We start from the raw sequence: 115343 nt of genomic DNA, 5'->3' as shown, positions 1-115343 counted from the left end.
CAGCAGGAAAACGCGAGCGTGACATCATAGAGCGTAGCACGGCTCGGATACCACTATATGATGAGCTTGATACCGTTAAGATTGACGTAAGTACCATCTCGCCAGCAGACGCGGCACAGCGCATTACAGAGCACATGGCAGACGTTCAGGCCAATCTTGCAAACAAAAAGTAGAAAGTTATACCCAATAGTCCCGGTGACAATTATGCTCTGACGTGCCACTACTTACTTGCTGTCACGGTATACTCGCCTGTTCTCCTTACCGTTCGCTTAAATGTGAGGTCGATATTACGAATCATCAGCTAACCCAAGATAGACAGCAGGAGAGAAGCCAAAGAGGGCCAAAATCTGCTGTTGAAGAGGAGAAAGAGGCGTGACATGCCGCTGTGCAAAACCAGGAGCAGAAATGACCGTCAAGGTCACTTCGCGGAAAGCCTCCAGCAAGCGTTCAGCCGTGGGCTGAGCCGTCCGACGTTTGGGGTTGCCAGCAAAGAGGCCAGCCAGTTCCTCTTTCTGCTCGCCCAGGCGTTGACGTACCACGCCTTCCAGCACAGTCAGAACGCGCAAGGCCAGGGTGAGCAAACGGACCAGCCCGATGCGGTGGTCATCGCGTTGCACGTACAACGGAGCCAGGGACAGAGGCTGGCCTTTGAGGCGAGCGAAGTTGCGTTCCACGAGATATTCATCGCGATAGGCTTCGACGGCTTGCTCCAACGTCAAGTGGTCCATCGGATGGTTGGTGGCATAGACCCGCCAGCCAAGTTGACTCATGGCCCTGGCAAGAGCCGTCTCCTCTCGCGAACTGGTCAGCGTGAAGGTGAGGTCGCGGCGCTCTGCCGACAAGCGCCCCCGATAGGCGCGCACCAGACGCTGGTGGACGTGTTCCTGGATCTGCACCTGCAAGAGCCCCTCGACACGAAACTGCTTGAGAACCGCTTTGATCGCTTCTTCGACTTGCGTGCGCCCTGTCAGGCGAGGTTTGCCTTGTCGCCGGACAGCCAGTTCAGCCAGCGCCTGTTGTGCCTTCTGCAGGCGCTCTTGCAAGCTCGCTCGAGCGGCGTGGGTAGCAGCCATCGATTGAACGAGCAGACGACGCTCTTGCCAGCGAAGTTCCTCTCCGTCTCTCTCGGCGGTCACGATCTGGGTCGTTTCATAGCCTTGAGCGATGCAGATGCTGCTTCCCTTTTCGTCCACGCGACAGACTTCGATCAGTCGGCTGCCGGCTCGGCGTTGGATTTCTACTTCCTGATGTATCTGCTCTGCAGGTGCTTGCAGGGCCGAAAGAGGGCACAGGTAAAAATCCCCTTGCGCAGCCAGACTCGCGCGGGTCTGCAACGCGGCCATCTTGCAATCTCCCACATAGAGCAATCCCTGCTGGTGGAGACCCTCACGCACACGGGCAATGATGGGCAGATACACGGGATCATCGGCGTGCTCGCCCGAGAGCACTTCTGTGGCCAGCGGCAGCCCAAGCGGGTCCAAACCGGCCAGCACCAGTTTGAGTTGGGGCAGATCGGGACGATGATCTTTGCTATGGCCCAATTGCAACAATCCCTGCTCGTTCACCTCGGCATAACTGCTGGCGGTCGTCGTATCGATCCGCACACACATTGCGGGCAGATCGTACACACGAAGCAAATGTCCCATCAGTTCCTGCTCAAATGCCTGCCAGTGAACGTCGTGGGAAAGCAGACGCAGCACATCCGCCAGACGATCATCTGTCAGATCTTGTGGACTCAAGCCATCCATTGCGCATCCTCGCAAGGTTTCCAACCGCCGGCTCCCCCACTCTTGCACCTGATTCATCCGATGGTCGGCTTGCGAAAGAATATGAGCCAACCAGACGACGCTCAACTCACCCACGCTCAGTCCTTGGCGATGGCCGTGCGTGGGGATGTGCTTGTCCAGCAGTTCGCTCAGTTTCATGCGCTGCATGTGGGTGATCAGCAACGGAATATCATCCATTCGTTCCGTTTCAATGCTCAAAGCTTCTTTCATGCCTTGAGCTTATCAGAATCGTGTTATTGCGTCCAGATTTAAGCGAACGGTAAGTTCTCATTTCCGCAAGTCTAGTATACACCTTTTGCGTTTGATGCACATCGGTCTTTTGGGCGATGTGTTTTTCAGCCGAGCTTTGGTATTCTTGAGAACAGGCGAAGAAGCAATGGATTACCATTTGTATTTGCGGGAGAAGAGAAATGCATCAGGTATCGTTCCCTCATGGACCAGAAGAGCTTACTCCTGAATGGTTTACTGCCATCTTTCGGGCAAACGCTCTTCTCATCTCTGAAGCAGTAATCGGGCTTCAACGAGAGGTCATTGGTCAAGACCGAGGCTTCACAGGAGTCATTGTTCGTGTTTTTTTGCAGTACACTCTTCACGAGAAGGGAGCGCCATCTCCTGTGGTGGTCAAGTTTCCAACAGCTTCTCGCACTATGCCCTCGGCGTATCGTACCGCACAATCTCAGGATGTGAGGGCAGCACGTCGCTACTTCGAGCGCTGCTCGCGAGAAGTTCTCTTCTATCAGAAGATTGCTTCTGTGGGAGATCTTCCTGTCCCTCAGCTTTACTATGGAGCAATCGATCATACAACTGATCATGTTATCCTGGTGCTCGAAGACCTGCGTCTTGCTCGTGCTGGCGACGCACTGCATGGATGTACGGAAGCTGAGGCTGCTCTTGTGGTTGACCGGTTAGCACAATTCCATGCACGATGGTGGATGCATCCATTGTTGGAGACCCATTCCTGGCTTCCTTTATGGGGAGGAGACCCACAGGCCGAGCAAAGCCGCTACAGGCAATGCCTTCCTTCTTTTCTCCAGCAATTTGGATCGCGCATCTCTCGTCCTGTTTTGGAGGCGCTCGACGCCCTTACCACGAGCTATGGAGCAGTTCGGTCACGGCTACAGCTCGCGCCAACCACCCTGATTCACGGCGATCTCCATCTCGACAATCTCCTTTTCCCTCCTCAGACCGAGGAGCCAGGCGCGATCATCATCGACTGGCAAAGTGTTGCGCATGGCCGAGGAGTCATTGATCTCGGTCTGTTCCTTTTTGGTTCGCTTGAAATCACGGATCGCAGAGCTGCCGAAGAAAGGCTCTTGAGGCGATACCACGAACTTCTGCAGACAGCGGGTGTGACGGGATATTCTTTCTCCCAATTGATGGAAGACTGCCGGCTGGTGCTCTTATGGCTCTTGGGCGCGAAAGTCGTTTGGCTCGGATCACTTGACGCTACTCGTCTGAATGGACGCGAGCTGGCTCTTGTGAATGCCAGTTTGGCGGAGGACAACTTCACTGCGTTCCTCGATCATAATGCCAGTTCTTCACTTCCCTTGTAGATATGCTGTCATTGCCCGCGAGCTGGAGCACCAGCGACAATGAGCACCTCTTCTACAGGAAACCACCGTCCCCAGCCTCGCACCAGCGCCAAAAGCTGCCCTTTCCTGCGACGGATGGCCACGACCTGACCAATGGGGCAACTCACGCTGGTATTGCCTTTGAACGCTTGGCACCAAATCGCCGCCTTGATGGCCCATTTCCAACGTTCGTGCTACCAGGGGCAAGATAGCAATATTGCTGGAGACGGTTCAGATGTTCAATACAAAAAAACTTGAGGGTTTATTAGGCCCATCGGTGAGATTCTAACGAAAAAAGTAGGCCATTAGCTTTTTCATGCCATGAATTTATGATAAGGCTCGTTTTCCTTCTTGGCTCAAAATATTAAGGTTTTATCGGATTTTACCGAGATCGCGATTGACGACGTTTCTTTCGTTTCTTTGAAAACCTCTGATGTGGTCCTATTTGTCTTTCTTGTCTCGGCGATGCCATGATTTCTCGAGCTAATTGTGTTTCATTCCCTACTGGGTATGTAAATTCTTCAGAAAGTGGCGTTGTAGAGTGTCCAGAGAAATAATCTTGGAGAAGGTTATGGATGAATTTATATCCTCCTCCCACTTTGTCAAGCAAGATACGCTCTGCTGCGTGGTCAAGAAAGCTGGTAGCATTTAAAGGCATCTTTCCTTCAAACTGGAGGAACACACGTAGGATGTAATGTTGTATACATGCGAGTCCACCATACTTCAGTCCAGAAGCCAAAGCAGCACATATTCCAAAAACCAATCCAATGAATAGGGGATTGATAATTAGTTGGGGCGAACTATCGAGTCCAGGGATAAGCCTATCCCACAACCATGTCATAACAGTCGTATCCACGACTGCTATCGAGCCACAAGCGATAGCCCAAATCAAACTATGGTAAAATGAGCGCCGTATTCCTTGATTCGGCCTTACACGCTGATTTTTCTCTAATAAGCTGCTTGACCACCCACCCGCTAACCCGACTGTTATTGCAAAGCTCAGTGATACCACTAGTGGAAGTCCCAATCCTGCAATAAAACCAATAAGGTATTCCTTCGCTAGACCTTCATTGATATGAAATCCCATTCTCATCCCTACGAGAAATAAGTCGATAAATATATTCCGGTCCGTTAATACTCAAGGGCCAAAATAGCCCAAAGAGGTCAACGGATCGGTCTGATGGGGAGCGTAGCAGCGGGACAATTTGGGGTCCCGACAGAAATTCCCCGATAGCTTCTGGTAAGAGCGAGGAAGCGGTAAAGAGGTTCTTCATTTTTCCGTTACGGGTGGAAGGGCCGAGTCGCAAAAACGTTGGTTTCTTGCCTTTCTCACCCTCGGTCAACATCACCCCGCAATAGAGAAACCCTGCTCACGCAGGGTCGTCTTTCTGGCGCATCAGGGTCAATGGGGAGAAGGGGAAGTGAAGCGTGAGCGTGCCAAAGGCATGATCTTGTGGATCAGAGAAGCGCACCTCGATCTCATGATCATGGGCAAAGCAACACACCATCTCCTCAATTGGCAGCAGTTCTACATTGAACGGGTGCAGGATCATCTGGTGCTCTGTTTGCTCCACGACACATTTGAACAGCTTCCCCAGTGTATAGGTCCCAGTCATCCTCTTTCGAGCATCTGGATCAAGAGGGAAGCCTTCCTGGTTCAAAGGAGCAATAGTGAGGACCTCTCGGACGATGCGCCGGAAGAGGGGGTCGATATCTCTTCCGTTGGCATTGGAAAGCAGGACTACCGTGACGGCATCATCGAGGAAACGAGCCAAAAAGGTGATGAAGCCGTTGATCTCTCCCTGATGGTAGACGACACGATGACCGCGATAGTCCCCCACTCCCCAACCAAAACCATACTCGGTGGTGGTGCCATCTGCCAGTTGGGCGGGGGTATACATACGCTTGAGCATCTGCTTGCTGAGCACCTGGCCCTGCTCCAAAGCCGCATCCCAGCGGACCAGGTCGGTGAGGGTCGAGCCAAGTGCTCCCCCAGCGAAGGGGATCGTCATATCCAGATAGGGGACAATGCGGTAGCCCTGCTCCGTTTTGACGTATCCCCCGGCACGCCGGGGAATAAGCGCCTCATTCCACATGTAGTAAGTGTCCTTCATTCCCACAGGCGTGAAGATCTGCTCTTGAAGAAACTGCTCGTACCTTTTGCTTGAGAGGATTTCAATGATCATGCCCAGCAGATAGTAGCCAGAATTGTTGTATTTGTAGCGCGTCCCTGGCTCAAATTCCAGCGGCAAATCCTGAAAGAGGGCGAGCACCTCTTCATGAGAAAACCGCTTTCTCATATAGAGATCGAAAAAGTTATCCACTTCGTTGTAGGGCACAATGCCAGAGGTATGGGTAAGCAGGTGAGCGACAGTGATCGTGCGCCCATGCGTGGGATAGTTGGGAAGAAAGTGTGTCAACGGATCATTCAGCCGCAGGAGGCCTTGCTGCTCAAGCAAGAGGATCGCTGTGGCGGTGAATTGCTTGGTCAGTGATGCGAGGCCAAAAACGGTGTCAGGCTGGGCGGCAATATTCCACTCCAGGTTGGCGAGCCCATATCCTTTCCCATGAGCGAGCTGCCCGTTCTTGATGACTGCCACCGCCATCCCTGGGTCTTGCTCTCCAACCACCGTCTTGACGATTTCATCAATCTCTGCAATCATGCTGATCGATTCCCAGCCTTCCTATCTCTGCTTTTCGTTTCATCGCCAGGTTCCCAGCTTCTTCCCCTCAGAGGGCTTGGAGAAGTGCCAATGTGAGAGATGAGACCCCTTCTCATAAACACGGGCTGCTTTGGCAGCATACCAGCCGGTCTTGCGAGCTGTCAAGAAGCCCCGCTTCAGCGGGTGTGACTCAAGTTTTTGCAAAAGGCTTTCTCTCGCCCATCGTCTTCTTCTTTCCACGGCTGGTGTGCTTCGGCGGTTTGTTGTTCCTCAACCTGGTGACCAACGTCTTCGCAGAGCCGTCGAGCCGTTTCGGGACTGACATGTACTGCGAGAAGCTCTCGGAGCATGCGACTCGCGTGCCGAAACGGCATCCAACTGCCTAACTGGACGAGATGGCTTTGTTGACGAGGGGCCAAGGTACCAGGAAGTAAGGCCAATTCCTCATCGAGGGGGAAAAAAGCTCTCCCCACAGTGGGGGCACGTTCCATAGGTACGCAGCAGGGTCACGCTCTCTCCCCCATTGCCTTGTACGGTCCGTGCATGTTGGCCTCGTGCTTGCAGTGGTACCTGACACCTGGAGCATCTTGGGGCTTCTTCCCCCATGTCCTTTCCCCATGCTCGGCTGCTGCTCTCCTGGGCTGCGTCCTGGAGCAGTTGTGCTTCTAACTGCATCATGCGTCGATGCACCTCATCTTCGATTTCCACAAACGTTGCTTTGGGGTGGGCTTTGCGCCATTCTTTGACATCTGTAAGGATCTTTTCGCTCTTGCTCAGCCATTCTTCGCACTGCATGGCTCCATCTTCCTGCTTCCTCTTGGTGATGCCACGATCTTACCTGCTTTCCTTGTTCCTGTCTATCCCTTTTGCAAAAACTTGAGTCACACCCCGCTTCAGCATGACCCAATGGGTTCGGCAGCAGACGTACCGAGATGAGAAGACATTGCTTTTTTCGCCTTTAGATAATGACCGTTTTCTGACATTCATAGTTCTGTTTTTCTGTCAGAGAAATGCGCTATCTCCGCAAGCGTGAGCACAGCGATTGGAAGAGTATCAAAAAACGTACCACAATCAAAGTGTCATTTTCTCCAGAGGCGAGATGAGTATCTGACACTAACAGGAGAGGTTTTTTGTAAGCTGGAGCAATCGGCGTTTCCTTAGCGGAATTTAGAGGGGTTTTTATGTTGGGACTCCAATTTCGCAGATAGGCCGAATTTACAAAAACGGTGTGCAACAATCCGCCTCTCTGGCGCTTTTTCAGCGTGTCAACCGCTGTGCTGCTCAACATTGAGGGCAAGTGCTAACCTTTGAGGTCAAAACCTGCCCACTTGGTAGGTCATTTACCAGCTCATCCATAGTATTGTTCTGCTTATCACGAAAAATGCGGGAGTTCCGCTTAATTCTAACATTTGCAGCACCTCCCTATTTTTCGTACAATAGAAATGATAATTTTGTATACATTAATGAAAGGGGAGTAATGATTTGAGTCAGGAACAATTATATCCGTGTCCGGCTTGTGGGCACCCTCTTGCCGATGATGCAGATCGATGTCCACAATGTAACGCGAATATTAGTGAACGTCGCAAAGCAGGATGCTTTATCGGGGTAATTGGTCTTGCTTGTGTAGGTATTGCCTTTTTCGGCTACTTTACACAGGGCAATCCTATTGGTGGCTTTATTTGGCTTGTATTTGCGCTTATCTTTATCCTTTCGTGGGAAACCTCGCCACGCATCCTTTACAAATCCGTGCAGTGAGACTGACAAATAGGCCCATGGCTGCGTAGCCACGGGCCAAATACTGGAGATGTTCGTGCCAGGGCGCTGATGGTGCAACAGGGCTTCCTGACCCGCATTGCCTCCACATTTTGTGCTGATTTCGCGCTGATTTTGCCAATTTCACCTCTAAATGTGTGCTGATTTCACGCTTATTACCATATTGATAACTTTGCTTGAATTATCAAATATGCTATAGTACCTATATCACCTACTTCCTTATCGGGTAGGAACCTGCATTGGTTCTCAATGCAGTATGCGCGTCTTCCCTTGAGTAAGGAGGGCGCGCATTCATTTAGCAAACATGGAGTCATCACACAGTTGGTTTCAGCCATAAACACTTGATACCTGAAGAGGAAGGCCCAGGATACGTGTTGAAATCCTTATGATAGATTTCAACACGTATCCTGGGCCTTCCTCATTTAGGGCCTCCATGGAGATCAGGTTTTAACGCTTCCAGCGCCAGGATGCAATACCGTAGTCGCTGTTACTCTTTGTATATCTCTTAGGGCGATATACAAAGAGCACTTCTCTGTACAATAGAAAAGCGCAACTCAGCGTAGCTATAATGCCTCCCGCCAAAAATCCTCCACCGGTAAGGCTTAACCAGTTATTCCTGTAGTAATCATGTGGATGTTGTAGGTAGTCATCGGATGGATAGCTTGTGGTTCCCTGGTCACTTGGGTCGCCTGGCAAACTAGGGTTATCGACTGTAATCTGAACAATCTTGTATCCATATCCTTCGATGCTTATTTGAGGACCGAGTGAGTCTGAGTCGAAATAGCTCGTCCTAGCTCCGATCTCTTCCTTTGTATTGATGTCATACACCAGTGAAATACTGGTATTTTCATATATGAAAGGTGGACCATGAGGGAACGATAAATCGCTGTAATCGAGGTAGTAGATGGAGCCATCAGAGAGTCGGAGATAATCGGTATCTTTTCCTCCGTTCCCTGTATCAGAATGGATCTGAATCGAAGTGTAGACATCCAACTGCTCCACCTTTTTATAGGTAACCTGCCGAGATTGAACGCTATTGGAAATTCCTATCACTAACAAAACCAATCCTACAATTACCCCCAGAATCCAAAGAGAGCCACGTAGTGTTGAATTCATACTACTGTCCTATGTTTCCTGCTAAAATTAGAATTTACAGTATAGGTTCGTTTTGGCAACTATAATCTCAAGAACCTTATGATAGATTTTAACACGTATCCTGGGCCTACTGGTAATCAGCGCGAAATCAGCACAAAATGTGGAGGCAATGCGGGTCAGGAAGCCCTGTTGCACCATCAGCCCCCTGGTATGTATGGGCTGGTGATAGTTTTGAAGGTAATGCACTCCATGCCATTCTCTCAAATGAACAAAAACGACGCGAAACAATTCGCTTTCAAAGCGCCTTCTCCAGGTTCTGGATGGTCAATTTCGACTTTTCGCGCTGATTTTGCCAATTTTACCTCTAAAATTTTGCGGTTTTCGTGCCATTTACCATACAGGGCAATCAAATCAATGAGGATGCGATTACCCTGTTGTTGGGAGGCGTACTTGATCAGGAAAGGAGAGAGGATGTGGATAGCCCAAACACTCTGGTTTTCGGGAAAATTGTACTAGGAGAGCGAAAGATCATTGTAATGTCTCATGTTTTGCAATAGCATATCTGGAGATATTTGTGCGACAAAGGAGATCTTGGATTATCTCTTCTTTGTCTTGGTCCGGGAGCGCATCTATGCCAAAAGCACAACGAGAGCGCAGAGAACGCACCGACAATTACCATGTGCTGATCCAATGGTGTCAAACACCGGAGCAGCGGTTATATGAACAGATTCGCCCGGTCGTACTCTACGGCATTCCTCCGGTTGAACGAGCGCAGGAAACTGGCTTGGCAGAAAGCACGCTGCGTCGTGCTGCGGCGGCCTTTGATACGCATGGCATGATGAGCCTCTTTCGCCCAACAAAAGCCTAGCGTGAGGATCATCACCGGTCGCTGCCGATCCCGATGCGCCAATTGATTGTGGATCTCAAAGCCGAGTATCCCGATTTTACCTTGGGCGAAATCGCCAACATCTGCGCCATTCAGTTCAATGGCCGACGCCCCAGTAAGCATACCGTGAAAGCGGTGCTGTTCGATGGCCCCCGACCCTCTCGCACCACGCGGCAATTTCCTCGCTATGCCGAGATCGCTGACCCCGAAGAGCGCCGTCTCGCCGTGATCCGCTTGCATGCCCAGGGCTGGAGTATCTCGACCATTGCCCGCTATCTCGACGTGTCCCGCCCGACGATCTACGCGACGCTCTCACGCTGGGTCGAGGAGGGTGTCCGAGGACTCCCAGACAAATCACATGCCAACACCAGCAGCCAGGAGTCGATCTGCCCACGCGCAATCTGATCCGCAAGAAGCAAGAAGAGAACCCGCTGCTCGGCGAGTGGAGAATGTATGCCGCCCTGAAACAGCTTGGAATCCACGTGCCGCCGCGCACTTGCGGGCGCATCATGGCGGAGAATCGGCAACTCTACAGCATCCAGCCGCCTCCGAAAGAGCCACACAAGCCCAAGCCCCATCCCTTCCATGCCACAGCTCGGCACGAGCGATGGTGCCTCGATATTCGCTACATTGAAAAACATCGGATTTCTGAGATCAAAGGCTCGTTTTACGTGATTACCATCATGGACGCGTTCTCACGAGCCATTCTCTCCAGTGCCATCTTTCAACGGCAGGATTTAGCCTGTGTGCTGATTGTACTCTACGCCGCAGTCGAGCGGTTTGGGGTGCCGCAAAAGCTCATCACTGACAATGGCTCGGTGTTTCGCGCCAAACAGCTCTTGGCCATTTGCGAGGCGCTGGAGATCGAGAAGGAGTACATCCATTCCAGGCAGAGCTGGGAGAATCTCGTGGAGACTCATTTTAACGTGATGCGACGCATGAGCCAGGTGCATTTTGAGCAGGTGACGAGTTGGGAAGGCGCGAAAGTCACCCATGAGCGATTTGTGACGGATTACAACGCGCAACCTCATTGGGCGCACCGCAAGCGTGACGACAACCGTTTGAGTCCTGCCGAGGTACTCGGATGGGTCACGAACAAATTGCGCACCCCAGAGCAACTCCACCGGATTTTTTACGCGACACGCTTTCTCCGCCGCTTGAATCGGTTGGGCTATGTCCAATTCCGTCGTTGGAAGCTCTATGGAGAAGAGGCGCTCGCGCGCCAACCTGCCGTCATCTGGCTGCATGGGGATGCGCTCACGGTCGAGTACGAAGAGACTCCGCTGGCCCAATATACCGTTCGCTATCAGCCCGATCACAAGCACTTCAAGGATGTGCCGGAAGCGAAGCGGTTCGAGACACCCTACCGCTCACCACAAGGCCAACTCTGGGAACTGGACGAGACGATGTGGCACCTGGCCAAACGGCTCCCAGAATATACTCCTCGAAGACGACGGCGAAAACACACCCAGTATATTCAGCCTCCTCTGCCCGAAGTGTCGCAAGGCATGTAGGCGAAACGCCAAAGCCTCTTCATGCCTCTTTCAGTGGCTATCTGTCAGTCTCACTGCACGGATTTGTAAAAGATGCGTGGCGAGGTTTCTTTCCGTGGCTAAGGCGTTGGCCCTGGTAAATCCAAACATTAAGCGGCTCTTACACAATTTTGAAACGTCATGTGCTGTAAGAGCACCACTCCCGATGAGGTTCTATATGGCCTCAGAAGATACTGCTGGCGAACCCCTCTGAGCAGCCCACTCAAGGGATGGGTTGCGAGCAGAGTGAGCCCCTCCTTAAGGAGACAAGACAACGTTTCTTTTTCACTCTGCAAATCACGCTCCACAGCGCGCCTGCATCAGAACGTTTGAGCAAGAAAATTGATCTTTCTTGCGATTCCATTGGTGATACATCTTGTGCCTGGCTTTGTCGCCTGGCTTTTGAGGGTTTGCCAGCAGTATCTTCTGAGGTCGTGTAGACCTCATGCGGAGTGGTGCGTTTGCAACGCATGACGTTTCAATTTTGGTGAATGATGGGGTCATCGCATCATTTTGTGAAAACTGTACGCTAAGCCATCCGCAAGTTGGTAACAAACTGAAAAACGGTACACGAACGTGGAGTCCGGCAAGGAAAAGCTCCTGGGACAGCAATATCGGCCTGTCATACCTGTTAAACTATCTGGACAGGTAAAAAGTTGTTGTTGCTTCTCTTCTCCAACGGGAGAAGCTCAGCTTCCAAATTCTCCAAACCGAAGGACACACCCTGCCATCTGGCTTGTTTTCTTTCGACTCAGACTCTCAAAGACGCCTCTTTTTGCTTCCAGCGAAGCGTTTTGAGTCGTCGATGCCCTTGATAAGAAATGCAATAACATCTCTTAGATGTTGAAAAGATATCGCATGTTATACGGGTCCATATGGCTGTCCCAGGAACTTTTCCTTGCCAGACCCCATTGGAGATGGACACCTTGCTTGAGCTGATCAGACACCTCCTTGCTTTCCGCTCTTTTTTCCTCCAATTTACAAAATTTCAGTGAAAGAAGCCTGATGGGGAGCGGTTTTGTCCAGGAAAGTTTGTCCTAGTGTCCAAGATTGAGGGCAATGTTCCACATTTGCGGGCCAAATCCGTCCACTTCGTAGGGCATTTACCATAAGGGCCTTAGTGTGGTATTGCGGTCCGTTCGTACTCGAGAGCCAGCCATACCTCTGCCGCTTGTTTATCTTTGATTCAATCCAGCAAACTTTTCGACAAATACATGAAACAAATCTATTTCATTTAATACCCGTTTCCCCTATGTCCTATTTTTGCACGTATCTCGGTCCTGGGTCAAGAAACGAGAAACAGGAGACAGTTACATGACGAACAAAAAGAAATTTGCTTGCTACTGTTGTGGGTTTCTTACGTTAGAAGAAGACCCTTGGGGTTCCTATGAGATTTGCCCGGTTTGCTATTGGGAACAAACACACACGCAAGTTGATTATCCTGATAGCGTAGGCCCCAATGGGATAACGTTACAAGAAGCCCGTAAAAACTTTAAACGATATCATTTACAAACAGCGGGTGCTATAAGGGCTGACAAGACGGTAAGGGAAAAGCTTGTCGCGTTCGTCAAAGTAGCAGGGGGTCACATCGGTCGATCGTCTACGCATCTAAACTGAAAAAGGAAAACAGGAACGTTTTTCCCAGTCTCATTTTTGGTGCGTAACTGGGAACGTGGCGTATGTCCTCACTACATTTGCAGATGAAAATGGATCAGTTTTTGAGGAAGTTACGTTGATCACAGTGAGAGAGATTAGCTAAATCGGTGCGTACGTGTTTCTTGAAAAAGAAAAGGAAAGATTGTTGTCTAGCGCCAGAAATGTAGGAGCGTGTGATGGTTTCTTCTTTCAAAAAAAAGAGCGTGATCCTCATTGTTACAAGCCTAGTAATCTCAATGTCGTTGTTATCAGGTTTGTTGCTTAGCGCGAGCCGCACGCCCGGCACCAGGGGATTGAAAGCCTGGAACACGAGACCAGATAGCGATGACATTCATAGCCGCTGTAGCTTGCCTGTGTGCAGTAAAGTGGAACATGTAGCCGACGACAAACCGTTTCACAATACTCCACCGTTCCAGGTCAGTCTTCCAACACAATTTGATGGTAAGCTATCACCAGTTCACGAGGAACTGTTTTCAGCACCTCAAGCAACATGGCGATACTGTCCTTGCAGCTACTCACCGAGACAACAACCCGTGTTGGTTGGTGCTGACCTGAGAGGCATTTATCAGAAGTGGGTGATACGGTTTTACCTCACAACAAAAGCCCTCATAGCAGGTGCTATTAAGGGCTCGTATCACAGTTTCACACATCTAGGTATTTAAACCAAGAGAGAAACTTTTGATGAGCTTTGAAGGATCGAAGTGATGGGCTTGTAAACCCCAACATTAAACTGGTCATTTCCCAACAATTTTTCTGGTGAAGACATGTATTCTTGTGCAGAGAAGCTGGTGAAATCCATCAGGATAATTGTACAGATTTCGCCAGCTTAATGTTAGGATTTACAGTATCACTGCCTAGTTTCTTGGAATTGTAGAATACAAATTCCAAGAAACTAGGCAGTGATACTGTAAATCCCGTAGAATGGGACGGGCTTCTGAGCTGAGGTGGGCCAATGACCATGTTTCCGAGCCGCGAGCATCTCGCAGCCTATCAAGCCATTCTCGATGGATGGGGCATCTACCCAGCACTTCTCGTCGATCGATATTTGAATGTGGTCGCGTGGAATGACAGTGGCAATCGCGTTTTTGGTGATTTCTTCATTTGCTCCGAGCGAGAGCGCAACGCCGTCTGGTCCACCTTTATGGACCCCTCGCAACGAGAACGTCTTGTGCATTGGGAACAGGCTGCACGGCGAAGCATCGCGCTCTTGCGTGCGAGGAGTGACCGTTATGCCAACGAGACTTGGTTTGGGGAGCTGATTACGGATTTGTACCAGGCAAGTCCCGAATTTCGCACTTGGTGGCCTGAGCACAACATTCTCTTCACATGTCACGATCAGAACGAAATCAATCATCCTCTGATCGGCTCCCTCGCCTTCCAAGGGACGACCCTCGTCATGCCGGAACGCCCTGATTTACAGATCATGGTCCACACGCCACTCTCGAAATTCGACACAACGACGAAACTCAGGGCATTCATGAACGAGAAGAGCATTGTTGAGATCACTGGTTAATTGTTCTTCTGTCATTTTCTACTTGACCTTTAAGAGAAAAGCCTCATAGCAGGCGCTACAAGGGCTGGCTAGCATAAGTTACTGTACTAATCACGTCGCCTCTTCATGGTGATGATGGGACGGTCAGAGCTGCAATCATCAAGGATGGTGATGTCACCACGCGCTTCTGCTTCTTGCCATATGTGGGCCTGGACCTGGCGTGCTCGTCTGCGTTCTCTTCGCGGATGTGATGCCAGAATGCTGAGCAAGAGAACCAGCCCAAGGAGGATGAGGATAGGGGGTCATGTCGCGTCCTCCCTAATCTATCTTTGAGAAGCCCGAGGGTCTCAAAGATGACGCACCGGACAGGTTCAACCCCTGGCTGTTGTTCCCAGTCTCGATAGGCGATCTCACCGCGTTTATAGGCGGTCGTGCGTTCTGCAAGCTTTTTGAGGTTGGCGCGAGAGTACCATCCGAGAGAGCGCACCTCGTCCAGCCGGGGCGTCAAAGGGCCGGTGGCGATGGTCTTGTAGACATGCCAATCATGGTAGGTTCCCCCCTGGCCTCCGACAGGCAAAGTCAAGCCGTTGCTCCAAGGCCAGCCTCAAAGTGTTGGCGACCAGGCCAGTCTCTTCATCTGCCTATCGCAACTCTTCACCAAATGGGTTATTATAAATGGTAAGAACACAGACAGGATCAATGACGTATGCGAATAGTCAGCACTATTCATGAGATAGAATATGAGCGCTCGCAGTGGAGCGGCCCGGTTGGCCTCGTGCCTACGATGGGCTACCTCCACGAGGGACATCTCTCCCTCTTTCAAACGGCGCGCTCCGAGAACGCGACCGTTGTCGCTAGCATCTTTGTCAATCCCACGCAGTTTGGTCCCAACGAGGACCTGGAACGCTACCCCCGTAACCTGGAACGAGACCTGCATATGCTTGAGGCGGCAGGCGTGGACATGGTCTTTACGCCTACTGCGAGCGAGATGTATCCCCCAGGCTTCACAACCTATGTCGAGCCACAGGGTTCCCTGGTTGAACAAGGCGAGGGTGCCTCGCGCCCCAATCACTTTCGCGGCGTGGCCACGGTGGTGCTCAAATTATTTCAACTCATACAACCTCAGCGGGCCTACTTCGGTCAAAAGGACGCGCAACAGGTCGCGGTCATCACACGCATGGTACGCGACCTCAATCTGCCCGTCACGCTGCGCATCCGCCCGACCGTACGTGAAGCCGATGGACTGGCTATGAGTAGCCGCAACAGCTATCTCGATCCAGCCACCCGCGCCGCGTCCCCCATACTTTACCAGGCTTTACAGGCCGGTCGGCAGGCCTTTGAGGCTCAACCCACGAGCAACCCCGCTGCTGTGATGCAGGCCATGGCCGAGGTTGTGGCGCAAGAACTCCAGGCACACCTGGACTACGCCGAGGTACGCGACGCGGAGACCTTCCTACCACTCGAACGGCTGCAAGCCTCCGCGCTCCTCCTGCTCGCCGTCCGCCTGGGATCAGTGCGCCTGATCGACAATTTCGCTCTACACGCCGATGGCACCTGGGACACAGGCATCTTGAGCTAGCACGCTACTTGCGTACGCGGCTACTGGTGGCCACACACTACTTGCGTACGCGGCTACTGGTGAGGGATTGGATAATCCCAGCCCCTGCGGCGCTTCTCGTGGTTAGAGGATAGTGGTGTGGCAATGCCGAAGGTATTGCCACACCACTATCCTCTAACCACGGTGAGCCACGTAGTGGCGAGAAATCATGAAAAGATAAAAAGAGAGAACAATCTTGAGTGAAAAAATAACCGCACCTGCCATTCTCGCTCGCAAGAATGGCCAGAAACTCACCATGGTGACCGCCTATGACGCGACCTCAGCCCAGATCGCGGATAGCGCGGCGGTCGATATGCTACTCGTTGGCGACTCCCTGGGCATGGTCGTCCTGGGCTATGAGGATACCCTGGCCGTCACCGTCGACATCATGCTGCACCACGCCTCCGCCGTCACACGTACCAACCCAAACGCGTTGGTCGTAGTCGACATGCCATGGCTGAGCTACCACGTCTCCGTCGAAGAGAGCGTACGCAACGCTGGCCGCCTGGTACGCGAGGGCAAGGCCGGAGCGGTCAAGCTGGAGGGCGGACGTAAGCGCCTACCCGTGGTCAGGGCCATTCTAGACGCCGAGATACCCGTCATGGCCCACCTTGGCCTGACACCCCAATCCGTACACGCCATGGGCGGCTACAAGGTACAGGGCAAGAGCATCCAGGCCGCGCGCGACCTGATCGCGGACGCCAAGGCCCTGGCACAGGCGGGAGTCTTCGCCATCGTCCTCGAAGGCATTCCCGATAGCCTGGCCCAGATCGTCACTCAGGAGGTGGCCGTACCCACGATTGGCATTGGCGCGGGTCCACACTGCGATGGCCAGGTCCTGGTCTTCCACGACTTGCTCGGGCTACACAAACAGCCTGTGGCCAAATTTGTGCGCAAATACGCTAACCTGGCTGATACCGCTACAGAGGCCATCCAGCGCTACAGCGCCGATGTGCGCGAGGGCAGCTTCCCCGCTGAAAAAGAAACCTACCACATGGAGAAAAGCGTCCTGGAGGCCCTCCTGAAGGAACGCGAACAGAATATAGAAGATTAAAAAAACGGTTAAGGGGTATGGGGCGTGCTGGAGCCGAAGGCTGCCAGCACGTCCCATACCCCTTAACTAGGCGAGCGCCGCAGGCGCGAGAAGTCACGTAAAAAAGGATAGAGCAAAACATCATGGCACATATATCGTACGAGGGCGATGTCGACCCTACCGTACTACAAGGGAAGCGGATCGCCATTATTGGTTATGGAAGCTAGGGGCATGCCCATGCCCTCAACCTGCGCGACAGCGGCTATAACGTGGTAGTCGGCCTACCCGAGGCAAGCAAGAGCCGCGCGCGTGCTATCGCTGATGGCTGGCAGCCTGTTCTGCCCGGCGATGCCGCACGAGAGGCGGATATTATTATGCTGCTGGTTCCCGATCAGCACCAGCGCGCGGTCTATGAGCAGGATATTCAGCCGCACCTGGCCGATGGCAAGATGCTCATGGTGGCGCACGGCTTTAGCCTGCACTACGGGCAGATCATTCCGCCCACCAATATCGACGTGGCCATGGTCGCACCCAACGGGCCGGGTCCCATGCTGCGCCGCATGTATAGCGAGGGCAAGGGTATCCCCGCGCTCTGGACGGTGCAGCAGGACGTGACCGGGCAGGCCCAGGCGCTCACGCTGGCCTACGCGCATGGTCTGGGCTGCACTCGCGTCGGTGTCATCCAGACGAGCATTGGTGAGGAGACCGAGACCGACCTCTTCGCAGAGCAGGTCGTTCTCTGCGGCGGCCTCACCTCGCTCATCCGCACCGCCTTCGAGACCCTCATCGAGGCTGGCTATCAGCCGGAGATCGCCTACACCTGTTGCCTGCAAGAGGTCAAGCTTATCGCCGACCTGCTCTACCAGGGCGGCATCAACCAGATGCACAAGGCCATCAGCGATACCGCCGAGTATGGCGACTACGTCACCGGACCGCGCATCATCGACCAGCATACCCGTGAACAGATGCGCGGCACCCTCAAAGACATCCAGACAGGCGCCTTTGCCCGCGACTGGATTCTGGAGAACCAGGCCGGACTTCCCAGCCTCTCGGCCATGAGGCGCAAGGACGCCGAACACCCCATCGAGGAGGTCGGGCGCAGAATGCGCAAGATGCTCTAGGGCTCAAGCACCTCAAAGGTGACATTACGCAACCAGACCTGGCCTGGACCATGCAAGGCTAGCCAGTTTGGCTAGCCTCCCCTCGCTCGTTTCCAGGCTTATCTCTAGTCTTTAACTTCTGGTATTCTCACTAGTTTCAGGATCCTCCAGGCGGAATACGCCGCGATCTTCAACATAGGAGAACAACTCGGCGTAGCGCCCCCAGTTAATAATCGTTTCGAGCTGGGACCAGGCCTCATCGTCGCTGAAGCGTTCGCGAAGCTGGTCCATATATACCTCTTCCGAGACGGTATGATCGGGATCTTTTTGCAGGTCTCGCACGATGTGTCGCAGCATGGTAACACGCGCCAGGGCCTGCTCACGAAAGATCTGCTTCTCCTCCAGCACACCAGCCTCGGCAAAACGTTGGCCCGTGGATGTGAGAATCAGATCGCCTTCACGAGTATCAGCTAGGTCTAGCAGGTCAGTGGCCTCAACCATGGGGAGCAAGTCATCGACCTCCAGGTGCAGGTCACGCCCCAGCTGATAGAGGTCCTCGCGTCCACCGCTGGCGTTGACAAGCTCGATCAAACCGGTGATATCGCCAATATCGACGTGAGGCAGTGTCTGATATGGGCGAGGCGGCTTAGGCGGTTGCAGAACGCCGGTCTGCGTCTTCTGTTGCTCAGGAGGCAGGAGAGACTCCACGGAGGTATGCGGGCTGGTCATGATGCGATAAATCAAATCAACCATCTGCGTGTAAGCCTCCTCTTTGCTCTCACGTTGCGTGATGGGCAACCCCTGCAATTCGGCACGAATATGCCCGGGGTCTGCCCCTAGCACCAGGATGCGGTCGGCCATGCTCACCGCATCCTCAATATTGTGCGTTACCATCACAATGGCCTTCGTTGGCATCTTCCGTGCTTGCCAGAGGTTCATTAGCTCTTTACGAAGATTGGCGGCGGTGAGCACATCCAACGCGCTAAAGGGTTCATCCATAAAGAGCAGCTCTGGTTCCACCACCAGGGCGCGGGCAAAGCCAACGCGCTGGCGCATACCGCCCGAGAGTTCTTTGGGGTAGGCATCCTCAAAGCCATCCAGGCCAATCAGATCAATGGCAGAGAGGGCGCGCTTGAGGCGCTGCGTGCGTGGTACCTCCTGCGCCTGCAAGCCCAGTTCCACATTCTGCAGAACCGTAAACCAGGGAAAGAGGGCAAACGACTGGAACACAATCGCCAGGTGGGAATTAGGACCATACTGCGGCACACCCTTAAACAGAACCTCGCCTGAGCTTGGATTCAGCAGGCCAGCCAGGATGCGCAAGAGGGTCGACTTACCTGAGCCAGAGGGTCCCAAAAGGGCGATAAATTCCCCGGCGCGGATTTGCAGGCTTACATCGTCCAGGACGACAGGAAGACGCACACCGCGCTGAGGTTTCTTCTCTTCATAAACTTTGCTGACATGCTGCACTTCCAGCAAGACTTCGCCTGTAGTAATGGTCGCGGACATGATTATACCTCCTCCTGCTTATCCAAGAGTATAGCGACGCTCAGCAAGCGCGTAGAGACGTTTCCAGAGTAGACGATTAATGACGACAACAAAGGCGGCCATGAGCAGTGTCGCAGCCAGAAGGAGGGCGAAATTATTGGCAGTGGCCGCTGCTGCAATCTCCGCTCCCAGCCCGACCGTCTGGACCGTATGGGCATTAAACTGAACATATTCCGAGACGATGCTCGCGTTCCACGCGCCACCGCTGGCAGTCAGCAGGCCCGTCACCAGGTAGGGGAAGATGCCTGGGAGGATCAGCACACGCCAGCGCCGCCAGCCTGTAACCTGGTAGGTGGTCGCGGCCTCCTTGAGATCATTAGGAATAGCCATCGCGCCCGCGATGACGTTAAAGAGCACATACCACTGAGTACCCAGGAGCATCAGCACAATCGCCGCCAGCGAGAGGCCACCCGGAAGGCTGACCAACAAGGGCAACAAAATTGGGAAGAAGGCCGTCGCTGGAATAGAGGCCACCACCTGCACCACCGGTTGAAGCCGCTTCGACCAGCGGGGCGAGAGACCAATCGCCACCCCCAGGGGCAGCGTCCAGGCCACACCAATCAGCAGGGCGGCCAGGGTGCGCAGCCAGGTAGCTCCAGCAGCGATGAATAAGCGCCCCCAACCGGCGAATGAGATATGCGCGAGCAGAACAACCATATTCCAGAGTCCCCATCCCACAACGCCCAGGAGACACAGAAGCCAGAAAACATTCAACAAGCGTCCAGCATCCAGGCCCTTCTTTCTTGTTAACATCCTCTCTTGCTGTACAGATGGCAGCGGCTGCAAGCGATTGAGCAGGCCCGCCAGGAGGTCACCAAGCGGGCGAAAGATTCTGGCCTGTATGCCTGCTACCAGTGCTGAATGGCGCAACAACGAGAGCACGGGCGAGGTCGGTGGATCAGCTTCACTCCCTAACTCAAGCTTAAATTTATCGGCCCAGGCCACCAGGGGACGCCAGAAGAAGAAATTGATCAGAATGATCAGCACGATCAGCGTCCCTAGTCCGAGGAAGAGAGCTACTGTATCTCCGGCATTGGCCGCAGCCTGGAGGTATGATCCCAGTCCAGGTAATTGAAAGGAATGATCGCCCAGGACGAACTGTTCGGATGCCATGAGAAAGAACCAGCCACCGGCCCAGGACATCATACTATTCCATATAAGGCCGATCATGGAGCTGGGAACCTCCAGCTTTAGGAAGCGCTGCCAGGGGCGCAGATTGGCTATCGCGGAAAATTCTTGCAGATCCTTGGGCAGTGTACGAGCAGAGTGATAAAAGCTAAAAGTCATATTCCAGGCCTGCCCGGTAAAGATCAGCAGTACGCTTGCCAGCTCCAGGCCGATATTGCTATGCGGGAAGGCAGCCACTAGCGCGAGCACAACAGCGGGTAGAAACGAGAGTACGGGAATACTCTGCAAGATATCCAGCAAGGGAACCATCACCAGGCCAGCGCGTGGGCGCGTGGCTGCAAAGTGACCATAGGCCAGGGTAAAGATGAGCGACAGGATGTACGCGAGCATCATGCGCAACATCGAGTAGCCGGCGTAGGCTGGCAACATATTGGGAGCTAGTGAGATAGAGACTTTGGGTGTAAGCGGCGCCACCCAGCGCGACGCGGCCACCACTAGTAAGGCGATGAGCCCGAGCACCACACACACGATAAGTACATCTACACCACCCAGACGTCTAGGCGCCTCCTCTTCTTCACGTCGTGTCGTGGGCGGCAATCCCCCCATAGAGCTGCTGGTGCTACTTTGGATTTGCTCACGCACACGAGCATCGTCAGGAACATAGACTTGTGCCATGCAAAAGACCTCCGCTGTTCTATTATCTCTTCCCCTGTTATCGGTGTATAGGCTGAGTACAAGTCCTAATAAGCAAGCAATATGCATAAAAAAAGCGCACACACGTCCCTGGCTGCCATCTATCAAGCAGCCAGCACAATTTCTGGCACGCAAAGACGCCAGACCATACTATTTCTTCATGGTCATGTCGCGAGCATGAACTTATCAGGAGTAAAAAGAAGTAGCACATGCTACTCTTGTTGCGGAGAAGGTGAGGATCGCAAGAGGATGAATCACGCTTCTCGCCTCCGGTCATATGAACGGAAAAGCGAGCCGTGAAATGAGGCCAGGGGAAGCAGGGATAATAAAAAACTGCGCTCAGATCAATTCAGCAGCACTTTTCCGGCCGAAAAAGGGTCGTACAACCTCCACAAGCTGGGAGGGCGACTACTACCCTCGTCCATTCGGTTCCTCCTTAGGGTGACAGATTTGTGTTTTCCTAATGAATGGTATGCTGTCCGCCTTGTTATCTCTAAAAGGCGTAAACGACCAACCGTTCTCAGTATAGTAGCGGGGTAGTTGTAAAGTCAAGCATCTGCGCTCAAAAAATGCTCAATAAAGGTCTGTTAAAGCGCAAGCTTACCTGAAACGCCTGCATTATTCTTGTATCTCGGCATGTTCAGCAGCTACTTATACCATGCATCACCTAGGTTGGGCGGCTAGTTGTGTACTCTGTAGAGAATTCAGTAGCTTCTGATTTTTAGCTAATACGCCTGATATGTGTTTAAAATCTCGCGCCTATATTAAGCTCTGGTGTATATAATGCTTCAGTTGCATAGCGAGCAAGCGCATGATATACTAAGAGAAAGCTTTAAAGGTATTTTCATAAGGTGCACCGGGAAGTCTGGTCGGTGAGCGATACCTTCGTACACCTTTTGCATACAGGATGTACGCGGGTTAGCGAGCCGTAAGATTGACCCGGTGTTTTTGTTGTGTTATGCAACAAAGTTAGCTTCATTTCATAAGGAGATACATACTAGTACTCTGTCATCCTTGATTTGATGAGCTGAAAAAGATGGAGTATCCTTGAAGGACAAACGAAACAGATCCATTCAAGGAGGCTCCATGAAGAAGTATAGCGTCCAGTTAGATGCCCAGCAACGCCAGATGCTCGAAAGCCTGCTGACAGGAGGGAAGGCAACAGCGCGCAGTCAGACACACGCGAGAATTTTACTGAAAGCCGATCAGGCAGAGGGAGGGCCAGGGTGGACAGATGAGCAGATCGCCGAAGCGCTCTCAGTCGGAAGGGCCACAGTAGAACGGGTGCGCAAACGCTTTGTTGAGGGAGGGCTGTTGGATGCTCTGGTGCGGCGTCCACAGCCGGAACGGCCCCAGAAGCGGAAAATGGATGGAGAACTGGAAGCACGCCTGGTCACGCTGGCCTGTAGCCAGACGGAAGGGGGACAAAAGCGTTGGACGATGCGGATGCTCGCCGAGAAGCTGGTGCAACTGGGGTACATTGATCAGATCAGCCACAATACCGTCTGGGTCACACTAAAAAAAATGAACTGAAACCGTGGCGAAAAAAGCCTTTCTGCATTCCGCCAGAAGCGAATGCGGAATGTGTGTATCACATGGAGGATGTGCTGGAAGTGTACCAGCGTCCCTATGATCCGCGGGTGCCGAAGATGTGTATGGATGAGGGAAGCAAACAAGTGCTGGCTCACACGCGCAAGCCGATCCCGATGGAAGCCGGCGAGCCAGAGCGCGTCGATTACGAATATGAACGCAAAGGAGTGTGTAGCGTGTTTCTCGCCATGGAGCCGGAAACGGGAGCGTGCCAGGTGCGCGTGAGCAAGCGGCGAACCAAAAAGGACTGGGCGCTGTTTCTGCGTGATGTGATTGACCTTCACTACCCCCATGCCGAAAAAATTGTGCTCGTGATGGACAATCTCAACACGCATACGCCTTCCTCGTTTTACGAGGTCTTTGAGCCCGCAGAAGCTCGACGGCTGACCGAAAAACTGGAGATCCATTACACGCCCAAGCATGGGAGTTGGCTGAATATGGCCGAGATCGAACTGTCCGTTCTCGCACGGCAATGCTTGTCCGATCGCTTTCCCAACATGCAGGCGCTTACTGCTCAGGTGGATGCTTGGCAGCAGGAGCGCAACCAGGCAAAAGTGACCATCAACTGGCGCTTTACCACGGCTGATGCGCGCATCAAGCTCAAGCGTCTTTACCCATCCATTGAAGCATGACAGAATACTAGGATATAGCATGAAAGTTCTTCGGTTCTGGGCGCCATTGGTATGCATACTCTTTGGGCTCTATGCTCTCATTTGGAGCCTCTTAGCTTCCTCCTCGCTAACGCCCACACGCATAAGTGCGGTATTCTTCGGAATCTTGTTTCTCCTGCTCGCCTTCATCTACCTGCACATAATCCTACCCACAGAGCAGAAGGATCCAAAGACACAGAGTACTCTAGAGTAATAAATTTGCACGCCTATTGGTAGCGTAAACTCAGGTTCTCACATATTACTAGCCCAGACAAGATGTCTGGGCTAGTATAATAATAGGCAGGCGAAGTGAAACTAATAAGGAAGGTTATTTTTATGCTGAAACAGAGCCAGGTTGATCAACTTCAAGCGCGAACCGCCGAAATGCTTGCCCGGCAAGGCATCCTCCTCACACCTGAGGAGCATAGGGCAATTGAGATCGCGGACTTTGGCCTGGGCGAGATCGAGCGCACTGGCCTTGAACTTATCACCTATATCAACACTGATCGCTACTGCGCTAAAGAGCTTGTGCTCTTGCCTCACCAGATCTGCCCGGAGCATAAACATCCACCTATAGGCTCGATTCCAGGAAAGATGGAGACCTTTCGCTGCCGCTGGGGCAGGGTCTGGCTCTATATTGAGGGCGAGCCGACAGCCACGATCCAGGCACACATTCCCACGGGAAGCGAGGACTACTATACCGTTTTCCATGAGATCGAGCTTCATCCCGGCGAGCAATACACGATTCCCCCTGATACCCTGCACTGGTTCCAGGCTGGTGAGGAGGGCGCCATCGTCTCAGAGTTTTCGAGCACCAGCCGTGACGAATATGATATCTTCACCGATCCCCGCATCCGCCGCCAACCCGAGGTCGCAGAGGCCTAGCAGTGCTTCAATTATTCATTGAACATTCACTGTATGGGGCATGGACGCAGGGGACAGGAAGGTCTTCTAAATCTCTTCTGGCTCTTGTCTCGGCTCGCTGCACAAACCTTCAGGGGTAAAGGGTGTGCGTAGAAAACGACTTTGCCGTTTTCTACGCACACCCTTTACCCCTGAGCGCCGCAGGCGCGAAGGGACAGGATCTATCCTTGACGACAAAGAGAAAATATAGTACATTCATTTCAATGAAACACAACAGGGAAACCTGGTACTGCCTGTTGTTGCTAAATTCAGGCTTGATGCTGTCAGAAAGGGGCTACATCAGTGCCCAATTCAGTCACGGTAAAAGATATCGCACGCAAAGCAGAGGTCTCCGTAGGCACGGTGTCGCGTGTCTTTCATAATCACGCCAATGTGACGGAGGAGATGCGACAACGTGTGCTGCGCGCAGCCAGGGATCTCGGATACTCCAAACAGGTTATGCAGGATACCCGGCGCGAGGGCTATCAAGCCATCAAAGAATTTGGCTTTCTCTATTGCTCCAGCGTCGATACAGGCTCGGCCATCAGCAACCCCTTCTGGTCGCCCATCCTGCATGGAGTAGAGGCCGAGGCGCGCAAAACGAATAGCAAGGTAACCTATCGTGATGTAGGCCACCTGGTGCCAACGCCCCAACTACTGCGCACCACCCTGCAAGAGATGCAACTGGGGGGCATTTTGCTGGTAGGCCCAGCCGAGGCCGAGACCATTCAACTCATCAAAGAGATTAACATCCCCCTTGTGCTGGTCGATAATTTTGTGCGCGGGCTCAAAATCGATACGGTCCTATGCGACAACTTCGAGGGCGCCAGGATGGCGGTAGAGCATCTTCTCCAGCAGGGGCATCGGCAAATCGCATTCATTGGCGGGCCTGCCACACCCGGGCCACGACCAATCCAGACAATTTATACCATCGAGCGGCGAGCCGCGGGTTACCGGACAGCCCTGCTAGACGCTGGCATCCCCGTTGATTACAGCCTGATCGCAGCGTGTACGCTCTCAACTGATGGCGGTTATGAGGCGTGTAAAACCTTGCTCCAGGCTGGAAAGCCGTTCACGGCCCTCTTTTGCGCAAACGACGAAACGGCAATCGGAGCGATGAAGGCCCTGCGTGAAACGGGACGCTCTATTCCCGAAGATGTCTCCATCGTTGGCTTTGACGATATCGCCATGGTCGAGCATCTCACGCCAGCCCTGACCACCGTTCACGTCGATAAGGAGGCGCTGGGAAGCATCGCGGTCAAACGCCTGCTCATGCAAGCAGCCGATCCCGATATGGTCAACTCGGCCAGCATCATCAACGTAGAACTGGTCAAACGCGCCTCGGTCGCTCCCCACCGCGCGTAACATAGCAACCTTACAATTGGCATTATTTTGTAGTAGAAAGCTCCACTATGCTCCAACCACTCCCAACGAATAAAAATATGCTTGTATTTCTTGACGCGACTTATCCAGGCGGCTGCTCGCCCGAAGAGCTGACACGCCTGGTGCCAGGAGATTTCCAGGTGGCGAATGCCCAGGAGTTGCCTACAGCGCTGGCCCAGGGGTGCGCACTCCTGGTATCCTTTCATGGCGCTTATTTCCCTGAGCAAGCCTGGCCAGCCATTCTGCGCTTCCTCCAGCAGGGTGGCAACCTCGCCATCTTTGGCGGCATGCCCTTCACGCGACCCGTAGATAGCGAGGGGAACGTCCTCCCCGAGCAACAGGCCTACACGGAGCAGCTCTATCTAGGACCCTTCTACCCGCTACACCTGCCCACTACCAGCCTGCGCCTGGCCCCCTCGGAAGAAGCCGCCTTCCTGCGTGAGCAGCCCTGGCAACTCTCAGGTGCGCAGGTCGGAAACTTCTGGTCCTTCTACCCCATGTTGACGCAGGCCAACGACCAGCCTACCGACCTGGGATCGTCAGGCCCCATAGACACCCAGTTGACACCACTCCTCTTCCTGCGTAACGCCGACGAAGCGGAGGCCCAACCACTCGCCGCACCGCTCATGATGCTTGACCAACGCTCGGGGCATTTTAAGGGCGGCCGCTGGCTGATCTCTCCCTGGCGGCCTGCCACTAAAGAGGACTGGCTCGCCAATGCGGACGCACTCCAGAAAAGCCTGCTCCTGGCAGCCGAGGGCACGCATACGCTGGAGGCACGCCCACAATTCGCCTGCTATCAGCCCGGCGAGGCACCCACGGTCCTGGTCTCCACACGCTCACGCCATACCTTGCAGGCTCGCGTTACCATTTCAGCACCCGATGGCGAAATCCTGGAGACCCGAGAGCTAACGTTCCCTGGAGGGATAGCGGGCGAGCAACGCGTACAGTTGCCAACACTAAAAACACCTGGCCTCTACGAGATCGAGGTTTCGACACATGGCGCGCAGATAACTGCCATCCAGCGCAAGAACGGCTTCTGGCTCTGGGACGAGGCCCTGGTCGAGAGCACGAAAAATAAACGCTTAACGGCGGGCCGCGATTACCTCTACCAGCAGGGAGAGCGCTTCCACATCTTTGGTACCACCTATATGGATAGCCAGGTGCAGCGCAAGTTCCTGACCTTGCCCAACCCGGCACGCTGGGAGCGCGATTTCGCCGCCATGAAGCGCGCTGGCATTAACCTCATCCGCACCGGCATCTGGACGGCATGGCGCGATTTCATGTTTGTAGCAGGCATTCCGAATGAGGCTGCGCTCCGGGCGCTAGATGCCTTCGTCATGACGGCTGCCAGGCACGATATCCAGGTTATCTTCAACTTCTTTGCCTTCTCACCTCCACTCTTCGAGGGCGAGAATCCCTGGCTCGATCTACGCTCTATCGAGGGTCAGCAGGAGTTTGTCGCGGCCTTCGCACGGCACTACGCGGCGGTCGAGAGCGTCTCCTGGGACCTGATCAACGAACCCAGCTTTGGCGACCCCAAACGCATCTTCAGCGAGCGTCCCATCCCCAACTATGACCGCTTTGAACTGGCCGCGTTCCAGCAGTGGCTCATGCAGCGCTACAGCCTGGCCGAGCTGCGCGCGCGCTGGCGTGAGACCACGGCGAACCTGGAGCGCTGGGAGCAGGTAAGCCTGCCACAGGCCAGGGATTACGAGACCACTCCTCGCTACACCGCGAACCGGCATATGCTCAAGGTCATGGACTATACCCTCTTCTCACAGGAGATATTTACGCGCTGGGTCGAGCACATGAATGCCGCGATCCGCGACGCGGGCAGCCAGACCCTGATAGGTGTCGGCCAGGATGAGGCAGGCGCGCGCATCTCTCCGCAGTTTTACGCTCCCGTCGTCGATTACACGACCACACATCCCTGGTGGAACATCGACGACATGCTCTGCGATATGCTACTGGACAAGACAGTGGGAAAACCCAATCTCCAGCAGGAGGTTGGCGTCATGTTCGTACGCGATGTGGACGGACGTCCCTGGCGCAGCGAGCAGGAGCAGGCCAACCTGTTGGAACGCAAATTCATCATGACCTTGATCGCGCGCAGCGCGGGCATGATCCAGTGGCTCTGGCACATTAACGCGTATATGGCAAATGAGAACGAGAACAGCATCGGCCTGGTACGCGCCGATGGCAGCGCCAAACCCGAACTGGGCGTCATGTTAGAATTTGGGCGCCTGATGCAGAGCATTCAGCCGCACCTGGCGAAGGAGGGTCCCCTGCCAGAGGTGTGGGTGGTTATCCCCTACTCGCAGTGGTTCGTACGGCCCGAGCTGGCCATAGAGGCCATCCGGCAGAGCATTCGCGTCCTGGGCTATGACTTTGGCATCGTGCCCCAGGTGGTCGGGGAACACCAGCTCGTGGAACTGGCGCAGGCCAGACATCAACCTCGCTTTATCTTTGCACCAGGCATTCAGACATTTGACACCGACGCCTGGCAGGCGCTCCAGAGCTTTGTAGAGCGGGGAAGCACCCTCTTTGTGAGTGGCGTTGTGACCCGCGACACACATAACCGGCAGCACGTACCGGCCATGTTCGCCGAAGGGGCACAGGTAGATGAGCCAGGGCCGGTCAGCCACTATGAATACCTGGAGGGCGAGGGCCTGGAGCGCTGCCAGCTTAGCTTTGAGCGCGAGAAGCTGTCCTATATTCGCAAGGCCCACAACCGGCTCAAGGTCTTCCACCTGGGCAAGGGCAAGATCACCTGGTCAGGCGTGCCACTGGAGCATTCAGCCAGTCACGACGTGCTACGCCAGGTCTACCAGCTCGTGCTTGATATGGAGAGCAAGAGCATCCAGCAGGATAACCCGGTGCTGGCCATCAAGCAACCACTAGGACAGGGTGGACTCGCCCTCTACGTCTCCGAAAGCGCCCAGCCTGAGCGCCTGGAGGTCCAGCTAGGACTCTGGATAGAGGTTCTCCCCAACCGGGCCGGAGCCGTCCTCATCCAGGGTGAAGGGGTAACCTGCTTCGGCGGCGTCCAGCTCTGCGCTGAGTAGCCACAACTAGTCATGGGATGAGGGAAGGGCATTCTCCGATGAGGAGGTGTCTACACCTCATCCCTTTCTCTCTATACAAGCAGACTGATATATGGCATAATCAAGCACATCTATTTGAGAGCATATCAGTATATGTAAGGAAACAAAATACGTATGCAATGCCGTATTTGTCATGCTGAACTACCCGCAGGAAGTGGGGTTTGTCCTTTCTGCCAGGCCCCGGTTCAAATTCCTCCTGAGCCTTTTGAGCCAACTGAACCTTTTGTGGAAGAAACTGCCTTCCGCGAATATGCTAATTCAGGCTTGCAAACCTTACAAGCGCCCACACCCTATACAACCTATGCACCAGTCGCTCAGCCTATGCAAGCTTATGCCCCTGTAGTGATTACGCCAATTGTGCCCAGGCAACCAAAACGATGGGGAAAAATCGGGCTTATCCTGGCCTTTATTCTTATACTCGTAGTTGCCATAAGTGCGGGTAGCCTGTTCACTATTTTATTCTTGCAGCACCCTCAGCATCCTCCAACCACAAACGCATCCAACATAGATCTACAGCAGAAGATACAGAATGCACAACTGGATTATGGCACAGTTGATCCTCAGGCGCTCTACTCAAGTGTGACAAGCAAACCGCCAATCGATGCTGATTCTTTGAGCGATGCCGACAAGAGTTATTGGAACATAACCTCGCCTCTATCAGACACGCATACGTCAAGCTGCCAATTCGAGAATGGCTCTTACCATGTCATCGAGACACGGCCAAAATATTTTTATTACTGCACCTCAGGACAGATGTACGAGAATTTTGCCTTTCAGGTCGAGGTAAATATCCTCAAAGGATACGCGGGCGGCATCACTTTCCGTAGTTCATCCAGCACTCACACCTATTATGTCTGGCGTGTCGATACTACTGGTACATACCATCTAACTGCTTATAATAGGAATGGAGCCAGCCCTGTCATCCTGGAGGGTTCGCATACTCCCTATTTCAGGAGTGGGTACAACCAGAAAAATTTGTTTACAGTGATCGCTCATGGAACGGATATTTTACTCTACATAAACCAGCACTTTGTCAATCGTGTGAAGGACAAGTCCTTTTCTAGCGGGAACGTTGGGCTACTCACCTACAACGGAGAAACCTCTACCGAGGTCAGCTTCACCAACGCCAGCGTCTGGATTCTCCCCTAATCGGTACACCAGAATAAATTATAGGGTCCAGGCTAGCCTGGACCCTATAATTTATTCTGGTGTACCGATAGGAAGCGCGATTACTAGCCTTTGACGCTGCCGCCGGTAAGGCCGGTGATGAGGTAGCGCTGCGCCCAGAGGAAGACAATGAGCACAGGAATGGTCACCAGGACGGCCGCAGCGGTCAGCAGGTGCCAGTCCGCGCCGAAGTTGTGGACGTAGTCCTTGATGCCCACGGGCAGGGTGACGTTATGGGCATCGTTCAGGAAGGTGAAGGCCAGCACGAACTCATTCCAGGCGGCCATGAAGTTGAAGAAACCAACTACGGCCACGCCAGGAATGGTCAGGGGCAGGACGATGCGCCAGAAGGTCTGGAACGAGCTCAAGCCATCAACATAGGCCGCCTCGTCCAGCTCTTTGGGTACAGTATCAAAGAAGTTTTTCAGCATCCAGACGCTGAAAGGGAGGGCCGTGGTCGCATAGGCAATTACCAGGCCGTAGTGATTATCGATCAGGTTAAACTGCACATATAAATTGTACAGCGGCACGAGCAGGAGCACGCCCGGGAACATCTGTGTAATCAAGAAGGAGACCAGGATGGTCTGCTTACCCAGGAAGTTCCAGCGTGAGACGGCGTAGGCCGCCGGGGCCGCGAAAAGGACGCCCACAATCGTTGTCAGAATGGCGATCTTGAAGCTGTTAAAGGCCCAGGTGAAAAAGATGCCACCATTGTCAGTCAAAACATGGGCGTAGTTGTCCAGCGTGGGGTGAGACGGGAAGAGCTGGAAACTGGCCGTAAAGATGTCCTGCGGCTGCTTGAGCGAGGTCGCTATGATCACAATCAGGGGGAAGACGCAGAGAATGACCACGATAATCATGATCAGGTGCGCCCCCAGCGACTCAAGCGTGCGGCCGATGCGCTTTCCACTGCGTCTCTTCTGCACAACCTTCTGACTACTCAGAGAAGGTTGACTCACTCTATCAGTAATTTCTGCCATGGGTCTTTCCTTTTGCCTGCCTAGTAGACAGTCTCATTAGCACGCAACAGTCGCGAATAGAAGAAGGTAAAGATGAGCAAGATCAACAGGATGATGACGCCATAGGCTCCACCAACGCCAAAGAGCTGCTTACCCTGAATAGCCTGAACCCAGGCGTATGTTACCAGTGTCTGCGTGCGATTGAAAGGGCCACCCTGCGTAATCAGATAGATGATGCTAAAGGCATTAAACGTCCAGATGACATCCAGTAGCGTCACCAGGAAGGCGATTGGGCGCAGCATGGGAAGTGTAATAAAGCGCAATGCCTGCCAACGGGTGGCTCCATCAATGGCGGATGCCTCGTACATCTCTGTTGGAATACTCTGAAGTCCACCCAGAAGCGTAACAGTTGTGAAGGGGATGCCGAGCCAGACGTTGACGATAATGACCGAGACAATCGCCCAGTTGGGATCCGAGGCCCAGGGAATGATGGGCAGGTGCATGCTTTGCAGGGCCACATCAATAAAACCATACTGCTGGTTAAAGAGGAAAAGCCAGCCAAAGGCGGATACATACTGTGGCATGGCCCAGGGTACCATCAACAGGACACGATAGATGGCGCGGAAGCGCATTTTGCGATTCAGAATGAGGGCCAGTCCCAGGCTGATAACAAAGTGCAGCACGATATTGGCGACAATCCAGATCACGGTTTGTAAGAGGATATGCGCTCCATCGCTGCCGGGCGTAAACCAGCTCTGGATGATATCGATATAGTTTTGAAAGCCAACAAATTTGTATGTCGCCGGGAGAGTGGTACTACCCAGGTGGAGTGCGATGTTATCTTGATTGGCATTGGTAAAGCTTAGCACAATGCCATAAATCAGGGGGTAGTAGACAATAACTGCCATACTGATGAGTATGGGCAGAAGCCAGAGATAGGCGCGACCAGCAATCTTAAACTGCTGCTTCCTCTCGCGTTTGACCTGCTGGGCAGATAAATTTGAACCAGGCGGTTCGGTAATTACTGCCATGATACACGTGTCTCCTCTCAACCATCGCGTGGAGAAAATTTTTCTGTGATGGGTGTACCGTGGCAGCCGTAGGCTGCCACGGTACACCCATCACAGAAAAGCCATCAGCTTAGTTTGAAGCCAGAAGCTTCTGCCAGCTAGCTGCCACGCCATTGAGGGCATCGGCAGGAGCCTTCGCGCCAGCCAGGATGGCCTGAACGGCAGGATCGAAGTCTTTGAACAGCTGTCCACCCTGAGGAATCACAGGGCGGCTGACCGCTACCTGGCGAACAGCGTAGTAGCCAGAGATGACTGGATCAGACTTGACCGTGCTGTCAGCATAGGCCGACTGGCGTGTGGGCAGCGTATGGTTGGCTTTGGCAATCGCAACCTGGCTGCTGGTCGAGCTCATGAAGGAGATCTGTACTAGATGAACTTGTAGGACTCTTCAGGATGCTTGGTGCCAGCGTAGATCACGTAGGTATGGCCGCCCGTTGGGGAGCCAGTCACACCCGTGGGGCCCGCGGGGATCGCGGCGATACCCAGATTGCTGTGGTTGGAGGTAAAGGCGGAACCGGTAAGGATGTTCGAAACCTCCCAGGGACCCTGGAAGATCATGGCGGTCTGACCATCTTTGAAATCGGTGGTCATGTTGTTGTAGCCATTGTTGAAGTCGACCTTGGCTGGCATGACTTTGTCCTGGTTCTGCAATTTGGTCAGGAAGTTCATACCATCAACCGAACCCTGGCTGTTAACCTGGATCTTGCTGTTGTTGTCGATCATGCCGCCACCGAATGACCAGAAGAAGGGCAGGGCGAAGTAGGAGGCGCCAGAGGTCTCAAAGCTATACTTGGCGGCCTTCGACTGCTGGACCTTCAGGGCGTCGGCCTCGAAGTCCTTCATCGTGGTAGGGGGGGTGGTAATCCCGGCTTTGGCAAGAACATCTTTATTGTAGAGCATGGCCAGGAAGTCGGTCACCTGGGGCAGGCCATAGAGCTTGCCATTATATTTGTCGTAGTTGAGCGCCGAAGGCAGATAGTCGGCCAGGTCGCTCTGCGAGACCATCGGATCAATCGGGAGGAGGTAGCGTGAGGAGGCAAACTGGGTCGCCCAACCCACATCGGAACGCAGGAAGTCGGGAGCGGTACCCGCCTGGGCCGCCGTCGCGAACTTGGCCTGGGCATCGGCGAATGGAACGAGCTGAGCGTTGATCTTGATATTGGGGTTCTGGCTCTCGAACTGTTTGATCAGATCAAGAATCACAGGGGCTTCAGCCGTTCCCTCGGTGTACCAGTAATTCAGAGTGACAGGCCCCGTCGATGGGGAAGAAGAAGAATCTGCACCGCCACAAGCCGACAGGAGCATCGCGCACAGGATCGTGAGCGGGAGCAAGAGTGATAGGACACGCTTCAATGACATGACCTCGAACCTCCATAAAATAGAGAGATTTATAATTACTCATATAGACTATGAGCCACGGCTCCAGAGTAGCAAACACAAAGCACATGCGTTATAAGAAAATCAGCATGTATCTATGCATAGCGTACTACATAAGCGAGAACGAATAGAATAGGCATAGGTGCCAGGAAATTTTCCACGCAACACTGCGTGATGGATAGTGTGGATATCGGTACTGCTGGCGTAGAGCCTGTCTGGTACGCTTTTCAGGTGTATCAGGGCAGAGATGAAGCTTTGATCTGTTCCAGGTAGAGCTCGATATTCTCGCTGAATGCACGCAGGCAATCGCGCACATGAGCTAACTGCTCAATATCGACAATATTCAATTGTTTGCAGATATGAGCTTCATGCAGCCCATGTAAGTGATCTCGCAGTTGACGGCCCTGCGCTGTCAGCGTGATCAGGATCACACGCCGGTCGCCAGGATCAGTCTTGCGCTCAACAAGCTGCTGACTCTCCAGCCGGTCAACAATGCCGGTCACGTTACTTTTATCCGTAAACAAAACGCGACTTAACTCTACCATCGAACAACCCTGCTGCTCATCCAGGTGTTGCAATGCCCAGTACCGACGTGTGTTCACCCCATATGAAGCGAAGAATTGACGATCGCTATCATCCAGGAGAACAGATGTCTTCATGAGTAGACGATATACATCTTGCTCAACAGCAACATGCTTGCTCTCTATACTGATTGTGGCAAAGAGCCCTCATCCCTTACAAGAAATGAGAGGACTTGCCGCCCTCCTTTGCTTCTCTGGCAAGACAAATGAGCCTCGCCCGGAACCTCCAGGCGCGCCTTTCGCCTGGCTGCTCGAATTAGTATACTTTTAAACAGTTCAGTTATCAACTGTCTTGCAGGCAATTTTCCGCGACTTCTCCAAGGTCCGCCCTTAGCGTAAGCTTTCGCGCCTGCGGCGCTTAAAGGTTAGGATGGTATGGGGATGTAGTATGGGCGAATGCCCATGCTACATCCCCATACCACAACCAGGGCGAACTCAGGGCTTTCAACTTCTTGTGAGAAAGGGAAGAATGCTCTTCCTCACAAGCGCTTTCTCGCGACAAGAGTGGCTTCGCGCCTGCGGCGCTCTCGGGGAAAGGGGGTGTGGGGTGGCAAACGGCTTTGCCGTTTGCCACCCCACACCCCCTTTCCCCGAGGCGAGCAGAGCGAGCCGAGGCAAAAACGAATACAAGTCTTATATAAGTCTTTGTATGAGAGGCCGGGCTTAGAGAAGATGGGGTAAGACATAGAGCACTTTCTATGCATGAAAGTGCTTCAAAAGGGCATTGGGCGCAGAAGACATGGCTGAAGTGGCGCGAAAGCATGATGAGGTAATATTCTCCTAATCCATCCCTTTGCCTGTTGGCGGGGTGGAGGCAGACTACCCGTTTCACCTTGAGAAGGGGCGCAAACTGTATCCCCTTCTGTGTACTGTGACCAGGTGGCGACTATCTTGCACCTCCTGGTAGAGTAGGGGAGCCAGGGCCGCTAGCGCGCGCCAGGGCTTCTAGAGCGAGGTTCAGCCTTGAAGAACATATTTCTTCGACTATCGCCCCGGCGTTGGGCGATCTTCGTCCTGGCTACGATTACGATGATCGTGCCAGCGTTTCTCTTACATTCTACGGCCGTTCAGGCGGCGCCGCCCAGTGGACGCTCAATCATATCCGGGCACCTGGTTCCCGCCCTACAGCACCACTCGCCTCTACACACCTCGTCCGCAAACCGGCAACTCCAGCTCTCTATCGCGCTCAATCTGCGCAATAAGGCCACGCTGGAGGCCCTGGTACGCGCTCAGAGCGACCCGCATTCCTCGCTGTACCACCAGTACCTGACGCCCCAGCAATTCGCCACGCAGTTTAGCCCCACTGAAGCTAGCGTCAGGTCAGTCGTTAGCTACCTGCACAGCCAGGGCTTACAGGTCAGCTCGGTTGCTTCAAACCGCCTCTTAATCGATGCATCTGGATCTATCTCTGCTGTTGAGCGCGCCTTCAACATCACAATCGCCGATTACGCGCTCAATGGGAGCACCGTCTACGCTCCTACCAGCGAACCGTCTGTCCCGGCCAATCTCTCTGGCCTGGTGCTCAACATCAGCGGCCTGGACAATGTGGCGCATTATCATCCCGCAACGCGCCTGGCGCCTGCCGCAGGCCCTGGCGGCGGTTATACACCGACCGATCTGCGCACTGCCTACGACATGAACTCGCTGATCAGCAGCGCCAATGGCAGCGGGCAGACCGTCGCTATCTTTGAGCTGGATGGGTATAACGCCTCGGACGTCAACACCTATCTCAGCCAGTACAGCCTGGGATCGGCCAAGTACTCCAATGTCCTGGTGGATGGAGCCACCAATACAGCGGGTGCTGGTGCCATCGAGGTCGAACTGGATATGGAGGTTGTCTCGGCCATCGCTCCGGGCGCGACCCAGAAGATCTACATTGGACCCAACTCGACGACTGGTGTCAACGATACCTATAACAAGATCGTCACCGATAATGTCGCCAAGGTCACCAGCACCAGCTGGGGTCTCTGTGAGGCCTCTTCAGGCACCTCTGAGCTGAGCGCCCTGGATAATATTTTCCTTCAGGGATCTTCGCAGGGCCAATCCTTCTTCGCTGCCTCTGGTGACTCTGGTGCCTACGACTGCAACAATACCAGCCTGGCGGTAGACTCGCCTGCCGACGATCCCCACGTGGTCGGCGTTGGTGGTACCAACCTGCAACTGGGAAGCGGCAGCAGCTACGGCAGCGAGTCGGCCTGGTCCAATCCCAGCGATACCCAGCGCAGCCCCAAAGGCGCGGGCGGTGGCGGCGGCTATAGCACCTACTTCTCCAAACCCTCCTATCAGAGTGGCACGGGTGTGGATAGCAACAGCATGCGCCATGTCCCCGATGTATCGGCCGATGCCGATCCCGCGTCCGGCTACTCCGTCTACTGTACCGTGAGCGCATCGGGCTGCTCCTCCGGCTCAGCGGGCTGGATCGCAGTTGGCGGCACCAGCGCGGCGGCTCCCCTATGGGCTGGCGTGGCCGCGGACGTTAACTCCTACCTGGCAGGCCAGGGCAAGAGCACGCTTGGCAACGTTAACGCCGAGCTCTATACCCTCTTCAATACCAGCCAGACCTACACAGCCTATCACGATGTGACCAGCGGCAACAACCTCTTCTACAATGCAGGCACTGGCTATGATCTGGCGACCGGCATTGGTACCCCAGACGTCTGGAACTTCGCGCGTGACGCGGCTGGTACCACTGGCGGCACCAATGACTTTTCTATCAGCGCCAATCCCACCAGTCTCTCAATTGCCCAGGGTGGCAATGGCACCTCTACGATCAGTACAGCAGTCACGACTGGATCGGCGGGCACAGTGAGCCTCTCCGCGAGCGTCTCGCCTGCTGGCCCAACCGCATCGCTAAGCCCCACCTCGGTCACGGCGGGCGGTTCCTCGACCTTAACAGTCAGCGTAGGCTCGTCGGTCGCGGCGGGTACGTATACCGTTACGGTCACGGGTACCGAGGGGAGTGCTACGCATACTGCCTCCGTTACGGTCACGGTCACGACCTCGGGCGGTGGCGGCGGCATCACCAATGGCGGCTTCGAGACCGGGTCACTCTCGGGTTGGACTACGGCAGGCACGACCTCGACCAGCACTACTGCTCACTCAGGCAGCTACTCTGGTGAGGCAGGTAGCACTTCGCCAACCAATGGCGATAGCAGCATCAGCCAGACCTTTACCGTTCCCAGCGGCAGTGGCACACTCTCCTTCTGGTACCGCGTCACCTGTCCCGATACCGTCACCTATGACTGGGCCACGGCCACCCTCAAGGACAACACGAGCAACACCACCAGCACCATCCTGGCCAAAACCTGCACCAACAACTCCACCTGGGTCCAGGTCTCGGCCGGAGTAACCTCGGGTCACTCGTACACATTGACTCTGACCAGTCACGACGACAACTACGCTGGCGATGCCACATATACCCTCTTTGATGATGTGGCGCTCTCCGCGGCGGCCACCAATCCGGTGACGAACCCTGGTTTTGAGACCGGGTCCTTCTCCGGCTGGACCACTGCGGGCACGACCTCGATCAGCAGTACTGCTCACTCAGGCAGCTACTCTGGTGAGGCGGGCGGCTCTTCAGCCACCAACGGTGATAGCAGTATCAGCCAGACCTTTACTGTTCCCAGCGGCAGTGGCACGCTCTCCTTCTGGTACCGCGTCACCTGCCCCGATACCGTCACCTATGACTGGGCCACAGCGACCCTTAAGGACAACACGAGTAACACCACCAGCACCATCCTGGCTAAAACCTGCACCAACAACTCCACCTGGGTCCAGGTCTCAGCCACGGTCACGGCGGGTCACTCGTATACCCTTACCCTGACCAGCCATGATGACAACTACGCTGGCGATCCCACTTACACCCTCTTCGATGATGTAAACGTTCACTAGCCAGGCTAGTCAGTCATACCCAACCCGAAGGGATGGTCTCAAAGATGAGGCCATCCCTTCTTGTTTGTGTGGTACGACGCTGCTCTAAATAAGGACTGGTGGTGCAACACTCGCCTGTTAGGATACAATACTGAGAGGACCAATTGAACAGACGTAGGAGAAAAGAGGAAAATGTTTATGCCCACGACGGATGTGCTCATCATTGGTGCCGGTATCGCCGGCCTGGGAGCCGCGCTCAAATTACAACGCCAGGGCTACCGGATGACGATTCTGGAGGCACGCAACCGCGCAGGGGGCCGTATTGCCACCGTGGAGCACCAGCAGCCTTCCTCTCATATAAACGGCACCAAGTCGAACGCCTGGAGCGAGCTGGGAGCCGAGTTTGTGCATGGCATGGAGCCACACCTGCTCTCCCTCTTCAATGAGGCTGGACTCCTCCTCAATGAGGAGAGCGGCCCCTTCTCCTTTATCCGCTCGGGGCAGGTGTTAGATGCACACGAGGATGTAAAGGGAAGCGCGACCATCCTCGCGGCCCTATACGCTTACGTGGGACCCGATTGCTCAGCGCAGGATTTTCTGCAACGGCATTTTGCCTCCAAGCACTGGCAACAAGCGCGTGCTCAGGTTGTCTCCTATATTGAAGGCTTCAACGCCGCGCGCCTGGAGGATGTCAGCGTCCACTGGCTCCAGCAGTGTCAGCACGCGGCCGACTCTATCAACGAAGAGCGCCAGTTTCGCCCCCTCTTCGGCTATAGTCGCCTGATAGACTGGCTGGTACAGCAGCTTGGAAGCGAGAATATCGTCTATGAACAGGAGGTGCGGCGTCTGAGCTGGTCTCCTGGCAGCGTCACGGTTCAGACGCGTAATGCTCAGGGCGAGAGAGAGAACTGGCAAGCGCGCGCCACGATAGTCACGATACCGCTGGGAATCTGGCAGGCTCCGGCAGGCGCACGCGGAGCTATCGCCTATGAGCCGGATCTACCAAGCAAGTGGAAGGCGGCACAGGACCTGCGTATGGGGGCCGCGATGCGCGTCGTCTTCCATTTCGATGATTTCTTCTGGGAACAGGAGGGAGAGCAGCAGCAAATTGCGCTGCCCGGCCTGGGCTTCCTGCGCAGCGATGACCCAACCTTTCCCGTCTGGTGGACTCAGGCACCCCTGCGCGTGCCAACCCTGACGGCCTGGGTTGGTGGCACCCAGGCCCTGCCCCTGGCGGAGGCCGACGAAGCCTCGCTCGTTGAGCAGGCGCTTCAGGCTCTCTCACGCACAATTGGCCGCTCCATCGAGACATTACGGTCTCACATCCTCGCTACCGCGACCCACAACTGGAGCCGCGACCCCTACGCACGTGGAGCTTATAGCTATGTCCCCGTCGGCGCCGTAGATGCGCCCACCCGCCTGGCCGAGCCGCTTGAAAATACGCTCTTCTTCGCCGGCGAGGCCACCGATACGCTTGGCTTTACCGGCACAGTCCATAGCGCCCTCCTCACGGGCTACCGCGCCGCCAGTGAAGTCACGACTGCGCTTCAGATCGAGTAGTGGCCCGACGCTGCTAAAGCACGCGTCTACATATAATGACGCCAATACCCGTTCATTATATGTAGACGCGTGCTTTAGCAGCGTCGGTTAAGAGCTTTTTGCGTCCTACTTAGAAGCACCTTCCCACATGGGTAAGTTCCCTCTTTGCTGCCTCAGACTATGGTATTATTCACAGGGAATACCTACTTTTTGAAGATACCAGACATTGGTACATTGAAATGCTGCCATGTGGCGGATTGTGTTTCTTGGTAAGGCGAAAGGATGCCCTATGTTACTCTGGCTTGGTGACAAGCTGTACCGGACGCGGTGGTGGGTGGTTTTGTTGGCAGTTGTACTCACCGTTGTTATGGCTCTGTATGGTTTCCAGGTCTTTGATGCCCTGCGGGGCATTGGTATCGAGGACCCGCATAGTGAGTCTATTCAGGCACGCGATCTACTCAAAAACACCTTTGCCTCCAAAGGCAAGAATACTGATACAGTGCTGGTCCTGCTCAGCGATCCGCACCTGGTGGCGACCGACCCGCAGTTTGCGCAGGCCGCACAGCAATTAAGCGCAACCTTGAAGACCCGCCCGGAGGTCTCAGCCTTCTCCTCCTATTACACGACTCACAGTTCTTCTTTTCTCTCGCACGACAAGCACCAGGCCTTGCTCTATATGGAGGTCAATACCAGTGCGGGCGGGACAAAGGTCTATGACGCCCTGACTCCGCTGCTCAAGGCGCCTCCGCTGCATGTCGACATAGGTGGCTCACTGGCGACCGATATTCAGTTTAACCAGCAATTGGAGCACGACCTGGCCTTTTCTGAGACCATCGCCCTGCCCCTGGTAGCCTTGCTACTGGTGCTCATTTTTAATGGACTAGTCGCGGCGCTGCTCCCCTTGCTAATTGGTGGCTTCGCCATTGTCGGCTCGTTCGCGATCCTGCGCGTGATTACAACCTTTACCAGCGTCTCAAGCTTCGCCACAAATGTGATTACCATTATCGGGCTGGGCCTGGCGATTGACTACGCGCTCTTTATCATCACCCGCTTCCGCGAGGAACTGGCGAGCAATCCAGACCAGGTCAGCAGGGCCGTTCAGCGTACGATGGCGACCGCCGGGCGCACCGTGCTCTTCTCGGGTCTGACGGTCTGCACCAGCCTGATAAGCCTGCTGATCTTTCCCCAGGATGTTCTGCGCTCGATAGGTATGGCCATGATCGCCTCGGCGCTGGTCGCGATGCTGGGATCAATCACGCTTCTGCCTGCTATCCTCGCTCTGCTGGGGCGCCACGTGAACGCGCTCTCGATACAACGCCTCTTGCGTCGCCGCCAGCGTTCCGCCATCGATACACGCCAGGGCGCCTGGTACCGCCTCTCCTACTTTGTGATGCGCTGGAGCATTCCCATTACGATTGTGGCTATCGCCTTTCTGCTGCTGCTGGGTACGCCCTTCCTGCATGCCTCATTCTCGCAGACCGATGAGCACTCGCTGCCCTTGAATGCCTCCTCGCGCATCGTGGTAGAGCAGCTCAAGCAGAACTTCCCTGACCAGGATAACTCTCAGCTCACGATTGCCATGCGCACGCTGGGGGATGCCCTGAGCACAGAGAACCTGGCCAAACTCGATACCTATGTCAGCAAGCTTAAACAATTGAAGCATGTCACGAATGTGCAGAGCGTGGTCAGCCTGGTCCCCGGCCTGACGCTAGCGCAATATCAGCAACTCTACGCGCATCCAGCCTTAAATCCGCAAATCACAGAGGCGGCCAAACAGCTGGCCAAACAGAACGTGACCGAGATTATCCTGACGGCGAACCTGGATGCCAACTCTGATGATGCCAGAAGCCTGGTCAAAGATGTGCGCGTCATCACGCCGCCTACAGGCCTGAGCCGGATGGTGGGTGGCACGCCAGCGGAAGAGGTGGACCAGTTTGCCAGCCTGCTGGCGACATTCCCCTACGCTCTGCTCCTGATGGGCGTGGCGATCTTTGTCCTGCTCTTCCTCATGACTGGCTCACTGATTATGCCGCTCAAGGCCATTCTTCTGAATACACTCTCCCTGACCGCCACCTTTGGCGCGCTGGTCTGGATCTTTCAGGATGGACACCTGCAAAACCTGTTACAGTTCAGGGCCTTTGGCAGCCTGGATAGCACTCAGCCTATCCTCATCTTTGCCATCGCCTTCGGCCTCTCCATGGACTACGAGGTCTTCCTGCTTAGTCGCATCAAGGAGCAATTTGATCGCAGCGGGGATAACCGCGAGAGCGTGGCGACCGGCCTGCAACGCACTGGCTGGCTGATTACCAGCGCTGCGCTGCTGCTGGCAATCGTCGTGGCAGCCTTCGCCTCCTCGCGCATCCTGGTCATTCAGGAGATTGGCATCGGCATCTCGCTAGCTATCCTGATAGACGCGACCCTGGTGCGTGGCCTGCTGGTACCCGCGATGATGAACCTGCTTGGCGACTGGAACTGGTGGGCGCCTCGCCCCCTACAAGTACTCTGGCAGCGTTTCGGCCTGCACGAGTCCCTGGAGGATCAGCCCACAGGCACACTGTATACTCCAGAAGAAGAGGCCGCACCCGTTTGAGGCCGCACCAAATGTGAACTACCACTGAGCTGAAGACGCAGTGGCTTCTTCGGAAGTCACTGAAGACGCAGACCAGGAGCTCCTTCGGAAGCTTGAGTTCACCAGACTCGTTTCCAGAAATGGGAACAGCGTTCGATTGGTCATGACACCTGCGGTTGACGCATCAGACCGCTGCTCTGTCGCTGAGGGTTAAGTAGGCTTGAGGAAAGGGCCGGTGCTCTCAGCGCAAAAAGCCTTTTGAACACTGTCGAGATGAAGCCGGATTCCCTTCGTGGTCACAGCGAAGGGATACGCACCACCCGGCGCTTGCCGGAGCATTTTCCGAAAGGAGTTTTCTATGAACGTCGTCTACGTCCTCTCGCCGGAGAGAACACCATTAATGCCCTGTCAACCTGCCATTGCGAGGTTGTTGCTGAAACAAGGAAAAGCAAAGGTGAGGCATCGAACGCCCTTTACGATTCAGCTTCTCGCACAGCCAGAGCACGTGTACACACAACCGCTGACCCATGGCGTTGATACGGGAAGTTCCATAATCGGATCAGCCGTGGCTAATGAGCATGGACACGTCGTGTATCTTTCGGAAGTCGAGATACGCAATGATATTGCAAACACTATGAAGGAACGAGCGAGAGCACGCCGCAATCGTCGTCAACGCAAGACACGCTATCGCCCTGCTCGCTGGCTCAATCGCAAGAAATCGATCAAAACTGGACGCTTCTCGCCCACCATGAGAAGCAAGATTGATACTCATCTGCGAGAAATTCGCTTTATACGGTCCTTGCTGCCCATCACGTCTACGATACTAGAAACAGGCTCATTTGATCCTTATGCACTCAGAAATCCTGAAGTCCTGCAAAAGAAGTGGCTCTACCAGAGGGGCATCAACTACGGTTTTGCCAATACCAAAGCCTATGTGCTCACACGAGACGGCTACCTCTGTCAGCAGTGCAAAGGGAAGTCAAAGGACCGACGGCTTGAAGTTCACCACATCATCTTCAGAAGTCGAAATGGAAGCGATGAGGAAGCGAATTTACTCACTCTCTGCAAAACTTGTCATGATGGACTCCATGCAGGCACCATCACCCTGAAACTCACAGGCAAGAAAAAGGGAACCTTGCAACATGCGACCCAGATGAATAGCATCCGCATTCAGTTACTCAAGCGTGTTGAGGCAGAGGAAACCTGGGGCTTTGTCACCAAAGAGCATCGTCTTCTGGTAGGACTCCCCAAAGAGCATATCTTTGATGCAGCCGTGATTGCAACACGAGGAGTGAAGCCAACCTTCTATACCACGAGCGTGCTCTCAAAACACTGTGTGTCAGATGGAGATTACAAACAAACGAAAGGAAAACACGGTCAACAACGAGTGAACACAGGTAAGATCATGGGATTTCGCAAGTTTGATAAGGTGTACTATTTGGGGAAGGAGTACTTTATCAAGGGGAGAATGTCTACCGGCTACGCGATCCTCATGGACATTGACGGCAACAAAATTGAGTTCAAACCACTTCCCAAGTTTGACAAAATGAAGAGAGTAAGTGCACGTTCATCATGGATGATGAAACAAAGAACCACGCCAAATCCCTCATTCTCTATCACCTCATCTTTGTCTGCAAGTGCGGGAAAAAACGTTTGATGCGCTCTGGAGATGAGACAAAAAGGATATTCGAGGTCATTGCAACACAATCAGACGTTTCCTTTGAGACGATGGAGGTGGACAAGGATCATATTCACTGCCTAGTAAAAAGCGAACCGAGGATAGCACCACTCGCGATAGTACGAAGGTTAAAGCAAGAATCGACTCTTCAGCTTTGGCAGATGCACGAAGATGAATTGAGAAGACACTTTTGGAAGGAAAGGACATTCTGGAGCGATGGATACTTCTGCCGTACCGTTGGCGATGCAAGTCAGGGAACAAGACGCCAGTACATTGAGGATCAAGGGTGAGGTGCGGCAATTCATCCACGAAGCTGAAGACTTCGCGGTTTTCTTGCCGCCTTTCCTATAAAAAATGGATACAAGCAGGGTGCCTTCCCTTGTAGGAAGGCACCCTGCTTGTATCCATCATCTTACCAGCCAGCCGCGATGCCTTCGGCGCGGGGATCTGAGCCCCCCTGCATAACGCCGGTGGCGGGATCGAAGATGATACCCTGGGCATAGCCCATGGTCGTGAGCCATGGCTTGCCCTCCTGTACCTCGTGTCCCAGGCTGCGCAGAGTATCGACCGTCTCGCTCGGGAAGCGGTTCTCCAGCAGCAGCGTCTCGCCGCCAGTGCCATGGATGGCACCATGGACCCAGCGCGGCATCTCAATGGCCTGCTGCATATTCAGGCCATAGCGGGCAAGGGCCGTGTAGACCTGGAGGTGCGTCTGAGGCTGACCATCGCCGCCCATGCTGCCAAAGACGATAGCAGGTCGCCCCTCGCGTAGGGCCATGGAGGGAATGAGCGTATGCAATGTACGCTTCCCAGGCGCCAGGGCATTGGCGGCAGACGGGTCCAGCGAGAAATACGCGCCCCGATTTTGCAGCACAATTCCCGTATCATCCACGACCACGCCACTGCCAAAGCCCATATAGTTGCTCTGAATAAGCGAGACCACGTTGCCCTCGCGATCCGCCGCGCAGAGATAGACGGTGTCACCCGTAAAGCCGCCGGGCGCGATAGAAGCCTGTGCGCGCTGGGGATCGATCAGCGCACGTCTGCTTGCCAAGTAATTGGCTTCAATAAGAGAGGCAGGATCGACGCGCATGTGTCCGAGATCAGTCAGGTAGGCCTGGCGATCAGCGAAGGCCAGTTTCTTGGCCTCAACCGCCAGGTGAACCGTTTCGGCGGAGAGAGGAGAGGCCCCGAGAGGGAGCTGATCCAGCATGCCCAGCATTTGCAGGGCCGTCACCCCCTGGGTATTGGGAGGAAGTTCATAGATATCCATGCCCGCGAAAGGCACGCTCAAGGGCGTCACCCAATCGCTGCGATGGGCTGCCAGGTCCTCACGCGTAATCAAGCCACCCTCGCGAGCGAAGAAGCTGGCAATTTGCTCGGCAATGGCACCCTGGTAGAAGGCCTCTGGCCCCTCTTTAGCAATGGTGCGTAGCGTCCGCGCCAGCGTGGGGAAACGCATGATCGACCCGTGAGCGGGTACGCTACCGTCAGGGAGAAAATGGGTATGCCAGGAACGGTGAATGTCGGGCCTGGCGCTAGCATTGGTCAGGGCCGTGTGCAGGTCGGGTCCAATGGCAAAGCCTTCTTCCGCGTAGGAGATCGCGGGCGCCAGGGACGCGCCTAATCCCAGGCGGCCAAAGCGTTGCGCGGCCTCACCCCAGCCACTGGCACAGCCAGGCACAGTGACGGAGTGAATACCAAACACTGGCATGCGCTCATACCCCAGCTCATGATAGCGCTCAATGGTCGCGGTCCCAGCCGAGCGACCACTCCCATTTAAGCCGTAGAGCTTTCCACTAGCGCCTTCATGGATAAGCATAAATACATCGCCGCCCAAACCACATACAAAGGGATAGACGACCTGGAGCATGGCGCTCGCCGCGATGGCGGCATCAATCGCGTTGCCACCTGCCTTGAGGAGATCTAACCCGGCTTCCGCTGCCAGATAGTGCGGGGCCGCAACCATACCCCGCCGGGCCAGGGTAGCCGGACGATGTTGAGGAAATGTCTGTGCTCCTGCTGTGAGGGCCAAGAGAAACCTCCTTTTACCACAAGCAATGCAAGACGCATTGAGATTACAAATATGCTGCTACTTAAGCAGGAATTTACCGAAGTATATCACATTCTCGTAGCAAGCAACCATTCTTTATTACTTTACAACCATTCTTTATTACTTTATATATAGGGAAAGCTCTGCATTAAGTCTTTACAAAAAAAGCTTGACAAAGGTCAATTTGATATTATATTGTTATTAACAAGCAAGTTGCATTTGCCTTTCTATCCTATTCCCCAGGCAAAAATTGTCAAATAAAATCTGACTCACTTGCTTCCTTCAGGTTATCTACTATTACATAAACTGACAACGTTTTTTTGAGGTAACAACGCGGTTCCTCTTGTTATCATGTATTCTCAGCGTCTGCAACGCTTCGCATACTGGTGAGTGTGGTCACTGACTGGCTCCGCCAGTCAGCGACCACACTCACCAGTATGCATAGGTGAACCATGCAGTGGTGAGAAGTTTTGAGAAGATAGCGTATCTTTCTTTAGCGTATCTTTTGAAGATAGCGTATCTTTCTTTATTTAGTGGTCCGAAAGGAAGGAACCAAGCCATGAGACATTCTTTTTGGCGAAGAGGAGGCATGGGTCAGCCAAGGCTGCTCCTGACATTTTCTCTGCTCTTGAGCGCCCTGGCGCTGCTACTAGCAGCCTGTGGCGGCGACACCACGTCTAGCACTCAGAGCAAGACTGGTGGTAACCTGGCCGTCGGCTTAAACACAGATGTTGTAACGCTTGATCCAGTCAAATCGACGGCCCTTGTTGACCGACAGGTAATGCTGAATATTTATGACACCCTGGTTCACGTCAATGAGCAGAATGCACTCGTCCCTGACCTGGCGACCTCCTGGTCGTATTCCTCGCCCACACAACTGGTGTTTACCCTGCGCACCGATGTAAAGTTCCAGGATGGCACACCTTTCAACGCGGATGCGGTCGTATTTAACATCAATCGTATTCTATCCAATCAATCATCGCCCCGTTATAGCGAGCTTTCAAGCGTCAAGTCGGTACAGACCCAGGATGCTTCACACGTAGTCTTCAACCTCAAGAAAGCCTTTTCGCCCTTGCTCGCAACCCTGAGCGACCGCGCTGGCATGATCTTATCGCCAACGGCGGTTCAAAAACTGGGCGCGAACCTGGCAAATGCTCCTACCAATGCTGGCAGCGGGCCATTTACGTTTGGCGAATGGGCCAAAGGGGACCATCTCACGATCAAGAAGAACTCCTCTTACTGGCAAAAGGATGGTCAGGGGAAGGCGCTGCCCTACCTGGATACTGTACGTTATCGTCCCATCACCAATGGCAGCCTGCGCTTCTCCAACCTGCAAACCGGGACCATTAATCTCGCGGACGGGCTTGACCCGAACGATATCTCGTCGGCCAAATCCAACCCCGACCTGACCTATAAACAGGCACCAGCCTTGAGCTTCTTCGGCTTTATGCTCAACACAAAGGTCGCGCCCCTGGATAATCTCGATGTGCGCCAGGCTATCGAGTGGGGCGTTAACCGCCAGGAGATTCTGGATACCGTGCTCAAGGGCAATGGTGTTCTGTCAAGTGGCCCCATTCCACCGACTAGCTGGGCCTATGACAAAAACTTCAAGCCCTACACCTACGATATTAGCAAAGCGAAAGCCGCTCTGGCCAAAGCGGGAAAGACCAGCATCACCTTTACCCTGCTCGTCCCCAGTGGCTCGCCGCTCAATACACAGGAGGCACAGTTTATTCAATCCGAACTGCAACCAGCCGGGATTACCGTAAACATCAAACAGGAGACCTTTGCCACCATTTTGAGCGACACCAGCGCCCATAACTTCCAGGCAGCGCTGATTGGATGGAGCGGTCGCCCCGATCCAGATGGCAACCTGTACTCGTGGTTCCATACAGGTGGCGGCAATAATAATATGCAGTACTCCAATCCCCAGACAGATCTCCTGCTGGAAAAGGCACGCGCCTCCAGCGATCAGCAAGAGCGCGCGACAGACTACCAGCAGGCGCAACAACTGATCTTGCAGGATGCCTCGTACATCTTTATCAACCACGGAGTCTCAGTCCAGGCAACGACCACCAGCGTCAAGAACTTCACGATTCTGCCAACAGGCATTTACAACTTTGCGACAGTAACCCTGGCCTCATAGGAACCTATTGAGTATGGCTGCCTGCTGGCGAAGCCAGCCAGACAGCCATACTCAATATATAACCTCAAAACTAGTGAAGGAGTACAATGTGGCCCGTTATATCGCACAACGCTTGCTTTTTATGCTTCCTGTAGCGTTGCTGGTCAGCTTTATGACTTTTATGACTATTCACCTTGTTCCGGGCGACCCGGCGCGCGTGCTGCTCGGTGAGGAGGCCACACCCCAGACCATCGCCGCCCTGCACCAGCAATTAGGGTTAGATAAATCGCTGCCTGAACAGTTTGGCACCTGGCTCTGGCAAGCTTTTCATGGCAACCTGGGGCAATCGATCCAGCTCCAACAGCCGGTACTACAGTCGATCTGGCAACGGCTTCCCGCCAGCGCGGAACTGGGCATTAGCGCGCTGCTCTTCTCCCTGCTGCTGGCCTTTCCCCTGGGCGTCTATGCCGCCACGCACCGCAATACCTGGATCGATTGGCTCGTCAATATCGTCAGCTTGCTTGGCACGGCTACCCCTGCCTTCGTCCTGGGCTTGTTTCTCTTGCTCTTATTTGCCGTAAACCTGCGCATCTTTCCTCCAGGTGGCTATATCTCCTTTCAAGAGGACCCGGCAGGCAACCTACGCTACCTTATTTTACCTATGATAACGCTGGGCGCTGGATCTATCGCGGTCAATATGCGCCAGATCAGGGCCAGCATGATCGAGGTATTGAGCCAGGACTATGTGCGTACCGCGCGCGCCAAGGGCCTGAGAGAGCGCACAATACTCTATACCCATGCCTTGCGCAACGCCATCATCCCCGTGCTCACGATTATAGGCTTACAGGTAGGCGCGATTCTGGCGGGTACCTTCGCCATAGAGACTATTTTTCTCTGGCCTGGTATTGGTCAACTGGCTGTGACCAGCATCCTCTCCAAGGACTACCCGGTCGTTCAAGGAGTTGTGCTACTCTCTGCCCTTTCGTATATGGCAGCCAATTTGCTCGTCGATGTCGGCTACGCGGTCCTTGACCCGCGCATAGGCTTTGAGGCGAAGTGAGTGTTGCATGCAAGGAGAGAAATATATGAGTGTACAAACAAGCCTGGAGAGCGAGACGCAGGCTGACCCACCCGGCAAGAGAGAGAAAGCTGGTTCGGGTTTAAAGCAATTGCTGTACGCCCTGCGGCAAGATCCCCGCTGGTGGTGTGGCCTAATCCTGCTCCTCTTCATCCTGATAGCCATCTTCGCACCCATCCTTAGCCCTTATTCTCCAATAATCTATAATCCCACGCACACCGCCCAGGGACCCAGCGGTGCGCATCTGCTTGGCACAGATGAGCTTGGCCGGGATCAGCTCAGCCGTATCTTCTATGGCACGCGTATCTCACTCTCGGTCGCAGCGATTACGATTCTGCTGGGAGGCGTCTGTGGCACCATTCTTGGCGTCCTCGCCGCCTATAATAGGGGCTGGGTCGACCAGGTTATTACCATGCTGGTAGATGCCTTACTCGCCTTTCCATCGCTGGTCCTGGCCCTGGCCCTGGTTACCGCGCTAGGACCCAGCCTGATCAACCTGGTCATCGCACTGGCCGTGGTACGTATCCCTATCTACGCTCGTATCGCCCGGGGTCAAACGCTCCAGATAGCGGCCCAGGACTACGTCACCGCCGCGCGTGTGAGCGGTACCAGGACCTGGAAGATCCTGGCGCGCCACATCATTCCCAATATTTTTAGCCCTCTGTTGGTCCAGGCCACGCTCTCCATCTCCTTCGCCATTCTGGACGAATCGGTGCTGAGCTTTCTGGGACTCGGTGTACAACCGCCCACGCCCGAATGGGGTGCGATGGTCAGCGAGGCCCAGCCCTTTCTGCGCACCGATCCCTGGATGATGCTTGGGCCTGCCCTGACCATCGTGATTGTGCTCATCAGTCTCAATCTCTTTGGCGATGCCATACGCGATCACCTCGATCCACGCACAAGCACACGGCGGCTAGAGCGGCTCTAAACCTTATGAAGCGCTACTGGCGACAAGGTCGGCGAGGCGATCTACCTGGTCGAGATCAGCGAGGCAGGGCCAGAGACAGAGCTCATCCACAACCTTGTCGCTAAAGCCTTTGATCGTTGCCTCCACAGCCTCGGGCGTTGAGGAGGCCAATTGAATAATCTCTAGAGAGCCGGTCAAGTAATCGGAACTTTTCGAGAGACACTGTTAGAAAGAAACCATGCGTCGCAGCCGCACCACCCGGCATGGAACTGAGGATGAGACGACAAAAAGCTCTTACTATCCAGGAGTTCCAGACGAGATTTACACTGATCCGTGCCATTCATCTTTGAGCAACCCAAAGTAGTGTTGATCTTCGAAACGACCTTGGAAGGAGTAGCGCTGGCGCAAGTTTCCCTCATAGGTAAAGCCGAGCTTCAGCAACAGGCTTTTCGATCGCTCATTGGCAATATCGATGATGGCCTCAACACGGTGGAGTCCCAATTCTGCAAACCCATAGGTCAGAATGGAAGACATTGCCTCGATCATAATGCCTTGGCCCCAAAAAGCACGATTGAGGATATAGCCGGTTTCAGCGCGATAAAAGTCGGTGTCGAAGTGATGGAAACCGCACGAACCGATCACCTGATCTTCGCCTGTGAGTGTGATACCCCAGCGGATAGCCTCGCGCTGAACAAAACGTGCCTGTGTTTGTTCAATCGCTTGACGCGTGTCGTCTAAAGATCGATGCGGCTCACCATAGAACTGCATAGTCTCCTCGTCAGAAAATGGGGCAAAGAATGCCTCTGCATCAGAGGGCTGGATTTGCCGAAGCTGCAAGCGGTTGGTGGCGAGGGATGGAAAGTGGGTGAAAGCTGTATCGATGGTCATACAAAAGCTCCTCTGTGAAAGCAAGCTGTTTTGTTCCTATCGTATCATATTTGCCCAGCTTTTGTTCTCCAGAGGGAGCGGATGCGCATGATGAGATTGACAGAGCCACCTGGGAGTGATTAGCTCAAGAAAAAGGATCGAGCCTTACAATGGACCAGGAGGCAGAGCATGCAACCAGTGACGTGGATTCCCCCAATCGAGTTAAGCCAACAAGAAGAGCAAATTGTGAAGAGAATTCGGAAAGCGAAGCTGTTTATCTTTTTGCGTCAGCACCGACATGAATTATTTGATGAAGCGTTTCAGCAGGAATTGGCAAGTCTGTATCGCAAAGCAGAACGAGGACAACCACCCGTCACCCCGGCGATCCTGGCGCTGGCGCTCATCCTGGAAGCGTATATGGGGGTGTCAGATGATGAAGTGATCGAGGCGACCGTGATGGATCGGCGCTGGCAGTTGGTGCTAGATTGTCTGGATACCGAACAAGCTCCGTTCAGCAAAGGGACATTGGTAGCCTTCCGCCAGCGACTCATTGAGGCGCAAATGGATCGACGGCTGATTGAACGAACTGGTCTCAGATTGCTGGCCAAAGCCAAGCGTTTGGGGCACGAGCCCTGCGAGCAGCTCTGGATAGCAGTCCGTTATGGGGAGCTGGTCGAGTCGAAGATACGTACAATTTAGTGGGCCACGCGCTCAAAAAGGTCATGCGTGTGGTGGCCGATCAGCAGGGGCGGGAGCTGGTCGAGGTCGCCCAAGAGGCGGGAGCCGACATGGTGGGTACGACAAGTCTGAAGGTGGCTCTTGATCGGGATTGGGACAAGGTTGGGCAACGAGAAGAGGCATTGGGCCTGGTCTTGAACGTACTGCAGGCGGTAGAGACCTGGGTGCAAACACTGAAACAGGAAGAAGCGATCCTGGCTCAACCGTTCTTGAAGATTGCGAAGCCCGGTGAAAGAGCAAGATGTACACATCGATGACAAAGGAAAAGCAAGCCTGATCAAAGGCGTCGCCAAAGATCGGCGCATCAGCGTAGAAGACGTCGAGATGCGACATGGGCGCAAAAGCCGGAGTGTGCGCGTCGATGGATACAAACGCCATGTGCTCCACGATTTAGATACTGGTTTCATCCGTGCGGTGGGCATCACGCCTGCCAATGTGGCAGAAGCGAGCGTGACGAAAGATATTGGCGCTGATCTGGAGCAGCAAGGCGTGCATTTAACGGAACTCCACATCGACCGGGGCTATTTGAGTAGCCATTTTGTGCGGGAACGCAGTGACGAACTCGAAATCTATTGCAAAGCCTGGCCTGTCCGCGAGGGGAAGCACTTCTCGAAACAGGCATTTACCCTGGATTGGGACCGGCAGAGCATTCGCTGTCCAGCAGAACAGGAGATGCCCTTTGTCCCCGGTGGGGTTGTGCATTTTCCCAAAGAAACCTGCGCTCAGTGTCCCTTGAAAGCGCAATGCACGACTAGCGCGAACGGGCGCAGTGTGAGTATTCATCCCGACGAAGCCTTGCTCACCGAGTTACGAGAGCGTCAGCAGACTCCACAAGGGCGTACTCACCTGCGTGAACGAGTGGCAGTTGAGCATACCCTGGCCCATGTTGGTCGGTGGCAAGGACGACGGGCGCGCTATCGTCCACAATTTACATGTTCTGGCTCGTTCCCAACAACTCTCTGCTGAGTTTCAGGAGGCTGCGTGATTTCTCGACCGGTTCTCTAGCTGCTCATCAAAGCGTTGCCCAGCTCATGAAAAGGCACGGTACTACTATTACTATCACTCGCCTTTGTAGCGTGATGCTTCCTTCTTTCCAGTATGCCAGGAGACATCGCGCCAGTGGAATTTAGGCAACCAGCGATTCGGCTTTCCTTCAACAGCATCGGCGATCAATTCACCTAATACCGGCGCAAATTTGAACCCATGCCCACTGTCTCCTGTCGCTATGGTGAGGCCTGCGCATTGAGGGTGACGATCAATCCAGAAGTCGCCATCGGGCGTGTCAACGTAGAGGCAACGGCGGGTACTCACGATAGGCGCGTCTTGTAGTGCGGGGAAAGTAGCAGTCAGGAACGTCCGTAACTGTTCTATATCACTGCTGGTCACGACTCGCTCATCTTGCTCAGGATGAAGCACCTGCCCTACTCCGTGATTACCTATTTTGATCACTCCTTCACGTGGATGAAGAGGGAAGCCATACCAGCCAGTGCGACCAATATCGGCAGTAAAAACGACAAAATCTGGTGAGGTAAAAAGATTGGGATTGGTTGGCTTGAGGTGAAATACGGGATGTCCAGTTGCCTTCACGAAGGGAGTTAGGTCTGGAACAAGGAGAGAGGACCATGCTCCAGAGGCAACTACAACATGCTCAGCGTAAAAGTTATTTCCAGCATAAGTGCGCACACCCCGCACATGTTGATTCTCTTTGAGCAAGGCTTCGACCTTTTGGCCTGGATACAGGCCGATCCCTTGTGTCTGGGCAAGCCGGGCCAGGGCAGCTATCACACGACCACTTTCCGCATAGCCTCCCTGGGCATGAAAGAAACCATCGACGAAAGCCCCAGCTTTCCAGGCCGGAAAGCGCTGTGTGATAGTATCCTCTGTGAGACGCTCAGGAGTATGCCCCCGTTTGCATAGCAGATGATAACTTTCGTACTCGAACTCGTCAGGGGACATAGGTGCGCGCGTCAACATGGTTACGCCGACGTTATGGAAGAGCGTATCACCTAACATCTCATTCCATTGTAGCCAGCCCTGGTATGCCTGTTCCGCCAGTTCCATATATGCTTCATCCGAACCATATTCCATACGCACAATTTTGCTAATGTCTGTAGAAGCGGCTAAGGGATGTGGCAGAGGGCCGGGGTCAATAACAGCAACACGATATCCACGTGCCTTCATTTCCAGGGCAGTCGTCAGGCCAAAAACGCCAGCACCGACCACAAGAAGATCATATGCATTCTCTGTGAGCATCTACAAATCCTATCCATAGTGAATGGGAGCGCGTCCTTGAATGCGCTCCTGTTGCTATTCCCCATTCCCAAAGTATAGCATAGCTTTTTCTCATGCTGAGGAAACAGTATATGTGGAGAAATGAAAGAGAGCAACAGTCCTTTTATCCGCATCCATATGAGCATCGCTGTTTCAAGGGCCGGTATTCATTGACAGGTTGCTTGCCCCCTGGCTCCCGCCTCATATTAATAAACCTGTGAGACACGTTGCGGCGAGAAGACTTAAAGAGACACGAAAAGAGAATCATTTCAGCGTCTTATTTAGAGTAATACGCTCATGAATTCAATTGAGTGCCAAACATACAAAAGAATTCAATCGCATTTTATGGTTACTCAAATTATGTCGCCAACGTGGGCGGCTTGTTGTTTGCTTGAGAGGAGAAAGCCTTGACACACCCAAGCCATGCTGGCAGAAACTTCAGGTCGCTGTCTGTGCGCGACCTGCTGGATGCGCGGGATGCCTATCATGTACACCTGGCAAACCTGGAGAATGTGGTCGCGACCGCCATTGGCCTTTACCGCATTCGCCAGGACGATCCCGACGCACACACACCTGTAAAGCAAACAGAATGGCGCCACCGTCATCAATCTCCCAAGCGCACGCTGGAGAATACCATCGTCCAATCCTGGTCCTGGCCCTGCGTGCTCGTCTTCGTTAAAGAATGGCAGACCCAACAAGCCTTGATCGAGTCGGACCCGGACCAGGTGGTGCCACGCTTCCTCTATCTCCCAGATGGCCGTATTGTTCCCACCTGCGTGATCCTGGCTCCGGAGCAGCAGGAGGCGCCTCCACCCCTACGAGATGTAGCCTTCCCTCATGACATGCTTGGAGGAGGCTATCCACTCGTGACCGATACACAGGGACATGAGCACATAGGTTCAGCTGGTTGCCTGGTTACAGACGGCAATAACATCTATGTCCTGACCAATCAGCATGTGAGTGGAGAGCCGGGCAATACCGTCTACACCATTTCTAATGGACAACGGCAGGCAATTGGCCAGGCAATTACAAATCAGTTGCGCAAAAGGAGCTTCGCGGAGGTTTATCCCAACTGGTCCGGAACAAATGCCTACCTCAACCTGGACGCGGGGCTTATTCGTATCGAGGATCTCAGCAAGTGGACAGCGCAGATCTTTGGCCTGGGCGAGCTGGGTGCGCCCGTGAATCTGAATCCTGAGAATATCTCCCTGGACCTCATCGGCCTCCCCGTCTGCGCGCATGGCGCGGCTTCAGGCAAGATGTATGGTGAGATCCAGGCCCTCTTCTACCGCTACTGCTCCATGGGAGGCTTTGACTATGTCAGTGAGCTTCTGATCGGCTCCCGTCCGGGACAGCCAGCCCTCCAGACTATGCCTGGCGATTCAGGAACCATCTGGTGTCTTGATCCTGATCACGCTCCGGGGCAACAGAAATCAGGAGGTAGCACCGTCAAGGCACCTACCCTCCTGCGTCCCCTGGCGCTTCAATGGGGCGGGCATATAGTTCAGAAGGCACAGGGGAGCACGCAACTTCGCTTCGCCCTGGCAGGTTGCCTGAGCATTGTATGCCATGAACTAGATGTGGACCTTGTCACTAGCTGGAATACGGGGCATCGCGAATACTGGGGCGAGGTTGGCCATTATAAAATCGCAAGCAGCGCCTGCGACATCCTCCAATCACCCAACCTCAAGACACTGATGAGTAATAATAAAGACGCCATCGCCTTCGGAGATGATCAACTGGTACAGGGGACAACCCATATTCATGGTAGTGGGCAGTTTGTGCCCCTGGCCGACGTGGCTGACCTGGTATGGAGGACGACGCGACCGCAGGACGAATCCAACCACTTCGCCGACATGGACCAGCCTGGACAGGGGACCTTTGACGGGCAAACGTTGCTCGATCTGTGCCAGGACGAACGCAACGTCAGTATCGCGCTCTGGAACAACTTCTATGACGCACTCAATATGGATACCAAGCGCGGGGCCTTACCCTTCCGCGTCTGGCAGATGTACGATGAGATGGTGGCGGCCTTAAAGCAACAGGACGTCGCGAGCTTTGTCTGTATTGCAGGCACAATGGCCCACTATGTGGGCGACGCCTGCCAGCCACTGCATGTCTCCTATCTGCATCATGGACACCCAGATCAGCCATCTGAGCATGGCGTACACAGCGCCTACGAGACGGCCATGGTCAATCGCTTCACCGCCGAGATTGTGGATGGCGTCAACCAAAAATTAGCGGGTATCACGCTCAATCCACCCATTACCGGGGGGAAGCAAGCGGCGCTAGCTGTTATCGCCATGATGCACCACAGCCTCCAGTTCTTACCGCCCGAGACTATTATTGCCGCCTACAACACCGGGAGCCAGATGCACAATAGTCTGAACTACATGTGGCAGCAGCTAGTATTCTGTCATGCTTCAATGGATGGGTAAAGACGCTTGAGCTTGATGCGCGCATCAGCCGTGGTAAAGCGCCAGTTGATGGTCACTTTTGCCTGGTTGCGCTCCTGCTGCCAAGCATCCACCTGAGCAGTAAGCGCCTGCATGTTGGGAAAGCGATCGGACAAGCATTGCCGTGCGAGAACGGACAGTTCGATCTCGGCCATATTCAGCCAACTCCCATGCTTGGGCGTGTAATGGATCTCCAGTTTTTCGGTCAGCCGTCGAGCTTCTGCGGGCTCAAAGACCTCGTAAAACGAGGAAGGCGTATGCGTGTTGAGATTGTCCATCACGAGCACAATTTTTTCGGCATGGGGGTAGTGAAGGTCAATCACATCACGCAGAAACAGCGCCCAGTCCTTTTTGGTTCGCCGCTTGCTCACGCGCACCTGGCACGCTCCCGTTTCCGGCTCCATGGCGAGAAACACGCTACACACTCCTTTGCGTTCATATTCGTCATCGACGCGCTCTGGCTCGCCGGCTTCCATCGGGATCGGCTTGCGCGTGTGAGCCAGCACTTGTTTGCTTCCCTCATCCATACACATCTTCGGCACCCGCGGATCATAGGGACGCTGGTACACTTCCAGCACATCCTCCATGTGATACACACATTCCGCATTCGCTTCTGGCGGAATGCAGAAAGGCTTTTTTCGCCACGGTTTCAGTTCATTTTTTTTAGTGTGACCCAGACGGTATTGTGGCTGATCTGATCAATGTACCCCAGTTGCACCAACTTCTCGGCGAGCATCCGCATCGTCCAACGCTTTTGTCCCCCTTCCGTCTGGCTACAGGCCAGCGTGACCAGGCGTGCTTCCAGTTCTCCATCCATTTTCCGCTTCTGGGGCCGTTCCGGCTGTGGACGCCGCACCAGAGCATCCAACAGCCCTCCCTCAACAAAGCGTTTGCGCACCCGTTCTACTGTGGCCCTTCCGACTGAGAGCGCTTCGGCGATCTGCTCATCTGTCCACCCTGGCCCTCCCTCTGCCTGATCGGCTTTCAGTAAAATTCTCGCGTGTGTCTGACTGCGCGCTGTTGCCTTCCCTCCTGTCAGCAGGCTTTCGAGCATCTGGCGTTGCTGGGCATCTAACTGGACGCTATACTTCTTCATGGAGCCTCCTTGAATGGATCTGTTTCGTTTGTCCTTCAAGGATACTCCATCTTTTTCAGCTCATCAAATCAAGGATGACAGAGTACTAGGCGAGCAGACTATACAATTGATGGCTGATGGAGCACAGTGCCTGGCCTCCATCTGGGAGTCGGCCTGGCGCGAAGCTACAGGCGAACAAAGCATTCCCGGTACGGCTCTGACAGCCATCCCAACCAGGCAGCTACAGCAACTATATTCCCAGCCTAGTCTCGCGCCCTCCTACCAGTTCCAGGACCCTCGCTTCGCTCAGGAGCTGGGCACAACGCCAGCAGACACGACAAGCCAGGTCCCTGCTTAGCAGGCGCGAGCGCGAAAAACAAACATCGGCGCGCCATGAACGGCGCGCCTCGTCATTTCAGGCTGAACATTGCTGTAATTTTATGCATATTCTGGCACCTGTTCTTACTTATATCGTGGCAATGCCTTGACGCTAGAAGCGGCTTTACACTGACGAGTTAATAGCTGTTCTGTAGCAGGTTCTGACAGCGATTCTGATTCGTGAAGCAATTCGTGGCAGTGAGTCATTTTGGTGCTCTTGCGAGACTTTCGGCGCTCCTGCCTCTGCTTTTCGCGGCCAACATATGCTACACATGGACATCACATGGTTCACAGAGCAAGAGCTTGGCTGCTTTCCCACGCGGCTCGCGAGCGCGCACAGCGGGAATGCTGCGCATCGACTCAAAATGACACTGTGAAGGATATCGTGGCTCTTATGCATCAGAGCGATCGTAACGTTTTTCAGACGATGCCATGCTATACTCAACGCAGTTACCGTCTACGTTCGGCTGGATAGAGCGATTGCTAGCCATAGCCGTGTTCAACAGGAGATGATTATGACGGCTGCACTCGATAGCTCTGTGCGCAAGGTATCCATTTTGTATAAGCAACCATCACAAAGTATCATCATCTCTTGCATATCTCAAGCAGATAGAGTATACTTGGATGTATGAAGTTATCGAGTTATGCCAAGAAGATTGGGATCAGTTATAACAGCGCCTGGCGTATGTGGAAACGCGGCCAGATTCCCGGCTATCAATTGCCCACCGGCACCGTGATCATTGATCCGCCAGAGCTTCGCTCGGTTCCGGTCCACGCCGTCGCTGTGTATGCTCGTGTTTCAAGCAGCGAAAACAAAGACAATCTGGAAAGGCAAGCCGAGCGGCTGGTGACCTGGTGCAATGCCCAAGGCTGGTCGGTCAGCAAAGTCGTCAAAGAGTGCGGCAGTGGCATCAACGATCAGCGGCCCAAGTTTCTGGCGCTGCTGGCAGATCCCAAAATCGGGCAGATCGTGGTTGAACACAAAGATCGCGCTTCTCGCTTTGGCGTGGCCTATATTCAGACCTTGTTGGCTATGCAAGGACGGAAACTGGTCATCGTCAACACCGCTGATACCGCCGACGATGATCTCATGGGCGATTTTATCAGCATCATTCCCTCGTTTTGCGCTCGTCTTTATGGTCGCAGACAAGCCAAACGCAAGACGGAACAAGTGCTAGCGGCTTTGCAGCAGAATGGACCCGCCTGTGAGCAAGAAGCCCCAAAAAGCCTCGCTTGATGAGAAAAAAAAGCGCAAGCGCAAAAAGAAGACGAAGCAGACCATCACTCGAGCGGTGACCCATATCCGTCTCATTGAGGCCAATCCTGGCAAACTTGAGGCGCTCGATCAGCTTGTGGCGGTTTACTTGCCGCTGTGCCAACAGTACACCACCCTGTTTTGCGAGGCCGAGACAAGCCCGGACAAGTACCAAGAAACCGTCTTCAAAACCGATCTTTCCGACCGCTTGCATCGAGTGGCAATACAGCAAGCCGCAGGCATTGCCAAAAGCGTTCGCACGAATCGAGCGAACGCCTATCAGGCGTACCTGGAAGATGTGGCTGATTACGCTCAGGCCAAGGCTCAGGCGGAAGGCCGGATGTCCGCCTTCAAACGCCGCGAACCGACCTGGACCGAATGGGATCTCCCTGTGCTGCGTGTGCCAGTCATCCAAGCCAATGTCAACGTGGTGGTGCTCGAGAAGTCGGAGGACTCCACGTTCGACTACTGGCTGCGCGTGTCCACCTTAGATGTCGGGAATCCGCTTCGAGTCCCAGTCAAACTCGCCTCCTATCACAAACGAGCACTCGAAGGCCGCACGCTCAATGCATCCACAACACTTCACAAGCGCAATGGAGTCTGGTGGCTGACGCTCTCCTTTGACGAGGACGTTCCTCTTCAAACCAAGCCTGACGCCCCTACAGTAGGCGTCGATGTGGGCATTGCCCATTTCCTCACGACCTCCACCAATAAAGCGTATGGCAGTTTTCATGGCAAGATGGCCCGACAGCACAAGCACGATCGGGAAAAGCGTCGCCGCAAGGCGAAACTGCGAGCCTGTCTGGAAAAGAAAGGCGTCCCAAAGGGCAAGCTTCCTTCGACAAGTTCTGAAACGTCGCAACGCTTGAGCCGTCACGTCAAGCAAGAGATCAACCGGGCGGTCAATGCGTTGGTCAAAGATCATCGAGATGCCAGACTCATTTATGAGGACCTCAATGTGGCCTCGATGCGCTTCAAAGCAAGGGTGATGAACAGTTATCTGTATGCTTCTCACCTGGGGCATATCCCAGAGCAGCTGGCCTGGGCCGCCGCCAAACAGGGCATGGCAGCCCACACGGTCCGAGCCGCCTATTCCTCTCAGGAATGCCCCCGCTGCCATTATGTCGATCGCGCTAATCGGCCGAACCAGAAAACCTTCAAGTGCCTGGTCTGTGGTTACGCAGACCAGGCCGACCGCAAAGCCGCACAGACGCTCGCGGGACGCTGGGGGGATCGGAAACTGGCGGCATGTCGCTCGACCTCGGAGGTCAAGGCGCTCCTCATGACGCGGCATGAAGCGTGGAAACAGCAGAATCAGCAGAGGATCCAGGATGCCGGGCCTCCCGTCCAGTTGAGCTTCTGGGATCCCCCAGAGATGTTCCTGGAATCATCTCACGAGTGAACATCTCTCAGTAGAGAGAGGTGCATAGGATGCTCGTAGTGCATCCTCCCGCCTAGTCCGCTGTTTGGTAAACAGGCGTAGGTTAAAGTGAGAAGGATAATCATTGCAATAGATGGTTATGCTTTGATCAACTATTAGATACCCCCTATCGTCCAGGCACAGTTCGGCTCATGACGATTGGCTTTCTCATCTATACGCTGCTCATCCTGGCTGGCCATCTCATTGGGTTCCCGCTGGGCTACACCTACTTGCACACGGTTTGCCTCGATGGGTGTGCGCTCACCCCGGCAATGTGCGCGCCCTGGAGCAGTTGGGCCTCTCCATCCCGTCCTATGCTACCCTCTATACGGTGATCCAGGTGCTCTATATCCTGGTCAGTGTCGGGATCGCGCTGCTCATCGTCTTCAAGAAGCCTGGCCAATGGGTCCCATTGGGCATGAGTGCTTTTCTCGTCGGTTTATCGGCCTATGAGGGAGCCGACTATCCAGCCCTTGCTGCTGCTTATCCTGTCCTGTATACACCCACACAATTCTTGATCGGTCTGGGAATGGGCCTGCTCGGCATGTACGCGCTCGTTACCTTTCCCAATGGCCGATTTGGCTCTCGTTGGGTGCTCGGGTTTTATCTGGTCAACTGCCTGGTCGTCGTGCTCTCTGCCTTCCTCACAACTCCGGTCTTTGCCTTGATCAATACGGTGTTCACCATGCTCAGCTTTCCTCTTCTGGTGGGAATCCTGATCTATCGCTCCCGCCGCCTCTTGACCGCCCGTGAGCAAGCTGCTACCAAGTGGATTATTGCGAGTTTGAGCCTCTTCATCCTCTTCCTTCTCCTGTTTTTTTCCCTTATCCCTGCTTTCGCCCCAGCAGACGCGCCCGCCTTGCTCATTATCAATATCGCGGGGTAAAAAAATATATTTAGAGTACATTGACTAATATGGATATTTCATGGTAATCTATGGACATGAAGTTAAGTCAGTATGCCAAAAAAGCTGGAGTCACCTATAAAACCGCCTGGCGGTGGTATAAAGCCGGGACCCTCGATGCCTACCAAACGCCCACAGGGACGGTGATCGTGCGCGATCCGGTGGCGGAGAAGCCCGAGACGGGGCGCATCGCCTTGTATGCGCGCGTGTCCTCTGCTGATCAAAAAAGCGATCTCGAGCGCCAGGTGCAACGCCTGCACGACTACGCGGCGGCCCGTGGCTACCCAGTGGCCAAAGAAGTCGTCGAAATTGCATCGGGCCTCAACGACAACCGCCCGAAATTCCTCAAGCTGCTGGCCGACCCAAGTATTGGCACCATTCTTGTCGAACACCGCGATCGTGGCACCCGTTTTGGGTGGAGGTATCTCACAACGCTGCTCCAAGCCCAGGGACGCCGCATCGAAGCCATCTTTCCCCATGAGACGCAGGACGATCTCGTCGATGACGTTGTCAGCCTCATTACCAGTATGGCGGCCCGGATGTACGGCAGGCGCGGCTCTCGGCACAGAGCCGAACGCATCAAGCAGTGCGTGGAATCTCTCATGAAAGAGGAGCGGACCGAGGAGTGCGTTTGATGAGGCGTTCTTAAGATGCAGGCAGGACCGGATCGATGCTGATTACACGCGGCTATCGCACGCAATTAGATCTCAATCACCAACAAATCACCCTCTGCAAACAGCATGCAGGCGCAGTGCGCTGGTCCTGGAATTGGGGGCTCAGACGCAAGCAAGAGGTCTATCAGCAGGAGAAACGCTGGATCAGCGCGATGGAACTGCACCGGGAACTGAACACGCTCAAGCAAACCGAGATTCCCTGGATGTACGAGGTGTCAAAAGCCGCGCCGCAGGAGGCGTTACGCGATCTGGATCAAGCCTACAGGAACTTTTTCCGCCGCTGTGGCCTCAAGAAAGAAGGCAAGTGGAAGGGCAAGCCGGGGTTCCCCAAGCCCAAGACCAAACGGAAAGGAGTGGGCAGTTTCCGACTGACAGGCAGCATTCATATTTACGAGCAAGCCATTGAACTGCCGCGCTTCGGACGGCTGCGCCTGCACGAGTGTGGCTATCTGCCTACCAGCGGCGTCGCTGTGCTCTCGGCCACGGTCAGTGAAGAGGCAGGGCGCTGGTTTGTCTCGGTGCAGGTGAGTGAGCAGGTGCCCGATCCCCCACAGGCAGCTGGTCCGCCGATCGGCGTGGATACCGGGATCAAAACCCTGGCTCAATGCTCCGATGGGCGTGCCATTGCCAACCCCAAAGCCCTCACATCCGAACTCAAGCGGATCAAGCGGCTGCATCGCTGGCTCTCCCGGAAACAGAAAGGGAGCAAGAACCGCGCCAAAGCCCGTCAAAAATTAGCGCGCAAGTATGCCCGCGTCTCTCATGTGCGCGAGGATGCCCTCCACAAAGGCACGAGCCAGCTCACCCGCGCCCAACTTCCGCCAGAAGAACGTGAAATCCGCAAAGCTGAGATTGCTGCTACGTTGTCAGAGCCGAAAGCCAAGGTGAAGCCAAAGCGTGGCAAGCGATCAAAGAAGGAGCCGCCCCCAGAACCCCTGCTGAAAACCATTGCGAACAAGGTCAAAGCCAAGCAGATGAAAAAACTGCTGCGCCAGGCTCGCATCTCGGATGCCCAGAGGCGTCCTGCCGTGGTCGTGCTTGAAGATCTCAATGTGGCAGGGATGCGCACTGAACCACAAGCTGGCTCTGGCAATCAGCGATGTCGGATTAGGCGAGTTCAAGCGGCAAATGGGCTACAAAACGTTCTGGCAAGGAGAAAACCTGCTGTGGGCAGATCGCTGGTTTGCTTCCACCAAACTGTGCTCTGGCTGCAACCATATCAAAGAAGAGATAGACCTTTCAGAGCGCATCTATGTCTGCGAGCATCCGGCCTGTGGGCTGGTGATCGATCGCGACCTCAATGCCGCGCTGAACCTGGCAGCGCTGGCGATCTTGTATCTGAGCGGCCAGCCAGGTCCCTACCGGGAGTTCCTCGGGAAGGGTGAAACGCCTGTCGGAGAGGGCAGCTCTGGCTGATCCGTCGTAAGATGGTTCAGTGAAACTGCCCTCGGTGAAGCAGGAACCGATCCGGGTGAATGTGGCTTGTCCATATTTGTCCAAGTGTCGGAGAACGGTTCTTTGGCTGTGGCATCAATATTGCGGGGTTCCTGATGGCTGTCTTGTACGCCAATGCCTTCGACATCGATGTCTTTGTCAGGCGTACGCTGGTCTATACGCTGCTCACCGCCACTCTGGCTGCGGTGTATGTGGGCCTGATCCTCGGCTCACAGTTTGCGTTCGCGTCCTTCAGCCCGCAGGCAGCGCAGTCTCCACTCATTCTGGTTGGCTCGACTCTCGTCATTTTCATTCTCTTCCAACCGCTGCGCCATGGCATTCAACGGAACATTGACCGGCGCTTCTATCGCAGCAGATATGATGCTGCCAGGACCGTGGAAGCCTTTAGTGCGAATCTGCGCCAAGAGGTGAACCTGGATCAGCTCTGCGAGCAGTTGCTGGCCGCGGTGCAAGAGACCATGCAGCCGACCTCGCTCTCTTTATGGATCTGCCCATCGGAGCAGCGGAAAGCCGAAAGCGCGACCAGGGAAGAATATCTTTCACCTCGAGAAGAGCAGTCAGGCGCAGACCACTGCCACTCGCAGTAAACGTGTCGCATCTCGCGCAGAAGCTCAGTTCATGAGTTATCTCCCCATCCCACCAGAAGAGCTTTTTATAACGCCTGTCGAGGGACTCCTCGACAAGTTGAAGATCAAGTTGTCCGACGTTCGTTAGCGGAGCGCAAGCAGTCCATGCAAGCATGAAGCCTACAATAGCACTGTGCATCCTCGCTGTTCAAGTTGGTCAAGCCAGGTGGGGAGCGGGGAGAGCTTTAGCCATCTCAGGTCTAGCTTCTCCAGGTGCTGGAGTCTCTGCAAACCTGGGGGGAGAGTGGTCAACCTGTTCGCACGCAGGTCGAGCGCACGCAGCTTAGCCAGATTATCAAGAGAGGCAGGTAAGGAGGCGAGAAGATTATTGCGCAGGTCTAAGGAGGTAAGATTAGCCAGCTCGCCAAGGTAGGTGGGGAGTCGCGCGAGCCGATTATTGGCGAGGCGTAGCTCCCTCAGCTGCTTTAGCTTGCCCAGGGAGTCTGGCAGCGTCTCCAGACGATTGTTCATCGCATGCAGCTCGCGTAAAGCTGCTAGATTGCCAAGCTCTTCGGGCAAGGTTGCCAGTTGATTGTTATAGATCCTTAGCTCTTTGAGGTTGGTCAGGCAGCCAAGGCTGCGCGGGAGTTCTGTGAGCTGGTTATCGGTGATATTAAGATATGCAAGCTGGGTAAGATGCGCAAAAAGTGACTCAGAGAGGGTTGTCAGGCGATTGTTGCTGAGGTAGAGGTAATGCGTCAAGTTCGTCAACTGACCAAGCGACTCAGGAAGGGTCGTAAGTTGGTTATGGCCTGCGTCCAGCATTTGCAGTTGCGTCAGCTGGCCAATGCGCTCAGAGAGAGACGAAAGCTGGTTCTCCGCGAGATTCAAGGCCTGGAGCCGTCCTAATTCCCATAATGACTCGGGGAGAGAGGTGAGCTGGTTCTTGCCAACGCTAAAGTCGCGCAACCCTTGCAGTCGCCCAATGTCAGCGGGCAAGTTGGTAAGCCGATTTTTATAAAGGCGAAGCGTCTCCAGGCGCGGAAGATGGTAGAGAGAGGAGGGCAGAACACTCAGGCGATTCATATCGACATGTAGCGCGCGCAGGTTCACCAGCTTGCCCAGGACATGAGGCAGCGTAGTGATCTGGTTATCGTCCAGGTACAGCTCCTGCAACTGCTCCAGGCTACCAAGCTCTTCGGGCAGAGCCGTCAACCTATTACCAGTGAGGTCTAAGACTCGAAGCGAGCTCAGTTGATGCAGGGATAGGGATGTAGGAAGCGCAGTAAGGCCACGATAGCGCAGTGATAGCCTGGTTACCTCGCCATTCTCCACAACTGACCTCCGTTCTCAAAAAGTATGGTAGGTGGTATGATGCAGGTTGGCAGCTTTGGTTGCCAACCTGCATCATACCACCTACCAGAGCGCCGTAGGCGCGAGAGTCTCATGAGATAGGATAAGGCATGCCAGAGATAGGCGACGATATCCAGCAAGACAAGGCGCACTATGTCTACATTCTTAAATGCGCGGACGATACGCTCTACACAGGCTATACCAATAACCTCCAGCGGCGGATCGCCACGCATAACGCCGGGAAAGGTGGGCACTACACGCGTGCGCATCGGCCCGTGACTCTCCTCGCCAGCTGGACGTTTCCAGGCAAAAGCGAGGCACTACGAGCTGAATATCAGATCAAGTGCCTCACGCGTCAGCAGAAGCTCCAACTGATCGCGCAAGCCTCAGGACATCCTCAGAGCGCATCCGCCGCCGGACTGCCCGGTCTGCAAGGTAAAGGTACGATCCTGCCCATCCATGGTTCCGGCGAAGTGTAAGTCGGAGGGCTTACTACCCGCACAGGCCTTCTGGGCCGACTTAACCGTCAGGTCCAATTGCGGATGCACGCTCGCCTGCGGCTGGAAGAGCAGGCTATAGGTATGGCTACTGGAGGGCACATACCACGAGAACGTCACCTTGATACTACAATTGGGCGGCACAACCACCCAGCCCCCAAACATAGCGCGCCCAGACGTATCGCTCTCTTGATTGGTTAGCTGACCAATGGCCGGGACCGGCAGATGGAGACCCGGGCCATAGTCGAGAAACGAAGTGGAGTCGGTATCAACGGGAGCCGTTGTGCAGACGAGAGTTCCATCGCCGTATACATCCTGTGCGCATGCCTGATAGCCCGCGCCATAGCCACAGTATCCACGCGAGGGATGCGCGTAACCGTAGCTCGCCTCAAAACCATAGCTCGAAATGAGTTGGCTGGAGGGTGGGGCATATATGCGTACATAATCGCGATAAGTACTCATGCCGTACACATCGCCCTTCTTTTGATAATTCAACGTCATCACAACCTGGTGAGTCGCCCCACCCGAGGCGTCGACACTAATAGAATCCTTTATCGATGTGTTGACATACTGCGACGCCTTGCTGGCACTAAGGTTAGACTGCACGATAGCCAGGCCATCATGCTGGGTAGAGCGATCCAGCGAAGGGATTGAGCCATATTTGGTGATCAGGGCATTAACTTTGGGATTGGTGAAGTAGATTTGCAGATCCCTGGTTTTCGTCGCGAGAAACATCTCATTCACCAGAGACAGCACCTTATCATATGGCAGGTGCTGAGCCGTATCCATCAGAGTTTTGGTCACCTGCTGGGTAAAGAGTTTGCGTGCTGCCTGTGGATCGTTGACGTGTTCAATCAGTTCTTCGCGGCGAATTCCCGTGTTATCCAGTTGATAGTAGTGTAGCCGCTCCTCAAGATTCTGCTCGGTAATTGTCTCGTTATAGGCCGCGATATGGATAGGGCCGGTTACATGCAAGACATGCGCGATCAGGGCAGGCGTAAAGATAATAACGCCATCAAGCTTTTTCTCGAACTCGTAATTGTAACGGTCCATAATCAGGCGCGCCGATGTCGGAAAGTCGGCGGAGAGGTTAGCATCGCGCATACCAAAGTTACCAACAGGCCACCAATTATAAGGATCTGGTGCCGTCTGGCCCTGCACCCTGCCATAAACGACGGGATCTGGCCGCGCAGCACCTTCACCTGTAATATCCTCTTCATATTGGGCAATATTCTTCAGCTTCAGCGGGGACATGTGTCCACCGTTGATTGAGAGCTCACCAAACTGGCCGGTAAAGCCTCCCGTGGCGCGCAGTTCCGCGCGGTCCATTGGTTCCACCAGAAAGGTGCGCGGGGAATCCGCGCCAAGCAACCAGCTAATCTCGCTCTTCATGCTCATCGCCTGGTTCAAACCGACTTCAGCCGTGGGCAGGAGCTTCAGGAGCGAGCCTACAAGATTGCTCTGTTTGCTGCTTAGCGGCAAGGTGTTGAGGGAGAGGCCTCGGGCCTGCATATTCATGGCATGGACATGCGGAATGATCAGGTTTATATCCGCAAATATTTCATCGACATTGTTCGATGTAAGATACGGCTTTAAGGGGGCAGTACTCTCCTCGGTATTCTTACTCCCACTATTAAGGGGATTATTGAAGGCTTGTGAGAGTGTGGGAGCCATTTTGATGGCGGATTGAAGCGCTATCTGGCCAATCTCGGTAGCGTCGACCCCAATATGCGCCAGGGAACGGGCGGTCCCCACCTGGGCAGGCACTATGTTAGCCAGCATGGCCACATTTCCATCCTGGTCCAGCTCATCCCGCAGCCTTACCAGGTCGCTATGTGCCGCGTCGATCTCTACCTGGACCTGGCGGAGCTTTTTCACATCGAAGTAACGCGCCAGGTTGCCATGGCTATTCCCTCCGCCACTAAAGACGTTTTGGGCCGCCTCCAGATGTTTAATGGCACTATCGGCCTGGCTATACAGGGCAAAGGCGTTCACACTCTCAAGCACAATAAACACTGAGGGTAAGAGTAAGAGCGCAAGCATGGCCAGGATCACGATTTTGGCGCGCGTTGATAGGTTAGAGTATTTCCTGCGTGTTTTGACAAACACATTGGGGTGCGGCGCATTTGCGGCCGCAGGCGGCCGCTGCATATTGTTCAGATTGCCACTCTGTCCAGCCAGGGCCTGGGGACGTGGCGTAACGGGCGGTTGGGCCGGGCCTGGTCCGTAACCTATCCCTGACTGTGAGACAGGAGATGGCGCAGGGATGGGATTATACCCTCCCATCCCTGACTGTGAGACAGGAGATGGCGCAGGGATGGGATTATACCCTCCCATCCCTGACTGTGAGACAGGAGATGGCGCAGGGATGGGATTATACCCTCCCATCCCTGACTGTGAGACAGGAGATGGCGCAGGGATGGGATTATACCCTCCCATCCCTGACTGTGAGGCAGGAGCTACCCCTCCTGGAGGTGCAGGAAAAGGGTTATATCCTCCGATCCCTGCCTGCGAGACTGGATTCTGCTGATATAATACTCCACTTGCAGGTTGAACAGCCGGAGCTTGCATCGTTGGTCGATCCGCCAGGTCACCAGAAGAGGGATGCGAAGGTGTTTCAGTTGGAATGGCTGGAACTGGTTGGGTACCAATTTCGCTGCTGTCCTCATGAGCAAGGGCACCTGTATGTTTGCTTGCCTCATTGCCAGGAATAGGCGAACGGAAGAGCTTGTTTGTACCTGGCGGTTTAGACATAAAAAGCCTCCAAATAAGCAGAACATGTATATAGAGAAATAGAAATGTTTAATGCAAATGTTTATCTTGAGCTAAAATATATTGCTCTCTATTTAGTTTTATCGTTTGAAGATGAGATAAGCATCTTTTTTAGCCTAATTGGCTATGCTTTCGCGCCTGCGGCGCTCAGAGATTAATTGTGTGTTAGATGGTGGTTGGGCGCATGCGCCCAACCACCATCTAACACACAATATTTGTTTAGGTGACGATTGGGACTTCGTGTGGGTATTGCTCGTAGAGCTTGTCTGCTACGACCTGGTGGAGGCGTGTGACGGTTGTATGGATGTCGCTAAAGGAGGTGTAGAGAGGGGCCAGGCCCAGGCGGATATTGTCGGGCGCGCGGAAGTCGGGTAGCACCTGCATGTCGTTGATGAGCGCCATATCGATGCGCAGGCCTTCCTGGTGGCCAAGTGAGATATGTGAGCCACGCTTCCGGACGTCTCGGGGTGAGTTGAGGACAAAACCCTCTGGCTTGAGCACGGCTTCCCATAGTTGTATCAAATACTCGCTTTGTTGCTCAGACTTGGCGCGTAGGGCGTCTAGGCCAGCCTCTAGCAGCACATCAACGCCCGGCTCGATCAGTGAGAGCGAGAGAATGGGGGGCGTCCCCGTTAAAAACTGGCGTAGGCCCATGGCGGGTTTGTAGTCCAGGGCAAAATTAAACAGGTCTCTCTGGCCCATCCAGCCAGAGATGGGGTTGCCGAGGCGCTCCTGTAGCTCGCGACGAATGTAGAGGAAAGCGGGAGCGCCCGGGCCTCCATTCAAATACTTATAGGTGCAACCGATTGCCAGGTCGACCTGGGCAGCGTTCAGGTCAACCGGGACCGCGCCCACGGAGTGACTCAAGTCCCAAAGTACCAGCGAACCTACACTATGAGCGGCCCGGGTTAGCTCAGCCATGTCGTAAAGATAGCCGCTCTTGAAGACCGTGTGCGACAATGTCAGCAGGGCGACCTGCTCATCAAGGGATGCCTGGATCTCGGCGGCGGGACCATGGATGCCATCAGGCGAAGAAATGATATCGAGGCGATGCCCCTTCTCCAGAAGCTCAATGGCCCCCTGGAGTACATAGAGGTCCGAGGGAAAGTTTAAATCATCCGTCACCAACCGTGTGCGTCCCCGTTGCGCCCGCAGAGCAGCTACCACCAGCTTAAAGAGATTGACCGAGGTGGAGTCCGCCACAATGACTTCGTCTGGTTGTGCTCCGATCAGGCGAGCGATCTTCGCGCCAATACGCTCTGGCGCCGTGAACCAGCCTTCATTCCAACCCCGAATCAAGCGCGTCCCCCATTGTGTCTCGATAAGCTCCCGAGCATAGGTCTGTGTGGCTTTGGGGAGACGTCCCAGAGAGTTGCCATCCATATAAATAAGCTCAGGGTCAGGAACGACAAAGCGCTCCCGGAAATGAGCCAGCCGATCTTGCGCATCAAGCATCGAGGCGTAATCGGCACTTAGCGGTATAGCCATCGTTGGTATTCCTTTTTTCAGTACAGGTTTGCTTTCTCCACACTATATCACGTCCAGTTTGCCAATCGTGCAAGCCTACAAGCAAGGCTTTCGCGCTTGCCTCGGCTCACTACGCGAGTACTCGGGGGGTTAAGCCCTTACTTCAGCTCACTACACTTGTCCTCCGGGTAAAGGGGTGTTGGGCGTGGGAAACGGGCAAAGCCCGTTTCCCACGCCCAACACCCCTTTACCCCTGAGCGCCGTAGGCGCAAAGGCAATCCTGTGCATGAGATATCTCTCATCTTCTTCCAATAGAACTCACATAAAACCTTGCTACTCTAATATACAGAAGATCCACTGAGAACGAACTGAGATGAAAGGAAATAGCCAGAAGTGATAAAGAAACATAGCCTCTCGGTCATTCTGCCAGCCTATAACGAAGAGCAGGTTATTGGTAATACTATCCTGGACGTCTGGCGCGTTCTGCAACAATGGCGGCTGGATGCAGAGATTATTGTGGTGAATGATGGTAGCGCGGATCAGACTGGCGCCATCGTTGCAGAGCTTGCCAGGGACCTGCCCCAGCTTCGCCTGGTCACCCATCCAACCAATCAAGGCTATGGAGCCGCCCTGGTCAGTGGCTTTCAGGCCGCGACAAAGGAATTGACCTTTTTTATGGACTCCGATGGACAATTTGATATTCGCGAGCTACAGCAATTCTTCGGTGCCATTGAGCGGTATGACGCGGTCATCGGCTATCGCCTGGAGCGCCAGGACTCGGCGATGCGTCGCCTCAATGCCTGGGGCTGGAAATGCCTCATTGGCTGGTTTCTTGACATCCATGTCCGAGATATCGATTGCGCCTTTAAACTCTTACACACCGAGTTCCTGCATACACATCCCTTAGAGACCCGGGGCGCCATGATCAACGCAGAACTCCTCTACAAGTTGAAGCAAGCGGGATACAGCTATCATGAGATTGGCGTGCTCCACCTGCCCCGACGCGGCGGACAAGCCACAGGCGCCAAACTCAGTGTTATTCTGCGCGCCTTCCGCGAACTCATCATCTACACACGCAAGTGGCGCCAGGAGGAGCAGGTACTTGCAAGCAGCCAAACAGAACTGCCACTCACGCACCAGGCTTAGCCGGAGAAGTCCATGCCAGCATGGACCCTACAATTAACGAGGATGTTCCTGACGCAATTGCGCTGTCCAGTAATACAAATAAAACACCTATACAAGTTGTCCTTGCGAGGAGAAAGAGTACACTAAAGATATGATAAAGCCTAAAAATTATTATCGCCCTTCCTTCTCGAAAGGGCATATGAAATTTCTCTCATACACTTACAATGTTTTTCTCATAGAAAAAGACTACACTGACCAATAATAACGTCGAACGAATAGTGCCAGTATTAGTCAAAGAGCAGGAGACTAGAAATATGCCACCGCGAGAAGAGTATATACACTATGAGGATGTTACCCCTATTCATACCATTCCTTCAACACCATTTATAACATCAAATACAGATACTGATAAACAACTAGTACCGGATCAGTTCCAGCATAACCAGTCTCAGATGCCTGGATATCCTATGGAGTCGGAGCAGAAGAGGAGGCCGGAGACACGTCAAAAAAAAGCTGGCGGCGTCATCCTCCTCGTGCTTGTACTCCTGCTTGTCTTCGGTGTGGGTCTCTTCGCGGGCTGGCAATTTGTTCACACACCTGCGCAAAGCACCGCGCCCACGACCAGTTCAGCAGCCACGTCATCCAGCACAACTTCAAGTACTACACAGGCGGAGAGCGTTATTAGCAGTGTTGAGCCAGCGGTCGTCGAATTAAAGGTAACAACCTCTCAAGGCGAGCAACTTGGCTCAGGCATCGTCTTTGACGCGCAAGGCGATATCGTCACCAATAATCATGTTATCGATGGCGGGCAGCAGATTGAGGCAGTCCTGAGCAATGGCTCGACAGAACAGGCACAGTTAATCGGAACCGACGCCTCGCATGATCTGGCAGTCGTGCGCATCACGCCCTTTGCGCATATGACCATCGCTCAGTTCGGCGACTCTACAAAACTCAAAGTTGGACAGGATGTTATCGCCATAGGCAATCCCTTAGGGCTTGCAGAAACGGCCTCGCAAGGCATTGTAAGCGCCTTGAACCGCAGCGTCTCCGAATCCGCCGGAGTGACCATCTCTCAGGCCATTCAGACCGATGCGGCCTTAAATCCTGGCAATAGCGGAGGCGCCCTTGTAGATATGCAGGGAAAAGTCATCGGCATCCCTACAGTAGCGGCCATCAACACGGAATCAAATACAACCGCTAACGGCATCAGCTACGCCATTCCCGCCAGCGTCGTGCAAAGCGCCATCCACCAGATTCTTCAGCAGACTGCATAGTCTGAAAGGTATAGCAAACAAGAAAGTAGCCTCTCTCATGGAAACACAACCATTTAACTTTGATAAAACAAAAGCAGTTCGCCCCCAGGCAAAAGCTCCGGCCTCGCCTGCTAAACCAATGCTCAAGGCGCGGGCGTTGTCTCTGGCAAATACTTTTAAACGAGGAACGGCCCTGACCTCACTTGCCACCTTTGGTATCGTTGGTGCCCTGATCGCCTATCCTCAGTTCCAGACAGTGGCTAAGCCAACGCATTCGTCATCGACTGTCAAACACATGACACCCGCCACATCTACATCTCAGAAGAGCAACAGTTTTTTCCAGCAGCAGGAAGGAAATAATCTTGGATCGCAAGATGCCTTACAGGGAACCAGTACAACTACCCCAACGGCCACCAGCGCGCCAGCCTATACCCAGGGAGGCTCAAACTACACACCACCAGCAGTCGTCAATAACACGCCCAGCTATAGCCCCCAAGGTCCCGTCAGTGGCTCCCGCGCCTCCTGACTATCGAGATCCTCTGGGCATGGGACGCCGTGAGTTCAAGGCGATGGGAACCACCATCTCCCTCCTACTGCCTATAGAGCAGGCAGAGGCGGGAGAACAACTGGTACGCGCCCTCTTCAACGTCTGGGAAAGCACGCTAAGCCGTTTCCTGCCCGAGAGCGAGCTTTCCCAACTGAACCGGCAGCCAGGGGTACCTACCATTGTCAGCGAGCTGCTCTTAAACACGCTGGAGACAGCTCTGACAGCGGCCCATGCGACAGAGGGAATCTATGATCCAACCTTGCTGGAACAGCTAATACACCTGGGATATGATCGCACCTTTGAGGCTATCGCGCCTCGGCAGGATAAACCTGAGATAGGAGGAATCCCGGGAGGATACTGGCGAGCGATCCAGGTCGACCGGGCCGCGCGGCGTGTCACCCTGCCCCTGGGTTGTAAGTTGGATTTTGGCGGGATCGCCAAAGGCATGGCGGTTGATGCCGCGCTACATCTTCTCCAGAGAGAGGGCATCTCCTGCGCTTTGGTGAATGCAGGCGGCGACCTGGCGGTGCTGGGACTACCTCCTGGGGAGGGCCAGTGGCCGATTGCCATTCCTGGGCGCGAAGAGTCCTGGACCATTCCTCTGCGGGCAGGCGCCCTTGCCACCTCGGGCATCGCGCGCCGTCACTGGCAGAAAGGCCAGACACGCTATCATCATCTGCTCGATCCACACACGGGTCTACCCGCCTGGAACGATCTCTGGTCGGTAACCGTCGCAGCCGACCGTTGCGAGCAGGCCGAGATCGCGGCCAAAGTCGCCTTTATTCTTGGGTTTGAGCAAGGTGCAGCCTTCCTGCGCGCTCATCGTATCGCGGGCCTATTCGTGCGCGAGGATGGGACATGGGAGGCCATTGAGCCATGGCCCATAGCACTTATGAAGAGTGAGGAACAATGAGCGTCATCTGGCAAGACATTACCTGGGACATCGCTCGGGCCGGAGGCTTTACCTCCTATATACTGCTCACGCTGGCAGTGTTTGTGGGACTCGCGCTCTCTACACAGGTACAGTCGCGCATCCACTGGCCACGCTTGATCAATAGCGAACTACATAACTTTCTCACGTTACTCAGCACAACCTTCCTGGGCATTCATATTGCGGCCGTGTGGGTCGATCCCTTTACCCACTTCGGCTGGCGCGAGATCATACTTCCGTTTGCCAGTCATTATCGCCCACTCTGGATGGCCCTGGGCATCATTGGCCTGTATCTTGGCCTGGCGATTGGCCTGAGCACCTTGCTCCGCCCACGCATCGGTTATAAATGGTGGAAGCGCCTGCATGTCCTCACCCTGGCCATCTTCGTGCTCGCGGGCATCCATGGTATCATGACCGGTAGCGACACGCACGCCACCTGGGCTATGGGCATCTATGTTGCCAGCTTTCTCCTGGTAGCTCCCCTCCTCTATCGCCGCATCTTTGCGGGAAAGAAAAAGAGGTCAGGGCGCATAGTGAAAAGGCCCGACGCTGCTAAAGCACGCATCTACATATAATAGCGCGATTGTGCCTCGTACCATGATATATAGACGCGTGCTTTAGCAGCGTCGGGCTATCTAAAGATCAATCGAGGGGCCAGCGCAGCGAGGACCTTCAAGGGTCCACAGCAGGCGATCAATGCACATCTGGCGTACCTGCATCTGCGCATCCCAGGCGTGATACACAATATACTCCGTCTGTCCATCAGGACCTGGCACAATTGAGTGATGCCCAGGGCCACGCACCTTTCCTGGCACACTACGCAGCACACGCGCCTCGCTGCCCTCGCCCGTATAGGGACCGCGCACGCTGCTGCTGATAGCGTAATCTACTCCGTAGTTCTCGGTCATAAAGCTGGAGCCGCTATAGAAGCAGTAGTAGCGGCCAGCATGCTTGCGTACACTGGGACCCTCCAGGGTGTGCCAATCGGCAATGATACCATAGTGGGGCATGGAGCGCTGAGCCTCGAAGAGCGTCCAGTCATGGCGTGCACGCAAGACGGTTGTCTCCTCGCCAGCCAGGCGCGTCATCGTCGCTAAACGATCCACGACCAGCGCGGTCCCCTGGTGGTAGCCATGCTCGGTATCGAGAAAGTCGCGAGCATAGAAGAGATACCACTGGCCGTCGTCGTCACAAAAGGGATGAGCATCAATACAGAAGGGTTGGGTGCGCGGATCGACCAGAGGCATACCTGTATCCTGGTATGGTCCCACAGGAGTCTCGCTCGTCGCCACGCGCAATTGATGGCGCAACCCCTTGCCAATTGAGTAATAAAGGTAGAACTTCCCCCCATCATAGGCAACCTCTGGTGCCCAGAAGTCGTCGCCATGCTCGGCTGGAGGCGGTATCAGCGCGCCTCCACAGGCCTGCCAGTGCACGAGGTCATTCGAGCGCAGGACCGGAAAAATATTGCCGTTCGCCTCGCGTTTCTGACCACCAGTGCCAAAGGCATAATACTGGCCCTCCCACTTCAATACGAAGGGATCTGGCATATCTCCCTGCCAGACAGGATTGGTATAGTGTATATCCACAAATAGTATCCTCTAAAATTTTCTTCTATCGCATAATTGTAGCATACATCGAGTGTGGCTTTTGAGGGGCTTTACAACCTTCCTCATATCACGTACCACCTACATACCCGCGCCAAAACGCGATACAATATACAAGTATCTATATATTATCGAAAGGGATAAAAATATGTCTGAGACCACAGAGAACCTGCTTCAGCAAATGACGCTCCAGGAGAAGGTCGCCATGCTCGCTGGCGCCGATATGTGGCATACCATTGTCAATGATCGACTGAGCATCCCCGCGTTAAAAGTGAGCGATGGTCCTAACGGCGCCCGGGGTGGCGCCATGCAGGGAGGCGTCACCGCCGCCTGCTTCCCTTGCGGGGCCAATCTCGCGGCGACCTGGGATACCGCGCTGATCGAACGCGTTGGGCGGGCGCTGGCCCAGGAGACAAAGAGCAAGGGGGCACGCGTCCTGCTGGCTCCCACGGTAAATATCCACCGCACTCCCATTGGCGGACGTAATTTTGAGAGCTTCTCCGAGGACCCTTACCTCACAGCCAGAATGGCGGTGGCCTACATTCGCGGCATCCAGAGCCAGGGCGTCGGCGCGACCGTCAAACACTATGCCGGTAACGAGTCAGAGTTCGAGCGCTACAGCATCAGCACCGAGGTTGATGAGCGCACGCTACGCGAGATCTATCTCCCTCCCTTTGAGGCCGCCGTTCGCGAGGCCAACACCTGGGCCATCATGGCCTCCTACAACCTCGTCAATGGCGTTGCGGCCAGCGAGCATCCAGAACTCCTGCAAAGCATCCTGCGCGATGAGTGGGGCTTTGATGGCGTAGTGATGTCCGATTGGTTTATGTCAGTCAAGAGCACCGCCGCCTCCGTGAACGCGGGCCTCGACCTGGAGATGCCAGGTCCTGGGTTGTGGCGCGGCGAGAAACTGCTCCAGGCCGTCAAGGATGGCGAAGTCACGGAAGAGACCATCGATAAGAGCATCCTCCGCCTCCTGAACTTGCTGGAGAAGGCCGGAAAGTTCGTGCAGCCCGAGGAGGAGCCAGAGCAGGCGATTGACCTGCCTGAGCACCGCGCCCTGATTCGCCAGGCCGCCGCCGAGGGCATGGTCCTGCTGAAGAATGAGCAGAATGTGCTGCCGCTCCAGCACGAGGCGCTACGCTCCATCGCCATTATCGGGCCAAACGCCAAGGAGGCCCAGATCATGGGTGGCGGCAGCGCCCAGGTCAATCCACACTACCGGGTCTCGCCCTTCGAAGGCGTCCTTACCAAACTGGGCGAGGGAACAGAGGTTGGCTATGAGCAGGGCTGCACCAGCCATAAGCTGCTCCCCCTCCTCGACCCTCAGCTTCTCGCCAATGAGGAGGGGGCAGAGCACGCCTTCTCTCTGGCATATTTCAACACCGCAACGCCGGAGGGCACACCTGTCCAGCAAGAGCAGCTTGAGGCAAGCGAGCGTATATGGTTTGGTCCACTCCCCGAGGGCATCGATCCCCAGCGGTTCGCAGCACGTGCTACGGGTCGCTTCGTGCCCCAGACAACTGGTACCTACACCTTCAGTCTCGTCAGCGCGGGTCTGAGCCGCCTCTTCATTGATGGAGAGGAAGTCATAGATAACTGGACCAGCCCGACGCCTGGCGACAGCTACTTTGGCATGGGCAGCATCGAAGTCCGAAACCGTGTGGAGATGCAGGCGGGTCAGGCGTATGATCTCGTGCTTGAATTTAGCAAAAGCACGAACACCATGGCATCTGCCCTACGCCTGGGCTGTCTGCCCCCACTTCCAGAAGACATGGTTGGGCGAGCCGCTGCCCTGGCCGCTCAGGCCGACATCGCGCTAGTATTCGCGGGCTTAAATGGCGAGTGGGAGAGCGAGGGCTTTGACCGCACCGCTATGGAGCTGCCAGGCGAACAGAATGAGTTGATTGCGCGAGTCGCGGAGGCCAACCCCAATACCATCGTGGTGCTTAACGCGGGTACGCCCAACGCCATGCCCTGGTTAGAGAAGGTCGCGGCGGTCGTGCAGGCCTGGTATCCGGGCCAGGAATGTGGCAACGCCATCGCTGATGTCCTCTTTGGCGATGTGAATCCCTCGGGCAAGCTGGCACAGACCTTCCCCGTACGCCTGGAGGACACCCCTGCCTATATCAACTATCCCGGCGAGAACGGGAAAGTACATTATGGTGAGGGACTCTTCGTTGGTTATCGCTATTATGACAAAAAGAAGGTCACACCCCTCTTCCCATTTGGCTATGGCCTCTCTTACACCAGCTTCGCCTATGGGCCACTGAAGGCAAGCGCTGGGGCGATAGGCGCCAACGCCAGCCTCCAGGTCTCGCTGGACATCACCAATACAGGCAAGCGAGCCGGTAAAGAGATCGTGCAGCTCTATGTGCGCGATATCAAGGCGAGCCTGCACCGCCCCGAGAAAGAGCTCAAGGCCTTCGCCAAGGTCGCGCTCAACCCGGGCGAGACGCAGACTGTCACCCTGGAGATCGGACGCGAAGCCCTGGCCTACTTCGATGACAAAGCGCATCAATGGGTGGCCGAGGCTGGTACCTTCGAGGTTCTGGTTGGTGCATCCTCCCAGGATATCCGCGGCACCGCCACCTTCGAGCTAACCGAAACCAGCCGCTGGTTATAGGGAATCCCTATATCCCATAGCCCTCATGTGTCGAGTGCTGGCTCTGGGAGACGGTAGCCTATCACTTCTACCTCTGGGGCAAAGTAGATCTCTGGCAGCACATCCAAGAGTCTTCTTCCTAGAAGGATCGCTGCCAGGTCCTGCTCCCTGAGCATGTATGTGGGACTGTAGTACTTAGTTTCCTTTCGCGGGACGCTTGAAAAAGGCGATCAAGCGTTCCTGCCGGGGAACGATCGTGACGAGTTCCCAGCCGTTTTGTCCCCAAAGGGAAAGCGCTCTGTCAAGTAACGTTCCAGTGATCTCTGCACTCCTGGAATCTATATAATCAGCCAACCCGATCTCGATACTATACTCCCATTCAGATCGCTCTTGCCCAGGAGCCCATTTCCTTTGAAGCAACTCCGCCTGTTGCAGTCGTACAGAAGCATGAGAGAGCGCTTCGACAATCGCATCGGTCTCTGTCTCCTCTAATGTAAAGGTGGCAGGAGGAAGAGGAATGCGGAACTGCGTATGATCATGGAATACGCGTGTGATAATGGTGCCTAATGTTGTCCCTTGCACCGTTCTCACTACGGTCCAGTAACAGCGATCCCTTTCCTCTGGAGGTCCCCAATACTCGATCGAACTCGTGCTAAAATCGCCTGGATAGTTGGGATCACAGACAAATCCTGCTTGTTTGAGCTGCTCCTGGATAGGAAGGAAGAGCATTCTTGCAAACACCCCATAGGCACGTTCCCCGGCCTGGTCGAGAGTACGTAGCAATTCCTCCTGATGTTCCTGTAACAGAAGCGGACACTGTTCTTGAATATATTGCTTGATGTAACTTGCAAGCGTATGAATAGTAACCTCTCTCTTCTCTGAGAGAAACTTTTCTAAAGATATCATCGAAGTGATTCCTTTCATCTAGAGAAGTTGCTTTACAAGGGGGTGAAAAGCAACATGTTTCACGCCCTTTCCCTGAGGGGCGTTCAGTCATAAGGATCATAAAATGATCTTCACCCTTAAAGAGGGTTAAACGGTCCTTTTTGGGACAGCTTTTTGGAAAATTGATATTTAAACATGATTCATCCCGAATCTTGTAAGAGACGGAGCGCAATGCCAAGGGAAGAACGCCCTGGGAGAACAATGGTTGGGGAAAAAGCCAACTCTGGTTGGCTGAGGGCAATGCGTATAAAAGAGGTAAAACAGTAAAGATGTGCCTTTACTCAAAGGGGCACATGACACCCCTCTCACTCTTCATATGAAGAGTGAGAGGGGTGAAGAGTTCTATGCCTCTAGAGCGAATAGACGCCGTTGTGGGCATCTTCCAGATAACGGGACAGCAAGGTGATACTCGCTTCCAGATCGGCCTGGTGGATCATTTCGTTGACCGTATGGACGTAGCGGGTAGGCGTCGAGAGCGTGATGGTGGGTGAGCCTTCGCGTGTTCGCTGCATCGCTCCCGCATCTGTCCCGCCCCTTGGCAGCACCTCAAGCTGATGGGGAATATTGTGCCGCTTCGCCAAATCGCGGAAGTGCCGCACGAGCTTATGATTGGAGATATGCGACGAGTCGAAGACTTTGATGGCGGTGCCCTCGCCCAGTCGTGTCACCGCATCCTGATCAGCGCCACCAGGGATGTCTCCCGCCAGAGTAATATCCAGCGCTACGCTCACATCCGGTTGAACCTGATAGGCGGCAGTGGCTGCGCCACGCAGGCCCACCTCTTCCTGAACCGTGGCGACGGCGAAAATAGTCACCTCATGGTTCCGCAAAGCGCGCAAGGCTTCGAGCATCACAAAGAGGCTAGCGCGGTCATCCAGTGACTTGCTGACGACCATATCGCCAACGACTTCCAGCGTGCGATCCATCGTGATCATATCGCCCACTTCTACTTTTGCACGCACCTGTTCGTTTGGCAAGCCGAGATCAATAAAGAGATCATCGATTTTCACCGCTGCGGGTTTCTCACCGCCTAACAGGTGAATAGGCTTGCTCGATGGCATCAGGACTCCCCGTAAGGTCTGGCCCGCAAAGCCATGGACTAGGACACGCTGAGCAAAGAGCACGCGGGCATCAAAACCACCCACCGGCTGAATACGGATGAATCCCTGGTTATCAATATGCTTGACGATGAAGCCAATTTCATCCATATGTGCAGCCAGCATGACACGACGCTCACTTTTGCCTCGCTTCAAGGCGATGATGTTGCCCAGGCGATCAACGCTGACCTCGTCGGTAAGTGTGCGCAGTTCTTCCAGGATCAGGGCACGCACCTGGTCTTCACGTCCTGAAATACCAGGTGTTTCCGCGATTTTTTTCAGCAATTCAATATTGAGTGCCATTCTTACTCTCCTCTTACTTTTCAACTTAATGTATCTCTGTGCAGGATACAAGCGCGGTGTATGGGCTCTTCAAAGTCATACTCCTCTTCCACAGGTTTTACACCACCAGCGAAAGTTTGTCCAGTCCAACTGAAGATGTCGAGTTCCCTTCTTTCTCCCATGTCTATGTAAGTCTGACCCCACCACATGCACATCCCTTACCTTTTAAGGCTCGGTTATATGAGCAACCGTACGTTGCTTAAACTACATAATGTTGCTAAACTTAGCGTAGGAGTGGGGTAGGAAGTAGCGCACAAGCTCCAGCGCCTACTGCTACGCGTCATGAGAGAGACAACGGCCTAAACGTAAAGAACACGTATTTTGCAGAGAGGAGACGCAACTATGTATCTCACACGGCACCTTACACCCCAGGGTATACGCTGGGCCAGGGATGGTCATGTCATTATCGAGAGTTTTAGTCTTAGCTCCCTACTCGGTCTCTCGGCGAAGGATATGCTCGCTACTCTGGAGGGACTCTCCACTGGCGAAGACCTGAAGGAGCACCTGCTGGCACCAATCGAGACCGAGCAGGAGGTCTGGGCCAGTGGAGTCACCTATTTACGCAGTCGCGAGGCGCGCAAGCTTGAGTCTGAAGTAGGGGATGTCTATGAGAAAGTCTATGACGCCACACGACCCGAACTCTTCTTCAAAGCCCTGGGCTGGCGCGTCCAGGGCGAGCAGCAACCACTACGCATTCGCCGCGATAGTGACTGGAATGTGCCGGAGCCAGAACTGGTGCTGCTCCTCAATAGCCGGATGGAGATTGTCGGCTACTGCGCAGGCAACGACATGTCCTCGCGCAGCATCGAGGGCGAGAACCCCCTCTACCTGCCCCAGGCCAAGGTCTACAACGGCTCATGTGGGCTTGGACCCGGCATCTTGCTGGCGAGCGCTGATCAGATGCGCTCCCTACCCATCGCACTCTCCATTTATCGCGACGACACATTGATCTTTCACGATGAGGTGAGCACCGTACAGATGAAACGCACGCTTGAGGAGCTCGCTAGTTATCTGGGACAGGAGTTAGCCTTCCCTCGCGGTGCCTTTTTGATGACCGGGACTGGCATCGTGCCTCCCGACCAATTTTCGCTTCAACCTGGCGACCAGGTACACATCCAGGTTGGCTGCTTAGCCCTGCATAATCCAGTGGCATAGAGAAGAAGATTGCCGCCCTGAACATGCAGTCCAGGGCGGCGATACTCTTCTCTACTCTACCTCTACGGTAACACCACGCCAGAAGGCGACGTGATCCTTGATCTGCTTAGCCGCATCCTTGGGTGTGGGATAGTACCAGGCGGCATCCTTATTCGTCTTGCCATCTACCTCGACCGAGTAATAGCTGGCATCGCCCTTCCAGGGGCAGGTGGTATGCGTATCGCTCTCCTTCAAGTATTCACGCTTGACGGCATCGAGGGGAAAATACTGATTCCCTTCCACGACAACACATTTATCGCTCTCCGCCAGCATGACACCATTCCAGGTTGCCTTAACCATAAACTACTCTCTACACTTTCTAGCACGAGATCCGTGCGTAAACACATAGTCCCTTCTCATAGACGATGCAATGATAGGGGACAGGGTAATTCATGAAGCGACAAAGGTGATGGGTAGCGATTGAATGACAAAGACGACGCCTGAGCGCACCGTGATGGGGAAATCCGGCACGCGCTGGAGATTCTTCAACTGGGCCAGCATCATCGGGAGGGCGATTTTGGCCTCCAGGCGCGCCAGGGGTGCGCCGATGCAGAAGTGAATGCCGTGTCCAAAGCCAAGATGACGATTGGGCTCACGTTGAATATCAAAGCGATTGGGATCAGGAAATTGCTCTGGATCGCGGTTGGCTGAGGCCAGCCAGGGCAGGACAATGGAGTTCGCGGGGATACGCTGCCCACCAAGCTCCACCTCGGTCGTGGTACGGCGGAAGAGGAACCAGACCGGCGCGAGATAGCGCAGGACCTCTTCAATCGCCGCGGGCATCAGGGCTGGCTCCGCGATCAGGCGCTGCATCGCCTCGGGGTGCTCGGTAAAGCAGAGGATAGCGTTGGCGATCAGGTTCTTGGTCGTCTCCTGACCGGCCGCCAGCAAGAGCAGGCAGAAGTTCACCAGCTCATCCTCGCTCAGGTGCTCGCCATCGATCTCAGCCCTACTCAAGGAAGTAATTAAGTCTTCGCGCGGTGAACGCCTGCGCTCAGCCAGGAGCCCGGCGAAGTACTCATACATCTGCTGACCCATCGTCTGGCGAGCGCGCAGCGCCTCTTCACGCGAAGTCACCTGCTCGGTCGGCTCAGAGATGGCCCAGCGGCGAAAGATATCCCAGTCCTCGCGTGGCACACCCAGCATCTCCGCAATTACTTTAGCGGGGAGGGGAAAGGCGATATCCGAGACCACGTCCATCTTGCCCTGGGGCAGGGCCTCATCCAGGAGTTCCTGCGTAATCTGCGCTACCAGGCCATCCAAGCGCGACACCGCGCGGGGCGTAAAGGCCACGTTAACCAGGTTACGCAGCTTGCGGTGGTCGGGGGGATCTTTCGCCACAACTGTGTCACGCAGGAAGGAGTCCTCCGAGAAGCCTGGCACGGCCTCAGAAGAGAAGTGCTGATAATCGGTAACCACCTTCTGCACATCCGCGTAACGAAAGACCTGCCAGAGATGCGTCTGCTCATCCTGGTAGACAGGACTCGAGGTTCGCATCTGCTCAAACCACTCATAGCTCTGAAGGATTTCAGTGAGCGTATTTATACGAAAAGGGGCGAAGCCACGTGCTCCACGATGAGTTTGCGGTTGTTGCATATATTAACCTTTCTCAACGCTACTAGCAACATTTGCTCGTTTAATGATTCTGCTGTCATTCTATGACTATCCAGTTCAAATTGTAGGCAGTAACGTCAGCCTTTGTCAAAGTGAACAACATCAATGGAGTATTGACGCTGGAAACAGATAACGCCAGAAAAGGTATTGAAAACGATCATTGAAAACATAGCGAATCCTTGATAATCACTGAGGATCATGGTATGATATGAGCATGAAACTCAGTGACTACGCCAAACAACAAGGGGTACGCTATGAGACGGCCTGGCGCTGGTTCCGCGACGGAAAAATCCAGGGCAGGCGTGTCGGAGCGCACACCATTCTGATCGATGAACCGGCCAGGACCGCCAGCCCGGTAAAAGCCACAACGGTCGTCTATACCCGTGTTTCCTCAGCCGAGAACAAGGCCAATCTGGACAGTCAGGCGGAGCGGTTGGTGGCCTACTGTGCAGCTCGTGGCTACCAGGTGAGCAAGGTGGTCAAGGAAATTGGTTCGGGGGTCAACGACAATCGCCCCAAGTTCCTGGCATTGCTGGCCGATCCCAATGTGGGGCGGATTGTCATTGAACACAAAGACCGAGGGACGCGCTTTGGCTTTCGCTATATTGAGACGCTCCTCACCGCGTACGGGCGGGAAATCGAGGTGGTCAATCACGCGGAGAATGGCACCGAGGATTTGCTCTCCGATCTGACCAGCATCATGTACAGCTTTTGTGCCAGACTCTACGGGCAACGTCGGGCGAAGCGCAAGACCGAGCGGATTGTCCAGGAATTGGAGGCGGGGGATGCAACTGGTTGAGAAGCACATCATTGCGCAGACCGATCCGCGCTTTGCCTGTGTGGATGCCGCCTGTTTTGCCTCGAAGAATCTCTACAATGCCGCCCTCTATGAGGTGCGTCAAACCTTTTTTGCGACCAGCACCAGCCTCTCCTATCCCGCTCTGGATAAACGCATGCAAGAGCATGAGGCGTACAGGGCGTTGCCTGCCAAAGTGGCGCAACACGTCCTCAAGCAGGTCTGCACCGCCTGGTCAAGTTTCTGGGCGGGCAGGCTTGCGTATCGAGAGACCCCAGCGAAGTTTGTGGGGCGCCCTCAACTCCCGAAGTATTTGCCAAAGGCGAAAGGGCGGAATCTGCTCGTCTACACGATGCAAGCCGTGAGCCGGGGCAAACGAACCCTGGATCGAGGCATCATCCAGCCCTCGCAACTGGGTATTCAGGTGAAAACGAAGCAAAACCCTCAAACGCTCGCGCAGGTGCGTGTGGTTCCCAAAAACGGCTATGTGGTGGTAGAAGTCATCTATGAACACGAACCCACCGTCACGGCAGTTGATCCCGATCTGCTCGCTGGACTTGATCCTGGCATGGACAATCTGGCCACGTTAACGCGCAAACAAACCGGGCTTTGTCCCAGTCATTGTTAATGGGCGTGGCATCAAGTCCTGTAACCAGTATTATAATAAACAACGAGCAGTACTCCAGCAATCCCTCGGACGTCCTGGCCGAACTCGGCGCATCGAGCAACTGACGACGCGACGGAACCGGCGCATCGAGCAAGATCTGCACACGGCCAGCCGCTTCCTGATCGACCTGTTGGTCGCCGAAGGGATTGGCACGCTCATCATCGGCAAGAATCCGCTGCAAAAACAAGAGATTCGCCTGGGAAAACGCATGAATCAACATTTCGTGCAGATCCCGCACGCTCGCTTCATTCAGATGCTTCAGTATAAAGCGGAACTGGTCGGCATTCGCGTGATTCTCACCGAAGAGTCGTATACAAGCAAAGCCAGTTTGCTTGATCTCGATCCCCTACCCGTGTATCGCAAAGGCGAACAGGGAGACTACCAGTTTAGCGGCAAACGGGTCACACGGGGACTGTATCGAGCCGCCGATGGGCGAGTGATCCATGCCGATGTCAATGGCGCGGGAAATATTCTCCGAAAAGTAGCTCCTGGAGCTTTCGAGCGGAAGGGAGTAGAGGATGGGGAAAGCAGGGTCCATCTGCTGGTAGTCCATCTCGTGAGGGAGTCATTCCCTCACAAACCCGTTCACGTGAAAATCCTGGCCCCTGTCAGGATTCGCTAGTCGCGACGGAACTATTGCCCGAGGAAAGGAACTCAAAATGTGCCTGCTCACATCGTCTAAACGGTGCAAACAGGCACATTTTCTACCAGGTCAGTTATCGCCAAATCCCTTGAACGCCTGGCGCTTGAGCGCGGGAACAGCATTCATTACTCTGAATGTCGTCTTAGCGAGGGCCAGGGGCAACGGCTTCTCCAGGGCGGCTCCCTGTTCTAAAGCTTTGAGTGAGCTTCGCACGGCATCAAAACCGTAAACTAGCATTTCCGCCTCATAGTCATGCATCGCCTGCTCAAGTGAAAGCTCTCCACGCGACGTTGCGACTAGCTTCCTTCCCAAAAGGGACGCATCGCGTAAAGCTGTATTAGCGCCGATTCCACGAGCTGGAGTCATACTATGAATTGCGTCGCCTAGCAGCGTAACGCGCTTCGTCTGCCAGGGCGCTACTGGTACCGATGAAGAGATGCGGGTAAAGATGACTGTGGTGGCATCAGATTCTCGCACCAGCTTTTGAAATGCTGAATGCCAGTTCTGCTCCTGAAGCACATCACAGATCACTTGCTTAAGTTCTGTGCCATCCAGGGCCTGCGGATCACGATGCAAAGGAAATTTCACCTGGCGTGCAATTAAGCCCCAGCTGACAAAATCCTGCGTATCGCTCAGCAATAAGTCGGGATGCAGGCGAATCGCATCGCTGATTTCCTCAATCTCACCGGGCTTATGCTGAAACTGCTGCACGGCAATAAACATGCTAAAACCCTTTGGAGCGAGAACCGAGGCAGGACCACGAAACAGCCGGGACGGCAAGGCATGCCGGAGTTCATCAGACAAAATCGCCTTGCCTTGGATGGCACCATAGCCGGTATTCACGCGCTGAGCGGATGGCAGAAATTGTTTGCGCACACGTGAGTTTGCGCCATCCCCTCCAATCAAGACATCGCAGGTGGCAGAGGTTCCATCCTCGAAGTGGACAGTAACGCCGCCATCCGGCAGCTCCTCGTAGCGCTCAAAGGGCTTATCAAAATGGACGATATCCTCCAGGCCAGTCAGCAGGACCTGGCGCAAGGTAAAGCGGCTTACAGACTTATGGCTATCTACCGGGTCCGGTATAGTTCCCTCTTCCTGCGTCTCCAGAAAAAGTAGTTCTTTTGCCTGCTCGGTCAAAAAGTTGAAGCCACTGCCCGACTGACCACACGTCGCCAGGAAGATTTCATACAGACGCGCTGGCAAGCATTCGTGGAGCGCGCTGCTGCCGGCTGGATTGATATGAATGCGATATCCCTGAAGACGCGCAGTACGTGAGCGATCACGCTCATACACAGCCACATTGATGCCCGCCTGCTTCAGTTTCTGCGCCAGGCAGAGTCCACCAATACCCGCGCCAATAATAACAACATGCAAAGGATGCTTTTTCATGACAAATTCACTCCCATTTCACTTATGCCATGTGCGCATTATTGGCTTGGCTTCTCGTGCCTGCGGCGCTCGCTTTCTGAGAGGTAGTGTGGTACATCCTGGCAGCCTGCGGCTGCCAGGATGTACCACACTACCTCTCAGAAACAACTTGAGCATCTACCAGAAATGGCTTGCACATGGGTCTAACGTATCTTTTGTTCGTGTTAGTAGTGTAAAGCCCAGAGGGGTGAAGCGGTGTCACCCGTTTCGGATGATTAGAGAGGTGATTAGAGGTGATGAAGGATCTGGGAAAAGGACAGGCATAGAGGCTCTTTTATACGAGGCGCAAACGGCGTACCGCCTCCCTCGCTTCCGCGCGGCTGGTTACGTTAAGCTTGCGATAGATCCGCGAGAGGTGCGTCTTTACGGTATTCACGGAGATAATCAGTTCATTCGCGATTTCGGGTTTGGAAAGTCCCGCTACAAAGAGGCGCAACACACGTTGTTCCTGGACACTCAAAGCTTCAGATGGATAAGAGAGAGAGGAGGAGGGCTGGCTTACCCTGCCACCTTCAAACACAGCCAGAAGTTCACGTACATACCGTTCATTGTTCCCCATATCCCCGCCTGGTAAGACTGCTCGTATGCAGTCAGCCATTAGCTTCCCCTGGTCTAGAAACAGGCGGCGATAGCTCTCTGGCTGGGCTTGTGCTACTACTGTTTGTAACATTTGTCCGGCCATCGCCAGGTCATTTTGCTTGAAATATGCCAGCGAGCATAATACCTGGATCTCCCTGCTAGCAGCAGTATACTCGTGCCTTTGGGCCTGCTCCTGACAATATTCAAGCAGTTTGACAGCACCTTCGTCGCCTCGCTCAATCAGCAAACGCGTTGCCAGTAAATCCTCACGCAGACGCAAAGGGCATGGGAGAGATTCATCTTCTATGCTCCTCGACTGCATCCACTGCTCTACCTCGGAGTATTCTCCTACCATAAAGGCAAGCCAGGCACGCCAGAAAAAAGTCTCTCGTGCCAACAAAGGAGTGGCCAATATATGTACGTTTCCTGTCGTCCCATATAGAAGCTGTCGCGCCTGTGAAATATTATTGAGCGCAAAGTATATGCGTGCCAACACAAATAAAGAGCGCAACCGTAGCTCATCATCCCCTAACTTCTGGCCTATATCCAGAGCCTCTTGCGCCTGGTTCAAAGCGTCATCCAACTGATTCCGCTCATACGATAAGCAAGCCAGGCCAAAGAGGGCCAATCCCCGATCATGAAAATCTATTCCAGCCTCGCCAAGGACCTGGTAATAGCCCTTACTAGCCAGGTTTAGAGAACCTTGAAGCATATATACTTCGCAAAGCTCAAGTAAGATAGGCCGCATCCCATAGGCATTTCCTGCTACCTGGCTAAGTCGCAAAGCCTCCCGCATCAGGCAATGTGCTTCGCTGAGAGAGCCAAACAGACGCTCCCAGGTCGCCACAATGCTCAGACTCACGCCCCGCCACGCAACATCATCATCCGCAAGACATGCCAATGCCCGGCGCGCAAACGTATTCGCCTGGTGATATTCACTCTGCCAGATACTCATGAGGCTGCGAAAAGCATCAATCTGTCCTGAATGGGCCGTGTCATTCTCTACTTGCCAGCGTAGTTCGGCCATCAGCAGCAACTCATTGCTCATCTTATAACGCTCTGGATCTCTTACCACACGACCATCCATCTCAAAGAAAATAATGAGCGCGTAGAAAAGGCAAAGAGCTGGATACTGCTGAAATATAGGTAACGGCAATTGCTCCAGCCAGCGCCGCAGCGTGTAAAACTCAGTGAGCATAAGCCGATAAAGATTCTCATGCTCCTGGTTAAGCTGGCGAGCAACGCGCGCATAATCTTCAGCTAACAGTGCCGTTTCAACCGCTTCATGAAGATAGCCACGTTGCTCATACCAGGTACTGGCACGTATCAGGCATGCTTGAGTTTCCTTTGGACCGAAACGCAGACGGGCCTCGTGCTGCATTGCTTCCGCAAAGAGGGCATGATACCGATACCACTGGCCCGAAGCATCCAATGGTTCGAGGAAAAGATTCGCCCGCTCAAGCGCCAGGAGCAGTTCCTCGCTATCGCTCCTCTCGGTCACCGCGTCACAGAGTGAGGACGTCAAGCGGCTCAGGCCACTTGTCTGAAGCAGAAAAGCCTGCACGGCTTCAGACTGTGCCTGCAACACATCACTTACCAGGTAATCTACAAGTGGGCGATAGCTACCAGTCAGCGTTTCTAGAAAGTATTCTCGCTCCTGAGAAGCCCTGTGCGTGCGCATTGTGGACGCTATAATACTCAAGCCAGCGCTCCAACCTTCTGTACGCTGATGTAGCCGCTTCGCCATCTCTTCATCAAGAGGAAACGCCAGCGATAGCCGCAAAAAGGCATCTGTCTCTTCCTGAGAAAAGCAGAGATCATCTGCCTGAAGTTCAAGGAGTTCTCCATGCGCGCGCCAGCGTGCTAATGGAAGTGGAGGGTCTATGCGTGTTAACAATATTACATGGATATCCCGAGGTAGGTGATCAAGGAAGAAAGTCATAGCCTCATGAATAGACCGGGATGTAATAAGGTGATAATCTTCGATAATCAGGACAGCGACCTGTGAAAGATTTTGTAGCTCATTTAACAAGTTTGTCAGCAGCGCTTCAAAAGCCAATTGGGTCGAGGCCTCTGGCGCAAATGGCTGCATAGAGACAAGTTGCGCCAGGGCCATACCGCCGATATCAGCATCCAGGCTCTGACAGGCAACTATAATATAGCGCCAGAAACGTACCGGGTCGTTGTCGCCTGTATCCAGAGACAGCCACGCCGTCAGGAAACGTTCCTGATCTGTGTTTCGTGAGGCGATCCAGCTACGAGCAAGCGTTGTTTTACCAAAGCCAGCAGGCGCAGATATAAGGGTCAGTGTATGATCCAGGACATGATCCAGTTGGACCCACAAAGGCTCTCTTGGCACAAGATTACTGCGCAAGCGCGGCAATGATAGCTTGGTACGCAACAGCTCGGCTGGATAGCTCATATAAACGATCTCCTAGGCTTCCTCGTAGCGGCCGCCCAGGTGTTTGGCGAGGAACTTCTCCGCCGCGACGTAGAACTTGATGCGGTTGTCAGGTTTGGCGAAGCCATGTCCCTCGTCCGGGAAGAGCATGTATTCGTAGTTGATGCCCTTCTCCTTCATGGCGGCGACGATCTGCTCCGACTCGGCCTGTTTCACACGGGGATCATTAGCGCCCTGCGCGATAAGCATGGGAATCTTGATCTGGTCGGCCCTGAAGAGCGGCGAGCGCGACTTCAGGAACTCCTCTTCAGTATCGGGATTGCCCACGCGCATATGGAAGTTCGCCAGGAAGGTAGACCAGTAGGGTGGAATTGTCCGGATCAGCGTAATCAAGTTGCTGGGTCCCACGATGTCAACGGCGCAGCAGAAGAGGTCAGGAGTAAAGGTCGCGCCAGCCAGGGCCGCATAGCCACCGTAGGAGCCGCCATAGATCGCGACCTTCGCGGGATAGGCGATGCCCTGCTCAATGGCCCAGTGCACGGCATCCACCAGGTCATCATGCATCTTAGCGCCCCACTCTTTATTGCCCGCGTTCAGAAACTCCTTGCCATAGCCGGTCGAGCCACGATAGTTGACCTGCAAGCAGGCATAGCCTCGATTAGCCAGCCATTGGGCCTCGGGACGATAGCCCCAGCCATCACGCGCCCAGGGACCACCATGCACATTGAGCACCAGGGGCAAGGGCTTCTGCGACTCGCCCGCTGGCAGCGTCAGGTAGCCATGAATGGTCAGGCCATCGCGGGCCTTAAAGCTCACTGGCTGCATCTGGGCCAGTGTGTGGTTGCTCAGCTCTGGCTGATTGGTAAAGAGAAGGCGCCCACTCTTGCTGGCACGATCATAGACATAGTAAGACACGGGACCATCATCCACGACATAGCCCACGATCCAGACCTGGTCATTGTCGTCGCGGCTGAGGATAGAGATGTCGCCAGCCTGTAGCTCACGCAGCAGCTTGAAATCCTCTTGCAGAGCAGAGTCAAGCACGGTCCACTCCACGCGATCCCGGTTGAAGGCCACGGCCTGGATCTCGTAGGTATCATGATGGATCATGATGGAGCCGACATCATACTGCGAATCCTCCGCCAGCACGCTCACATCACCGTTAGCAAGCGAGAGTTTGACCAGGCGCGAGGCATTGGCGTTCCGCGAATCCTCCAGGTAGAGGGCGTTTCCATCCAGGGTAAAGCCAACGGGACCACTGGTAAGCGCGTCTTCAGAGGTCCACGAGACAAGCTTGCGCCACTCGCTCTCCTCGTGCTCACGTACCAGCAGTTCACTGCCGCCATCTGGAAGAGTGACGACCGCGCCACGCACCTTAAACTGCGTATCGATCACCCAGCTTGCGATATTGCCGGGATTCTTAGCCACCAGCTTTAATTCGCCCGAGGGGAGATCGAGATGATAGACATCATGGACCTGGGGCTTCTCTTTGTTTAACTCGACCAGCAGTTCATGGGGAAAATGCTTATCGTGGCCAGTCACACGGGCCTGAACATTCGCAAAGGGCGTCAGGTCGCGTGTCTCGCGCGTCTCCACGTTTGTCATGTAGAGGCGCCAGTTCTCGTCACCGCCAGCGTCCTGAATATAGCCGATATGCTTGTTATCGGCCGCCCAGAAATAAAAGCGTATACCGCGCTCTTTATCTTTAGTCACCGGCTGATAATCGTCGCCCTCTAGCGAACCCACCCAGACATTAAGGACATTGTTCACGGGCGCCAGGTAGGCCAGGCGTTTGCCATCGGGCGAGACCTGGGGGCTGGCTTTGACTGGATTGCCAAAGAGGACCTTGCGTGGAATAAGCTTTGTCGCGGCACTATTCGTCATACAGTTCCCTTTCAACTAGACAAACTATCTCTGAATTGACACTCCCCCGGATAAATCCAGGGGGATTCTTCCTTCATCCAGGTGACTTGCTGACTCCCATTGCTGAGAGGCAGTAGCGGCCTTCCTGTCCAGAAGCGTTTCATGCACTCACAGGCGCATCAGTTCCCGTATGCCCTACGGTACTGAGAGCTTTTTGCAAAATGTTTAATGCGGCGTTATGATCCCTGTCTAAGACCACACCACACCCCGTACACACATGCGTGCGCACACTCAATGTCTTCTTCACGAGCGTTCCACACGCACTACACTCTTGACTGGTGTAGTGGGGGAATACTGCTATAACAGGGATTGTATGTATTGCTGCATAATACTTGACCCAAAGCAGAAATTGCCCCCATCCAGCATCGTGGATGCTCTTGGCAAGGTGTCTGTTCCTCACCATATTGCGAATCTGCAACTCTTCAAAGGCAATCAAATCGTGAGATGTGACGAGCGCGTTTGCCTGCTTTCTGGCAAAATCTTCGCGCTGCCTTTGGACCTTCAAATGGGCATACGCCACGGCTTGGCGGGCTTTTTTGCGGTTTTTACTCTTCTTTTGTTTGCGTGAGAGGCGATGTTGCAAGCGTTTGAGGCGCGTTTCAGCCTTGCGATAGTGGCGGGGATTCTCGACAGTGTTCCCTTCAGAATCCGTGAAAAACGCCTTCAAACCAACGTCGATTCCAACCTGTTTGCCAGTGGGAACATGTTCAATATGCCGCTCGGCAACAATAGCAAATTGGCAGTAGTAGCCGTCTGCACACCGGATGAGACGAACACGAGTGATGGCGGGTATGGGGCGGGTCGCAAGATCACGACTCCCGATCAAACGTACCCTCCCAATGCCACACCCATCGGTGAGGGTGATATGCTTGCCATCAGGGTCGAGTTTCCACCCGGTTGTCTTGTACTCCACAGAACGGTTATCGTGCTGAAAACGGGGATAGCTCTTCTTCCCTGGTTTTTTTGCTTTGCAGTTGTCATAGAAGCGTGCAATGGCAGACCACGCCCGATCCGCACTGGCTTGACGAGCCTGAGAATTGAGCGAAAAGACAAAGGGGTGTTCTTTGGCAAGGACGGCGCAATACAGTTGCAAGTCATTCCTGGTGGCGTGGTCATCCATCCACAAACGCAAGCACGTATTGCGAATGAATTGCACAATGCGAATAGCTTCATCAATGGCAGCGTATTGTGCCTTGGTTCCATCGAGTTTGTATTCGTAGATGAGCATTGCGCCCTTGCACCTTTCTTCTGTGTGATGCTATAATTATACATCAAAATTCTGATGTATGCAAGAGGTGAAAGAGTGAGACGTACAAACATTTACCTGAATGAAACGCAACACCAAAAATTGCATGAGCAAGCTGAGAAAGAGGGTGTCCCTGTCGCAGAATTGGTACGACGTGCCGTGGATGCATTCCTGTTGTGGTATGATCCGTCCTACTGTCCAACTCCACCCAATCCACCCCAAACAAGGAAGAGCCATTCATCCCCCGGATAAATCACGGGGGCTTTCTGGCTCGTTTTCTGTAATCAGGGCTACACCTGACCATATTCAAACAGGGCAAAGATCTCGGCGGCCTGGCCAACATGTTCTTTCCCATGGTCTATAAAGTATACGATAGAGGCGGAGGTTGGTTGTTGGGCCTCTTCTAACGCCTGCTCGGTAATATGCCACACGTTTTCAGCAAAGCTCCAACGTCCCACTCTTGGGGCCACTTCCCATCGCTCTTCGCCCAGGCGTTGCGCGTACCAGCGCAAGTCCAGTAAGACAGTGGTTAGCCTCTCTCTATCCATTTGAGCGGCGTTATAGTGGTCAGCCAACAACTGGTAAGCTCTTTCAAGCTGGGAAAGCATCGTTACAATATCAGGTCGCTCCAGTTTCATCGGTAATTATCCCTTTCATTCTTGGAATTGCTCGCCACCTCTCCTGGCGAAGTGTTCTCAGCGTCTGCGATGTTTCGCCGGGTCAGAGGGTGCTAGGAGCATAGACAATCTCATTGTTTAACCCGTGTCTCAGCATCTGCGACGTTTTGCCGGGTCAGGGGGTGCGGTGCTGGGCTGGCTCCGCCAGCCCAGCACCGGCACCCCCTGACCCGGCGAGCCACGTAGTGGCGAGAAGTCCTGATTAGATACATTTATCTTATCATCAAATGGAGATGGGATTTTTCTCAGTCAGCATTTTTTTGTTCAAAGTGCACAAAAACCGAGTAGCTATAGAGCCAGCTCTAGCATATAATGACAGCAGAGATAATTTTCCCAATGGCAGAGAACGCTGTAAGCCTACGCTTACAACGCTTTTTCTATGCCAAAAGGATAGATGTACTTATATCTATACATTTATATATCCGTAAAGGAAGGTCCTTCTTCAATGGCAACCGATACTGTCGTTGTTTCTGATCTTGAGAAACCAATTGAGACACACGGTATTGAGCGTGTGTCTCCCCAAGCGCGTGCGCACGTTCGCATTTTTGACAACTTTACCATGTGGCTCTCGGCCAACCTGGTTATTTCAACCGTCGCCCTGGGCGGCCTGGCAATCCCTATCTTCAAGCTGGGCTTCTGGGATGGGCTGGCCATCATCGTCCTCTTCAACATTCTAGGCGTCTTGCCGGTCGCGTTCTTCTCGACGCTGGGTCCCAAGCTGGGTCTACGCCAGATGACGATCTCCCGCTTCTCCTTTGGCTGGGTTGGCGCCATCATCATGTCCCTCTTCAATGTCGCGGCCTGTATCGGCTGGTCGGCCGTGAACGTTATCGTCGGCGGTCAGCTCGTCTCCGCCTTGAGCAAGGGCGCGATACCAGCCTGGGTGGGCGTTGTCGTCATTGCTGTACTGACAACGGTTGTCAGCATTTACGGTTACAAATATGTTCATCGCTATGAGCGCTTCGCCTGGATTCCCATGGCTATTATCTTCGCGCTCCTGGCCGTCATCGGTGGTCCCAAAGCCACTATCGTGCCAACGCCCGCGATGAGCCTCGCCTGGGTTGGCAGCCTCATCTCCTTTGGTGGTGCAATCTATGGCTTCGCGACTGGCTGGACCTCATACGCCGCTGACTACAATGTGAATCAGCCTGAAGAGACCTCAACCTCGCGCGTCTTCTGGCTGACTTTCCTGGGCGTAACCATTCCTTGTATCCTACTCGAGACCCTGGGACTGACCCTAAGCACAGCCACAGCATATGCGGGCAAAGAGGGTGGCGATCTCCTGGCTGCCGTCCTCCAGCCCCTGGGTGGCTTTGGAACCTTCCTGCTAGCGCTGCTCACGTTGAGCGTCATCGCCAACAATATTCCCAATGACTATAGCCTGGGTCTGACCATGCAGGTGCTGGGCAAGAGCTTCCAGAAAATCAACCGCGCCATCTGGACCTTGATTGGTGCGGTCATCTATATCGCGATTGCCATTCCAGCCTCCCAAAACTACAGCGGCACTCTGGAGAATTTCCTCCTCCTCGTCGCCTACTGGCTGGGTCCCTGGGCGGTTATCCTCTTCCTGGAGGATCGCCTCTTCCGCCGTGGCAAGTACAATGTGGATGACTGGAATACGGCCAGCAAGCTTCCAATTGGCTGGGCCGCGCTGGTCTCCATGGCCCTCGGCCTGGTCGGCGTCTACCTGGGCGCCTCGCAGCTGCTCTTCACTGGTCCCCTGGCTCAGGCCCTGGGCGGTGCAGATGTTGGTTTTGAGCTGGGCGTCGTCTTCGCCTGTATCGCGTACCTGATCCTGCGCCCCCTGGAGCTAAAGCAGAGCAAGCGCTAGGCGAAGAGTCCACTGAGTAGTATTGAAGCTCAATGCTATAGTAATACTACTACTTGTGCTCATACGCACAGAGACAGGTGGTAATTTTCTGGATGCCGCACGGCTTACAGGAAACTACCACCTGTCTCTCTTTGTACAGACTAGAGAGGATTTGAGCGTCTAATGCAATACGATATACTCATTCGCGGAGCACGCCTACATAGGCATAAGGATCTCGTGGATATCGCGGTCAAGGATGGTCTCTTTGCGCGGATAGGGACAAACCTGGATGCCGCTCAGGCAGCACGCGTCATCGAGGCCGAAGGCAGGCTGGTCTCGCCTCCTTTTATTGATGCGCATGTGCACCTGGATGCCGTACTCACAGTCGGCCAGCCACGCTATAATGCCTCGGGGACACTGCTTGAGGGCATTCAGATCTGGGGTGAGCGCAAAGGCAGCCTGACTGTTGAGGATGTTAAGCGCCGCGCCCTGGAAGAGATCCGCTGGGAGGTCGCGCAGGGAACGCTCCATATCCGCAGTCATGTCGACGTCTGCGACCCCAATTTGACGGCTCTGAGAGCGCTGCTAGAGGTACGTGAAGAGGTCCGCGATATCTGTGAGCTACAACTGGTAGCTTTTCCCCAGGATGGCATCTTCTCCTTCCCCGAGGGACCGCAACTCATGCGCCGGGCCATGGAGCTAGGTTGCGATATCGTGGGCGGCATTCCGCATCATGAGTGGACGCGCGATATGGGCGTTGAGGATGTTCATTATGTCTTTGAGCTCGCCAAAGAGTTCAACCGCGACATTGACTGTCACTGCGACGAGACGGACGATCCTCACTCGCGCTTTACCGAAGTCATGGCCGCAGATACTATGAAGCAGAACTGGCATGGGCGCGTGACCACCAGCCACTGCACCGCCATGCATTCCTACGACAACGCCTACGCCTTTAAACTGATGGGCCTGCTCAAGCGTGCCCAGATGCACGTGATCGCCAATCCTTTTGACAACGTTGTCTTACAGGGGCGCTTCGATACCTACCCCAAACGCCGGGGTATTACACGCGTCAAAGAGCTTCTAGCCAACGGCGTCAACGTCGCCCTGGGACATGACTCCATTATGGACCCCTGGTTCCCCCTGGGACGTGGGGATATGCTCGCGGCCGCGCAACTGGCACTCTTTCTCTGTCATATGAGCGGCTACGAAGAAATCAATGACGTCCTGGACCTCATTACAAGCAATGGTGCGAAGGCATTACGCATTGAGGATCGCTATGGGCTTGAGGAGGGGAAGCCAGCAAACTTTCTCCTGCTGGATGCGCCGTCCGCCTTTGAGGCCCTGCGCTTGCTGCCACCCCGCCTCTATGTTTTCAAGGGAGGAAGAGAGGTCGCACGAACCACGCCCGAGCAGAGCTATGTTCGACGTGCTTCCGAAGAGGAGGCACAAGCAGTCACCTTCCGTCCACTGGCTTAAAGCAACGCTCTTTACTCAGATCTCAGGGTAGGGGATGGAGACGTGTGGTGCGGGCAATTCGCCCGCACCACACGTCTCCATCCCCTACCCTGAGCGCCGCGGGCGCGAAAGGTGAACATTTAAGGTGTCCTCTACCTACAAGCCTACAAGCGGTATACTTGACAATCAAGAAATAGATCAGGTACCATCAAAATGTTTACAGCTATACAGTAGTCATAGAGCACGCAACCTGGAGAAACAACGCTATCTGTAAACGCTTCCGTGGTTGGCGCTTATATTCCTTGCAAAGAAGTGAACTATATGCCTTTACGTATTATCCAAGTTGGTGTAGGTGGCTGGGGCCACTCCTGGACAAAGCTTGTTCTAAACAATGATCTAGACGTAGAACTGGTCGCGTGCGTTGACATGAGCGAGAAAGCTCTACAACGTGTGCAAGAAGATTATACCCTCCCTGCTCAAGCATGTTTCACTGATCTGAAAGAGGCCTTAAAAGGGGTTGATTGCGACGCGGTACTGGTCACTGCTGGCCTGAACGCTCACGTTCCGCTGGCGCGTATAGCCCTCGAACATAATAAGCATGTACTGGTTGAGAAGCCTTTCGCGCCCACACTGGAAGAGGCCGACTCCCTGGTCAAATTGGCTCGGGAACGTAGTGTACACCTCATGGTCAGTCAGAACTATCGCTTCCAGCCGACGGTTGCCGCGGTTGATGCTCTCTTGCAAGAGGGGGCGCTGGGAGAGATCTCCACCATTAATATTGATTTCCGTCGCTATGTCAATGTACCTCGCGACGCCTACCTCTATTATCGCGCCTGGCAACCGCTCCTGGTCGACATGGCGGTACACCACTTTGATCTGATGCGCAAACTTCTGAAGCAAGAGCCACAGCGCATCACCTGCCACGCCTGGAATACCTCCTGGGACCAGTTCGATGATCCATCCTCGGCTGCCGCCACCATTGAGTTCAGCGGCGGTGCAGTGGTAAATTATCGTGGAAGTTGGGCCAGCACCAGCCCGCAAACTCCCTGGAACGGCGAATGGCGCATCGAGTGCCGTAACGGCTCTATTGAGTGGACGGGACGCGGCGACAAGCCAGCCGACGACCGCACTACTGTCTACGCCATCGGCGAAGAGGGCGTCAGCCTGACTTTACCCGAGGTTCCCTACCTCGACCGCCTCGGCAGCCTGGCGACCTTCATCCAGTCCATTGAAAGCGATACCGAGGCCGAGTGCTCTGGAAGCGACAATCTCGGCACCCTGGCGCTGATGTTCGCAGCCGTAAAGGCCGCCCAAACAGGCACCCCACAAAGCATCCTCTTGCCCCAAGAATAAGCGCTGCTGGCGTACACGTTCAGAGCGTTTCCGGGTCAGGGTATGTGGTGTGGAAAGGCCGCAGGCCTTTCCACACCACATACCCTGACTCCACTAACCACGCAGTGGTGAGAAGTTCTGAAATAGATAACTTATAATGGCGTATATATCATCTGAGGAAGGATAGCTTATGCGCAAAGTAGACATTCAGCAGCAACGCACCATCTTCGACGAAAAGCACTTCAAAATTCAAGAAGCCACCCTCCGCTTTGAGAAATTCAATGGGCAAATGAGCGAGCCAGTACAGCGACTCGTTTTCGAGCGTGGAGACTCAGCGGCAGCTCTGCTCTTCAATCGAGATACCCAGAAGGTCATTCTCATTAACCAGTTCAGGTACCCAACCTATGAGAAGGGGCCAGGCTGGCTTACAGAAGTCGTGGCGGGCAGCATCAACGAGAACGAGCAGCCTGAAGCCTGTATTCGCCGCGAAATCCATGAGGAAATCGGCTACCAGGTACATGACCTGACCTATATCGCGACCTTCTACGTCTCCCCGGGAGGCTCCTCTGAACGCATCATCCTCTACTATGCCGAGGTAGGGAACGCCGACCAGGTCGCTGCTGGCGGAGGCGCGGCAGGCGAGCATGAAGATATCGAGCAAGTTGAGCTGTCTCTAAATGAGCTGTGGAGCCTGCTGGAACAGGGAAAGATTAATGACGCCAAGACCTTGATCGCCGTCCAATGGCTACAGCGAAAGCAATAGATGTTGAACGAGGATTCCTGCAAAACTCTCTCATCAGTCTGGAGAGCGGTTCTCTCTGGCTTATCAGCCAACTCCTTCCAGGGCCTCTTCCCGCAGCCGTTGCACGTCGTGCATCGGTGGGACACCGAAGAGGCTTTGGTATTCCCGATTGAAGTGAGAGGCGTCGTTGTACCCCACCCGATAGGCAGCACTTGCAGCGTCGAGGTCTTCGCTCAGCATCAGACGGCGGGCCTCCTGGATCCGTAGCCGCTTCTGAACATGTTTCTCCATCGCTCATCTGGAAGATTTGCAGAATCAGACAATCATTTTCGACAATTATTCTATCACCCTGTGCTCCAGGGCGTCTATACTACCTCCAGACAGAGAACATACCTCTCTACTTTTGCAGGCATAATGGAGGACTTCAGCACATGGACATCAAAAGAAGTGGCTCGCAGCCTTCCGGCAAAGGACCAGCCGAGTACTTTACCGGCACGGTACGCATTGACCCCCTATTCGAGGCCCCTGGACCAGCCCGCGTGGTCGGCGCCAGTGTCACGTTTGAACCCGGTGCTCGGACCGCATGGCACACCCACCCGCTGGGCCAGACCCTGATCGTGACGGCTGGCTGTGGCCGGGCCCAACGCTTGGGCGGCCCGATCGAGGAAATTCGGCCGGGGGACGTAATCTGGTTCGCGCCAGGTGAGAAACATTGGCATGGCGCCGCACCAAACACAACGATGACCCATATCGCTATTCAAGAAAAGCTTGAAGGCAAGACCGTCGACTGGATGGAAAAGGTCAGTGACGAACAATACCAGGCCGGATGATTGACGCCAGTCTCAAGCGCCTGGGGACGGATTACGTCGATCTGTACCAGAATCACCGCTGGGATCAGGAGCAACACGTTACTGGCCAGATGAGCGGAGAAAGGAAAAGGCGTTGATCGGCTCATCCAACAAGGCCGACTGGTCGTACAGGGCCAGACCTCTTGCACGACCAGGGCAATGTCAGCAAAGGTGGAAAAGCACTGAATTCTGGGACGTAAGTAACTCAAGCAAGGCAATTTTACCTCGTTCGACGACTTACGCCTCCAGATTCTGGCCTTCATTGCAAGTGGACCTACGAGACGGAACACTCTGACTCATGGAGAGCGTTACTTCTCGGCATGCTAAGCCTGAGCAGGTTTGGTAATATAGGGTTGGGTTGGGTCCCAATCGGTGAACTTGTAATCGTCTGCACTAACCTTGTAGCCCTTCTGTTGCGCTACCTTGACGCCATCATCCTGTGCCTTCTGCATACGTCCTTCTATATCGGAAAGAGCGGCATGAAGATCCTGAAGCTGACCAGTATAATAACCACCTATGACATCATCCAGATTGGGCTTGACCGCCTGCACTTCCACATGCGCAGTCTGAGGATTGCGTATGCTGGGATCAGGAGCAGGCATTGCAAGCTTGCCTAGACCAACAAACTGGGCAAATGGTTTGAATTTGATCTTGCTGGAATCGTTATTCTGGGGGAAGGCCGAGAGATCCTCGTTGAACTGCTGCGTCCAGCGTTTACCAGCATCCACGCTATACAGCCAGTCGAACCAGGCCCAGGCCTCTTCGGGATGCTTCGTCTCCGCGGGAATAGCCCAGAGGGTGCCACCCGGACTTGTAGGGAAGTAGGCCTTTGGCGTTTCCGTGGGGGAGATCAATGTCGTCAGCGAGTAATCGGTGAAGTTATGCGTTGTCCATTCGGCCTGATTCCAGACGCCTCCCATTGTCATCCCGAATTTGGCGCGCTCGAAGTAGGCACGGCTAACCTCGTCAGAGATACTCACCGCGTTAGGGTAAATATAGCCATTGTTTTTCCATTCTTTGAACAGGCTCAGGAAGTCGTAATAGTTGCGATCCGTGCCATAGGTGTATTTACCGACGCGGTAGTCCATAGTATAACCGCCGCCCACTGCGCCAGCCCCCAGGGTGAAGACATGCGTGAACCATTGGAACAGGCCTCCTCCACTGTTGCCAAAGCCCAGACCATAGGTACTACCGCCACTCTTCTTGGTAATGGTTTCGGCAAAATGCGTCACATCATCCCAGGTTTTGGGTATCTTCACGCTGCCATCGCTATTGACCAGGCCAGCATCGCGGAAGACTTTATTATTAATATAGAGCTGCAGCCAGGGGGCGGCACCGGAGATCGGAGCGGAGTAAAGCTTCCCGTTAAACACATTGTTTCCTTCGTGGAAGGTGCCTTCAGGGAACTTCGCTTTCCAGGCAGCATTGGCCCACTTATCGACTGGCATAAACCAACCCTGCGAGGCTTGAATATTGAAGTTGGGTTGCGGAGGAATCATCGCCACATCAGGGGTATTGTGACTTTTCGCAGCCAACGAATAGAGGTTGGCATAGGAAGAGTTCAATTGGATCGTCTTTTTGATCTTGACGCCGGAGTGCGCTTTCTCGAACAGCTTGATCTCATTATCGACCCAGGGTGCCTGGCTAACAAAATAGTCCCAATAGTTGAGTGTGATCGTTTTTGATGAAGAACTGCCACCACCACAGGCTGCCAGGGCACTACCCAGCGTAGCGGCCCCCGCGGTAGCCGCAGCCGTTTTCACGAAGCTGCGCCGACTGAAACGAGATGAAAACTCCATAACGATAGGCTCCTTTGCTTACAAAATAAAGTAGTTGAACGTGCTTTACTTGCTCTTCATTGAATGTCAGATAACACGTATCGACGTATTGTCAGCCTGTTGGCCTCACCTCCCTTATAGATAGTTGCCTGTCTCGCGAGGTGTAGCATAGGCAAGATTACCTGCGTCTGAGATGATGGTGGAGGCAGGCTGGAAGCCGACCTCCTATCCATGCCATTATGATTTGACGGCGCCTTCCACGCCACTAATGAAATAGCGTTGCAGCAGAATGAAGACCGCCATAATGGGAGCTAGAGTAATCACCGAACCGGCGGCCAGGTAGGTCCAGTTTGTGCTATTTTCGGCGATAAAGGCATACATACCCACTGCCAGGGTACGCAGTTCCGGAACGCCCAGCGTAAAGACAAGGGGAATGAAGAAACTGTTCCAGGCGCCTATGAAGGTAAAGAGGGCCACCGTAGCCAGCATGGGACCAGCCAGAGGAAACATCACCATCCAGAAGCGCTGGTTGAAGTTTGCGCCATCAACGCGTGCCGCATCCTCAATCTCGCGCTCCATAGACGAGAAGTAGCCCATGAACAAAAAGGTGCTGAAAACCATGCCGCCTGCCGCCTGCACCAAAATGACCGAAGCCAGCGTATTCAACAGGCCGAGGCGCTGGACAACATCGAAGACAGGAATAATAGTATAGCCATGCGGGAGAAAGAGCGTCAGCGCGATGAGCCCAAGCAAGAGTTTCTTGCCAGGGAAATTCGTACGTGCCAGCGCGTAACCAGCCATCGCGGTAAAAATCATCACCACGATGACGGTTGTTCCCGCCACAATGGCGGTGTTGAAGAAGTACTGGCCAAAAGAGGCCTCGTTCCAGGCATTGACATAGTTAGACCACTCGATCTGCCGAGGAAAAATATTCAATCCCTGATCAAAGAAGTCCGCGTTGGTTTTCAGCGAACTGCCCAGCATCCAGAGAAATGGATACATCCAGATAAGGCCACCGACTAGCAGAATGAGGTGGGTTAGCCCAATACCCCCTTTCTGGCGAAATTTGTAGAATGACCTGCGGGGTCTTTGTTGCTTATCTGTTATAGAAGAAACACTCATCAGAAACCTCCCTGTACATCCTCTTTATTGACCGCTCTCAATGGCACGCTGGCGATTGATGTAACGGAATATCAACAATTGCGCTACGGAGAGACCAAGCAAGATCAGGCCATAGAAGAATGAAGCAGCCGAGGCAAAGCCAACATTGGGTTGAACGCCTGCGCGGGCGGAGCCACCAAATGCCTGGTGATAGATATAGGTGTTAACCACCTCGGTCGCGCTATAGGGACCACCATCGGTCAAGACCAACACCAGATCAAAGACCTGGAGGCTACCCAGAATCGCCAGAATCAGAATGACCAGGCCAACGGCGCGCAATAGCGGAATAGTGATAGTGAAGAAGCGCGCAATGCTGTTGGCCCCATCTATGCTAGCCGCTTCATAAAGTTCAGCCGGGATGGTTTGCAGGCCAGCAAGGAAATAGATCATGTTATAGCCCAGCGTATTCCAGATGCCTACCGTGATAATAATGCCCAGTGCAAAACGCGGATCCCCCAACCAGTCAATATGTTCATGAATCAGGTGCATGCTCAACAAGAGCTGATTCAGGTTATCGCCAAAATTAGAGAGAATCAGTTGTATCACAACGCCAATGACCGCGGGGGAAGTCACAGCCGGAATAAAATAGACCGAGCGATAGAAAGAGGCAAAGCGCAATTTGGGATTATTGAGGACGAGCGCCAGAGCCAGGGCTAGGAGTAACTGGATAGGCACCAACACAAGGGTATAAATGAGCGTATGCAGAAAGGAACCCCAGAAAAAGGGATCGTGTATGACGCGTACAAAGTTATCCAGGCCCACATAGTTTGAGGGGTCGCCAATGCCATTCCATTGATAGAGCGTGTAGCCCAGCGAGGCAAAGATAGGATAGACGACGAAAACCAGCAGCAGCACAAACATCGGCGTGATGTAGATATACGACCAGACATTTGTACGTATCTCCCGCCAGAGGGAGCGCTTAGGAGCACCCTGCCGCTGGTGGCTCACTATCTTCTGTTCAGTTGGTAGCGTTGGTGCTTGCATAACGATAGTTCCTTCTCAGTCCCATATATCAAGCGGAAAGAGAGATGTCAAACAGCAACATCCAATTCCAAAATAATACTCATTCCCTCAGGCACGACGTATTCTCTAGATGACAACATATCAACTAGACATGCGTAGTAAGAAGTGCCTACTCTAAGCAACGTATTTGGCGAGGCTAGAAACAGAAAGGTGAGCCATTTCCTGGGCTCGTCGAAATACCTGCGAATTACGTACATCAGCTCAACCTTTTGAACTGATGATAAGAAAACGCCTCTTCAATGACAATATGGGAATATACGCTAGAAAGTCAGGCGCTATTGGGTGCGCAAGTAGGCAGAAATATCGACTGGCATCTACTTATCGACCACCTGACGCCATGTTTTTTACCGGATGGGGTCTCTGGAGTTGGAGACAATACGTGATCTGGCTAGCAGACCTACTCTGGTTTTGCTCACGTTTAATCGTGAATTGCAGCATTGCAACCTCTGCTCTTTATTCAGCTAAAATGAACTGATGACATTTGGGATCGCTCCCAAGACTTTATTACGAATGAGTGTACCTAATAAATATGCGCTTGTCAAGTTTCTTGCTTGTTATCCATATGCCGTAGTTTGTATTGATTAATGAAATCTGCGTTAAGAAACAGCCGAGCGACGCTTGAAGCCGCAAGATTCACGAATCACCAGTGTTGTCGGTAAAATGACATGCATGGGTTTGGTCTCTTTCGTGTCATGCTCCAATTGCTCAATAAGCATCTCAGCAGCGCGGATACCCAGCTCCACGCAGGGTTGTCGGATGGTAGTCAAATCCGGGAAGATCATCGTAGTCTGGGGCAGATCGTCGAAACCAACAATAGCCAGATCCTCAGGTACCCTTCGCCCCTGTTCGTGTACTGCCCGAATTACACCCGCGACCATCATATCGTTGGAGGAAAAGAGGGCTGTGGGTGGCCTCTCAAGCTGCAAAAAACGCTTTGTCAACTCATAACCACTAGCGGTGGACCAATCTCCATCACCGACCAGCTCCGGGTCCAGCGGGATACCAGCTTCCTCCAAAGCCTCCTTATAGCCTTGATAGCGGTCGGAGGTACAGGTATCTCTGGCCAGCCCTTTAAGCATAGCTATATGCCGATGCCCTAGCGAGATCAGGTGCTTGACCCCGATACGTGCGGCCTCGACATTGTCCACATCTACATACCTGAGGTCGTCTTGCCCTGGCTCATGGCCGATCCGCGTATAGGGAATGCCCGACTCTTTGAGAAAGGCCGCGCAGGTATCATTGGTGTTGCTGCTGATTAACACAACCCCATCAAACTCACGCCCGCGCAGCATTTTAAACATATCTTGCTCATTCATATCCTGCCGACCCATAAAGAGCAGGGACGTATAACCTTGTTGCGCGCAAACCTGGCTCACTCCCTGGCTCATCAAGGCAAAAATTGGGTTGCCAAAGAGGTTATAGACATTATCGGGCAAAATCAATCCAATGCTCCGCGTGCGCTGTGTGACGAGCTGACGCGCCGCTGCCTGGGGGGTGTATCCGTGCGATGTAATCACTTCCTGCACACGGTCTCTTACAGCAGGCCGGACACTCGGATGACTATTGAGGACCCGTGACACTGTTGAGCGAGAAACACCAGCTAATCTGGCAATATCTTCAATCGTCAATTGCGGCATTTCAACCTCTTTGTTTTTTTAAATCTTTAGCGTTTACTTTTTGGCAATGCATCATGTACAATAGTTTTGGGATCGCTCCCAAATGATCCTACCATGAGCTTACTCAATGGCAGGCCCATTGTCAAGAGTGCATACTCCAAAGTAAAGAACGCCATGTGCAAGTCTTTTTTGCTTGATCCCTCGCGCCTGCGGCGCTCAGGGGTAAGGGTGTCTGAGTTGAAAAAGGCTCCGCCTTTTTCAACTCAGACACTGTATGATGTTGCGTCATCGTCGCCCGCCGCGCTTGGGGGTAAGGGATCTGCGTGGGAAATGGCGAAGCCATTTCCCACGCAGATCCCTTACCCCCAAAGTGAGCGTAGCGAACCGAGGCAAGAAGCAGAAGAGAATTCAATAGCCCTGTCCAAAACAAAAAACATAGCATTCTGTCATTTCCATGTGCACATGACTTGATGTGTTATCTTTCAACAAAGTATTTCACTGATATGGAAGGAGTAGATTCTTATGGCTGATCAGGTTCCATTGCTCCCGTACAATGTGTATATGACTGAGCCGCCCCATCTTCCTGTGCGCGAGGCGGAGGACCAGGGAGGGCCAGATTTCCTTGTTCAGGCAGAGGTCAAAGAACAGCATGCGCGAGGAATTGTGCTACAGGGCCAGACATGTAGCGGAGAAAACGTCACTGTCACGCTCGCCCTGGTAGCCGATGGCATCGCGCGAGTGCTGCTGGAGAATGAGGAGAGCGATCCCGCGCGTATACGCCTGGCGCGCGACTTTCCGGCAGACGAGTGCAAAGTGACTATAACGCATTCCGAGGGGTACGTTTACTTGCAAACGCCATCGTTGCGTATAGAGGTCGCCCTTCAACCTTTTCATCTCACTTTTTGTGACGCTGATGGTCGCCTCCTGCTTTCGCAAAATTACAGCGAAGTTACCAATGTACGCATGAAATTGACCGTGCTACCCTTTGGCCTGAGCAAGATAAATGGTCATCGTGTCGCGTTCCACGATAGCTTTACCGCTGAGCCAGATGAACACTTCTTTGGCTTTGGTGAGAAATTCACTGATTTCGATAAACGCGGGCAACGCATTACGACCTGGAATATCGATTGCGGTGGTGCATTTAGCGAGCGCTCCTACAAAAATGTGCCGTTTGTCGTGAGTACACGCAAGTATGGTGTTTTCGTCGATACCACGAGTGCGGTGGATTTTGACATGGTGGCAAGCAACACGGCGACTTACAGCATCATTAGCCGGGACAGCGCGCTTGACTACTATGTGATAGCCGGGCCCGATCTCAAGAGCATCGTTACCAGATATGGCTCGCTGGTAAGTTTTCCCGTTCTGCCGCCTAAGTGGTCTCTGGGTACCTGGATCTCCTCGGGGTTTCAACGCGATAGTGCTGAAGAGGTACTGCGCCGGGCCCGACTGATTCGTAAGCACGAGATTCCCTGTGATGTCTTACACCTGGACTGCTACTGGCAGCGTTTTGGCCGCTGGTCGGAGCTATTATGGGATAGCGAGCTATTCCCTGATCCCGCTGGTCTGCTGGCTGAGCTTAAATCGATGGGCTTCAAGGTGTGTCTCTGGATGCATCCATATATTGGCATCGAGAGCGAGCATTTTACCAGAGGGGATGAGAAGGGATATTTTCTCAAGAATGCGCAAGGCAAAACATACGTGGTCGATATCTGGGGAGGCTTCCACCCGCCAGTTGGCATCATCGATGTCACCAACCCCGAGGCCATCGCCTGGTTTAAAGAGCTGCTGCGCAAACCGCTTCGCCTTGGCGCCGACGTGTATAAGACGGATTTTGGCGAAGGCATTCCTAACGACGCGGTAGCTTATAGTGGCATCAAGGGCGAGCAACTCCATAATCTCTACTCGCTGCTGTACAACGACATTGTCGCACAAGTGACCGAGGAGGTTACAGGCCACGCTGGATTGGTCTGGGCACGCTCCACGTACGCGGGCGGGCAACGCCATGCAGCCCAGTGGAGTGGCGACGTCAATAGCACCTTTCCCGCCATGGCCGCGACCATACGTGGCGGACTGAGCATGGCTATATGTGGGCATGCTTTCTGGAGTCACGATGTAGGCGGCTTCACCGGCCATCCTTCGACAGAACTCTATGTCCGCTGGGCGCAGTTTGGCTTTTTCTCGCCATTAATCCGGGCCCATGGCAATTCTACCCGCCTTCCCTGGGATTTTGGTCCGCGGGGACTGGAGCTCTTTCGCACCTACGCTCGCCTGCGCTACCGCCTGCTGCCATATCTCTATACCTATGCGTGTATAGCCGCGCGAACCAGTCTGCCCATTATGCGGCCAATGGTGCTCGAATTCCCGGATGATCCCTCAACCCACACGATGGATTTGCAATATATGCTCGGCGAGGAGCTGTTGGTAGCCCCTATCTACAATCTCAGCGGGGAGCGCACGGTCTACCTGCCTGAAGGCAGTTGGATTGATTACTGGACACGCGAAACATTCACTGGCCCTCGTACGATCCGGGTGCAAGCGCCGCTAGAAACCCTTCCCCTTTATGTGCGGGCTAACGCGCTCCTTCCAACTACCGAACCTGTCTCGTTCACTGCCGATGAACCTTTTGTGGATATCACGGTCGAGGCTTACCTGCTGGAACGAGGAACATTTGAGTTGCATGATACAGATGGCCTGACACACATCACCGCCGAGTTGGAGGACAGCCGGTTGCGTATCAGCCTTGCAGGGGCCAAACGTCAGCTTACTCTGCGTCTACTTCCCCTGGCTGGGAATGCGCTCGTTGCCGAGGTGTTGCTCAATAATACCCAAGCACGCAAGGAAGTATCGCCAGAGGAACAGCAGCCACAAAATACCTGGGTGCGGGCTGAGGATGGTACTATTCTAGTAAAGCTAAGTGTTTGAGGTCGATTCCTGAGAAACAACGAAATGAGAGTTTGATGCAATCATTTTCTCCTTTGAATTCACGCGCGCCCTTTATCTGGCACGGGGGAGACTATAATCCAGAGCAATGGCCACGGGCTATCTGGGGCGAAGATATCCGGCTCATGCAGGAGTGCCACTTTGAGGTTGCAACATTGGGCGTATTTAGCTGGGTTTCGCTTCAGCCTGAAGAGGATCGTTTTACCTTCGAGTGGCTCGATACCATCCTGGACAATCTGGCTGCTGCGGGACGCTTCGTCTGCCTGGCCACACCAAGTGCGGCACAACCAGCCTGGATGTCGCAGCGCTATCCCGACGTCTTGCGCGCCGGGGAAACCGGCGTACGTTGGCATCATGGCTGGCGTGTCAACTATTGTCCATGCTCAGCTAATTATCGCCGCCTGGCTGCACAGATGGCGCGCAAGCTGGCGGAACGCTTTCACCAGCACCCCGCCGTCATTGCCTGGCATGTCTCGAATGAATATGCTGGCGCCTGCTACTGCGATGTCTGTGCGGCAGCCTTTCGCGTATGGCTCCAGCAGCGTTACGCAAATCTGGATGTCTTGAACCAAAGATGGTGGACAGCGTTCTGGAGCCATACCTACACTGACTGGTCGCAGATCGAGCCGCCGTATGCCAATGGAGAACGCTCGAACCACGCGCTGGTGATCGATTACAAGCGTTTCCAGAGCGAGATGATGCTGGAATGCTATAAAGCCGAGCGCGACGCCATTCGCGTCTACTCGCCGCACCTGCCCATCACGACCAACATGATGAATACCTATCCCGAACTGGATTACCGCGCCTGGGCTAAAGAAGTCGATGTGATTGCCTGGGACTGCTACCCCAGCGCACACGATCAGCCTTCCGACATCGCTTTCGCTCATGATTTTATGCGTGGGTTACGCGATGGCCAACCTTTCTTGCTGATGGAGCAAACGCCCAGCAGCCAGAACTGGCAGGAATACAATAGCCTCAAGCGACCCGGCGTCCTGCGCCTGTGGAGTTACCTGGCGGTGGCACACGGCGCGGAGGCGGTGATGTACTTCCAGTGGCGGCGCAGTCGCGGCGAGTGCGAAAAAATGCACGGCGCCATAATTGAGCACAGTGGACGTAGTGATACCCGCGTCTTCCGCGAAGTACGTCAACTGGGAGAGGAACTCCTGCGCCTGCGAGATCGTACCCTGGGCGGCATCACGCCATCGGAGGTCGCGATCATGTTCGATTGGAACAACTGGTGGGCCATGGAGGCCAGCATCGGGCCGGTGCGCGATAAGCGTTATGTGGCGACAGTACGCCAGCACTATGCCACATTCTGGAAACGCAATGTGCCGGTCGATATCGTCTTCAGTGACTCAGACTTTAGCCGCTATCGCGTCCTGATCGCACCCATGCTCTATATGCTCAAACCAGGCGTAGCCGAGCGCATACGCGAGTTTGTCAGGCAGGGAGGTACCCTCGTTACGACGTACTTCAGCGGTATGGTTGACGAGTGTGACCTCGCCTTCGAGAACGGTTATCCCGGACCACTGCGTGAGGTCCTTGGTATATGGAATGAAGAGATTGACGCGCTCCATCCTGAACAGCACAACCGGATTGTGCTGCACGACAGTGGCGAGAGCTATACCTGCGGCCACCTCTGCGCCATCACTCACTGTGAAGGGGCCACCACACTCGCGACCTATGGCGACGATTTCTACGCTGGCACGCCAGTGCTCACTCGCCACAACGTCGGAGCTGGAGCTGCCTACTATATCGGGAGTGAGCCGGAGTCGCGCTTCCTGGATGATTTCTATGGGCGAATCCTCCAGGAGCAGCAGATCCACCCGGTGCTCACCACACCCCCAGGGGTCGAGGCTACACTTCGCCAAAACGCTCAGGGCCAGTTGCTTTTCTTACTCAACCACCAGGACACACTCACTCAGGTCGCGCTCCCACCAGGCAACCGCTATCGTGACTTGCTACGCGACCGGGAGGTTGCAGAAACACTTCCGCTGGAAGCCTATGATGTGGCTATTCTGACGAAAGCGTAAGCAGCCTCCCGGGAAGTGTCAGACACGAGGGAACATTCTGACCTTGAAGGCACTTCTTATGGCGTGTTACAGTAAGCACAGTAGCAATATACTGCACCACTTACCTGAAAGGATGCCTGCGATGCCAATCAACGTCGCCATCATTGGAGCTGGTTCCATTGGCTTCACCCGGACGCTGGTCCGCGATATCTTGACCGTACCCGAGCTGGCTGATACCACCTTTGCCTTTACCGATATTTCCCAGCATAACCTGGATATGGTCACAAAGCTGTGCCAGCGCGATATCGAAGCCAACAAATTGCCCGCGACCATTCAACCCACCCTTGATCGTCGCCAGGCCCTGGCAGATGCCAATTATGTACTCTGTACCATTCGCCAGGGTGGACTGGAGGCCTTCCAGACCGATATTGATATTCCTTTGAAGTATGGGGTCGATCAATGCGTGGGCGATACTATCTGTGCCGGCGGCATCATGTATGCCCAGCGCACCATTCCCGCGCTACTAGATTTCTGCAAAGATATTCGCGAAATGGCCAGACCAGGGGCTATCCTGCTCAACTATGCCAATCCAATGGCAATGAATGTCTGGGCGTGTAACACCTATGGTGGCGTGCCCACGATTGGTCTCTGTCATGGTGTGCAGGGCGCGCACTGGCAGATCACCAGCGTTATCGAGCATTGGGCCAAACGCGAAGGCTTGCTGGATCCAGAGGCAAAACTCCATCGACGGGATGTGGAGGTCATCGCCGCAGGCATCAACCACCAGACCTGGTTTATCAAGGTCCAGTGGCGTGGGCGCGATATGTTGCCGCAACTACTGGAGCTGTTTGAGCAGCATCCAACCTTCCCGACCACGGAAAAGGTGCGTATCGATGTCCTGCGCCGTTTCGGCTACTATAGCACAGAGTCTAATGGGCACCTGAGCGAGTATCTGCCCTGGTATCGCAAGCGTCCCGAGGAGATCGAGCAATGGATTGATCTCTCAAGCTGGATCAATGGCGAGACCGGCGGCTACTTACGCGTCTGCACCGAGGGACGCAACTGGTTTGAGACCGACTTCCCCAACTGGATGCAGGAGCCACCCGCCATCTTCACGCCAGATAAACGCAGCGAGGAGCATGGCTCATACATCATTGAAGCCCTGGAGACCGGGCGCATCTATCGTGGTCACTTCAACATCCCTAATCAGCACCACATCACCAACCTACCAGATAGCTGCACCATTGAAATCCCTGGCTATGTGGATAAAACTGGCATCCATATGCCTGTCATCGGCGACCTGCCCCTGGCTTGCGCGGCAACCTGCTCAGCCAGTGTGCGTGTGCAGGAAATGGGAATGCAGGCCGCTGTACATGGCGATGTGACCCTGCTCAAACAGGCTATGCTGCATGATCCATTGGTGGGCGCGGTCTGCAATCCTGAAGAAGTCTGGCAGATGACCGATGAGATGCTGGTCGCCCAGGCCAGGTGGCTCCCCCAGTATCAAGAAGCTATTCCCCAGGCGCAACAGCGGCTCGCGGAGCTTGAACACTCCGGGAAACGCGTTCACCTACACGAGACACAGGGCGCGGCACGCCTACACACTCGTACAGTGGAGGAGATGGCACAACACCGCGAAGCGGCCCGCGCCAACGCCGGAGCCGCCGACAAAGGTAACATGACCCGTTAAGGATGTGACATAGACAAACAGAAGGGCCCAGAGGTAAAACTCTGGCCCCTTCTGCATCTGCGCGCCCTAACGCTTATGCCTTTGGTAGCTCAACGAGCTGATGGATAGTTCCCCGCACCGGTACACGCTTAAAGCTACGGTCCTGCGGAAAGACATGCATGGGTATGCCTGGCACTGGGCGCATCGAGAGTTGCGTCGAGATCTTGGCATTGGGTACAGGCTCCAGGCGGTAGCGTTGCAGCAGCATTGCCAGCACCACCTTCATCTCCTGCGTAGCAAAACTCAACCCGATGCACATATGCCGCCCCGCGCTAAACGGTAGATACTCGTATGGCGAGCGTGTCAGCGAAGCCCAACGCTTTGGGAGAAAATGATCTGGATTGGTGTATAGCTCTGGTAGACGGTGCGTGAGAAACTCACTATATACGACATTGGTACCCTTAGGTAGAGCGTACCCGCCAAGGTCACATGCCTCACTGGCGATGCGAATGCCTATCGCAGCTGGAGGAAATAGGCGCAGGCTCTCTTTGATTACACCATCTAGCAAAGACAATTGGCTCAGCTGTTCAAGGGTTGGTACGCTCCCCTGCAAGGCGCCATCAAGCTCTTCAAGCAATTCCGCACACACCTGGGGATGCTGACTCAGGAGAAGAAGGATCCAGCTAAGCGCGTTCGCCGTGGTCTCGTGCCCAGCGACAAATAAGGCAAAGGCGTGACCAATCAACTCATCATCGCTTAGCGTGGCCCCCTCCTCGTCATGCGCGTGAATCAGCGCCGAGAGCACATCAGCTTCCTCATTATGAGCACGCTTCCGCGCAATCGTCGCACGCATAAAAGCAGTCAGCTCTTCCGATAGGCGCAATACCCGATGGTAGGGAGTGCCAGGGATATCATAGGGTAGCGCCATAGTCAGAAGCATAGAACGAGTCATGTCGCGCAGGAGCGTACCAACGTGCTGGAGTTCCTCTTCATCATACACGCCAAAGAGCGTCTTGACTGCGATGCGCAAGGTCAGATCCTGCATCTCGCGATGGACGTTGATCTGTGTCTGCTCCCGCCAGCTCTCCAGTAACTGTTGCGTAAGTGACATCATATCCTGGTGATAAGCGGCAATCTGCTGACGATGAAAGGCCGGCTGCATCAAGCGCCGATGCTGCCTATGCTTCTCCCCATCCATTTGCATCAGGTTCTGGGACATCAGCTTACCAAAGGCGGTATCCTGCCGGAACTTCGTCACCGAGACATCCCCACCTGCCTGGAATAGTTGTGGATTACTTAGCACCTGGAAGTTTAGGTCGGGTCCAAAGGCACAGACGTAAGTAGACGTACCCTGTGCCAACGTCACCACATCTCCATAAGTTGCATGCAAATCACGCAAAAAGGAGAAAGGGCGTTGATAGAGCTTGAGCATACCGCCACGCCAGCTCAATAAAGGTAGAGAGCGGGGTCCTGGAATGGCATGTCGAGATGCCATGGTAGTTGCCATGGGATACCTCCTGCGCCTGTATCCTTGCCAGGCACATATATTATAGCAATGGATACACTGATAAGCATCCATTCATTACTCATCCTGCATACAAATGTAGACAGGAACTTGCCGACCAGGCTTCCCGGCACACCAATCCGCTAAAGCATACGTTCTTGTATCTGCTGCTCACAGTAAGCACAGACCTGTTCCAACAATTGGCTCACAGTCGGAACTACTGTTGTCCGCAAGGTTGCATGCGATGGCTCTAACTCAGGTGCAAAAGCGAGTTGGACGACGCGAGCAAGGGCATCCCCTTTCACCTCCAGCGCTATCTGCTCATCTTCCGTCAACAAAGGATCTACAAGACAGAAGCCAGTAATCGTCGCGCTGAAAGCATACACCAGGCTGGTAATCTCCATATCCGTCCGCATCAAACCAAGATCACACAGCAGGCGAATAAAGTCCTGTGAAGGAGCTATCTTCCCCATCTGGCGCGAAACCTCGCTTTGAGCCATCTTCCCCAACAGGTCACGATCACCAACAAAGAAAGCTCTCGCCAAAGGGCGACTCATGACAATTAGCAGCATTGCGCGCATCATCCGATGCAACAGGGCTTCTTCCGGGTCAGCGAGCATCCTCTGCTGCAGCTCACGCCATATAGCGATACATTCACGCAACATCAGCGTTTCAAATAAAGCCTCGCGCGTCTTCCAGTGCAGATAAATGGTACCGCTACCCACTTCTGCCTGCCTGGCTATATCGTCGATGGTGAGGCGCTTATAGCCCCAGCGCAACAGCAGTTCGCCTGCGGCATCCAAAATCCGCTCAGCCCGAAGCTGTTGTTTGGAAAGCTCGGCAGGCCCTGTGGCAGCTTCTCGCTTCTGCGTCATCGCTAGCTACTTTCTTATGAACAATTTACATATTTCTTCAAAGTTCTTCTTCATGAGTATAAACCAAGTGTCGGCAATAAATCAAGAGACAGGCACGAAGGCTAAGAGATATTCTCTCATTTCCTCTAGATTGAAAAAGCCCTGTTGTAATCCCGTAGAATAAATGGAAGAGCTTAGAGAAAAAGCGAAGAAAGTACCAGAAGAGATGAAATCGTGTGCGCAAACATTGTTCAATATAAGGGGACAATTACTATTTAACCACAACAGTTCCTTATAAAGGATTAAGATAGCAATGGATCAAGCATCACTTGAACAGCCTGAAGTCAAGCAATCAGAGGTTGAACAGACTACGTTACTCTTACCTGGAGCGCCGCAAAAACCTGCCCACCGCAACAGGTACCTGCCGATTGGACTCACACTCGCTGGTATCCTGGCGGTTCTCGTCGCGCTCGTCACTCTACCTCTATGGCAAGATTATTTACTGATAGACAAGGCTTCCCCATCCTCTCCTCATGCGGGAACGACGCATACCGTCTCGAAGCCAGGTCCCACTCCCACTCCCATCCCCTTTGATCCCAGTGTGGGAGCGGTATTGCCTACCCATCGTGTGGTGGCCTTCTATGCCGTACCAGGCGCGGAGCCAACCGGGC

Annotated in this window: 91 protein-coding genes and 5 pseudogenes (2 of these 96 only partly in view); 57 read left to right on the top strand and 39 right to left on the bottom strand. The window is 54.2% G+C overall.

Annotated features, from left to right (window positions below; all coding sequences use genetic code 11):
* On the top strand, positions 1 to 173 hold the end of the coding sequence (locus KRAC_RS49705) for an AAA family ATPase (RefSeq protein ID WP_007920348.1). Its footprint begins 358 nt before the window's first position; only the last 173 of its 531 coding nucleotides appear in the window; its start codon lies off the left edge, out of view; the stop codon is at positions 171 to 173.
* A 114-nt stretch (positions 174 to 287) separates the two neighbouring features.
* Here KRAC_RS49705 and KRAC_RS49700 read toward each other — a convergent pair whose 3' ends face one another.
* A complete protein-coding gene (locus KRAC_RS49700) occupies positions 288 to 1997 on the bottom strand; it encodes an IS1634 family transposase (RefSeq protein ID WP_007904300.1) in 1710 nt (569 codons plus the stop codon).
* 200 nt (positions 1998 to 2197) lie between these two features.
* Here KRAC_RS49700 and KRAC_RS49695 point away from each other — a divergent pair, with 200 nt between their 5' ends.
* Positions 2198 to 3340 carry a phosphotransferase gene (locus tag KRAC_RS49695; protein WP_007920347.1) on the top strand — a complete coding sequence of 381 codons (1143 nt, stop codon included), beginning with the start codon at positions 2198 to 2200 and terminating at the stop codon, positions 3338 to 3340.
* An 8-nt stretch (positions 3341 to 3348) separates the two neighbouring features.
* Here the strand turns inward: KRAC_RS49695 and KRAC_RS72975 are convergent, their stop codons facing one another.
* The 3 genes from KRAC_RS72975 to KRAC_RS49685 all read right to left on the bottom strand — a co-directional run bounded on the left by KRAC_RS72975 (position 3349) and on the right by KRAC_RS49685 (position 6021).
* A complete protein-coding gene (locus tag KRAC_RS72975) occupies positions 3349 to 3486 on the bottom strand; it encodes a hypothetical protein (protein WP_157508036.1) in 138 nt (45 codons plus the stop codon).
* A gap of 254 nt (positions 3487 to 3740) precedes the next feature.
* Positions 3741 to 4445, bottom strand: coding sequence for a hypothetical protein (locus KRAC_RS72970; RefSeq protein ID WP_157508034.1), 705 nt, complete (start codon positions 4443 to 4445; stop codon positions 3741 to 3743).
* Between the two features lie 283 nt (positions 4446 to 4728).
* Positions 4729 to 6021 (bottom strand): serine hydrolase domain-containing protein, encoded by a 1293-nt coding sequence (locus tag KRAC_RS49685; RefSeq protein ID WP_007920345.1) that lies wholly within the window; start codon positions 6019 to 6021, stop codon positions 4729 to 4731.
* A 185-nt stretch (positions 6022 to 6206) separates the two neighbouring features.
* Between KRAC_RS49685 and KRAC_RS74160 the strand changes: the two genes are divergently transcribed.
* On the top strand, positions 6207 to 6407 hold the full coding sequence (locus KRAC_RS74160) for a hypothetical protein (RefSeq protein ID WP_169461049.1): 201 nt from the start codon (positions 6207 to 6209) through the stop codon (positions 6405 to 6407).
* Positions 6408 to 6465: 58 nt separating this feature from the next.
* On the opposite strand, the gene KRAC_RS49675 is transcribed toward KRAC_RS74160, so the two are convergent.
* Positions 6466 to 6816, bottom strand: a complete 351-nt coding sequence (locus KRAC_RS49675) for a hypothetical protein (protein WP_007920341.1) — start codon at positions 6814 to 6816, stop codon at positions 6466 to 6468.
* 687 nt (positions 6817 to 7503) lie between these two features.
* On the opposite strand from KRAC_RS49675, the gene KRAC_RS72965 reads away from it, so the two are divergent.
* A complete protein-coding gene (locus KRAC_RS72965) occupies positions 7504 to 7776 on the top strand; it encodes a hypothetical protein (RefSeq protein WP_157508030.1) in 273 nt (90 codons plus the stop codon).
* Between the two features lie 465 nt (positions 7777 to 8241).
* On the opposite strand, the gene KRAC_RS49665 is transcribed toward KRAC_RS72965, so the two are convergent.
* The gene (locus tag KRAC_RS49665; protein WP_007920334.1) at positions 8242 to 8910 is read right to left on the bottom strand and encodes a hypothetical protein; all 669 of its coding nucleotides are present in this window, start codon (positions 8908 to 8910) and stop codon (positions 8242 to 8244) included.
* A 610-nt stretch (positions 8911 to 9520) separates the two neighbouring features.
* On the opposite strand from KRAC_RS49665, the gene KRAC_RS49655 reads away from it, so the two are divergent.
* From KRAC_RS49655 to KRAC_RS49630, 5 genes are all read left to right on the top strand, one after another.
* The gene (locus tag KRAC_RS49655; RefSeq protein ID WP_007920322.1) at positions 9521 to 9757 is read left to right on the top strand and encodes a hypothetical protein; all 237 of its coding nucleotides are present in this window, start codon (positions 9521 to 9523) and stop codon (positions 9755 to 9757) included.
* Positions 9758 to 9790: 33 nt separating this feature from the next.
* A complete protein-coding gene (locus KRAC_RS49650) occupies positions 9791 to 10180 on the top strand; it encodes a helix-turn-helix domain-containing protein (protein ID WP_040447429.1) in 390 nt (129 codons plus the stop codon).
* 44 nt (positions 10181 to 10224) lie between these two features.
* Entirely contained in the window at positions 10225 to 11289 is a 1065-nt protein-coding gene (locus tag KRAC_RS49645; protein WP_040447427.1) for a DDE-type integrase/transposase/recombinase, read from the top strand.
* Between the two features lie 1332 nt (positions 11290 to 12621).
* Positions 12622 to 12924: a CPCC family cysteine-rich protein gene (locus KRAC_RS80395; RefSeq protein WP_007920320.1), complete on the top strand. Its 303-nt coding sequence runs from the start codon at positions 12622 to 12624 to the stop codon at positions 12922 to 12924.
* Positions 12925 to 13915: 991 nt separating this feature from the next.
* On the top strand, positions 13916 to 14476 hold the full coding sequence (locus tag KRAC_RS49630; RefSeq protein ID WP_052569264.1) for an MmyB family transcriptional regulator: 561 nt from the start codon (positions 13916 to 13918) through the stop codon (positions 14474 to 14476).
* 103 nt (positions 14477 to 14579) lie between these two features.
* On the opposite strand, the gene KRAC_RS49625 is transcribed toward KRAC_RS49630, so the two are convergent.
* Entirely contained in the window at positions 14580 to 15038 is a 459-nt protein-coding gene (locus KRAC_RS49625; protein ID WP_007920311.1) for a hypothetical protein, read from the bottom strand.
* Between the two features lie 123 nt (positions 15039 to 15161).
* Between KRAC_RS49625 and panC the strand changes: the two genes are divergently transcribed.
* The 3 genes and pseudogenes from panC to ilvC all read left to right on the top strand — a co-directional run bounded on the left by panC (position 15162) and on the right by ilvC (position 18206).
* The gene (panC, locus tag KRAC_RS49620; protein WP_007920309.1) at positions 15162 to 16034 is read left to right on the top strand and encodes a pantoate--beta-alanine ligase; all 873 of its coding nucleotides are present in this window, start codon (positions 15162 to 15164) and stop codon (positions 16032 to 16034) included.
* A 214-nt stretch (positions 16035 to 16248) separates the two neighbouring features.
* Complete coding sequence (panB, locus tag KRAC_RS49615; RefSeq protein ID WP_007920307.1) at positions 16249 to 17106, top strand: 3-methyl-2-oxobutanoate hydroxymethyltransferase; 858 nt, start codon at positions 16249 to 16251, stop codon at positions 17104 to 17106.
* Between the two features lie 122 nt (positions 17107 to 17228).
* Positions 17229 to 18206 (top strand): annotated as a pseudogene (gene ilvC, locus KRAC_RS49610) (ketol-acid reductoisomerase).
* Positions 18207 to 18317: 111 nt separating this feature from the next.
* Here ilvC and KRAC_RS49605 read toward each other — a convergent pair.
* Complete coding sequence (locus KRAC_RS49605; protein ID WP_007920297.1) at positions 18318 to 19694, bottom strand: ABC transporter ATP-binding protein; 1377 nt, start codon at positions 19692 to 19694, stop codon at positions 18318 to 18320.
* A gap of 18 nt (positions 19695 to 19712) precedes the next feature.
* Positions 19713 to 21536 (bottom strand): ABC transporter permease, encoded by a 1824-nt coding sequence (locus tag KRAC_RS49600; protein WP_007920295.1) that lies wholly within the window; start codon positions 21534 to 21536, stop codon positions 19713 to 19715.
* 1104 nt (positions 21537 to 22640) lie between these two features.
* Between KRAC_RS49600 and KRAC_RS69840 the strand changes: the two genes are divergently transcribed.
* The 5 genes from KRAC_RS69840 (at position 22641) to KRAC_RS49565 (ending at position 30336) form a co-directional block, all read left to right on the top strand.
* A protein-coding gene (locus KRAC_RS69840) for an IS630 family transposase (protein WP_085954436.1) occupies positions 22641 to 23776 on the top strand; the annotation gives its coding sequence in 2 pieces (ribosomal slippage) (positions 22641 to 23070 and positions 23070 to 23776; 1137 coding nt in all).
* Between the two features lie 354 nt (positions 23777 to 24130).
* Positions 24131 to 24679 (top strand): D-lyxose/D-mannose family sugar isomerase, encoded by a 549-nt coding sequence (locus KRAC_RS49580; RefSeq protein ID WP_007920291.1) that lies wholly within the window; start codon positions 24131 to 24133, stop codon positions 24677 to 24679.
* A 321-nt stretch (positions 24680 to 25000) separates the two neighbouring features.
* Positions 25001 to 26062 (top strand): LacI family DNA-binding transcriptional regulator, encoded by a 1062-nt coding sequence (locus tag KRAC_RS49575; protein WP_007920289.1) that lies wholly within the window; start codon positions 25001 to 25003, stop codon positions 26060 to 26062.
* 47 nt (positions 26063 to 26109) lie between these two features.
* Positions 26110 to 29148, top strand: a complete 3039-nt coding sequence (locus KRAC_RS49570; protein WP_007920287.1) for a beta-galactosidase — start codon at positions 26110 to 26112, stop codon at positions 29146 to 29148.
* Between the two features lie 153 nt (positions 29149 to 29301).
* Complete coding sequence (locus tag KRAC_RS49565) at positions 29302 to 30336, top strand: hypothetical protein (protein WP_007920285.1); 1035 nt, start codon at positions 29302 to 29304, stop codon at positions 30334 to 30336.
* Between the two features lie 83 nt (positions 30337 to 30419).
* Here the strand turns inward: KRAC_RS49565 and KRAC_RS49560 are convergent, their stop codons facing one another.
* The 5 genes from KRAC_RS49560 to KRAC_RS64120 form a co-directional block, all read right to left on the bottom strand.
* On the bottom strand, positions 30420 to 31334 hold the full coding sequence (locus KRAC_RS49560) for a sugar ABC transporter permease (RefSeq protein WP_007920283.1): 915 nt from the start codon (positions 31332 to 31334) through the stop codon (positions 30420 to 30422).
* A gap of 20 nt (positions 31335 to 31354) precedes the next feature.
* Entirely contained in the window at positions 31355 to 32344 is a 990-nt protein-coding gene (locus KRAC_RS49555; RefSeq protein WP_007920281.1) for a carbohydrate ABC transporter permease, read from the bottom strand.
* Positions 32345 to 32453: 109 nt separating this feature from the next.
* Positions 32454 to 32735: a type 2 periplasmic-binding domain-containing protein gene (locus tag KRAC_RS69835; protein ID WP_083815166.1), complete on the bottom strand. Its 282-nt coding sequence runs from the start codon at positions 32733 to 32735 to the stop codon at positions 32454 to 32456.
* Between the two features lie 14 nt (positions 32736 to 32749).
* Positions 32750 to 33742, bottom strand: a complete 993-nt coding sequence (locus tag KRAC_RS49550; protein ID WP_083815165.1) for an extracellular solute-binding protein — start codon at positions 33740 to 33742, stop codon at positions 32750 to 32752.
* 254 nt (positions 33743 to 33996) lie between these two features.
* Entirely contained in the window at positions 33997 to 34419 is a 423-nt protein-coding gene (locus KRAC_RS64120) for a MarR family winged helix-turn-helix transcriptional regulator (protein ID WP_007920279.1), read from the bottom strand.
* 885 nt (positions 34420 to 35304) lie between these two features.
* Between KRAC_RS64120 and KRAC_RS64115 the strand changes: the two genes are divergently transcribed.
* From KRAC_RS64115 to tnpA, 5 genes are all read left to right on the top strand, one after another.
* Positions 35305 to 38232, top strand: coding sequence for a protease pro-enzyme activation domain-containing protein (locus KRAC_RS64115; protein WP_007920277.1), 2928 nt, complete (start codon positions 35305 to 35307; stop codon positions 38230 to 38232).
* Between the two features lie 177 nt (positions 38233 to 38409).
* Positions 38410 to 39771: a flavin monoamine oxidase family protein gene (locus tag KRAC_RS49530; protein ID WP_052569259.1), complete on the top strand. Its 1362-nt coding sequence runs from the start codon at positions 38410 to 38412 to the stop codon at positions 39769 to 39771.
* Between the two features lie 268 nt (positions 39772 to 40039).
* The gene (locus tag KRAC_RS49525) at positions 40040 to 42340 is read left to right on the top strand and encodes an MMPL family transporter (RefSeq protein ID WP_007920273.1); all 2301 of its coding nucleotides are present in this window, start codon (positions 40040 to 40042) and stop codon (positions 42338 to 42340) included.
* 337 nt (positions 42341 to 42677) lie between these two features.
* Positions 42678 to 43976: an RNA-guided endonuclease IscB gene (iscB, locus tag KRAC_RS49520; protein WP_007920271.1), complete on the top strand. Its 1299-nt coding sequence runs from the start codon at positions 42678 to 42680 to the stop codon at positions 43974 to 43976.
* A complete protein-coding gene (gene tnpA / locus KRAC_RS49515) occupies positions 43892 to 44287 on the top strand; it encodes an IS200/IS605 family transposase (protein ID WP_040447421.1) in 396 nt (131 codons plus the stop codon). Before iscB ends, tnpA begins: the two co-directional genes overlap by 85 nt.
* Before the next feature lie 122 nt (positions 44288 to 44409).
* On the opposite strand, the gene ggt is transcribed toward tnpA, so the two are convergent.
* The gene (gene ggt / locus KRAC_RS49510) at positions 44410 to 46032 is read right to left on the bottom strand and encodes a gamma-glutamyltransferase (RefSeq protein WP_007920269.1); all 1623 of its coding nucleotides are present in this window, start codon (positions 46030 to 46032) and stop codon (positions 44410 to 44412) included.
* Between the two features lie 607 nt (positions 46033 to 46639).
* Between ggt and KRAC_RS49505 the strand changes: the two genes are divergently transcribed.
* The 3 genes from KRAC_RS49505 to KRAC_RS49495 all read left to right on the top strand — a co-directional run bounded on the left by KRAC_RS49505 (position 46640) and on the right by KRAC_RS49495 (position 50181).
* Positions 46640 to 48196, top strand: coding sequence for an ABC transporter substrate-binding protein (locus KRAC_RS49505; protein WP_040448234.1), 1557 nt, complete (start codon positions 46640 to 46642; stop codon positions 48194 to 48196).
* Positions 48197 to 48284: 88 nt separating this feature from the next.
* Positions 48285 to 49235: an ABC transporter permease gene (locus tag KRAC_RS49500; RefSeq protein WP_157508024.1), complete on the top strand. Its 951-nt coding sequence runs from the start codon at positions 48285 to 48287 to the stop codon at positions 49233 to 49235.
* Between the two features lie 25 nt (positions 49236 to 49260).
* A complete protein-coding gene (locus tag KRAC_RS49495) occupies positions 49261 to 50181 on the top strand; it encodes an ABC transporter permease (RefSeq protein ID WP_007920262.1) in 921 nt (306 codons plus the stop codon).
* Positions 50182 to 50184: 3 nt separating this feature from the next.
* On the opposite strand, the gene KRAC_RS72960 is transcribed toward KRAC_RS49495, so the two are convergent.
* Together KRAC_RS72960 and KRAC_RS49490 are read right to left on the bottom strand one after the other, a co-directional pair.
* Positions 50185 to 50358: a hypothetical protein gene (locus tag KRAC_RS72960; RefSeq protein ID WP_157508020.1), complete on the bottom strand. Its 174-nt coding sequence runs from the start codon at positions 50356 to 50358 to the stop codon at positions 50185 to 50187.
* A 123-nt stretch (positions 50359 to 50481) separates the two neighbouring features.
* Positions 50482 to 51048: a GNAT family N-acetyltransferase gene (locus tag KRAC_RS49490; protein WP_007920261.1), complete on the bottom strand. Its 567-nt coding sequence runs from the start codon at positions 51046 to 51048 to the stop codon at positions 50482 to 50484.
* Between the two features lie 168 nt (positions 51049 to 51216).
* Here KRAC_RS49490 and KRAC_RS49485 point away from each other — a divergent pair.
* A pseudogene (locus KRAC_RS49485) lies at positions 51217 to 52750 on the top strand (IS1182 family transposase).
* Positions 52751 to 52824: 74 nt separating this feature from the next.
* On the opposite strand, the gene KRAC_RS49480 reads toward KRAC_RS49485, so the two are convergent.
* Positions 52825 to 54018 (bottom strand): NAD(P)/FAD-dependent oxidoreductase, encoded by a 1194-nt coding sequence (locus tag KRAC_RS49480; protein ID WP_007920259.1) that lies wholly within the window; start codon positions 54016 to 54018, stop codon positions 52825 to 52827.
* A gap of 425 nt (positions 54019 to 54443) precedes the next feature.
* Between KRAC_RS49480 and KRAC_RS49475 the strand changes: the two genes are divergently transcribed.
* Entirely contained in the window at positions 54444 to 56474 is a 2031-nt protein-coding gene (locus KRAC_RS49475) for a phospholipase C/P1 nuclease family protein (RefSeq protein WP_007920257.1), read from the top strand.
* On the opposite strand, the gene KRAC_RS72955 is transcribed toward KRAC_RS49475, so the two are convergent.
* A protein-coding gene (locus KRAC_RS72955; protein WP_157507867.1) for an IS630 family transposase occupies positions 56453 to 57588 on the bottom strand; the annotation gives its coding sequence in 2 pieces (ribosomal slippage) (positions 56453 to 57159 and positions 57159 to 57588; 1137 coding nt in all). The genes KRAC_RS49475 and KRAC_RS72955 overlap by 22 nt on opposite strands.
* 109 nt (positions 57589 to 57697) lie before the next feature.
* Here KRAC_RS72955 and KRAC_RS49460 point away from each other — a divergent pair.
* From KRAC_RS49460 to KRAC_RS49430, 8 genes and pseudogenes are all read left to right on the top strand, one after another.
* Positions 57698 to 57925 carry a hypothetical protein gene (locus tag KRAC_RS49460; protein ID WP_169461048.1) on the top strand — a complete coding sequence of 76 codons (228 nt, stop codon included), beginning with the start codon at positions 57698 to 57700 and terminating at the stop codon, positions 57923 to 57925.
* Positions 57926 to 58573: 648 nt separating this feature from the next.
* Positions 58574 to 59182 carry an IS607 family transposase gene (locus tag KRAC_RS49455; protein ID WP_007918819.1) on the top strand — a complete coding sequence of 203 codons (609 nt, stop codon included), beginning with the start codon at positions 58574 to 58576 and terminating at the stop codon, positions 59180 to 59182.
* On the top strand, positions 59151 to 60602 hold the full coding sequence (locus KRAC_RS49450; RefSeq protein WP_040441717.1) for an RNA-guided endonuclease TnpB family protein: 1452 nt from the start codon (positions 59151 to 59153) through the stop codon (positions 60600 to 60602). Before KRAC_RS49455 ends, KRAC_RS49450 begins: the two co-directional genes overlap by 32 nt.
* Before the next feature lie 259 nt (positions 60603 to 60861).
* Positions 60862 to 61506: a hypothetical protein gene (locus KRAC_RS49445; RefSeq protein WP_211221479.1), complete on the top strand. Its 645-nt coding sequence runs from the start codon at positions 60862 to 60864 to the stop codon at positions 61504 to 61506.
* A gap of 50 nt (positions 61507 to 61556) precedes the next feature.
* On the top strand, positions 61557 to 62159 hold the full coding sequence (locus KRAC_RS49440; protein ID WP_007920251.1) for an IS607 family transposase: 603 nt from the start codon (positions 61557 to 61559) through the stop codon (positions 62157 to 62159).
* Positions 62160 to 62194: 35 nt separating this feature from the next.
* Positions 62195 to 63220, top strand: a pseudogene (locus tag KRAC_RS64110) (RNA-guided endonuclease InsQ/TnpB family protein); the annotation flags it as partial.
* Positions 63207 to 63614, top strand: coding sequence for a zinc ribbon domain-containing protein (locus KRAC_RS77430; protein ID WP_338010166.1), 408 nt, complete (start codon positions 63207 to 63209; stop codon positions 63612 to 63614). The pseudogene KRAC_RS64110 and the gene KRAC_RS77430, both read left to right, overlap by 14 nt.
* A gap of 59 nt (positions 63615 to 63673) precedes the next feature.
* A complete protein-coding gene (locus KRAC_RS49430) occupies positions 63674 to 64240 on the top strand; it encodes a hypothetical protein (RefSeq protein ID WP_040447419.1) in 567 nt (188 codons plus the stop codon).
* A gap of 159 nt (positions 64241 to 64399) precedes the next feature.
* On the opposite strand, the gene KRAC_RS49425 is transcribed toward KRAC_RS49430, so the two are convergent.
* Positions 64400 to 65554, bottom strand: coding sequence for a leucine-rich repeat domain-containing protein (locus tag KRAC_RS49425; protein ID WP_007920243.1), 1155 nt, complete (start codon positions 65552 to 65554; stop codon positions 64400 to 64402).
* A gap of 128 nt (positions 65555 to 65682) precedes the next feature.
* Between KRAC_RS49425 and KRAC_RS68000 the strand changes: the two genes are divergently transcribed.
* A complete protein-coding gene (locus tag KRAC_RS68000; protein WP_007920242.1) occupies positions 65683 to 66051 on the top strand; it encodes a GIY-YIG nuclease family protein in 369 nt (122 codons plus the stop codon).
* On the opposite strand, the gene KRAC_RS49415 is transcribed toward KRAC_RS68000, so the two are convergent.
* Both KRAC_RS49415 and kynU read right to left on the bottom strand, forming a co-directional pair.
* Positions 65959 to 68823, bottom strand: coding sequence for a DUF4012 domain-containing protein (locus tag KRAC_RS49415; protein WP_007920240.1), 2865 nt, complete (start codon positions 68821 to 68823; stop codon positions 65959 to 65961). The genes KRAC_RS68000 and KRAC_RS49415 overlap by 93 nt on opposite strands.
* Positions 68824 to 69060: 237 nt before the next feature.
* Entirely contained in the window at positions 69061 to 70329 is a 1269-nt protein-coding gene (gene kynU / locus KRAC_RS49405; RefSeq protein WP_007920237.1) for a kynureninase, read from the bottom strand.
* A 372-nt stretch (positions 70330 to 70701) separates the two neighbouring features.
* Here kynU and KRAC_RS49400 point away from each other — a divergent pair, with 372 nt between their 5' ends.
* The 5 genes from KRAC_RS49400 to KRAC_RS49380 all read left to right on the top strand — a co-directional run bounded on the left by KRAC_RS49400 (position 70702) and on the right by KRAC_RS49380 (position 74739).
* The gene (locus KRAC_RS49400) at positions 70702 to 71454 is read left to right on the top strand and encodes a glycosyltransferase family 2 protein (RefSeq protein WP_007920236.1); all 753 of its coding nucleotides are present in this window, start codon (positions 70702 to 70704) and stop codon (positions 71452 to 71454) included.
* 293 nt (positions 71455 to 71747) lie between these two features.
* Positions 71748 to 72707 carry a S1C family serine protease gene (locus KRAC_RS49395; protein WP_007920235.1) on the top strand — a complete coding sequence of 320 codons (960 nt, stop codon included), beginning with the start codon at positions 71748 to 71750 and terminating at the stop codon, positions 72705 to 72707.
* A 37-nt stretch (positions 72708 to 72744) separates the two neighbouring features.
* Complete coding sequence (locus tag KRAC_RS72950) at positions 72745 to 73212, top strand: hypothetical protein (RefSeq protein WP_007920234.1); 468 nt, start codon at positions 72745 to 72747, stop codon at positions 73210 to 73212.
* Positions 73193 to 74146: an FAD:protein FMN transferase gene (locus KRAC_RS49385; RefSeq protein ID WP_052569256.1), complete on the top strand. Its 954-nt coding sequence runs from the start codon at positions 73193 to 73195 to the stop codon at positions 74144 to 74146. Before KRAC_RS72950 ends, KRAC_RS49385 begins: the two co-directional genes overlap by 20 nt.
* Positions 74143 to 74739 carry a ferric reductase-like transmembrane domain-containing protein gene (locus KRAC_RS49380; protein ID WP_007920231.1) on the top strand — a complete coding sequence of 199 codons (597 nt, stop codon included), beginning with the start codon at positions 74143 to 74145 and terminating at the stop codon, positions 74737 to 74739. The genes KRAC_RS49385 and KRAC_RS49380 overlap by 4 nt, the downstream gene beginning before the upstream one ends.
* Positions 74740 to 74799: 60 nt before the next feature.
* Here KRAC_RS49380 and KRAC_RS49375 read toward each other — a convergent pair whose 3' ends face one another.
* Positions 74800 to 75753, bottom strand: coding sequence for a glycoside hydrolase family 43 protein (locus KRAC_RS49375; protein WP_007920230.1), 954 nt, complete (start codon positions 75751 to 75753; stop codon positions 74800 to 74802).
* Positions 75754 to 75919: 166 nt separating this feature from the next.
* Here KRAC_RS49375 and KRAC_RS49370 point away from each other — a divergent pair, with 166 nt between their 5' ends.
* Positions 75920 to 78397 carry a beta-glucosidase gene (locus KRAC_RS49370; protein WP_007920229.1) on the top strand — a complete coding sequence of 826 codons (2478 nt, stop codon included), beginning with the start codon at positions 75920 to 75922 and terminating at the stop codon, positions 78395 to 78397.
* Positions 78398 to 78571: 174 nt separating this feature from the next.
* On the opposite strand, the gene KRAC_RS49365 is transcribed toward KRAC_RS49370, so the two are convergent.
* Both KRAC_RS49365 and KRAC_RS49360 read right to left on the bottom strand, forming a co-directional pair.
* Positions 78572 to 79282: a DUF6022 family protein gene (locus KRAC_RS49365; protein ID WP_007920228.1), complete on the bottom strand. Its 711-nt coding sequence runs from the start codon at positions 79280 to 79282 to the stop codon at positions 78572 to 78574.
* 389 nt (positions 79283 to 79671) lie between these two features.
* Complete coding sequence (locus KRAC_RS49360) at positions 79672 to 80721, bottom strand: M42 family metallopeptidase (RefSeq protein ID WP_007920227.1); 1050 nt, start codon at positions 80719 to 80721, stop codon at positions 79672 to 79674.
* Positions 80722 to 81102: 381 nt separating this feature from the next.
* Here KRAC_RS49360 and KRAC_RS49355 point away from each other — a divergent pair, with 381 nt between their 5' ends.
* Entirely contained in the window at positions 81103 to 81915 is an 813-nt protein-coding gene (locus KRAC_RS49355) for a fumarylacetoacetate hydrolase family protein (RefSeq protein ID WP_007920226.1), read from the top strand.
* Between the two features lie 51 nt (positions 81916 to 81966).
* Here the strand turns inward: KRAC_RS49355 and KRAC_RS49350 are convergent, their stop codons facing one another.
* Together KRAC_RS49350 and KRAC_RS49345 are read right to left on the bottom strand one after the other, a co-directional pair.
* The gene (locus tag KRAC_RS49350) at positions 81967 to 82254 is read right to left on the bottom strand and encodes a DUF427 domain-containing protein (RefSeq protein ID WP_007920224.1); all 288 of its coding nucleotides are present in this window, start codon (positions 82252 to 82254) and stop codon (positions 81967 to 81969) included.
* 90 nt (positions 82255 to 82344) lie between these two features.
* Complete coding sequence (locus KRAC_RS49345) at positions 82345 to 83550, bottom strand: cytochrome P450 (protein WP_007920222.1); 1206 nt, start codon at positions 83548 to 83550, stop codon at positions 82345 to 82347.
* Between the two features lie 226 nt (positions 83551 to 83776).
* On the opposite strand from KRAC_RS49345, the gene KRAC_RS49340 reads away from it, so the two are divergent.
* From KRAC_RS49340 to KRAC_RS77420, 3 genes are read left to right on the top strand one after another with little or no spacing between them, the layout of a single operon-like run.
* A complete protein-coding gene (locus tag KRAC_RS49340) occupies positions 83777 to 84367 on the top strand; it encodes an IS607 family transposase (protein ID WP_007916053.1) in 591 nt (196 codons plus the stop codon).
* Entirely contained in the window at positions 84354 to 84992 is a 639-nt protein-coding gene (locus KRAC_RS77425; RefSeq protein WP_244422543.1) for a hypothetical protein, read from the top strand. The genes KRAC_RS49340 and KRAC_RS77425 overlap by 14 nt, the downstream gene beginning before the upstream one ends.
* On the top strand, positions 84985 to 85653 hold the full coding sequence (locus KRAC_RS77420) for an IS200/IS605 family accessory protein TnpB-related protein (RefSeq protein ID WP_338010165.1): 669 nt from the start codon (positions 84985 to 84987) through the stop codon (positions 85651 to 85653). Before KRAC_RS77425 ends, KRAC_RS77420 begins: the two co-directional genes overlap by 8 nt.
* A gap of 90 nt (positions 85654 to 85743) precedes the next feature.
* Here the strand turns inward: KRAC_RS77420 and KRAC_RS49330 are convergent, their stop codons facing one another.
* The 4 genes from KRAC_RS49330 to KRAC_RS49315 form a co-directional block, all read right to left on the bottom strand.
* Positions 85744 to 87063 (bottom strand): FAD-dependent oxidoreductase, encoded by a 1320-nt coding sequence (locus KRAC_RS49330; RefSeq protein ID WP_007920219.1) that lies wholly within the window; start codon positions 87061 to 87063, stop codon positions 85744 to 85746.
* Positions 87064 to 87376: 313 nt separating this feature from the next.
* Complete coding sequence (locus KRAC_RS49325; protein ID WP_007920218.1) at positions 87377 to 90103, bottom strand: winged helix-turn-helix domain-containing protein; 2727 nt, start codon at positions 90101 to 90103, stop codon at positions 87377 to 87379.
* 12 nt (positions 90104 to 90115) lie between these two features.
* Positions 90116 to 91966, bottom strand: coding sequence for a S9 family peptidase (locus tag KRAC_RS49320; RefSeq protein ID WP_007920217.1), 1851 nt, complete (start codon positions 91964 to 91966; stop codon positions 90116 to 90118).
* A gap of 139 nt (positions 91967 to 92105) precedes the next feature.
* Positions 92106 to 93233, bottom strand: a complete 1128-nt coding sequence (locus KRAC_RS49315) for an RNA-guided endonuclease InsQ/TnpB family protein (RefSeq protein ID WP_007920216.1) — start codon at positions 93231 to 93233, stop codon at positions 92106 to 92108.
* A 54-nt stretch (positions 93234 to 93287) separates the two neighbouring features.
* On the opposite strand from KRAC_RS49315, the gene KRAC_RS78845 reads away from it, so the two are divergent.
* Entirely contained in the window at positions 93288 to 93503 is a 216-nt protein-coding gene (locus KRAC_RS78845) for a ribbon-helix-helix domain-containing protein (RefSeq protein WP_244422443.1), read from the top strand.
* Positions 93504 to 93541: 38 nt separating this feature from the next.
* Here KRAC_RS78845 and KRAC_RS49310 read toward each other — a convergent pair whose 3' ends face one another.
* Positions 93542 to 93889, bottom strand: coding sequence for a hypothetical protein (locus KRAC_RS49310; protein WP_007920215.1), 348 nt, complete (start codon positions 93887 to 93889; stop codon positions 93542 to 93544).
* Between the two features lie 484 nt (positions 93890 to 94373).
* Here KRAC_RS49310 and KRAC_RS49305 point away from each other — a divergent pair, with 484 nt between their 5' ends.
* The 4 genes from KRAC_RS49305 (at position 94374) to KRAC_RS49290 (ending at position 99288) form a co-directional block, all read left to right on the top strand.
* Positions 94374 to 95759: a purine-cytosine permease family protein gene (locus tag KRAC_RS49305; protein ID WP_007920214.1), complete on the top strand. Its 1386-nt coding sequence runs from the start codon at positions 94374 to 94376 to the stop codon at positions 95757 to 95759.
* A 162-nt stretch (positions 95760 to 95921) separates the two neighbouring features.
* Complete coding sequence (gene codA / locus KRAC_RS49300) at positions 95922 to 97214, top strand: cytosine deaminase (protein ID WP_007920213.1); 1293 nt, start codon at positions 95922 to 95924, stop codon at positions 97212 to 97214.
* A gap of 300 nt (positions 97215 to 97514) precedes the next feature.
* On the top strand, positions 97515 to 98546 hold the full coding sequence (locus KRAC_RS49295) for a Gfo/Idh/MocA family protein (RefSeq protein ID WP_007920211.1): 1032 nt from the start codon (positions 97515 to 97517) through the stop codon (positions 98544 to 98546).
* A gap of 169 nt (positions 98547 to 98715) precedes the next feature.
* Entirely contained in the window at positions 98716 to 99288 is a 573-nt protein-coding gene (locus KRAC_RS49290) for an NUDIX domain-containing protein (RefSeq protein ID WP_007920209.1), read from the top strand.
* A 63-nt stretch (positions 99289 to 99351) separates the two neighbouring features.
* On the opposite strand, the pseudogene KRAC_RS49285 reads toward KRAC_RS49290, so the two are convergent.
* Positions 99352 to 99543: pseudogene (locus KRAC_RS49285) on the bottom strand (helix-turn-helix domain-containing protein); the annotation flags it as partial.
* Positions 99544 to 99698: 155 nt separating this feature from the next.
* Between KRAC_RS49285 and KRAC_RS49280 the strand changes: the two are divergent.
* Positions 99699 to 100097: a (R)-mandelonitrile lyase gene (locus KRAC_RS49280; RefSeq protein ID WP_007920206.1), complete on the top strand. Its 399-nt coding sequence runs from the start codon at positions 99699 to 99701 to the stop codon at positions 100095 to 100097.
* A pseudogene (locus KRAC_RS80390) lies at positions 100091 to 100168 on the top strand (aldo/keto reductase); the annotation flags it as partial. The gene KRAC_RS49280 and the pseudogene KRAC_RS80390, both read left to right, overlap by 7 nt.
* Positions 100169 to 100438: 270 nt before the next feature.
* Here the strand turns inward: KRAC_RS80390 and KRAC_RS49275 are convergent.
* The 4 genes from KRAC_RS49275 to KRAC_RS49260 all read right to left on the bottom strand — a co-directional run bounded on the left by KRAC_RS49275 (position 100439) and on the right by KRAC_RS49260 (position 105714).
* Positions 100439 to 101914 (bottom strand): ABC transporter substrate-binding protein, encoded by a 1476-nt coding sequence (locus tag KRAC_RS49275; RefSeq protein WP_007920202.1) that lies wholly within the window; start codon positions 101912 to 101914, stop codon positions 100439 to 100441.
* 216 nt (positions 101915 to 102130) lie between these two features.
* Positions 102131 to 103015: a carbohydrate ABC transporter permease gene (locus KRAC_RS49270; RefSeq protein ID WP_007920200.1), complete on the bottom strand. Its 885-nt coding sequence runs from the start codon at positions 103013 to 103015 to the stop codon at positions 102131 to 102133.
* A gap of 24 nt (positions 103016 to 103039) precedes the next feature.
* A complete protein-coding gene (locus KRAC_RS49265; RefSeq protein ID WP_007920194.1) occupies positions 103040 to 104038 on the bottom strand; it encodes a carbohydrate ABC transporter permease in 999 nt (332 codons plus the stop codon).
* 635 nt (positions 104039 to 104673) lie between these two features.
* Positions 104674 to 105714 carry a LacI family DNA-binding transcriptional regulator gene (locus tag KRAC_RS49260; RefSeq protein ID WP_007920191.1) on the bottom strand — a complete coding sequence of 347 codons (1041 nt, stop codon included), beginning with the start codon at positions 105712 to 105714 and terminating at the stop codon, positions 104674 to 104676.
* Between the two features lie 501 nt (positions 105715 to 106215).
* Here KRAC_RS49260 and yicI point away from each other — a divergent pair.
* The 3 genes from yicI (at position 106216) to melA (ending at position 112335) form a co-directional block, all read left to right on the top strand.
* Positions 106216 to 108615: an alpha-xylosidase gene (gene yicI, locus KRAC_RS49250; protein WP_007920190.1), complete on the top strand. Its 2400-nt coding sequence runs from the start codon at positions 106216 to 106218 to the stop codon at positions 108613 to 108615.
* A 35-nt stretch (positions 108616 to 108650) separates the two neighbouring features.
* The gene (locus KRAC_RS49245) at positions 108651 to 110666 is read left to right on the top strand and encodes a beta-galactosidase (protein WP_007920188.1); all 2016 of its coding nucleotides are present in this window, start codon (positions 108651 to 108653) and stop codon (positions 110664 to 110666) included.
* Positions 110667 to 110787: 121 nt separating this feature from the next.
* A complete protein-coding gene (gene melA / locus KRAC_RS49240; RefSeq protein WP_007920187.1) occupies positions 110788 to 112335 on the top strand; it encodes an alpha-glucosidase/alpha-galactosidase in 1548 nt (515 codons plus the stop codon).
* Positions 112336 to 112408: 73 nt separating this feature from the next.
* Here melA and KRAC_RS49235 read toward each other — a convergent pair whose 3' ends face one another.
* Together KRAC_RS49235 and KRAC_RS49230 are read right to left on the bottom strand one after the other, a co-directional pair.
* Entirely contained in the window at positions 112409 to 113821 is a 1413-nt protein-coding gene (locus KRAC_RS49235) for a cytochrome P450 (RefSeq protein WP_007920185.1), read from the bottom strand.
* 140 nt (positions 113822 to 113961) lie between these two features.
* Positions 113962 to 114693 (bottom strand): TetR/AcrR family transcriptional regulator, encoded by a 732-nt coding sequence (locus KRAC_RS49230; protein WP_007920183.1) that lies wholly within the window; start codon positions 114691 to 114693, stop codon positions 113962 to 113964.
* 292 nt (positions 114694 to 114985) lie between these two features.
* Between KRAC_RS49230 and KRAC_RS49225 the strand changes: the two genes are divergently transcribed.
* Positions 114986 to 115343 carry the beginning of a hypothetical protein gene (locus KRAC_RS49225; protein WP_007920181.1) on the top strand. Its footprint extends 782 nt past the window's final position, so 358 of the gene's 1140 nt are visible here — the first part of the coding sequence; the start codon lies at positions 114986 to 114988; the stop codon falls past the right edge of the window.

Source organism: Ktedonobacter racemifer DSM 44963 (genome assembly GCF_000178855.1).
Classification (GTDB): domain Bacteria; phylum Chloroflexota; class Ktedonobacteria; order Ktedonobacterales; family Ktedonobacteraceae; genus Ktedonobacter; species Ktedonobacter racemifer.
This window is presented reverse-complemented; position numbering and strand designations above follow the sequence as displayed.

Coding starts and splice junctions, on each gene's coding strand:
- KRAC_RS49700 (WP_007904300.1), bottom strand. CDS start 1,997: ATGAAAGAAGCTTTGAGCATTGAAACGGAACGAATGGATGATATTCCG.
- KRAC_RS49695 (WP_007920347.1), top strand. CDS start 2,198: ATGCATCAGGTATCGTTCCCTCATGGACCAGAAGAGCTTACTCCTGAA.
- KRAC_RS72970 (WP_157508034.1), bottom strand. CDS start 4,445: ATGGGATTTCATATCAATGAAGGTCTAGCGAAGGAATACCTTATTGGT.
- KRAC_RS49685 (WP_007920345.1), bottom strand. CDS start 6,021: ATGATTGCAGAGATTGATGAAATCGTCAAGACGGTGGTTGGAGAGCAA.
- KRAC_RS49675 (WP_007920341.1), bottom strand. CDS start 6,816: ATGCAGTGCGAAGAATGGCTGAGCAAGAGCGAAAAGATCCTTACAGAT.
- KRAC_RS49665 (WP_007920334.1), bottom strand. CDS start 8,910: ATGAATTCAACACTACGTGGCTCTCTTTGGATTCTGGGGGTAATTGTA.
- KRAC_RS49655 (WP_007920322.1), top strand. CDS start 9,521: ATGCCAAAAGCACAACGAGAGCGCAGAGAACGCACCGACAATTACCAT.
- KRAC_RS49650 (WP_040447429.1), top strand. CDS start 9,791: ATGCGCCAATTGATTGTGGATCTCAAAGCCGAGTATCCCGATTTTACC.
- KRAC_RS49645 (WP_040447427.1), top strand. CDS start 10,225: ATGTATGCCGCCCTGAAACAGCTTGGAATCCACGTGCCGCCGCGCACT.
- KRAC_RS80395 (WP_007920320.1), top strand. CDS start 12,622: ATGACGAACAAAAAGAAATTTGCTTGCTACTGTTGTGGGTTTCTTACG.
- KRAC_RS49630 (WP_052569264.1), top strand. CDS start 13,916: ATGACCATGTTTCCGAGCCGCGAGCATCTCGCAGCCTATCAAGCCATT.
- panC (WP_007920309.1), top strand. CDS start 15,162: ATGCGAATAGTCAGCACTATTCATGAGATAGAATATGAGCGCTCGCAG.
- KRAC_RS49605 (WP_007920297.1), bottom strand. CDS start 19,694: ATGTCCGCGACCATTACTACAGGCGAAGTCTTGCTGGAAGTGCAGCAT.
- KRAC_RS49600 (WP_007920295.1), bottom strand. CDS start 21,536: ATGGCACAAGTCTATGTTCCTGACGATGCTCGTGTGCGTGAGCAAATC.
- KRAC_RS49580 (WP_007920291.1), top strand. CDS start 24,131: ATGCTGAAACAGAGCCAGGTTGATCAACTTCAAGCGCGAACCGCCGAA.
- KRAC_RS49570 (WP_007920287.1), top strand. CDS start 26,110: ATGCTCCAACCACTCCCAACGAATAAAAATATGCTTGTATTTCTTGAC.
- KRAC_RS49565 (WP_007920285.1), top strand. CDS start 29,302: ATGCAATGCCGTATTTGTCATGCTGAACTACCCGCAGGAAGTGGGGTT.
- KRAC_RS49560 (WP_007920283.1), bottom strand. CDS start 31,334: ATGGCAGAAATTACTGATAGAGTGAGTCAACCTTCTCTGAGTAGTCAG.
- KRAC_RS49555 (WP_007920281.1), bottom strand. CDS start 32,344: ATGGCAGTAATTACCGAACCGCCTGGTTCAAATTTATCTGCCCAGCAG.
- KRAC_RS69835 (WP_083815166.1), bottom strand. CDS start 32,735: ATGAGCTCGACCAGCAGCCAGGTTGCGATTGCCAAAGCCAACCATACG.
- KRAC_RS49550 (WP_083815165.1), bottom strand. CDS start 33,742: ATGTCATTGAAGCGTGTCCTATCACTCTTGCTCCCGCTCACGATCCTG.
- KRAC_RS64120 (WP_007920279.1), bottom strand. CDS start 34,419: ATGAAGACATCTGTTCTCCTGGATGATAGCGATCGTCAATTCTTCGCT.
- KRAC_RS49530 (WP_052569259.1), top strand. CDS start 38,410: ATGCCCACGACGGATGTGCTCATCATTGGTGCCGGTATCGCCGGCCTG.
- KRAC_RS49525 (WP_007920273.1), top strand. CDS start 40,040: ATGTTACTCTGGCTTGGTGACAAGCTGTACCGGACGCGGTGGTGGGTG.
- iscB (WP_007920271.1), top strand. CDS start 42,678: ATGAACGTCGTCTACGTCCTCTCGCCGGAGAGAACACCATTAATGCCC.
- tnpA (WP_040447421.1), top strand. CDS start 43,892: ATGGATGATGAAACAAAGAACCACGCCAAATCCCTCATTCTCTATCAC.
- KRAC_RS49505 (WP_040448234.1), top strand. CDS start 46,640: ATGGGTCAGCCAAGGCTGCTCCTGACATTTTCTCTGCTCTTGAGCGCC.
- KRAC_RS49495 (WP_007920262.1), top strand. CDS start 49,261: ATGAGTGTACAAACAAGCCTGGAGAGCGAGACGCAGGCTGACCCACCC.
- KRAC_RS49490 (WP_007920261.1), bottom strand. CDS start 51,048: ATGACCATCGATACAGCTTTCACCCACTTTCCATCCCTCGCCACCAAC.
- KRAC_RS49480 (WP_007920259.1), bottom strand. CDS start 54,018: ATGCTCACAGAGAATGCATATGATCTTCTTGTGGTCGGTGCTGGCGTT.
- KRAC_RS49460 (WP_169461048.1), top strand. CDS start 57,698: ATGGCTGATGGAGCACAGTGCCTGGCCTCCATCTGGGAGTCGGCCTGG.
- KRAC_RS49455 (WP_007918819.1), top strand. CDS start 58,574: ATGAAGTTATCGAGTTATGCCAAGAAGATTGGGATCAGTTATAACAGC.
- KRAC_RS49440 (WP_007920251.1), top strand. CDS start 61,557: ATGGACATGAAGTTAAGTCAGTATGCCAAAAAAGCTGGAGTCACCTAT.
- KRAC_RS77430 (WP_338010166.1), top strand. CDS start 63,207: ATGCCCAGAGGCGTCCTGCCGTGGTCGTGCTTGAAGATCTCAATGTGG.
- KRAC_RS49430 (WP_040447419.1), top strand. CDS start 63,674: ATGTGGCTTGTCCATATTTGTCCAAGTGTCGGAGAACGGTTCTTTGGC.
- KRAC_RS68000 (WP_007920242.1), top strand. CDS start 65,683: ATGCCAGAGATAGGCGACGATATCCAGCAAGACAAGGCGCACTATGTC.
- KRAC_RS49415 (WP_007920240.1), bottom strand. CDS start 68,823: ATGTCTAAACCGCCAGGTACAAACAAGCTCTTCCGTTCGCCTATTCCT.
- kynU (WP_007920237.1), bottom strand. CDS start 70,329: ATGGCTATACCGCTAAGTGCCGATTACGCCTCGATGCTTGATGCGCAA.
- KRAC_RS49395 (WP_007920235.1), top strand. CDS start 71,748: ATGCCACCGCGAGAAGAGTATATACACTATGAGGATGTTACCCCTATT.
- KRAC_RS72950 (WP_007920234.1), top strand. CDS start 72,745: ATGGAAACACAACCATTTAACTTTGATAAAACAAAAGCAGTTCGCCCC.
- KRAC_RS49380 (WP_007920231.1), top strand. CDS start 74,143: ATGAGCGTCATCTGGCAAGACATTACCTGGGACATCGCTCGGGCCGGA.
- KRAC_RS49370 (WP_007920229.1), top strand. CDS start 75,920: ATGTCTGAGACCACAGAGAACCTGCTTCAGCAAATGACGCTCCAGGAG.
- KRAC_RS49365 (WP_007920228.1), bottom strand. CDS start 79,282: ATGATATCTTTAGAAAAGTTTCTCTCAGAGAAGAGAGAGGTTACTATT.
- KRAC_RS49360 (WP_007920227.1), bottom strand. CDS start 80,721: ATGGCACTCAATATTGAATTGCTGAAAAAAATCGCGGAAACACCTGGT.
- KRAC_RS49355 (WP_007920226.1), top strand. CDS start 81,103: ATGTATCTCACACGGCACCTTACACCCCAGGGTATACGCTGGGCCAGG.
- KRAC_RS49350 (WP_007920224.1), bottom strand. CDS start 82,254: ATGGTTAAGGCAACCTGGAATGGTGTCATGCTGGCGGAGAGCGATAAA.
- KRAC_RS49345 (WP_007920222.1), bottom strand. CDS start 83,550: ATGCAACAACCGCAAACTCATCGTGGAGCACGTGGCTTCGCCCCTTTT.
- KRAC_RS49340 (WP_007916053.1), top strand. CDS start 83,777: ATGAGCATGAAACTCAGTGACTACGCCAAACAACAAGGGGTACGCTAT.
- KRAC_RS77425 (WP_244422543.1), top strand. CDS start 84,354: ATGCAACTGGTTGAGAAGCACATCATTGCGCAGACCGATCCGCGCTTT.
- KRAC_RS49330 (WP_007920219.1), bottom strand. CDS start 87,063: ATGAAAAAGCATCCTTTGCATGTTGTTATTATTGGCGCGGGTATTGGT.
- KRAC_RS49325 (WP_007920218.1), bottom strand. CDS start 90,103: ATGAGCTATCCAGCCGAGCTGTTGCGTACCAAGCTATCATTGCCGCGC.
- KRAC_RS49320 (WP_007920217.1), bottom strand. CDS start 91,966: ATGACGAATAGTGCCGCGACAAAGCTTATTCCACGCAAGGTCCTCTTT.
- KRAC_RS49315 (WP_007920216.1), bottom strand. CDS start 93,233: ATGCTCATCTACGAATACAAACTCGATGGAACCAAGGCACAATACGCT.
- KRAC_RS78845 (WP_244422443.1), top strand. CDS start 93,288: ATGTATGCAAGAGGTGAAAGAGTGAGACGTACAAACATTTACCTGAAT.
- KRAC_RS49310 (WP_007920215.1), bottom strand. CDS start 93,889: ATGAAACTGGAGCGACCTGATATTGTAACGATGCTTTCCCAGCTTGAA.
- KRAC_RS49305 (WP_007920214.1), top strand. CDS start 94,374: ATGGCAACCGATACTGTCGTTGTTTCTGATCTTGAGAAACCAATTGAG.
- codA (WP_007920213.1), top strand. CDS start 95,922: ATGCAATACGATATACTCATTCGCGGAGCACGCCTACATAGGCATAAG.
- KRAC_RS49295 (WP_007920211.1), top strand. CDS start 97,515: ATGCCTTTACGTATTATCCAAGTTGGTGTAGGTGGCTGGGGCCACTCC.
- KRAC_RS49290 (WP_007920209.1), top strand. CDS start 98,716: ATGCGCAAAGTAGACATTCAGCAGCAACGCACCATCTTCGACGAAAAG.
- KRAC_RS49280 (WP_007920206.1), top strand. CDS start 99,699: ATGGACATCAAAAGAAGTGGCTCGCAGCCTTCCGGCAAAGGACCAGCC.
- KRAC_RS49275 (WP_007920202.1), bottom strand. CDS start 101,914: ATGGAGTTTTCATCTCGTTTCAGTCGGCGCAGCTTCGTGAAAACGGCT.
- KRAC_RS49270 (WP_007920200.1), bottom strand. CDS start 103,015: ATGAGTGTTTCTTCTATAACAGATAAGCAACAAAGACCCCGCAGGTCA.
- KRAC_RS49265 (WP_007920194.1), bottom strand. CDS start 104,038: ATGCAAGCACCAACGCTACCAACTGAACAGAAGATAGTGAGCCACCAG.
- KRAC_RS49260 (WP_007920191.1), bottom strand. CDS start 105,714: ATGCCGCAATTGACGATTGAAGATATTGCCAGATTAGCTGGTGTTTCT.
- yicI (WP_007920190.1), top strand. CDS start 106,216: ATGGCTGATCAGGTTCCATTGCTCCCGTACAATGTGTATATGACTGAG.
- KRAC_RS49245 (WP_007920188.1), top strand. CDS start 108,651: ATGCAATCATTTTCTCCTTTGAATTCACGCGCGCCCTTTATCTGGCAC.
- melA (WP_007920187.1), top strand. CDS start 110,788: ATGCCAATCAACGTCGCCATCATTGGAGCTGGTTCCATTGGCTTCACC.
- KRAC_RS49235 (WP_007920185.1), bottom strand. CDS start 113,821: ATGGCAACTACCATGGCATCTCGACATGCCATTCCAGGACCCCGCTCT.
- KRAC_RS49230 (WP_007920183.1), bottom strand. CDS start 114,693: ATGACGCAGAAGCGAGAAGCTGCCACAGGGCCTGCCGAGCTTTCCAAA.